The 112,687-nt window shown below is 71.6% G+C and carries 109 protein-coding genes (2 of these 109 cut by a window edge); 54 read left to right on the forward strand and 55 right to left on the reverse strand.

Annotation, left to right across the window (positions count from 1 at the left end; translation table 11 throughout):
* A protein-coding gene (locus tag L3i22_RS39170; protein WP_221322507.1) for a LysR family transcriptional regulator crosses the window boundary here: on the reverse strand, nt 1-88 show its 5' portion. 827 nt of this gene lie to the left of the window's left edge; the window shows 88 of its 915 coding nt (coding positions 1-88); its start codon is at nt 86-88; its stop codon lies off the left edge, out of view.
* A 70-nt stretch (nt 89-158) separates the two neighbouring features.
* On the opposite strand from L3i22_RS39170, the gene L3i22_RS39175 reads away from it, so the two are divergent.
* The 4 genes from L3i22_RS39175 to L3i22_RS39190 all read left to right on the forward strand — a co-directional run bounded on the left by L3i22_RS39175 (nt 159) and on the right by L3i22_RS39190 (nt 4,721).
* On the forward strand, nt 159-998 hold the full coding sequence (locus tag L3i22_RS39175; RefSeq protein WP_221322508.1) for an SDR family NAD(P)-dependent oxidoreductase: 840 nt from the start codon (nt 159-161) through the stop codon (nt 996-998).
* A 541-nt stretch (nt 999-1,539) separates the two neighbouring features.
* Complete coding sequence (locus L3i22_RS39180; RefSeq protein WP_255657511.1) at nt 1,540-3,012, forward strand: NAD(P)/FAD-dependent oxidoreductase; 1,473 nt, start codon at nt 1,540-1,542, stop codon at nt 3,010-3,012.
* Between the two features lie 233 nt (nt 3,013-3,245).
* Entirely contained in the window at nt 3,246-3,986 is a 741-nt protein-coding gene (locus tag L3i22_RS39185; RefSeq protein WP_221322509.1) for a hypothetical protein, read from the forward strand.
* Between the two features lie 87 nt (nt 3,987-4,073).
* A complete protein-coding gene (locus L3i22_RS39190) occupies nt 4,074-4,721 on the forward strand; it encodes a thymidine kinase (protein WP_221322510.1) in 648 nt (215 codons plus the stop codon).
* Between the two features lie 225 nt (nt 4,722-4,946).
* Here the strand turns inward: L3i22_RS39190 and L3i22_RS39195 are convergent, their stop codons facing one another.
* The gene (locus L3i22_RS39195; protein WP_221322511.1) at nt 4,947-6,182 is read right to left on the reverse strand and encodes a lamin tail domain-containing protein; all 1,236 of its coding nucleotides are present in this window, start codon (nt 6,180-6,182) and stop codon (nt 4,947-4,949) included.
* 148 nt (nt 6,183-6,330) lie between these two features.
* Here L3i22_RS39195 and L3i22_RS39200 point away from each other — a divergent pair, with 148 nt between their 5' ends.
* Entirely contained in the window at nt 6,331-7,347 is a 1,017-nt protein-coding gene (locus L3i22_RS39200; RefSeq protein WP_221322512.1) for an aldo/keto reductase, read from the forward strand.
* Between the two features lie 9 nt (nt 7,348-7,356).
* Here L3i22_RS39200 and L3i22_RS39205 read toward each other — a convergent pair whose 3' ends face one another.
* Nucleotides 7,357-8,994, reverse strand: a complete 1,638-nt coding sequence (locus L3i22_RS39205) for a GGDEF domain-containing protein (protein WP_221322513.1) — start codon at nt 8,992-8,994, stop codon at nt 7,357-7,359.
* Nucleotides 8,995-9,125: 131 nt separating this feature from the next.
* Between L3i22_RS39205 and L3i22_RS39210 the strand changes: the two genes are divergently transcribed.
* Together L3i22_RS39210 and L3i22_RS39215 are read left to right on the forward strand one after the other, a co-directional pair.
* Nucleotides 9,126-10,904 carry an ABC transporter ATP-binding protein gene (locus tag L3i22_RS39210; protein WP_221322514.1) on the forward strand — a complete coding sequence of 593 codons (1,779 nt, stop codon included), beginning with the start codon at nt 9,126-9,128 and terminating at the stop codon, nt 10,902-10,904.
* The gene (locus L3i22_RS39215) at nt 10,901-12,853 is read left to right on the forward strand and encodes an ABC transporter ATP-binding protein (RefSeq protein ID WP_221322515.1); all 1,953 of its coding nucleotides are present in this window, start codon (nt 10,901-10,903) and stop codon (nt 12,851-12,853) included. The genes L3i22_RS39210 and L3i22_RS39215 overlap by 4 nt, the downstream gene beginning before the upstream one ends.
* 62 nt (nt 12,854-12,915) lie before the next feature.
* On the opposite strand, the gene L3i22_RS39220 is transcribed toward L3i22_RS39215, so the two are convergent.
* The 13 genes from L3i22_RS39220 to L3i22_RS39280 form a co-directional block, all read right to left on the reverse strand.
* Complete coding sequence (locus L3i22_RS39220) at nt 12,916-13,818, reverse strand: serine hydrolase (RefSeq protein ID WP_221322516.1); 903 nt, start codon at nt 13,816-13,818, stop codon at nt 12,916-12,918.
* A 197-nt stretch (nt 13,819-14,015) separates the two neighbouring features.
* On the reverse strand, nt 14,016-15,083 hold the full coding sequence (locus L3i22_RS39225; protein ID WP_221322517.1) for a DUF6348 family protein: 1,068 nt from the start codon (nt 15,081-15,083) through the stop codon (nt 14,016-14,018).
* Between the two features lie 249 nt (nt 15,084-15,332).
* Nucleotides 15,333-16,208 (reverse strand): CoA ester lyase, encoded by an 876-nt coding sequence (locus tag L3i22_RS39230; RefSeq protein ID WP_221322518.1) that lies wholly within the window; start codon nt 16,206-16,208, stop codon nt 15,333-15,335.
* Nucleotides 16,205-17,368 carry an acyl-CoA dehydrogenase family protein gene (locus L3i22_RS39235; protein WP_255657512.1) on the reverse strand — a complete coding sequence of 388 codons (1,164 nt, stop codon included), beginning with the start codon at nt 17,366-17,368 and terminating at the stop codon, nt 16,205-16,207. Before L3i22_RS39235 ends, L3i22_RS39230 begins: the two co-directional genes overlap by 4 nt.
* Nucleotides 17,368-17,844, reverse strand: coding sequence for a Zn-ribbon domain-containing OB-fold protein (locus L3i22_RS39240; RefSeq protein ID WP_221322520.1), 477 nt, complete (start codon nt 17,842-17,844; stop codon nt 17,368-17,370). The genes L3i22_RS39235 and L3i22_RS39240 overlap by 1 nt, the downstream gene beginning before the upstream one ends.
* On the reverse strand, nt 17,841-18,953 hold the full coding sequence (locus tag L3i22_RS39245; protein ID WP_221322521.1) for a thiolase: 1,113 nt from the start codon (nt 18,951-18,953) through the stop codon (nt 17,841-17,843). Before L3i22_RS39245 ends, L3i22_RS39240 begins: the two co-directional genes overlap by 4 nt.
* Entirely contained in the window at nt 18,950-19,327 is a 378-nt protein-coding gene (locus L3i22_RS39250; RefSeq protein WP_221322522.1) for a MaoC family dehydratase, read from the reverse strand. The genes L3i22_RS39245 and L3i22_RS39250 overlap by 4 nt, the downstream gene beginning before the upstream one ends.
* On the reverse strand, nt 19,314-19,772 hold the full coding sequence (locus L3i22_RS39255; RefSeq protein ID WP_221322523.1) for a MaoC family dehydratase N-terminal domain-containing protein: 459 nt from the start codon (nt 19,770-19,772) through the stop codon (nt 19,314-19,316). The genes L3i22_RS39250 and L3i22_RS39255 overlap by 14 nt, the downstream gene beginning before the upstream one ends.
* Nucleotides 19,769-20,770: a RidA family protein gene (locus L3i22_RS39260; RefSeq protein WP_221322524.1), complete on the reverse strand. Its 1,002-nt coding sequence runs from the start codon at nt 20,768-20,770 to the stop codon at nt 19,769-19,771. The genes L3i22_RS39255 and L3i22_RS39260 overlap by 4 nt, the downstream gene beginning before the upstream one ends.
* Nucleotides 20,767-22,122 (reverse strand): MmgE/PrpD family protein, encoded by a 1,356-nt coding sequence (locus L3i22_RS39265; RefSeq protein WP_221322525.1) that lies wholly within the window; start codon nt 22,120-22,122, stop codon nt 20,767-20,769. Before L3i22_RS39265 ends, L3i22_RS39260 begins: the two co-directional genes overlap by 4 nt.
* A complete protein-coding gene (locus L3i22_RS39270) occupies nt 22,119-23,588 on the reverse strand; it encodes a CaiB/BaiF CoA-transferase family protein (RefSeq protein WP_255657513.1) in 1,470 nt (489 codons plus the stop codon). The genes L3i22_RS39265 and L3i22_RS39270 overlap by 4 nt, the downstream gene beginning before the upstream one ends.
* Nucleotides 23,585-24,553, reverse strand: coding sequence for an LLM class flavin-dependent oxidoreductase (locus tag L3i22_RS39275; protein ID WP_255657514.1), 969 nt, complete (start codon nt 24,551-24,553; stop codon nt 23,585-23,587). Before L3i22_RS39275 ends, L3i22_RS39270 begins: the two co-directional genes overlap by 4 nt.
* A gap of 235 nt (nt 24,554-24,788) precedes the next feature.
* Nucleotides 24,789-25,253 carry a MaoC family dehydratase gene (locus L3i22_RS39280; protein WP_221322526.1) on the reverse strand — a complete coding sequence of 155 codons (465 nt, stop codon included), beginning with the start codon at nt 25,251-25,253 and terminating at the stop codon, nt 24,789-24,791.
* A gap of 52 nt (nt 25,254-25,305) precedes the next feature.
* On the opposite strand from L3i22_RS39280, the gene L3i22_RS39285 reads away from it, so the two are divergent.
* Entirely contained in the window at nt 25,306-26,001 is a 696-nt protein-coding gene (locus L3i22_RS39285) for a hypothetical protein (RefSeq protein ID WP_221322527.1), read from the forward strand.
* A 51-nt stretch (nt 26,002-26,052) separates the two neighbouring features.
* On the opposite strand, the gene L3i22_RS39290 is transcribed toward L3i22_RS39285, so the two are convergent.
* Nucleotides 26,053-26,922: an IclR family transcriptional regulator gene (locus L3i22_RS39290; RefSeq protein ID WP_221322528.1), complete on the reverse strand. Its 870-nt coding sequence runs from the start codon at nt 26,920-26,922 to the stop codon at nt 26,053-26,055.
* Nucleotides 26,923-27,128: 206 nt separating this feature from the next.
* Between L3i22_RS39290 and L3i22_RS39295 the strand changes: the two genes are divergently transcribed.
* The 7 genes from L3i22_RS39295 to L3i22_RS39325 all read left to right on the forward strand — a co-directional run bounded on the left by L3i22_RS39295 (nt 27,129) and on the right by L3i22_RS39325 (nt 34,719).
* A complete protein-coding gene (locus L3i22_RS39295; RefSeq protein ID WP_255658749.1) occupies nt 27,129-28,043 on the forward strand; it encodes a flavin reductase in 915 nt (304 codons plus the stop codon).
* Nucleotides 28,044-28,048: 5 nt separating this feature from the next.
* Nucleotides 28,049-29,323, forward strand: a complete 1,275-nt coding sequence (locus L3i22_RS39300) for an acyl-CoA dehydrogenase family protein (protein WP_221322530.1) — start codon at nt 28,049-28,051, stop codon at nt 29,321-29,323.
* Nucleotides 29,320-30,813 (forward strand): aldehyde dehydrogenase, encoded by a 1,494-nt coding sequence (locus L3i22_RS39305; RefSeq protein ID WP_221322531.1) that lies wholly within the window; start codon nt 29,320-29,322, stop codon nt 30,811-30,813. Before L3i22_RS39300 ends, L3i22_RS39305 begins: the two co-directional genes overlap by 4 nt.
* Nucleotides 30,810-31,682 (forward strand): oxaloacetate decarboxylase, encoded by an 873-nt coding sequence (locus L3i22_RS39310; protein ID WP_221322532.1) that lies wholly within the window; start codon nt 30,810-30,812, stop codon nt 31,680-31,682. Before L3i22_RS39305 ends, L3i22_RS39310 begins: the two co-directional genes overlap by 4 nt.
* Nucleotides 31,679-32,833, forward strand: coding sequence for an NAD(P)/FAD-dependent oxidoreductase (locus L3i22_RS39315; RefSeq protein WP_221322533.1), 1,155 nt, complete (start codon nt 31,679-31,681; stop codon nt 32,831-32,833). Before L3i22_RS39310 ends, L3i22_RS39315 begins: the two co-directional genes overlap by 4 nt.
* Nucleotides 32,830-34,248, forward strand: coding sequence for an aldehyde dehydrogenase family protein (locus tag L3i22_RS39320; protein ID WP_221322534.1), 1,419 nt, complete (start codon nt 32,830-32,832; stop codon nt 34,246-34,248). The genes L3i22_RS39315 and L3i22_RS39320 overlap by 4 nt, the downstream gene beginning before the upstream one ends.
* A 78-nt stretch (nt 34,249-34,326) precedes the next feature.
* Entirely contained in the window at nt 34,327-34,719 is a 393-nt protein-coding gene (locus tag L3i22_RS39325; RefSeq protein WP_221322535.1) for a hypothetical protein, read from the forward strand.
* A 49-nt stretch (nt 34,720-34,768) separates the two neighbouring features.
* On the opposite strand, the gene L3i22_RS39330 is transcribed toward L3i22_RS39325, so the two are convergent.
* Nucleotides 34,769-35,050: a Dabb family protein gene (locus tag L3i22_RS39330; RefSeq protein WP_221322536.1), complete on the reverse strand. Its 282-nt coding sequence runs from the start codon at nt 35,048-35,050 to the stop codon at nt 34,769-34,771.
* A gap of 113 nt (nt 35,051-35,163) precedes the next feature.
* Here L3i22_RS39330 and L3i22_RS39335 point away from each other — a divergent pair, with 113 nt between their 5' ends.
* The 9 genes from L3i22_RS39335 to L3i22_RS39375 are packed head-to-tail and all read left to right on the forward strand — an operon-like array spanning nt 35,164 to nt 43,571.
* Nucleotides 35,164-36,747, forward strand: a complete 1,584-nt coding sequence (locus L3i22_RS39335) for a nitrilase-related carbon-nitrogen hydrolase (protein ID WP_221322537.1) — start codon at nt 35,164-35,166, stop codon at nt 36,745-36,747.
* A gap of 9 nt (nt 36,748-36,756) precedes the next feature.
* The gene (locus L3i22_RS39340) at nt 36,757-37,569 is read left to right on the forward strand and encodes an oxidoreductase (RefSeq protein WP_221322538.1); all 813 of its coding nucleotides are present in this window, start codon (nt 36,757-36,759) and stop codon (nt 37,567-37,569) included.
* Nucleotides 37,566-38,516: a dienelactone hydrolase family protein gene (locus L3i22_RS39345; protein ID WP_221322539.1), complete on the forward strand. Its 951-nt coding sequence runs from the start codon at nt 37,566-37,568 to the stop codon at nt 38,514-38,516. Before L3i22_RS39340 ends, L3i22_RS39345 begins: the two co-directional genes overlap by 4 nt.
* Before the next feature lie 5 nt (nt 38,517-38,521).
* Complete coding sequence (locus tag L3i22_RS39350; protein WP_221322540.1) at nt 38,522-39,724, forward strand: aromatic ring-hydroxylating dioxygenase subunit alpha; 1,203 nt, start codon at nt 38,522-38,524, stop codon at nt 39,722-39,724.
* Nucleotides 39,721-40,410: a hypothetical protein gene (locus L3i22_RS39355; protein WP_221322541.1), complete on the forward strand. Its 690-nt coding sequence runs from the start codon at nt 39,721-39,723 to the stop codon at nt 40,408-40,410. The genes L3i22_RS39350 and L3i22_RS39355 overlap by 4 nt, the downstream gene beginning before the upstream one ends.
* Nucleotides 40,410-41,330, forward strand: coding sequence for a hypothetical protein (locus L3i22_RS39360; protein ID WP_221322542.1), 921 nt, complete (start codon nt 40,410-40,412; stop codon nt 41,328-41,330). Before L3i22_RS39355 ends, L3i22_RS39360 begins: the two co-directional genes overlap by 1 nt.
* A complete protein-coding gene (locus L3i22_RS39365; protein ID WP_221322543.1) occupies nt 41,327-42,100 on the forward strand; it encodes an SDR family NAD(P)-dependent oxidoreductase in 774 nt (257 codons plus the stop codon). Before L3i22_RS39360 ends, L3i22_RS39365 begins: the two co-directional genes overlap by 4 nt.
* Before the next feature lie 2 nt (nt 42,101-42,102).
* Complete coding sequence (locus L3i22_RS39370) at nt 42,103-42,831, forward strand: hypothetical protein (protein ID WP_221322544.1); 729 nt, start codon at nt 42,103-42,105, stop codon at nt 42,829-42,831.
* A complete protein-coding gene (locus tag L3i22_RS39375; RefSeq protein ID WP_221322545.1) occupies nt 42,828-43,571 on the forward strand; it encodes an arylmalonate decarboxylase in 744 nt (247 codons plus the stop codon). The genes L3i22_RS39370 and L3i22_RS39375 overlap by 4 nt, the downstream gene beginning before the upstream one ends.
* A 42-nt stretch (nt 43,572-43,613) precedes the next feature.
* On the opposite strand, the gene L3i22_RS39380 is transcribed toward L3i22_RS39375, so the two are convergent.
* Nucleotides 43,614-44,171, reverse strand: coding sequence for a macro domain-containing protein (locus L3i22_RS39380; RefSeq protein ID WP_221322546.1), 558 nt, complete (start codon nt 44,169-44,171; stop codon nt 43,614-43,616).
* Nucleotides 44,172-44,303: 132 nt separating this feature from the next.
* Here L3i22_RS39380 and L3i22_RS39385 point away from each other — a divergent pair, with 132 nt between their 5' ends.
* Nucleotides 44,304-45,761 carry a DUF4190 domain-containing protein gene (locus L3i22_RS39385; RefSeq protein WP_221322547.1) on the forward strand — a complete coding sequence of 486 codons (1,458 nt, stop codon included), beginning with the start codon at nt 44,304-44,306 and terminating at the stop codon, nt 45,759-45,761.
* 71 nt (nt 45,762-45,832) lie between these two features.
* Here L3i22_RS39385 and L3i22_RS39390 read toward each other — a convergent pair whose 3' ends face one another.
* The 10 genes from L3i22_RS39390 to L3i22_RS39435 all read right to left on the reverse strand — a co-directional run bounded on the left by L3i22_RS39390 (nt 45,833) and on the right by L3i22_RS39435 (nt 58,520).
* A complete protein-coding gene (locus L3i22_RS39390) occupies nt 45,833-46,468 on the reverse strand; it encodes a neocarzinostatin apoprotein domain-containing protein (RefSeq protein ID WP_221322548.1) in 636 nt (211 codons plus the stop codon).
* The gene (locus L3i22_RS39395) at nt 46,468-49,176 is read right to left on the reverse strand and encodes an ATP-binding cassette domain-containing protein (protein ID WP_221322549.1); all 2,709 of its coding nucleotides are present in this window, start codon (nt 49,174-49,176) and stop codon (nt 46,468-46,470) included. The genes L3i22_RS39390 and L3i22_RS39395 overlap by 1 nt, the downstream gene beginning before the upstream one ends.
* Nucleotides 49,173-49,898 carry an ABC transporter ATP-binding protein gene (locus L3i22_RS39400; RefSeq protein ID WP_221322550.1) on the reverse strand — a complete coding sequence of 242 codons (726 nt, stop codon included), beginning with the start codon at nt 49,896-49,898 and terminating at the stop codon, nt 49,173-49,175. The genes L3i22_RS39395 and L3i22_RS39400 overlap by 4 nt, the downstream gene beginning before the upstream one ends.
* The gene (locus tag L3i22_RS39405) at nt 49,888-51,231 is read right to left on the reverse strand and encodes a hypothetical protein (protein ID WP_221322551.1); all 1,344 of its coding nucleotides are present in this window, start codon (nt 51,229-51,231) and stop codon (nt 49,888-49,890) included. The genes L3i22_RS39400 and L3i22_RS39405 overlap by 11 nt, the downstream gene beginning before the upstream one ends.
* A complete protein-coding gene (locus tag L3i22_RS39410) occupies nt 51,228-52,193 on the reverse strand; it encodes a hypothetical protein (RefSeq protein ID WP_221322552.1) in 966 nt (321 codons plus the stop codon). Before L3i22_RS39410 ends, L3i22_RS39405 begins: the two co-directional genes overlap by 4 nt.
* A 125-nt stretch (nt 52,194-52,318) precedes the next feature.
* Nucleotides 52,319-53,293, reverse strand: coding sequence for a WxL protein peptidoglycan domain-containing protein (locus L3i22_RS39415; RefSeq protein WP_221322553.1), 975 nt, complete (start codon nt 53,291-53,293; stop codon nt 52,319-52,321).
* Nucleotides 53,294-53,348: 55 nt separating this feature from the next.
* A complete protein-coding gene (locus tag L3i22_RS39420) occupies nt 53,349-54,992 on the reverse strand; it encodes a WxL domain-containing protein (RefSeq protein WP_221322554.1) in 1,644 nt (547 codons plus the stop codon).
* Nucleotides 54,993-55,201: 209 nt separating this feature from the next.
* Nucleotides 55,202-56,572, reverse strand: a complete 1,371-nt coding sequence (locus tag L3i22_RS39425; RefSeq protein WP_221322555.1) for an MmgE/PrpD family protein — start codon at nt 56,570-56,572, stop codon at nt 55,202-55,204.
* Complete coding sequence (locus L3i22_RS39430) at nt 56,569-57,336, reverse strand: cyclase family protein (RefSeq protein ID WP_221322556.1); 768 nt, start codon at nt 57,334-57,336, stop codon at nt 56,569-56,571. The genes L3i22_RS39425 and L3i22_RS39430 overlap by 4 nt, the downstream gene beginning before the upstream one ends.
* Entirely contained in the window at nt 57,333-58,520 is a 1,188-nt protein-coding gene (locus L3i22_RS39435; RefSeq protein WP_221322557.1) for a CaiB/BaiF CoA-transferase family protein, read from the reverse strand. Before L3i22_RS39435 ends, L3i22_RS39430 begins: the two co-directional genes overlap by 4 nt.
* A 78-nt stretch (nt 58,521-58,598) precedes the next feature.
* On the opposite strand from L3i22_RS39435, the gene L3i22_RS39440 reads away from it, so the two are divergent.
* Entirely contained in the window at nt 58,599-60,020 is a 1,422-nt protein-coding gene (locus L3i22_RS39440; RefSeq protein WP_221322558.1) for a dihydroorotase family protein, read from the forward strand.
* Here the strand turns inward: L3i22_RS39440 and L3i22_RS39445 are convergent.
* Nucleotides 59,966-60,349, reverse strand: a complete 384-nt coding sequence (locus L3i22_RS39445) for a hypothetical protein (RefSeq protein ID WP_221322559.1) — start codon at nt 60,347-60,349, stop codon at nt 59,966-59,968. The two genes, L3i22_RS39440 and L3i22_RS39445, sit on opposite strands and share 55 nt — an antisense overlap.
* Before the next feature lie 98 nt (nt 60,350-60,447).
* On the opposite strand from L3i22_RS39445, the gene L3i22_RS39450 reads away from it, so the two are divergent.
* Nucleotides 60,448-61,026, forward strand: a complete 579-nt coding sequence (locus tag L3i22_RS39450) for a hypothetical protein (RefSeq protein WP_221322560.1) — start codon at nt 60,448-60,450, stop codon at nt 61,024-61,026.
* Between the two features lie 5 nt (nt 61,027-61,031).
* Here the strand turns inward: L3i22_RS39450 and L3i22_RS39455 are convergent, their stop codons facing one another.
* Nucleotides 61,032-63,005 (reverse strand): acyl-CoA dehydrogenase, encoded by a 1,974-nt coding sequence (locus L3i22_RS39455; RefSeq protein WP_221322561.1) that lies wholly within the window; start codon nt 63,003-63,005, stop codon nt 61,032-61,034.
* A 100-nt stretch (nt 63,006-63,105) separates the two neighbouring features.
* On the opposite strand from L3i22_RS39455, the gene L3i22_RS39460 reads away from it, so the two are divergent.
* The 3 genes from L3i22_RS39460 to L3i22_RS39470 all read left to right on the forward strand — a co-directional run bounded on the left by L3i22_RS39460 (nt 63,106) and on the right by L3i22_RS39470 (nt 65,691).
* Nucleotides 63,106-64,620 (forward strand): methyl-accepting chemotaxis protein, encoded by a 1,515-nt coding sequence (locus L3i22_RS39460; RefSeq protein ID WP_221322562.1) that lies wholly within the window; start codon nt 63,106-63,108, stop codon nt 64,618-64,620.
* A gap of 202 nt (nt 64,621-64,822) precedes the next feature.
* Nucleotides 64,823-65,116, forward strand: coding sequence for a DUF1905 domain-containing protein (locus tag L3i22_RS39465; RefSeq protein ID WP_221322563.1), 294 nt, complete (start codon nt 64,823-64,825; stop codon nt 65,114-65,116).
* On the forward strand, nt 65,113-65,691 hold the full coding sequence (locus tag L3i22_RS39470; protein ID WP_221322564.1) for a hypothetical protein: 579 nt from the start codon (nt 65,113-65,115) through the stop codon (nt 65,689-65,691). Before L3i22_RS39465 ends, L3i22_RS39470 begins: the two co-directional genes overlap by 4 nt.
* A 49-nt stretch (nt 65,692-65,740) precedes the next feature.
* On the opposite strand, the gene L3i22_RS39475 is transcribed toward L3i22_RS39470, so the two are convergent.
* Together L3i22_RS39475 and L3i22_RS39480 are read right to left on the reverse strand one after the other, a co-directional pair.
* A complete protein-coding gene (locus L3i22_RS39475; protein WP_221322565.1) occupies nt 65,741-66,349 on the reverse strand; it encodes a hypothetical protein in 609 nt (202 codons plus the stop codon).
* Nucleotides 66,346-66,867, reverse strand: a complete 522-nt coding sequence (locus L3i22_RS39480) for an RNA polymerase sigma factor (protein ID WP_221322566.1) — start codon at nt 66,865-66,867, stop codon at nt 66,346-66,348. Before L3i22_RS39480 ends, L3i22_RS39475 begins: the two co-directional genes overlap by 4 nt.
* Nucleotides 66,868-66,988: 121 nt before the next feature.
* Here L3i22_RS39480 and L3i22_RS39485 point away from each other — a divergent pair, with 121 nt between their 5' ends.
* Nucleotides 66,989-67,657 (forward strand): TMEM175 family protein, encoded by a 669-nt coding sequence (locus L3i22_RS39485; protein WP_221322567.1) that lies wholly within the window; start codon nt 66,989-66,991, stop codon nt 67,655-67,657.
* Here the strand turns inward: L3i22_RS39485 and L3i22_RS39490 are convergent, their stop codons facing one another.
* The 3 genes from L3i22_RS39490 to L3i22_RS39500 all read right to left on the reverse strand — a co-directional run bounded on the left by L3i22_RS39490 (nt 67,658) and on the right by L3i22_RS39500 (nt 71,168).
* A complete protein-coding gene (locus L3i22_RS39490; RefSeq protein ID WP_221322568.1) occupies nt 67,658-68,491 on the reverse strand; it encodes a DUF4437 domain-containing protein in 834 nt (277 codons plus the stop codon).
* Complete coding sequence (locus L3i22_RS39495) at nt 68,488-69,975, reverse strand: class I adenylate-forming enzyme family protein (protein WP_221322569.1); 1,488 nt, start codon at nt 69,973-69,975, stop codon at nt 68,488-68,490. The genes L3i22_RS39490 and L3i22_RS39495 overlap by 4 nt, the downstream gene beginning before the upstream one ends.
* Before the next feature lie 173 nt (nt 69,976-70,148).
* Nucleotides 70,149-71,168 carry a hydroxymethylglutaryl-CoA lyase gene (locus L3i22_RS39500; RefSeq protein WP_221322570.1) on the reverse strand — a complete coding sequence of 340 codons (1,020 nt, stop codon included), beginning with the start codon at nt 71,166-71,168 and terminating at the stop codon, nt 70,149-70,151.
* Between the two features lie 56 nt (nt 71,169-71,224).
* Between L3i22_RS39500 and L3i22_RS39505 the strand changes: the two genes are divergently transcribed.
* Nucleotides 71,225-72,418 carry a CaiB/BaiF CoA-transferase family protein gene (locus tag L3i22_RS39505; protein WP_221322571.1) on the forward strand — a complete coding sequence of 398 codons (1,194 nt, stop codon included), beginning with the start codon at nt 71,225-71,227 and terminating at the stop codon, nt 72,416-72,418.
* Nucleotides 72,418-73,086 (forward strand): isochorismatase family protein, encoded by a 669-nt coding sequence (locus L3i22_RS39510; protein ID WP_221322572.1) that lies wholly within the window; start codon nt 72,418-72,420, stop codon nt 73,084-73,086. The genes L3i22_RS39505 and L3i22_RS39510 overlap by 1 nt, the downstream gene beginning before the upstream one ends.
* 106 nt (nt 73,087-73,192) lie before the next feature.
* Here L3i22_RS39510 and L3i22_RS39515 read toward each other — a convergent pair whose 3' ends face one another.
* From L3i22_RS39515 to L3i22_RS39540, 6 genes are all read right to left on the reverse strand, one after another.
* Nucleotides 73,193-74,143: an alpha/beta hydrolase gene (locus tag L3i22_RS39515; RefSeq protein ID WP_221322573.1), complete on the reverse strand. Its 951-nt coding sequence runs from the start codon at nt 74,141-74,143 to the stop codon at nt 73,193-73,195.
* 84 nt (nt 74,144-74,227) lie between these two features.
* Nucleotides 74,228-74,872 (reverse strand): response regulator transcription factor, encoded by a 645-nt coding sequence (locus tag L3i22_RS39520; protein WP_221322574.1) that lies wholly within the window; start codon nt 74,870-74,872, stop codon nt 74,228-74,230.
* Nucleotides 74,873-74,894: 22 nt separating this feature from the next.
* Entirely contained in the window at nt 74,895-76,229 is a 1,335-nt protein-coding gene (locus tag L3i22_RS39525; protein WP_255657515.1) for a sensor domain-containing protein, read from the reverse strand.
* Nucleotides 76,230-76,242: 13 nt separating this feature from the next.
* On the reverse strand, nt 76,243-76,998 hold the full coding sequence (locus L3i22_RS39530) for an ABC transporter permease subunit (protein ID WP_221322575.1): 756 nt from the start codon (nt 76,996-76,998) through the stop codon (nt 76,243-76,245).
* Nucleotides 76,995-77,717 carry an ATP-binding cassette domain-containing protein gene (locus L3i22_RS39535; protein ID WP_221322576.1) on the reverse strand — a complete coding sequence of 241 codons (723 nt, stop codon included), beginning with the start codon at nt 77,715-77,717 and terminating at the stop codon, nt 76,995-76,997. Before L3i22_RS39535 ends, L3i22_RS39530 begins: the two co-directional genes overlap by 4 nt.
* A 149-nt stretch (nt 77,718-77,866) precedes the next feature.
* The gene (locus L3i22_RS39540) at nt 77,867-78,142 is read right to left on the reverse strand and encodes a hypothetical protein (RefSeq protein WP_221330378.1); all 276 of its coding nucleotides are present in this window, start codon (nt 78,140-78,142) and stop codon (nt 77,867-77,869) included.
* Between the two features lie 281 nt (nt 78,143-78,423).
* Here L3i22_RS39540 and L3i22_RS39545 point away from each other — a divergent pair, with 281 nt between their 5' ends.
* From L3i22_RS39545 to L3i22_RS39565, 5 genes are all read left to right on the forward strand, one after another.
* On the forward strand, nt 78,424-80,112 hold the full coding sequence (locus tag L3i22_RS39545) for a glycosyltransferase family 2 protein (protein ID WP_221322577.1): 1,689 nt from the start codon (nt 78,424-78,426) through the stop codon (nt 80,110-80,112).
* Nucleotides 80,109-82,058: a galactose oxidase early set domain-containing protein gene (locus L3i22_RS39550; protein ID WP_221322578.1), complete on the forward strand. Its 1,950-nt coding sequence runs from the start codon at nt 80,109-80,111 to the stop codon at nt 82,056-82,058. Before L3i22_RS39545 ends, L3i22_RS39550 begins: the two co-directional genes overlap by 4 nt.
* Nucleotides 82,059-82,242: 184 nt before the next feature.
* Complete coding sequence (locus L3i22_RS39555) at nt 82,243-82,440, forward strand: hypothetical protein (RefSeq protein WP_221322579.1); 198 nt, start codon at nt 82,243-82,245, stop codon at nt 82,438-82,440.
* 388 nt (nt 82,441-82,828) lie between these two features.
* Nucleotides 82,829-83,182, forward strand: a complete 354-nt coding sequence (locus L3i22_RS39560; RefSeq protein WP_221322580.1) for a hypothetical protein — start codon at nt 82,829-82,831, stop codon at nt 83,180-83,182.
* A 72-nt stretch (nt 83,183-83,254) separates the two neighbouring features.
* Entirely contained in the window at nt 83,255-84,085 is an 831-nt protein-coding gene (locus L3i22_RS39565) for a HEAT repeat domain-containing protein (protein WP_221322581.1), read from the forward strand.
* 9 nt (nt 84,086-84,094) lie between these two features.
* Here the strand turns inward: L3i22_RS39565 and L3i22_RS39570 are convergent, their stop codons facing one another.
* Complete coding sequence (locus L3i22_RS39570; protein WP_221322582.1) at nt 84,095-85,528, reverse strand: GGDEF domain-containing protein; 1,434 nt, start codon at nt 85,526-85,528, stop codon at nt 84,095-84,097.
* Between the two features lie 51 nt (nt 85,529-85,579).
* Complete coding sequence (locus L3i22_RS39575; RefSeq protein WP_221322583.1) at nt 85,580-86,782, reverse strand: YncE family protein; 1,203 nt, start codon at nt 86,780-86,782, stop codon at nt 85,580-85,582.
* A 51-nt stretch (nt 86,783-86,833) separates the two neighbouring features.
* Here L3i22_RS39575 and L3i22_RS39580 point away from each other — a divergent pair, with 51 nt between their 5' ends.
* The 6 genes from L3i22_RS39580 to L3i22_RS39605 all read left to right on the forward strand — a co-directional run bounded on the left by L3i22_RS39580 (nt 86,834) and on the right by L3i22_RS39605 (nt 91,372).
* Nucleotides 86,834-87,397, forward strand: coding sequence for an RNA polymerase sigma factor (locus tag L3i22_RS39580; RefSeq protein WP_221322584.1), 564 nt, complete (start codon nt 86,834-86,836; stop codon nt 87,395-87,397).
* The gene (locus L3i22_RS39585; protein WP_221322585.1) at nt 87,390-88,112 is read left to right on the forward strand and encodes a hypothetical protein; all 723 of its coding nucleotides are present in this window, start codon (nt 87,390-87,392) and stop codon (nt 88,110-88,112) included. Before L3i22_RS39580 ends, L3i22_RS39585 begins: the two co-directional genes overlap by 8 nt.
* A 17-nt stretch (nt 88,113-88,129) precedes the next feature.
* On the forward strand, nt 88,130-89,125 hold the full coding sequence (locus L3i22_RS39590; protein WP_221322586.1) for a glycoside hydrolase family 6 protein: 996 nt from the start codon (nt 88,130-88,132) through the stop codon (nt 89,123-89,125).
* Nucleotides 89,126-89,220: 95 nt separating this feature from the next.
* On the forward strand, nt 89,221-89,676 hold the full coding sequence (locus L3i22_RS39595; RefSeq protein ID WP_221322587.1) for a hypothetical protein: 456 nt from the start codon (nt 89,221-89,223) through the stop codon (nt 89,674-89,676).
* A 79-nt stretch (nt 89,677-89,755) separates the two neighbouring features.
* On the forward strand, nt 89,756-90,307 hold the full coding sequence (locus L3i22_RS39600) for an AAA family ATPase (RefSeq protein ID WP_221322588.1): 552 nt from the start codon (nt 89,756-89,758) through the stop codon (nt 90,305-90,307).
* 48 nt (nt 90,308-90,355) lie between these two features.
* Nucleotides 90,356-91,372 carry a hypothetical protein gene (locus tag L3i22_RS39605; protein ID WP_221322589.1) on the forward strand — a complete coding sequence of 339 codons (1,017 nt, stop codon included), beginning with the start codon at nt 90,356-90,358 and terminating at the stop codon, nt 91,370-91,372.
* Here L3i22_RS39605 and L3i22_RS39610 read toward each other — a convergent pair.
* Nucleotides 91,346-91,951: a class I SAM-dependent methyltransferase gene (locus L3i22_RS39610; RefSeq protein ID WP_221322590.1), complete on the reverse strand. Its 606-nt coding sequence runs from the start codon at nt 91,949-91,951 to the stop codon at nt 91,346-91,348. The two genes, L3i22_RS39605 and L3i22_RS39610, sit on opposite strands and share 27 nt — an antisense overlap.
* A gap of 20 nt (nt 91,952-91,971) precedes the next feature.
* On the reverse strand, nt 91,972-93,036 hold the full coding sequence (locus tag L3i22_RS39615) for a hypothetical protein (protein WP_221322591.1): 1,065 nt from the start codon (nt 93,034-93,036) through the stop codon (nt 91,972-91,974).
* A 213-nt stretch (nt 93,037-93,249) separates the two neighbouring features.
* Between L3i22_RS39615 and L3i22_RS39620 the strand changes: the two genes are divergently transcribed.
* Nucleotides 93,250-94,137 (forward strand): AbfB domain-containing protein, encoded by an 888-nt coding sequence (locus L3i22_RS39620; protein ID WP_221322592.1) that lies wholly within the window; start codon nt 93,250-93,252, stop codon nt 94,135-94,137.
* Nucleotides 94,138-94,251: 114 nt separating this feature from the next.
* On the opposite strand, the gene L3i22_RS39625 is transcribed toward L3i22_RS39620, so the two are convergent.
* The 4 genes from L3i22_RS39625 to L3i22_RS39640 are packed head-to-tail and all read right to left on the reverse strand — an operon-like array spanning nt 94,252 to nt 99,380.
* Entirely contained in the window at nt 94,252-96,228 is a 1,977-nt protein-coding gene (locus L3i22_RS39625) for a beta-galactosidase (RefSeq protein WP_221322593.1), read from the reverse strand.
* On the reverse strand, nt 96,225-97,568 hold the full coding sequence (locus L3i22_RS39630) for a sugar ABC transporter substrate-binding protein (RefSeq protein ID WP_221322594.1): 1,344 nt from the start codon (nt 97,566-97,568) through the stop codon (nt 96,225-96,227). Before L3i22_RS39630 ends, L3i22_RS39625 begins: the two co-directional genes overlap by 4 nt.
* Before the next feature lie 37 nt (nt 97,569-97,605).
* Nucleotides 97,606-98,514 carry a carbohydrate ABC transporter permease gene (locus L3i22_RS39635; protein WP_221322595.1) on the reverse strand — a complete coding sequence of 303 codons (909 nt, stop codon included), beginning with the start codon at nt 98,512-98,514 and terminating at the stop codon, nt 97,606-97,608.
* The gene (locus tag L3i22_RS39640; protein ID WP_255657516.1) at nt 98,514-99,380 is read right to left on the reverse strand and encodes a carbohydrate ABC transporter permease; all 867 of its coding nucleotides are present in this window, start codon (nt 99,378-99,380) and stop codon (nt 98,514-98,516) included. The genes L3i22_RS39635 and L3i22_RS39640 overlap by 1 nt, the downstream gene beginning before the upstream one ends.
* Nucleotides 99,381-99,582: 202 nt before the next feature.
* On the opposite strand from L3i22_RS39640, the gene L3i22_RS39645 reads away from it, so the two are divergent.
* Nucleotides 99,583-100,596 (forward strand): LacI family DNA-binding transcriptional regulator, encoded by a 1,014-nt coding sequence (locus tag L3i22_RS39645; protein ID WP_255657517.1) that lies wholly within the window; start codon nt 99,583-99,585, stop codon nt 100,594-100,596.
* A 402-nt stretch (nt 100,597-100,998) separates the two neighbouring features.
* Complete coding sequence (locus tag L3i22_RS39650; RefSeq protein WP_221322597.1) at nt 100,999-101,391, forward strand: spore germination protein GerW family protein; 393 nt, start codon at nt 100,999-101,001, stop codon at nt 101,389-101,391.
* A 495-nt stretch (nt 101,392-101,886) separates the two neighbouring features.
* Here the strand turns inward: L3i22_RS39650 and L3i22_RS39655 are convergent, their stop codons facing one another.
* From L3i22_RS39655 to L3i22_RS39665, 3 genes are read right to left on the reverse strand one after another with little or no spacing between them, the layout of a single operon-like run.
* Entirely contained in the window at nt 101,887-102,561 is a 675-nt protein-coding gene (locus L3i22_RS39655) for a hypothetical protein (protein WP_221322598.1), read from the reverse strand.
* Nucleotides 102,558-103,379 carry an ATP-binding cassette domain-containing protein gene (locus tag L3i22_RS39660; RefSeq protein ID WP_221322599.1) on the reverse strand — a complete coding sequence of 274 codons (822 nt, stop codon included), beginning with the start codon at nt 103,377-103,379 and terminating at the stop codon, nt 102,558-102,560. Before L3i22_RS39660 ends, L3i22_RS39655 begins: the two co-directional genes overlap by 4 nt.
* Nucleotides 103,379-103,735, reverse strand: coding sequence for a PadR family transcriptional regulator (locus L3i22_RS39665; protein ID WP_221322600.1), 357 nt, complete (start codon nt 103,733-103,735; stop codon nt 103,379-103,381). The genes L3i22_RS39660 and L3i22_RS39665 overlap by 1 nt, the downstream gene beginning before the upstream one ends.
* A gap of 107 nt (nt 103,736-103,842) precedes the next feature.
* Here L3i22_RS39665 and L3i22_RS39670 point away from each other — a divergent pair, with 107 nt between their 5' ends.
* From L3i22_RS39670 to L3i22_RS39685, 4 genes are all read left to right on the forward strand, one after another.
* Complete coding sequence (locus L3i22_RS39670; protein WP_221322601.1) at nt 103,843-104,358, forward strand: SigE family RNA polymerase sigma factor; 516 nt, start codon at nt 103,843-103,845, stop codon at nt 104,356-104,358.
* The gene (locus L3i22_RS39675; RefSeq protein WP_221322602.1) at nt 104,355-105,143 is read left to right on the forward strand and encodes a hypothetical protein; all 789 of its coding nucleotides are present in this window, start codon (nt 104,355-104,357) and stop codon (nt 105,141-105,143) included. Before L3i22_RS39670 ends, L3i22_RS39675 begins: the two co-directional genes overlap by 4 nt.
* Nucleotides 105,140-106,189, forward strand: coding sequence for an amidoligase family protein (locus L3i22_RS39680; RefSeq protein WP_221322603.1), 1,050 nt, complete (start codon nt 105,140-105,142; stop codon nt 106,187-106,189). The genes L3i22_RS39675 and L3i22_RS39680 overlap by 4 nt, the downstream gene beginning before the upstream one ends.
* Nucleotides 106,190-106,264: 75 nt before the next feature.
* Nucleotides 106,265-106,963, forward strand: a complete 699-nt coding sequence (locus tag L3i22_RS39685) for a hypothetical protein (RefSeq protein ID WP_221322604.1) — start codon at nt 106,265-106,267, stop codon at nt 106,961-106,963.
* 1,479 nt (nt 106,964-108,442) lie between these two features.
* On the opposite strand, the gene L3i22_RS39690 is transcribed toward L3i22_RS39685, so the two are convergent.
* On the reverse strand, nt 108,443-109,426 hold the full coding sequence (locus L3i22_RS39690) for an arabinan endo-1,5-alpha-L-arabinosidase (RefSeq protein WP_221322605.1): 984 nt from the start codon (nt 109,424-109,426) through the stop codon (nt 108,443-108,445).
* Between the two features lie 118 nt (nt 109,427-109,544).
* Entirely contained in the window at nt 109,545-110,300 is a 756-nt protein-coding gene (locus L3i22_RS39695; protein WP_255657518.1) for an NAD(P)-dependent oxidoreductase, read from the reverse strand.
* 158 nt (nt 110,301-110,458) lie between these two features.
* Between L3i22_RS39695 and L3i22_RS39700 the strand changes: the two genes are divergently transcribed.
* The 3 genes in view from L3i22_RS39700 to L3i22_RS39710 are tightly spaced (each overlapping or abutting the next) and all read left to right on the forward strand, a layout consistent with a single transcriptional unit that may run on beyond the window.
* Nucleotides 110,459-111,184 carry a PIG-L deacetylase family protein gene (locus tag L3i22_RS39700; RefSeq protein ID WP_221322606.1) on the forward strand — a complete coding sequence of 242 codons (726 nt, stop codon included), beginning with the start codon at nt 110,459-110,461 and terminating at the stop codon, nt 111,182-111,184.
* On the forward strand, nt 111,181-111,858 hold the full coding sequence (locus L3i22_RS39705) for a 4-carboxy-4-hydroxy-2-oxoadipate aldolase/oxaloacetate decarboxylase (RefSeq protein WP_221322607.1): 678 nt from the start codon (nt 111,181-111,183) through the stop codon (nt 111,856-111,858). Before L3i22_RS39700 ends, L3i22_RS39705 begins: the two co-directional genes overlap by 4 nt.
* Nucleotides 111,855-112,687, forward strand: partial view of a 4-oxalomesaconate tautomerase gene (locus L3i22_RS39710; protein WP_221322608.1) — the 5' portion only. 244 nt of this gene lie beyond the right edge of the window; the window shows 833 of its 1,077 coding nt (coding positions 1-833); its start codon is at nt 111,855-111,857; its stop codon lies off the right edge, out of view. The genes L3i22_RS39705 and L3i22_RS39710 overlap by 4 nt, the downstream gene beginning before the upstream one ends.

The following is a 112,687-nucleotide window of genomic DNA, read 5'->3' on the forward strand; positions in this document are numbered from 1 at the left end:
GGGCGGCGGCCGCAGCGGTGAACGTGCCCCGCTCCGCCACCTCCCGGAACACCCGCAAAGCTACCAACGAAGCGTCCGTGATCGCCATGACTTCTACTCATACCAGGTATGAGTAAATCTCGTTGGTCGCATGCCCGAGGCATGCCTAGCTTTGTCGCATGACTTCACGCATCGCCCTGGTCACCGGGGCTACTCAGGGGCTCGGCACGGCGCTGGTGGCCGGCCTGGCGCAACGGATGGATCCGGCCGACACCGTCTATCTGACAGGCCGCGACGCGGCCCGGGTGGGCACGGCAGTCAGTTCTCTCCCGGTTACTTCAGCTGAGGTACGAGGTGAGGTGCTCGACGTCTCCGATCCCGACTCGGTCACCCGTCTCGCCGCCGAGCTGAACGATCGCCACGGCGGCATCGACATCCTCTTCAACAACGCGGTGATGCGCGTCGGCCCGGACGACGACCCCCGAGCGATCGTCGAGGAGTACACGCAGGTCAACAACTTCGGCACCACCCGGGTGATGCGCGCCTTCGCCCCGCTGCTCCGCGAGGGCGGCCGGCTGCTCGTGGTGGCCAGTTCGCTCGGCTCGCTGAAGTTCCTGGCCCCGGTGCTGCACGACCGCTTCGACGGCCTGTCCTCGCTCGACGCGGTGGACGCGGCGACGGCCGCCTGGCGCGACCAGGTCCGGGACGGCAGTGCCCGAGCCGGCGCCTGGCCCGGCTTCGTCAACATCCCGTCCAAGATCGCCCAGGTCGCCGCCGTCCGCGCCCTGGCCGCCGAGCGCCGCCCACGGGACACCGAGCGCGGCATTCTCCTGGCATCGGTCTGCCCCGGCATGATGAACACGCCGACCTCGGCCCTGTGGTGGGACGTCAGCGACGCCCCCACCCCGGAGCAGGCCGCCGACCCGCTGCTGCCCTTGGCGCTCGATCCGATCAAGCCGGAGCACTACGGCGAGCTGATCCGCGACGGTGCCGTCCTCCCCTGGCGCCCGGCCACCTGACAGCGACGCGACCGCAGACCAACAGGCAACACGGCGCAGCGCGGGTGCGGGGCCGGATGCAAGCCGGACGCGGGCGCGGGGCTGGGCGCGGGGCCGGATGCGGGCGTGGGGCCAAGCACGGGCGCGGGGCTGGGCGCGGGGCTGGGCGCGGGCGCGAGGCTGGGCGCGGGCGCGGGGCTGGGCGCGGGGCTGGGCTGGGTGCGGCCGGGAAAAGCGCTGCGCTGCGCGGCACGGGCACGGCGCGGGCGTGGAGGCGGCGGTGGGCCGACTGGCTCTGGGCACTTATGGCGCTGGAGACCGCCACGGGAGCATCGATGCTGCGTTGTACTCGCGGGACCGGGCGACTGCGCAACCACTCCCCGGTCGCTCAGCGGCCACACAGTGTCACGCGCGCACAGTACTTGCCGGAGGCCGTGGTGAGAATCCGCACGTGAGTGGTCATTTTCACGGCATACGGGTATGCGGAAGTGCGCTGTACTAAGCGGACGGACTGCGACGGGAGCAGGCAATGACTCAGGCAAGTCACCGCCAACGTGTGGTCGTGGTGGGGGCCGGTTTCGGCGGACTCTTCGCGATCAAGGCGCTGCGCAAGGCTCCGGTGGACATCACCCTCATCAACGGTACGGCGTATCACCTCTTCCAGCCGCTGCTCTACCAGGTGGCGACCGGGATCCTGTCCGAGGGTGAGATCGCCCCGCCGATCCGCGAGGTGCTGAAGAACCAGGACAACGTCGACGTCCGCCTCGGCTGGGTGTCGGACATCGACATCGAGAAGAAGGTCGTCTCGGTGTCCGGTCCGGGCATCGACTACACCGTTGAGTACGACACGCTGATCGTGGCGGCCGGCGCCTCCCAGTCGTACTTCGGCAACGACCAGTTCGCCGACCACGCGCCCGGTATGAAGAGCATTGACGACGCGCTCGAACTGCGCGCCCGGATCTTCGGCGCGTTCGAGGTGGCGGACCTGCACACCGACCCGGAGACGATCCAGCGCTGGCTGACCTTCGTGGTGGTCGGCGCCGGTCCGACCGGCACCGAACTCGCCGGTCAGATCGCCGAGTTGGCCCACCGGACGCTGCCGGGGCAGTACAAGCACATCGACCCGCGCAAGGCACGGATCATCCTGGTCGACGCGATCGGGGCGGTGCTCAACACGTTCGGCGACCACCTCTCGGCCGGTGCGCAGCGCCAGCTGGAGAAGCTCGGTGTCGAGGTCAAGCTGAACACCAAGGTGGTCGGCGTCGACTCGACCGGTATCGAGGTCGAGGACGCGAACGGCCGGCACACCATCCCGTCGATCACCAAGGTGTGGGCGGCCGGGGTCGCCGCGCCGCCGCTGGCTCGCAAGCTGGCCGAGGCCGCCGGGGCGAAGACCGACCGGGCCGGCCGGGTCCTGGTGGAGAAGGACACCACGCTGCCCGGGCACCCGGAGATCTTCGTGCTCGGCGACATGATGAACCTGGCCGGCGCGGACGGTAAGCCGCTGCCCGGGGTCGCGCAGGTCGCCATCCAGAGTGGCCGGCACGCCGCCGACCAGATCAAGCGGCGGCTCGGTGGCAAGGACACCGGGCAGGCGTTCAAGTACTTCGACAAGGGCAGCCTGGCGACGATCTCCCGGTTCTCCGCGGTGGCCAGCGTGGGCAAGATTCACCTGTCCGGCTTCCCGGCCTGGGTCGTGTGGGTCGCGGTGCACCTGTTCTACCTGGTCGGGTTCAAGAACCGGGTGACGGCGGTGCTCCACTGGGCGGTCAGCTTCATCGGCCGTGGGCGTTCGGAGCGGGTGGCCACGCAGCAGCAAGCGTTCGCCCGGCGCGCGATCCGGGCGTATGGCGACCCGTTCGAACGCGAGCGCGCCGACGCCGTCACGGCCCACAAGCAGGAGCTCGCCAACCACGCGGCCGCCTCGGAGACGAAGCAGCCGACCGTCCAGGCAGAGCCCACGCGGACGCAGGAGACGGAGCGGCCGACGGCCGACACCGAGCCGGAACGGGAACCCTTGAGCGTCCGCGAGTAGTCCGGCGATACGCGCGAGTCTCGCCCGGGAGGGCAAGCCCACCGCTCCCGGCGGGACGGCGACCGGGCCGGGAACGACCGGACCGGGCCGGGCCGGAGCCGGCCGGGGCCGGAGCCGGCCGAGGCGGCGCGGTGCCGGCCAGGCCGAGGCGGGGCCGGCCAGGCCGAGGCGGGGCCGGCCAGGCCGAGGCGGGGCGGGGCATGGGAGCGTGCCCAATCGGGCACATAGGAGGCATGCGCCGATCACTCCTCTGCTCGCTACTGGCGACGACCCTGCTGCTCACGGCGGCCTGCGACGGCCGCGGCGTCTTTGCCGGGCATGGGGACGACGGGCATCGCGACAACGGGCACAGCGGCAGCGGTGATCGGGTGGTGACCGGTGGCAGCGTCGGCGACCACGATCGGGCCACGTTCGCGATCGTCTCCGGGGCGGACGTGGTCCGGGTTCGGGCGGCTGATCTCGGGGGTGACCTCTATCGCGTCAGCACTGCGGACGACGCCAAGGTTCGGCCGTCGGTGCGGGTCGACGGGGACACCGTTTATGCCGCGCTCGCCGACACCGGGGACCCGGGTCCGGCCGTCGTCACCGCCGAGCTGAGCAGTGCCGTGCACTGGCAGCTGCGGTTCGACGGCGGGGCCAAGGAGGAGTCCGCCGACCTGGCCGGCGGCAAGGCCACCGGCGTGAGCTTCGTCGCCGGCACCAGCCTGGCCGAGGTCACCCTCCCCGCGGCACAGGGCTCCGTCCCGGTCACGCTCGGTGGCGGCGCGAGCCAGGTCACCGTGCATCTCACCGGGAACGCGCCGGTTCGGGTACGTGTGGGCGGCGGCGCCGGTTCGGTGACCGTCGACGGCACCCGGCATACCGGAATAGCTGGTGGAACGGATTTCGCGCCCGCCGGATGGAGCGCCGCGACCGACCGTTACGACATCGATCTCACGTCAGGTGTCTCGAACCTGACCGTCGACCGGCGGTAACCTCGCGTTCGTTCATTAGGTAGCGTGTACCGGCCCCGACCTGACGAGACGGGCCGCACCGCCACCGCAGAGAAGAGGCCCCGATTGATGCCGGTCACCGCCGCGACCGTTATGGCCCCACGGCAGCCGGCGCTGGCCCCGGTCTTCGGGACCCTGACCCTGTTCACCGGGCGAATGGGCTCCGGCAAGAGCACCCTGGCCCTGCAGAACGCGTTCAACCGACGCCAGGCCGGCCGCCCCGGAGTGCTGTTGACCAGCCAGGACCGGGCCGGCGAGGGAATACTGTCGTCGCGCCTCGGGGTGACCGCCGACGCGATCGAGGTGGACCAGGGCATGGACCTGGCCGTGCTGGTCGCCGATCGGGTCCCGGCCGGCGGTTTCGTGATCTCCGATGAGGCCCAGTTCCTGACGCCGGGCCAGGTGGAGCAGCTGGCCTGGGCCGCCGACGAGCTCGCGGTCGACATCGACTGCTACGCGATCACCACGGATTTCCTGTCCCGGCTGTTCCCGGGCGCGCAGCGCCTGGTCGAGCTGGCCGACGTGATCGTGCCGCTGCAGGTCGAGGTGACCTGCTGGTGCGGACGCCCCGGCCGGCAGAACGCCCGGATCGTCGACGGCCAGGTCGCCCGGGCCGGCGAGCAGGTCGCGGTCGGCGACACCACCGAGACGTCCGCGGTCTCCTACCGAGTCCTGTGCCGCCGCCACTGGCGCAACGGTGAACCCGGCCCAGCCTGACCGCCAGGCAAACCGGGGCAAACAGCGCGGCCTGACCACCCAGGCAAGCCGGCGCGAGCGACGAAACCGCCCCAGCCTGGCCACTCGGGCAAGCCAGGACGAACAGCGAACCCGGCCCAGCCTGACCGTTCGGGCAAGTCGAGGCGACGTGTTGACTTGACGATGTTGACTGGATCAACGTTGATGGTTGATTCGGTCGGCCAGGTGTTGATTCAACGTTGACTGTCAACACTGCCCGGTCCCCCACCACCGGCACACCACGGTCCACATGTCCGCGGTCTGCAGCCGCACCTCCCCGCCCGCGTCGTTCAGCACGTTGCGCCCACCGGCCAGCTGAACGTCGAGCGACTCCCCCGCCGCCAGGATCGTGGTCTCCTCGAACCGGTGCTGATACCGCCCGCCGAGCACGACATGTCCCTGCAGGTCGATCGGCCCGTCGCTGATGTTCACCACGGAGATCCGCTCGATCCCGCCGTACTTCACCTTCAAATCGACCTTGCCGGTGAGCGGACTACCGCAGCCCACCAGGCACGGGTAGACGAACGCCCGCCGCAGGTCACCCTGCGGATCGAAGAGGTACGCCCCTTCACCGACCCCCGGGTGCACCGGGTCCACGTTCGTGAAGACCTGCGCCGGCATCCCCCAGTACTTGTCGGTCGCGGTGTCCCGCCCCTTGCCGACGTGCACGTAGATGCGTCCGCCGGCGGGCACCACGGTTCCCCGCTTGAACGTGTACCGCCGCAGCCCCGAGTCCCGGACCCACCAACCGCTCAGGTCCACCGGCTCCGTCCCGGTGTTCCCGATCCGGATCCATTCGCCGTTCAGGTTGAGCCCGTCGTCCCCGTCCGCGTCGCTGTTCGCCCACACGGTGAGCTGCGCGTCGGCCGCCGGCCCGGCCCCGCAGTAGTCGCTGTCCCACATGTAGTTCTGCTCGGACGCCGCGTGCGCCGACGCCAGCTCGTAGGTGCGGTCCCAGGCGTCCTCCCCCGGGAACGGCAGCGTCAGCGCATACCCGTGCCGCACCAGGTCCGCGCCGACGTCCACCCACCGCCCGTTGATCTTCACGGCGATCGAGCGCAGCGGCCGGCCCCGGCTGCTGCTGCGGGCGTGCCGGGCGGTCAGCCGCACCACGCCCTTACCGGCTTTGATCAGCTGTTCGACGCGCGCGGTCGCTTCCAGGGCGTGGCATTCGCCGGTCCGCTTGGCCGGGTTCGCCGAGTATTTGTGCTGCTCCATGGCCTGCACCCCGATCAGCCGGATCGGGCGGGCGGTCTTCGACCCGTTGACCTTGATCATCAGGGTGTCACCGTCGGCGACCCAGTCGACCTTGCCGGTCCACACCCCGCAGCGGGGGCTTCCGGCGCCCGGCCGGCAGGCCACGCTGCCGGCGAGGGCCGGTGCGGGCGTGCCGCCCAGAGCGAGGGCGACGGACGCGGCGAGGGTGACGAGACGGCGCAGCATGCTTCCAAGATCGGGCCGGGACGGTTGCGGTTCGAGTCATCCGGCGATGCGGACCGGTTGCGCTGATCCCGGAGCAGAGGCAGATTGCGACGTACGGCGGAAGAACACGCACGATGGACCGAAGAGACACGCTGAAGGAGTCGCAGAGATGGTCGAGTACCGCCCCTTCGGGCGCACCGGTGTGCAGGTCAGCAACCTGACGCTGGGCGCGATGAACTTCGGCAGCAGCGGCAACCCGGACCACGGGGACGGGGTCCGGATCATTCACCGCGCGCTGGACGAGGGCATCAACGTCATCGACACGGCAGACGTCTACTCCCAGGGGGAGAGCGAGGAGATCGTCGGCGAGGCCCTGGAGGGGCGGCGGGACGACGTGTTCCTGGCCACCAAGGTGCACGGCCAGATCGGCACGCGGCTGAACCAGGGCGGCAACTCACGCCGCTGGATCATCACCGAGGTGGAGAACAGCCTGCGCCGGCTGCGCACCGACTGGATCGATCTCTACCAGGTGCACCGGCCGGATCCCTCGACCGATTTCGACGAGACCCTGGGCGCGCTCAGCGACCTGGTCCGGGCCGGCAAGATCAGATACATCGGGACTTCGACGTACGAGCCGTCGGCGATCGTCGAGGGCCAATGGCTCGCCGAGCGTCGGCACCGCGAGCGGGTGGTCGCCGAGCAGCCGCCGTACTCCCTGCTGGTCCGGGGCATCGAGAGGGAGGTGCTGCCGGTCGCCCAGCGGCACGGCCTGGCGGTGATCCCGTGGAGCCCGCTGGCCGGCGGCTACCTGTCCGGGCAGCGTCTGGAGAGCTGGAAGTCGCTGCGGGCGGAGCGGATCCCGGGCCGGTACGACACGTCCGCGCCGGCCAACACGCCGAAGGTCGAGGCGGTCCGGAAGCTGCAGGCGCTGGCCGACGAGGCCGGGCTGTCGCTGATCCACCTGGCGCTGGCGTTCGTCCTGAACCATCCGGCGATCACCTCGGCGATCATCGGCCCGCGCACCCTGGAGCACCTGGAGTCGCAGCTCGGCGCCGTGAAGGTGACGCTGACCGAGGACGTGCTGGACCGGATCGACGAGATCGTCCCGCCGGGCACGAACCTGAACCCGGCCGACGCCGGCTACCTGCCGCCGTCGCTCACGGACAAGACGCTGCGACGCCGCTGAGCGTGCCCGTCACTCCGGCGCGAGAAGGCCGGCGATGACCCGGTTCCGGCCGGCGCGCTTGGCCGCGTAGAGGCGGGCGTCGGCCCGGGCCAGCAGCTCCGCCTGCCCGTCCCCCGGCATCACCGAGTCGGCCCCGATGCTCACGGTGACGGGCAGGTCGCCGGTCACCGCGCGCCACGGATGCCCGGCCACGGTCGCCCGGACCCGCTCCAGGAAACCGACCGTCCGCACCTCGTCCAGCCCGCTGACGACGAGCAGGAACTCCTCACCCCCGAGCCGCGCCGCGAAGCCCCCGGGGTGAGGCGCGAAGCCCCCGGGGTGAGCCGCCAAGCCCCCGGGGTGAGGCGCCGAGCCCCCGGGGTGGGCTGCTGAAACCGCGGGGGCGGCCGTCGAGGCGGAGGTGAGCAGGCGGGCGACTTCCACCAGGACCCGGTCGCCGGCTTCGTGCGTACACAAGTCATTGATTTGTTTGAAATGATCGAGATCGAGAACCGCGGCCCACAACGGGACTCCGGTCCGGTTGGCCTGTTCGATCAGGCCCGGGAGCTGTTCGTCGACGTAGCGGCGGTTGCGCAGCCCGGTCAGCGGGTCGCGCCGGGCCTGCTCGCGGAACTGCTCGGCCTCCTGCCGCGCCTCGTTGACCTCGAAGAGCGCCTGCCGGTTGCGGGCCTGCGCCTCCCGGGCCGCGGAGAGCACCTCCTTCTCGGCCGCGTGGAAGCGCTTGTACTCGGCGAACGCCGGCTCGAACGCGCCGGCCGCGGCGTGCAGCTCGGCCTGCTCCTGCATGACCCGGACCAGGATCTCGCCGTGCCCGTGCGCCTCGCACTGCTCGCGGCAGGCGTCCAGGGTCAGCTGGGCGTTGCCGAGGTCGTCGCGCAGCCGGCGGGTGATCGCGAGCGTGAGCAGGAACTCCGGGAGCGCGTCGGCCTCCAGCGGCGCGTCCGGGTATCCGTTGATCGCGGCCAGGACGGTCTCCTCGGCGTCCTGGTAGTGACCCAGCGCGATCTGCACGCTGGCCACCGTGTCGAGATCGTTCGGGTCGAGCCGGTGCCCGTGCGCGGCGGCGGTGGCACGCATCCGCCGGACCACGGTCCAGGCGCGTTCCGGCTCGCCGGCGAGGTACTCCGCGTACGCGTGGTTGTTCAGCACCATCATCTGGTCGCGCAGGTCGGCGCTGTGCCGGGCCAGTTCCTCGGCCTGCCGGTAGCGTTCCCGGGCGGCCTCGATCGAGCCGGTCTCGGTGAGCGCGTCGGCGTACTTGACCACGTACGGCAGTCGGCGCCGGGGCAGGACGCTCTCCTCCAGGGCCTCGACCGCGGCGACCGCGTGCACCAGCAGCGCGGCGACGTCGCCCAGGTTGCGGTAGGTGCGGCCGAGCAGCAGGTGACTGCGCGCGATCAGGTAGCGGTCACCGTGCGTGTGCGCCCACTCGTTGATCAGCCACATCGCCTCGGCGGCGGTCTTCAGCTCGCCGGACCGCTCGGCGACGTCGGCCCGGATCAGGCGGGCGCGCATCCGGTCGGCCTCGTCGGCGGCGTCCCGCTCGATCTCCGCGGCGCGGGCCGCCCGGCCGGCCGGGTCCCGTCCGACCCAGTCCTCCAGGTCGTCGAGCTCGGCGGCCAACGTCGGATGCACGGCGGCACTCACGCCGATCATCGTGGCGTGACCACGGCACGGTCGGCAAGCGAACCGTGACAACTCGTTCACTCCTATCACGAAGGTTTCGCTCCGGGAAGATCGTTAGCTAGGCTAAGCACCTAAGTCGTTAGGAGCGCCGCTTGCCACCCCTTCCACGCCGCGCACCGCGGGCCGGCATCCATCCCGACCCCTCCAAGAGCTGGCTCCGCCGCGCCTGGCCGCTGCTCAAGGCACACCGCACCCTGCTGATCACCTCGCTCGGGCTCTCGTTCATCGGGCTGATCGTGCAGGTGCAGATCCCCAACCTGGTCCGGGTCGGCATCGACCGGGCGCTCGTCGCGCACACCGCCGGCCTGGCCAGATACGTGTGGCTGATCGCCGGCCTGGCCCTCACCCAGGGCGTGATCAACTACCTGGCCCGGCTCTATCTACTGCGTACGGCATACGAGCTGGAGTACGACCTACGCAGCATCGTGTTCAGCCACTTCATGCGGATGTCGTACGGCTTCTACGACCGGGTCCAGTCCGGCGAGCTGATGTCCCGCGCCACCTCGGACATCCGCGCCGTCCAGATGTACCTCACGTTCGGCCCGTCGATCCTGGTCCAGTGCATGATCGCGGTGATCGCGTTCGTGCTGATGGTCTCGATCAACCCGCTGCTCGCGGTGGTCGCGATGCTGACCATGCCGGCGATCGCGGTCCTCGGCGTCCGGATGCGCAAGGCGATCTTCCCGGTCTCCTGGCTGATCCAGTCCCGGCTGGCCGGCATCGCCACCGTCGTCGACGAGAACATCCAGGGGGTACGGATCGTCAAGGCGTTCGCGGCCGAGCAGCGGCAGGTCGACACGCTCGCCGGTGCCGCCGACCGGGTCCGCTGGGCGTACACCACGGACGCCCGGCTGCGCAGCCGGTGGATCCCGGTGATGGACAACCTGCCCCGGCTCGGGCTGGCGCTGGTGCTTCTGGTCGGCGGGCTGATGGTGCTGCACGGGCACGCGACGGTGGGGACGGTGGTGGCGTTCAACTCGTACGTCCTGATGCTGCAGCCGCCGTTCCGGATGCTCGGCATGATCATCATGATGGGCCAGCGAGCGGCCGCCTCCTCGCAGCGTATTTACGACATTCTAGATACAAAAGCTGAAATAACGGACAGGGAAGACACGGTGACGCCAGCGCCACGCGGCGACCTCGAGTTCCGAAATGTCCTTTTCGACTACCCGGACGGCACCCCCGGGCTCAAGGGCTTGGACCTGCACATCCGCCCAGGTGAAACGGTGGCGCTGGTCGGCGCGACGGGAAGCGGCAAGTCCACGATCGGCCGGCTGGCCGCCCGCTTCTACGACGTGACCGGCGGCGAGGTGACGCTCGACGGGGTCGACGTCCGCGACTACCCCCTGGAAACCCTGCGCGACCGGGTCGGCATCGTCCCCGACGAGCCGTTCCTGTTCTCGGTCTCGCTGCACGACAACATCGCCTTCGGCCGCCCGGCGGCCACCCGGGACCAGGTCGTCGCCGCGGCGGTCGCGGCCGGCGCCGACGGGTTCATCCGGGAACTGCCCGAGGGGTACGACACGGTGGTCGGCGAGCGCGGCTACACGCTCTCCGGCGGTCAGCGGCAGCGGGTCGCGATCGCCCGGGCGCTGCTGGTCAACCCGCCGGTGCTGATCCTGGACGACGCGACCAGTGCGGTCGACGTCCGGGTCGAGCACGAGATCCACGAGTCGCTGCGCACGCTGATGGTCGGCCGCACCACGATCATGGTGGCGCACCGGCTCGCCACGATCGGCCTGGCCGACCGCGTGATCCTGATCGAGGACGGCCGGGTGGCCGCCGACGGCACGCACGCCGGGCTGCTGGCCACCGAACCCCGATACGCCCAGGTCCTGGCCGCGGCCAGCGCGGCGGAGGTAAAAGCATGAGCATGTTCGGAGGCGGCTTCGGCGGGCCTGGGGGCGGGCCGGGCTCGGGGCCGATCGGTGGCATGGGCGGCGTCGGCGCCGGCCGCCGCGACCGTCAGCAGGGCGGCAGCCCGTTCGCCGGCATCCCACCGGAGCTCGCCGCCGGCGTGGCCCGCCTGGAGTCCACCGAGCCGGCGCATCCTGCCCCGGACGAGCCGTTCCACCAGCAACCGGACAACCGCGAACTCACCCTCTGGGCGCTGCTGGTCAACCGGCCGGCGGTCCTGGCCACCGCCGCCGTCGCGGTGCTCGCCGAGGCATTGTTGCTGCAGGCCGGCCCGCTGCTGGTGCAGATCGGCATCGACCACGGGATCGTCGCGCGGGACGTGCCGGTGCTGGTGATGGCCGCGGTCGCGTTCCTCGCCGCGGTCGTGCTGACCGCGGTCGCGTCCGGCGTGCGGATCCGGCAGAGCGGGCGGCTCGCCGCGTACGTCACCCGGGACCTGCGGGTTCGCGTCTTCAGTCACCTGCAGCGGCTCAGCCTGGACTTCTACACCCGGGAGAAGGCCGGGGTCACGATGACCCGGATGACCTCCGACGTCGAGGCGATCCAGCAGCTGCTCCAGGAGGGCTTCGCCCAGTTCCTGATCCAGGGGCTGACCATGGTCGTGGTCACCGCGGTGCTCGTGCACTACAACGTGGAGCTGGCCGCGATCACGCTGCTGCTGGTGATCCCGCCGCTCGCGGCGCTGTCGATCTGGTTCCGCAAGGCCGCCGACCACGGCTACAACCGGCAGCGCGACGCGATCGCGGGGCTCTTCTCGCACCTGTCCGAGAGCCTCTACGGCGTCCGCGTGATCACCGCCCACAACCAGCAGCAACGCAGTGTCGTCGAGCATCGCGAGGTGGTCGGCGCGTACCGGGACGCCAACGACCACACCGGCCGGATCAACGCCGTCTACGGCCCCGGCAGCTCGGTGATCGGCCTGCTCGGGCTGGCCGCGCTGCTGCTCATCGGCGGGCGGATGGTGCTGCGCGGCGAGCTGACCATCGGCGAGCTGACCGCGTTCGTGCTCTACCTCAACGCGTTCTTCCAGCCGGTCCAGCAACTCGTGCAGCTCTACACGAACTATCAGCAGGCCCGGGCGGCTCTCGGCAAGCTGCGCGGATTGCTGGGGACGGCTCCCGGCGTACCGGAAGCAATTGATGCTCTTGATCTTCCGCCGGCGAACGGCGGCATCGAACTGCGGAACGTCTCCTTCGGGTACGACCCGGACCGGCCGGTGCTGCGCGACGTCACGCTGCGCATCTCCCCCGGCGAGACGATCGCGTGCGTCGGGCCGACCGGCGCCGGCAAGTCGACGCTGGCCAAGCTGGTCGCCCGGCTCTACGACCCGGACCGCGGCGCGGTGCTGATCGACGGCCACGACCTGCGCGACGTCACGCTCGACTCGCTGCACCGGCAGGTCGGCGTGGTGCCGCAGGAGCCGTTCCTGTTCGCCGGGACGCTGCGCGAGAACATCGCCTTCGCCCGCCCGGACGCGTCCGACGACGAGGTGAACGCCGCGGTCGACGCCGTCGGGCTCCGCGATCTCGTCGACCGCTCCCCCGACGGCCTCGACACCGTCCTGCACGAACGCGGCCAGTCCGTCTCCTCCGGCGAACGCCAGCTCGTCGCCCTGGCCCGGGTGTTCGTCGCCGCGCCGCGCGTGGTCGTGCTCGACGAAGCCACGTCGAGCCTCGATCTGCGCTCGGAGCTGCGGGTGGAGGCGGCCGTCCAGCGCCTGCTGGAGGGCCGGACCGCGATCCTGGTCGCGCATCGCCTGTCCACCGCCCGGCGCGCCGACCGGGTGATCGTCGTCGACAACGGCGGCATCCTCGAATCCGGCACGCACGACGAGCTCATCGCGGCCTCCGGCCGCTACGCGACGATGTTCGCCACCTGGGAATCGCACGCGGCGCCGGCTTAAACCAATTATTCGGTACGGCGTGAGCCGCGTCCCGTGCGCACGTCACGGGACGCGGCCGCGCCTCACAGGCGCTGCAGGATCAGCTCGTCGATCGCCTTGAGCAGGGCGGTGTCGTCGGGGCTGTGCGCGGTGACGGTCACCGTGACCCGGCGCCGCGGATCCACGATCGAGTACTGCCCGTACCGGCCGTCCATCCGGAACGTCCCGTCGCCGCCGAGCCAGACGCCGAGGCCGTAGCCGTGCCCGAACGCCGAGCCGTGGCCGGCCGCCGTCGCGGTGTCCACCGACTCGGCCGGCATCCGGCGCACGAACTCCGCCGGAACCAGCTGCCGGCCCTGCCACTCGCCCTCCCGCAGCAGCAGCTGAGCGAACCGGGACAGCTCCTCGGTGCGCAGGAACAGGTCACTCTCCGCGAACGGGAAGCCGAGCGGGCACGTGTGCCAGGCCGGATTGTGCAGGTCCAGCGGCCGGAAGAGGCGGGGCTCCAGGTAGGCGCGGACATCGGCGCCGGTGGTCCGGGCGAGAAGACGACCGATCGCGTACGGCCCGGACCCGGTGTACGCGAAGCGGGTCCCGGGCTCGGCGTCCAGCGGCGTCGCGACGAACTCGTGGAGCAGGTCGGCGGCGTCGATCCGCTCGTCCGCGAACCACTTGTGGGTGGAGCCGCTGGTCATCGTGATCAGGTGCCGCGGGGTGACCCGCTCGAAGCCGTCCGCGGCGATCCCGCGCAGCTCCGGGAAGTGGTCGAGGAACGGGGCGTCCAGGTCGAACCGGCCCTCGGCGACGGCCAGGCCGGCCGCCACCGCGGTGAACGTCTTGGACACCGAGTAGAGGTTGACCCGGTCGTCGGAGCGGAACCGGTGGGTCAGCGGGTCGGCGTCCGCCCGGTATACGTGGATCCCGTAACTGCCGAGGCCCTGTTCCTGGTCAGCACGCACGAAATCGGCGAGTAGATCGTCAGCCATGTCCGGAAGCTACCCGTTCGGGGCGCTCACCGCCGTACCGTAATCGGGTCCTGATCTGGTTTTTGATCTAGTTTTTGATCGGGTTTTATTCGACCGGGGCGCTAGTCGACCGGGGCGCTAGTCGACCGGGGCGCTAGTCGACCGGGGCGCTAGTCGACCGGGGCGCTAGTCGACCGGGGCGCTGATCGACCGGGGCGCTAGTCGACCGGGACCAGGAAGGCGAAGACTCGGACGCCGACCGGGCCGGTGGGCAGCGGTGCCGGGGCGGCTGCGGAAACTTTCATCCCGGTCTCCCAGGGCTCGCCGTCCAGGAAGACCTCGTTCGTCAGCATCTGCCCGTCCTGGTGGGCGGTGAAGAACCGCAGCGCGTGCACCGCCCGGCTCAGCGGCACATCCTTGAGCTGCGCCAGCAGCCGGTCGAAGAGCGGCTCCGCGGACGGCACCGGCTCGGTCGCGAACAGATCCACCTGCGCGCCCAGCAGCAGCTCGAACTCGCCGGCCGGGTGGCTGTACCGCTCGACGTGCACGTTCTCACCGGCGGCGGAGCGGTCCAGCAGGGCGGCGATCATCGGGTACGCCACCGCCCGCTCGAACATCGCGAGGGTCTGGAAGATCGCCTCCTTCCAGGTCGGCGCCACGCCCACGCAGCTCTCCACCATCCACGGCCGGGCCAGCGCCGGATGGTTCACCGCGAAGTTCACCTGCGCCACCACCAGCTCCGGAGTCGGCCGCGGATGCGCCGCGAGGGTCGCCTGGAACTCGGCGTCACCCAGCCGCAGATCGTCACCGATGGTCACGCCGTAGGCCGCCATCCAGTGCGCGAACACCGACGCCGGCGACGGCACGCCCCCGCTGCCGGTCCCGACCGGCGGCAACGGCTCGTCCAGCGCGACCGGCCCGAGCCGGAGCTTCGCCAGCTCGGCCCCGCTCTGCAGGGCCTGGCTGACCGCGGCGACCTCACTGCTGTACCCGGCGATCCGGGCGATCTCGGCCTCGTCGGCGATCAGCGCCCGCTCCGCGGCGGCGCGATACACCGGATCCCGGTCCAGCCGCCGGCGGGTCTCCCCGTCCAGGAACGTCTCGTCGACCTCCACACCGCCGAGCACCCGGCGGCCGAAAGCGAGCGGCAGGAAGTAGGTCAGACGACTCGCCAGCCACGGCTCCAGACCACCGTTGACCAGCTTCTCCTTGACCTCGGCCCCGGACGGCGCCGCCGCGCCCTCACAAAAAGCCGTGACACCCACCACAACCGCCTCGTCGAACATCGCGTGAGCGTACCGTCCCGCCGATCTCCCGCAACTGTTCCCGGCCAGTGCCCCAAACGTCCCGTACACCGGACCTGTCCCGAACGATGCCGGACAGGCTGATCGCCCGTTGTCGCCGCCTCGGCGGCCATACCGAATCATCGCCGGGCCGAAGCCGAATCGGCATAGGCGGCAGTGCGGCGCGCATTCCGGATCACCGCCACGTCGAGGCCGAATCGGCATAGGCGGCAGTGCGGCGCGCATTCCGGATCACCGCCAGGTCCAGGCCGAATCGGCATAGGCGGCGGTGCGGCGGGCGTTCCGGATCACCGCGAGGTCGACCATGCGGCCGCGGGCGTCGAGGCAGACGCCGCCGCCGGCCGCCTCGAAGCGGGCGATCAGGTCTCGGGCGGCGGCGATCTCCGAGTCGGCGGGGGTGAAGACCTCGTGGACGATCGGGATCTGGGCCGGATGGATGCACGCGCGACCCCGGAACCCCAGTCGCTTCAGCGCCTCGGTGGACCGCCGCAGCGCGTCCAGATCGCGGAAGTCCGTGGTGACCGCGGCGGCCGGCGGCTCGATCCCGGCGGCGGCCGAGGCCAGCACCACGGCGGACCGCGCGAAGAGCAGTTCCCGCTCGTCCTCACCGGGGCTCACGCCCAGCTCAGCCGCGAGATCGGCTTCGCCGATCTGCATCCGGTTCACCCGGGGCGCGGCGGCGATCCCGGCTGCGGCAAGGATGGCCTGCGGGGTTTCCAGCAACGGTACGACCCCCACCCCGCCCGCCGGATCCAGCTCGTCCAACAGCCGGCCCAGCGCCGTGACCTGCTCGAGCGAAGCCTTCGCCACCACCAGCCCACGCACCACCGCGCCGGCGGGGAGACGCCCGGACCCGGCGCCATCGGGCTCGCGGGCCAGCAGGGCCTGGGTGTCGTCGAGGCCGGCCGGGCCCGCGTTCACCCGGACCCACACCGGGGCGCCGGGTGGCAGGGTGCGCAACCACTCGGCGACGGCCGCGCGGGCCGCGGCTTTCTCGGTCGGCGGGACCGCGTCCTCCAGGTCCACGATCAGCGCGTCCGCGCCCCGGCCCAGCGCCGAGGCCAGCATCGACGGGCGGTTCCCCGGCACGTAGAGAAATGACCTCATCCGATCGACGCCTTGCCGGCCAGGAGGGCGCGGGCGATGACCACGCGCTGGATGTCGTTGGTGCCCTCGCCGATCATCATCAGCGGGGCGTCCCGGTAGAGGCGTTCGACGACGAACTCCTTCGAGTAGCCGTACCCGCCGTGGATCTGCATCGCGTTCAGGGCGCAACTGACCGCCGCCTCCGAGGCGAACGCCTTGGCCATACCGGCCTCCATGTCCACCCGGTGGCCGCCGTCGGAGCGGGCCGCGGCCCAGTAGACCAGCAGCCGCGCGGCCTGGACCTGGGACGCCATCTCGGCGAGCTTGAGCTGGACGGCCTGGAACTCCCCGATCGGCTGGCCGAACGCGTGCCGCGACCGGGCATACCGCAACGCCTCGTCGTAGGCCGCCTGGGCGATCCCGAGCGCGCGGGCCGCGACGTTGATCCGGCCCGTCTCCAGGCCGGACAGGACCTGCTGCATGCCGCGCCCCTCGACGCCGCCGAGCAGCTGAGCCGCCGGGACGCGGACGTCCTCCAGGAGCACCTCGCACGACTCGGTGCCCTTGTAGCCGAGTTTCGGCAGGTCCCGCTCCACGGTGAAGCCGGGCGTGCCGGCCTCGACCAGGAGCACCGACATGCCCCGGTGCGCGGGGTCCGCGGACGGATCGGTCTTGCACAGCACCGGGAGCGGATCGGCGTGCCGGGCGTTGGTGATCCAGGTCTTGCGCCCGTTGAGCACGTAGTGGTCGCCGTCGCGGACCGCGGTCGTGCCGATGCCCTGCAGGTCCGTCCCGGCGTCCGGCTCGGTCAGGGCGATGCCGGTGCGGCGCTTACCGGTGGCCAGGTCCGGCAGGTACCGCGACTTCTGCTCGTCGGTGCCGTGCCGGGCGAGCAGCCAGCAGGACAGCGAGTGGCTGCCGAGGATGCCGGCGATGCCCATCCAGCCCTTGGCGATCTCCTCGAAGACCAGCGCGAAGCTGATCATGTCGGCGCCCAGTCCGCCGTACTCCTCGGGCACCGTGAGACCGAAAAGGCCCATCTCCCGCATGGTCTCGACGATCTCGGTCGGATAGCGGCCGGCGGCCTCCCACTCGGTGGCGACCGGGCGGATCTCCCGATCCACGAAGTCGCGCAGCACGTCGCGGAACATCCGCTGCTCGTCGCTGAGCTCGAAGTCCATCATTCGCTCCTGCGGGTTCGCGGGACATGGTGGCCGGGAATCCAGACCGGCAGCGGGTCCCGGGGGACGAACCGCACCGGCTGGTCGCAGCGGGGCTCGGGGTTGTCGGCCAGGTGGCCGAGCACGACCGGGCCCTCGACGAGCCGGACCCGGGCGACGATGTACGGCGTCTCCGCCCGGTGCACGACCGTGAAGCTGTCCACGTGGCCGTTCCCGGAGGTGACCGTGTCCGCCAGGAGCTCGGCGTCGCCGCAGGTCAGGCAGATCGGCCGCGCCGGGTGCTGCAGGCGCCGGCAGCGCCGGCACTGCTGAACGACGTGCATTCCCGGTCCACCCGGCTGAACGTCGCCCGTCACCGGTCCACCCGGTGGAACGTCGTGCGCCACCGGTCCACCCCACTGGACGTCGCGCGTCACCGGTCCACCCCGCTGGACGTCGCCCGCCGCCGATCCACCCCGCTGGACGTCGTGCGTCATCGGTCCACCCCCAGGATCACGGTCGCGTGGCTGGAGAGGATGCCGCCGGTGCCGTGGACCAGGGCGGTGGCCGCGGATGGGACCTGGCGCTCGCCGCACTCGCCGCGCAGCTGCCGCACCGCCTCGACCAGCAGCAGCACCCCGAGCTGGCCGGGGTGGCAGTACGCCAGCCCGCCCCCGCCCGTGTTGTGCGCGACGGTCGCGCCCAGCCCCTCGCCCGGCGCCGCGAACCCGAGCTGCTCCAGCCCGAGCGGCACCGAGATCGTGAATGAGTCGTAGAGCTGCACCACGTCGATGTCGGCCGGCGCGAGCCCCGCCCGTGCGAACGCGCGCTGTCCGGAATCGATCGCACCGGTCCGCAGCAGGTCGGGGGCGCCGAACATCGACGAGTGGGTCAACGCCTCGCCGTATCCCAGCACGGCCACGGGCGGGCGTGGCAGGTCCCGCGCCCGGTCGAGCGAGGTCATCACGATGGCCCCGCCGCCGTCGGTGACCAGGCAACAGTCCAGCGCGCCGAGCGGCGACGAGATCATCTCGGCGGTGCGGACGTCGTCGACGGTGAGCGGGCCCTTGCCGTACGTCCAAGCCTGGGGATTGCGCAGTGCCCGCGCCCGCGCCGCAACCGCGACCCCGGCAAGGTCTTCCCTGGTCAGGCCGTGCACGTGCAGGTACCGCTGGGCGACCATGGCGTAGTACGAGATCGGGTACAGCGGGTGGAACGGCTCCTCGCCCAGGGCCTCGGGCGTGCCCTCGGCATAGGTCGCGGTCAGGCTGCGGCTGCGGGCGGAGCGCTGATTGCTCGCGTACGAGATGACGACCGTCCCGCACTGACCGGCGGCGATCGCCTGCGCCGCGCGGGCCACGTACATCTCGAAGACCGCGCCGCCCTCGAACGTCGAGTCGCACCAGGTCGGCTGGATCCCCAGGTATTCGGCCAGCTGGGTGGCGGAGAACCGGGAGATGCCGTTGGTCGCGATCCCGTCCACGTCCGCGAGCGTCAGCCCGGCGTCGGCCAGCGCCCTGGACACCGCCTGCGTCTGCAGCTCCAGAACCGTCTTCCGGGTCTTGCCGAGATCACACTCCGCCGCCCCGGCGATCGCCACCCTCATGACGGCTCCGGTGGCTTTAGCGTCGCCGAGGCCGGCGCGACCGCGACCCGACCGTCCTCGACCACCTCGACACGCAGGTCGACATGGAGGAGACCGCCCGTCTCGGCGGCGACCGAGCCGACGCAGCGGATCGTCTCCCCGGCGAAGACCAGGCTCTTGAACCGGAACGTCAACTCGGAGATCACCGCGCCCGGGAACCACTCGGCCAGCGCCATCGCCAGGTAGGCCCCGAACACCTGGCCGTCGACGACCGGCTTGGTCAGCCCGCGCCCGGCCAGATAGTCCGCGTCGTAGTGCAGCCGGTGCCAGTCCCAGGTCGCCCCGGCGTAGGCGACCATGTCCGGCAGCTCGATCGTCCGCTCACGCTGATACATAGATCAGGGTCTCCTCGTTCACGGCGAGCAACCGTCGCTCCTGGTCGGTGTACTCGGCGATCGAGGTGACCACGAGCATCCGCTTCCCACCCCCGGTGACCCGCTCGGTGATGTCGTCGAGCCGCCACCTCGCGGTGATCACCGTGGTCGGCTCGACCGGCCGCACGAACCGGTACGAGTTGCCCCCGCGCACCAGCCGCGTGCCCGGCACGGAGAGGCGCCAGCCGTGCCCGGCGTAGCCGTCCGCGTCCCGGGGCAGTCCCGTGTACTGATTGGTCTCGCAGATCATCGTCGGCGGCGCGACGTCCCCGGCGAGGTGCGCCGGATCGGTGTCGCCGGTGGCCAGGGCGAAGTAGCGGATCGACGCGCGGCCCAGCGGCTCCGGCGCGGTGTAGGTGACCTCCTCGCCGATCCGGGCGGCGAGCTCCGGCGTCAGCAGGCTCATCGGAGCACCGCCGTCGGCACGGTCTCGATCAGGAACTCCGGCCGCAGCAGCGCGGAGCAGACCACGGCGTCGACCACCGCGTTCGGGAAGTGCTGTTTCCGCAGCACCACGGTCGCCGGATAGTCCGCGACGGCGGCGGGCGTCACGAACTCCACCAGGTGGGTGACGTGCTCGCCGGTCGCCCCGGCCTCGGCCAGGACGGTCTCGACGCTGCGGTAGACATATGCCGCCTGCGCCGCGAGGTCGCCGGCGTGCAGGGCCTGCTGGCTGACCGGGTCGAGGGCGCCGAAGCCGGCCAGGAAGATCCGGCCCCCGCCCCGGACCGCGGGCTTGTAGGTGAGCGTGTCGTACCTCGCCCACCCCGGGTTGAGCACCTGCAACCCGCCGTCGAAGGCCAGCGCGTCCAGGGACACCAGGGCGCCCGGCGCGACCGGGACGTCGACCAGGATGCCGGCGGCGCCGGGATGGACCGGCCCGGTGCCCAGCACCTCTTTCCGCGGCCGGCCGCACTGCGGATACTCCGCCCGGGTCGCGGTCGTGGTGTAGTCCACGGTCCGGACCAGCGATCCGGTGCCCAGCCCGGCGACGGCGAGCAGCGCGGCGATCCGGTCCAGGCACCATCGATACTGCTCCCGGAAATCGCCCTCGGCGGTGTGCACGCTCGGCAGGTGGACCACCCCGCCGGCGACCCGGAGCACGTCGTCCCCGTCGGTCAGCATCTCGCCACCGCCCGCGTGCGCGGTGACGCCGAGCGCGTAGGAAGCGGTGGAGATCAGTGCGTCCGGCCCGAGGACGGCCTCGACCGGGACACGCGAGACCGGCACCGGGTGACCCCCGAGCGCCGCCACGCGGGCGCGGTCCAGAGCAGCCGGATCGCCGAGCGCGGCGGCCGTCGCGTATTCGGTCACGTGCACCACGTCGACAGTGGTCAGACCGGCGGCGGCGAGCGCGGACGCGAGCTGCGCGTAACCGGGCACGGCCGGCAGGTGGACGGTCATTGCAGGCACCCTTCGATCGCATCGAGCAGGTCGGCCGCGCTCGCCCCGGAGTCGATCGCGGCGAGCACCTCGCCCGCCCCCGAACCGAGGTTGGCGATGGCCTTGGCACGAATATCCCGCTCCGGCGCGGCGTCCACACCGGCCGAAAGAAGGGGGTACCCGGCCGGAAGAACGGAGCGGAGAGCTCGGGGAATCGGGAAGATGGACTGGCGCCCGGAGGCAACGACGATGCCGGGAGCAGACGCGGCCGGCCCGTCACCCGCACCGGTCCGCACCACGATCCGGCCGGCCAGGGCGAGCACGTCCGGCCGGTCCAGCCGCTCGAACGTGTCCAAACCGACCTGGCCGTCCACGATCGCCGACGCCACACACCAGTACACGCTGAACTTCGCCTCGTAAGAGCTGCGCGGCCGCCGTTTGTCGGCGCCCGCGATGATCGGAATGGAGTCCGGATGCAACGTCACCGTCACCCTCTCCGGCAGGCTTCCGTTCCCCGCGAAAGCCCTGGCCGCCTCGATGGACGTGTGGGCGAGCTGGCACGCCGGAAACAGCTTCACCGCGATCCGGGTCGTCTCCCACCGCTCACCGAGCTCGCCCAGCAGCACCGGCAGGTCCGGTTCGCGGCCGGCCAGCGCGCGGAACAATCCGAACGGTCCGTCGAGGGCGCCGGCCGGCCCGGTGGCACCGGCCGCGGCGAGCCGGGCGGCGAGAATGCCGTTCGCCACCGCCGTTCCCGGGTGCAGCTGCTTGGTGCTCGCCGGGCCGTGCAGGAATTCGAGCAGCCCGCTCGCGCCACTCGCCGCGATCCCGATCGCGTGCGCCATCTCCGTGCTCGACAGCCCGAGCAGGCGGCCGGCGGTGACGGCCGCGGCCACCGGCCCGCACATCGAGGTGGCATGCAGCCCGCGCGCGTGAAACCCGTGCGGCGCCGCCGCCCCGAGCCGGCAGACCACCTCAAGACCCGCGACCAGCGCGGCGATCAGCTCACTGCCGCGACTTCCGGTCTGCTCCGCGAGGGCCAGAGCCGGGGGTACGACCACCGCGCTCGCGTGGACCAGCCCGCCCGGATGGGTGTCGTCGTAATCGAGGGCGTGCACCGCGACCGCGTTACCGAACCCGGCGGCGACCGCGCCCACCCGTTCCCCGGTGAACAGGCGCGCCTCGGGCGGCCCGCCGAGTCCCGCCGCCACCGTGAGCGCCGGGCCCACGGCCTCCCGCCGGATCCCGGCGACCGCACACCCCACCGCGTCGGCGAGATGCCGCCGAGCCGCTGCGACGACCGGCTCCGGCAGCGCCGCGAATTCCAGCCCCACCGCCCACCGGGCCAGCACCAGCGCCGCCGGCTCAGTCACTCCGCCACCTCGCCACCCGGTTCCGGCGGCACCGCCGCGCCGGCTCCACGAAGTCCGCCGGCCTGCTGCGCGCCCTCGACACCCGGCCCCGGGGTGCTGGGCCGGTCAGGGCCGCGGGGGTGAAGGCGGTTCGGGATCGCCTCGCCACCCGGCTCCGGGACCGGCTCGCCAGCCGGCTCTGGCGTGGCCTCGCCAGCCGGTTCCGGGGGCGGCTCGCCAGCCGGCTCCGGCGTGGCCTCGCCAGCCGGTTCCGGGGGCGGCTCGGCACTCCGGTCCGGGGCGCCGAAGGCGCCTGACTTGCGAAGCACGGCCAGTTGTTCGGCCGAGTAGCCGAGCAGGTCGGCGACGTAGTCCAGGTCCTCGCCCCGGCGTGGGGCCCGGCGGTAGGCCGGCGCCTGGTCGCCTACCCGGACCGGTGAGGCGACCTGGCGGAGCGTCCCGTAGTGCGGGTGTTCCGTCTCCACGACCAGGCCGCGGGCGATGGTGTGCGGGTCCCGCAACGCCGCGGCCACGTCGTTGACCGGGCCGCACGGCACGCCCGCCGGTTCGAGGCGGGCCAGCCAGTCCGCGACGGCACGGGTTTTGAAGATCGATTCGAGTAGGGAAAGGAGGTCACCGGCATGGGTACGACGGTCGGCGAACGTGGCGAAGCGGGGGTCCAGCAGGGCCGGGTCGTCGAGCACCGCGACCAGACGCTGCCAGAACTTCTCCTTGGCGCAGCCGACCACGATCCACCCGTCGGCGGCCGGGAAGAGCTGGAACGGCACCAGCGACGGGTGCGCGGAATGTCTCGTCCGGGCCGGCTCGAAACCGGCGTTGAGATGCCAGGCCGCGGGGTAGGTGAGCATCCCGATCGCGGTGTCGAACAGGCTCAGGTCGCAGTCCATGCCGTAACCGTCGCGCCGGGCCGCGTGCACCCCGGCGAGCAGCGAGATCGCCGCGACGAAGCCTCCGGAGTAGTCCACGATCGACAGTCCGGACTTGGTGGGCGGGCCGCCGGGCTCGCCGGTCAGGTCCATCCAGCCGGCCAGGCCCTGCAGGATGTAGTCGTACCCGGGTTGGCGGGCGCGCGGCCCGGTCATCCCGAAACCGGTCAGCGAGCAGCAGACGATGCTCGGGTTGACCTGCTTGAGCTGCTGATACGTGATCCCCATCTTGGCCGGGACGTCGCCGCGCAGATTGGACCAGACGGCGTCGGAGTGGCGTACCAGATCCTCGAAGACCTCGCGGCCGGCGGCGCTGGCGAGATCCAGCGACAGCGAGCGTTTGCCGCGGTTGAAGGTCTCGAAGAAGAGCGAGTCCTCGCCGTGCTGGTAGGGCGGCACGTAACGGCCGACGTCGCCGCCGGTGGCCGGTTCCTCGATCTTGATGACGTCGGCGCCGAGGTCGGCCAGGTGCACCGAGCCGAACGGGCCGGCGCCGTACTGCTCGACGGCGATGATCCGGATGTCCTCCAACGGCCTCATGTGACGTCTCCCAGCAGTTCGAGCAGGCTTTTCTGGGCGGCCCGGGTCTCCTCGGCCGGCAGACCGTAGGAGGGCGGGGAGAGTTTGAGCGCATCCGCTTTGCCGGAGAAATCAGACAACCGGGCCGCGCACCGGGCCGGCGTGCCGGCGATCGTGTAGTGGTCGATCATCTCGTCCGGGACCAGGTCGCCGAGATCGTCGGCGGCCCGGCCGGCTCGCAGGGCCGCGACCGCGGCGTCGGCCACGGCGCCGAACCCGGCGCGGGCGAAGCCGCCGGCGTAAGACTTGACCGAGGCGTAGAAGCCGACGACGTTCGCCGCCCGGCGGCGGGCGACGGCCGGATCCGGATCGACCGAGCAGCAGGCCGCGGCGACCACGTCGAAGCCGGGGCGGCGCAGGGGCGGGATCTCGCCGGGCGGGCACAGTTCGTGCGCGATCCAGCCGTCCGCGACCTCGCCGGCCAGGGCGATCATCGCCGGGCCGACGCCGGCCAGGTAGATCGGGAGGTACGGGCGAGTCGGTGGGTACGGGCGGCGCCAGCCGCGCACCCGGATTGATCGGACGCCTTTGTGGAGGATCGGGTCACCGCCGGCCAGGACGGCGCGGACGATCGCCACGGTGTCGCGCAGCCGCGGGACCGGGCGTTCGAACGGGACGCCGTGCCAGTCCTCGTTGAGCCGCGCCACGCCGGTGCCGAGACCGAGGCGGAACCGTCCGCTGGAGAGCTCGTCCAGGTCGGCGGCGGCGAGCGCGGTCAGCATCGGACTGCGCGCGAAGGCCAGCGCGATCCCGGTCGCCACTCCGGCCGTGGACGTCGCGGTGGCCAGCGCCGCCGCCGTCACGAACGCGCTGCGGTGCAGTTCCGGCGCCCAGACCACGCCCGCGCCGGCGTCCTCGGCGTCCTTCGCGGCAACGAGCAGCTCGGCCATCGTCTCGCCCCACGGCTGCACATCGAGGCGAATCACGCGACCACCGACGGCCGCACGCCGGGACTGAGCGCAGCAAGCCGCTGCCGCGCGCCAGGACCGAGCGGGGCGAACTGGTGGCGCACGCCGCGGCCAGGCGGAGTGGCGCGGCGGCGAGCGACTGGGCTGGGCGGAGTGGCGCGGCGGCGAGCGACTGAGTTGGGCGGAGTCGGGCGGCGGCGAGCGACGGGGCCGAGCCGGGCGAACCAGTGGTGGTGGCGGGGGTTGGGGGTGGTCATGGGGTGGCCGGGCCGTGGCCGCGTTTGTACACCAGCATTGCGCGGGTCCAGGTGATCACGTCGACGCTGTCCTGGTTAAAGCCGGTCGTGAACACCTTGACGATGCCGGCGTACGGGCGGGACTTCGACTCCCGCAGCTCCAGCACGGTCGACCGGGCATAGATGGTGTCGCCGACGAAGACCGGGCTGGGCATCCGGATCTGTTCCCAGCCCAGGTTGGCGAAGGCGTGCTGGCTGACGTCGGGCACCGACAACCCGGTCACGATGGCGACCGTGAGAGTCGAGTTGACCAGGAGTTTCTTGTACGGCGTCCCGGCCGCGTAGTCCGCGTTGAAGTGTGACTGATTGGTGTTCAGCGTCAGCAGCGTGAACCACGTGTTGTCGGCCTCGGAGATGGTGCGGCCGAGCGGGTGGCGGTACGTGTCACCGACGGTGAAGTCTTCGTAATAACGGCCGAGCATGCCGCGAAGCTAGCACTTGTTTCGCACAGCGGAAAGATGTTTCCATCTAGCGATGCTGGCTGCGTTCCTCTTCCTGCACATCGTGCTCATGGTCTTCTGGCTCGGCGGCGACCTCGGCGTCTTCTACTCCAGCCGGTATGTGATCAACCCGTCCCTCACGCCCGCGGCGCGCCTGACCGCCCTGAAGATCATGTCCGGTTTGGATCTGGGCCCGAAGATCTGCCTGATCCTCTTCCTGCCCAGCGGCCTGACGCTGATCTCGCTCGACGAGCACGGCGGCTCGCTCCTCGGCATCAAGCTGTTGCCGTGGTGGCTGCTCGTGCCGGTCTGGATCGGCGCGCTCGTCTGGCTGCGCCTGATGCATCTCGATCATCACGAGCCCGGAAGACACCCGCTGGTCCGGCGGATCGACTGGACGATCCGGATCACGGTGATCGCCGGGATGACGGCGACCGGCGTGTACACCCTGGTCGCCGCGCACCCGTTCGGCGTCGACACCAACCCGAAGTGGCTGGGCGGGAAAGTGCTGCTCTACTCGCTCGCCATCGCGGCGGGCCTGGGCATCCGGCGGACGCTGCGCCCGTTCGGCCCGGCCTTCGGCGCGATCATGGCCGGGAACTCCGACGACACGACCGAGGCAGCGGTCCAGAGCAGCGTGAACGGCTGCCTCCCGTACGTATGGCTGATTTGGATCTCGGTTTTGATCGCCGGTCTTCTCGGCGTCGCCAAGCCGTTCGCCAACCTCTGAGCAAGCGGGAAAACCCCGACGAGCAAAACCGAAATAAGCAAAACCGCAGGCCTACGGTACGTAACCAAGCTGCGCGCTGATCCGACCGGCGCACCCGAGCAGGTCGGCGATGACTGTCGCGTCCGCGTCCGGTTTGAAGCGCAGCGCCGGCCCGGCCACGCTGATCACGGCGACCACCCGGCCGTCATGGTCGAACACCGGGGCGGCGATCGACGCGGCGCCGGCCTGCCGCTCCCCGTTCGAGGTGGAGTAGCCGCGTTTCCGTACCGAAGCAAGGTCTTTGCGCAGTTTGACCGGATCAGTAATGGTCTTGTCGGTCACGGCCGCGAGCGGGTGCCGGGTCAGGTAGGTCTCCAGCTCGAACTCGGGCAGGAACGCCAGGAACGCCTTGGACGAGGCGCCGGCGTTCAGCGCGAACGGGATGCCGAGGCTGACCTCGAGGCGCAGCTCCTGGTCGGGGACGACCTGGTCGACGTAGAGCCGGGTGTCGCCGCGGCGCAGCGAGAGGGTCGCGGTCTCGCTGGTGCGCTCGGAGAGGAACTTGAGCTCCGGCGCGGCCATCGCGCGCACGTCGGTGCGGGCCAGGTAGGCGCGACCGAGCGCGACGGCGGCGTGGCCGAGCGCGTACCGCCGGGTGGACGGGTCGACGGTGATCAGCTCGCGGCTGCGCAGCGCGGTGAGGATGCGGTGCACGGCGGCCTTGGTCAGGCCGAGCGCGGTGGCGATCTCGGTCACCCCGAGGTCGGGCTGCTCGGCGCGGCCGAAGTAGAGCAGCACGTCCATGGCCCGCTCGACCGCGGCGATCGACCGGGACTGCCCCTCGTCCTCGGAGGCCGGCGAGGTGGCCGGCGAGGCGGCCGGCGCGGTGCCCGGCGCGGCGGCGGGTGCGGACGGGGACGTCGAAGCGGTTCGGCCTGGCATCGCGAAACTCCCCCGGAACAGGAACGGAACAAACCTTGCCGAAGCCTAGCCTGCCATTTCGCACCGCGAAACGCTGTACCGATCCGGCGTTGACAGACCCCCGGCCACCTCGTTACCTTCGCGGTAACGCTGTTTCCCAAGGCGAAACGGCCAGACCTGAAAGCGGAGTGCGACAGGTGCCGGTCGACAGCACGACGTTCCGATCCGTGCTCGGTCAGTGGCCGAGCGGCGTGTGCGTGGTGACCACGATCGGTCCCCACGGGGTGCACGGCATGACCGCCAGTTCATTCTCCTCGGTCAGCCTCGATCCGCCGATGGTCTCCGTCTGCCTCGGCAATCACCTGCCCAGTCACGCCCTGCTCGGCGCGGCCGGCAAGTTCGCGATCAGCTTCCTCGGCAAGGACCAGGCGCACATCGGGCGCCGCTTCGCCGGCCAGGAGCGCGACATCACCGACCGGTTCGCCGGGCTGGACTGGGTCACCACGCCGAACGGCTGCCCGGTGCTCGCCGACGCGGTCGCGTGGCTGGACTGCCGGATCGCGCACGCGTACCCGGGCGGCGACCACACCATCTTCGTCGGCGAGGTGACCGAGGCCGCCACGCCGCGGTTGATCTCCCCGTTGCTGTTCCACTCGCGCAGCTGGGTCCAGCTCGCCGACCCGCTGCCGGCGACCATCCACGTGTCCGAGGCTCCGGCGGGCGCGCACCTCGTGCCGGACGCGTTCGACCCGGCCCGGGAGGACGAGGTGCTCGACACCATCGGCCGGCTCGCGGCGCTGGGCGCGGAGGAGATCGTCTGCGCCGAGTCGGCGACCACGCCGGCCTCGCCGTTGCAGGTGCGCCGGGTGCTGCAGGACGCGGTGGTCCGGGCCCGGCCGGCCACTCTCCGGGTGCGTCTCGCCGACCACCGGCTCGCCCTGGTGAACGCCCTGGTGGCGATGAAGAGCGGGGTCGCGCACTTCGACCTGACCAGCACCGGGCTGCCCCTCGACGACCTGCTGCACCTGGCCCACCAGCTGGACGTGGGCCACCGCCGCGACGACCTCACGCAACCCCGAACCGACCTCGCGCAGCCGAAAGCCGCGCAGCCGAGAACCGATCTCGCCCAGCTCAGGGAGTGACACCGATGGCCGACCGACTCACCGGCGAGCGACTCGTCGACGACATGACCGTCGAGGAGAAGGCCCGCGCCGCCCTCGTCGAGCAGGTGCTGCCGGCCCTGCGCGCCAAGGCCGAGCAGGCCGACCGCGACGGCGCGTTCCCCCGCGAGCACCTCGGCACGCTGCGGGAGGCCGGCCTGCTCGGGCTGATCGTCCCGGAGGAGTACGGCGGCCTCGGCGGCACCCTGCGTGACCTGGCCGCCGCCACGTACGCGATGGGCACCGCCTGCCCGTCCACCGCGCTGGCCTTCTTCTTCCACAACACCTCCGCCTCCCGTGGCCTGCTGCCGCTGGAGGCGATCGAGTCCGGCCTCTTCGCCGACGACGAGGTCCCGGTCGTGACGGCGTTCGCCGAGAAGGTGCTGCGGCTGATGTCCGGCGGCACGTGGCTGGCGAACTTCGCCAGCGAGTCGGTGAAGTCGAGCAGCGCCAACATCGCGATCGCCACCACCGCCGTCGAGGTCGAAGGGGGCTGGGAGCTGACCGGCGAGAAGTCGTTCGGCTGCGCCACCGGCATCGCCGACTACTACCTGGTCACGGCCCGGCTGGACGGCACCGAAACGGCCGACGGGCTGGCCATGTTCCTGGTCCCGCGGGACGCGGACGGCGTCACCGAGCGCCCGTTCTGGGACGGCATCGGCATGCGCGGCAGCGCCAACCACGGCATCAAGCTGGACCGGGTCTTCATCCCGCACGCGGAGGCGCTGACCGTGCCGGGCGCGTTCGTGAAGATGCTGCAGTGCAGCCGGGGCAGCTTCGTCGGCAACCAGCTGGCGATCACCGCCGTCTACGTCGGCGCCGCGCAGGGCGTCTACGACGACACGCTGGACCGGCTCACCCGCAAGACGTTCGCGGACACCGGCCGGTCCATCGCGGAATCGCCGATGCACCAGGTGATCATCGGGAACATGACCGAGAACCTGGAGACGGCGTACCTGTGGCTGCGCCGCCAGCTGCTGATCGAGACGTGCGAGCCGCCGATCGCGACGAAGTCCGAGGTGTACGCCCAGTGGCGGATCGCCAAGGGCTCGATCTGCCAGGCCGCGTTCGACGTGGCGGTGAACGCGCTCAAGGCGTCCGGCACGTCGAGCGCGACGATGAACGGCGTCGTCGGCCGGGCGCTGCGGGACCTGTCGATGGGCCTGGTGATGACGTTCCCGCCGGAGCGCGGACGCCTGGAGGCCGCCTCGGTGATCACCTCGAACAAGGCGAACGAGCTGTTCGCGAGCGTCCCGAAGTGAACGACCTGGTCAACGGCGTGTGGTCGGCGTGCGGCACACCGGTCGGCGTCGAGCTGGAGGATCCCGCGACCGGGCGTGTCCTCGGGCCGGCGCTGGGCTCCTCGGTCGAGAACGTTTCGGCGGCGATCGCGGCGGCCGACGATCTCGGCTCTTGGGACCTCCCTGCCGCCGACCGAGCGGACATTTTGGACAGCATAGCCGCCGAAGTCCAGGCCGCCGCCGGGGAAATCGTGCTGCTGGAGGCCAGGTCGACCGGCGTCCCGATCCGGCAGACCACCCCGCTCGGCATGATCCTCTCCGGCGCGTTCGCCCTGGCCGCCGCCCAGCTCCGCACCGGCGTGCTGACCAGCACGACCACCCGCGAGGACGGCAACCAGGTCCTGGTCGAACGGCTCCCCTGGGGCCCCGTCGCCTGCCTGGTCCCGTGGAACGCGCCCGCGCCGATGGCGGCCCACAAGGTCGCCAACGCGCTCGCGGCCGGTTGCCCCACGATCCTCAAGCCGTCCGAGTACGCGTCGTCCGGCACCGAACGCCTGGCCGTCGCGATCGACACCGCGCTGCGCGCCGCCGGCGCCCCGCCCGCCCTGTTCCAGCTGCTGCACGGCGGCGCGGCGACCGGCGCGCACCTGGTCGGCGACGCCCGGATCCGGGCGGTCTCGTTCACCGGCGGCCTGGCCGGCGGTCGCGCGGTCGCGTCGGCCTGCGCCTACGACATCAAGCCGGTGCAGCTGGAGCTCGGCGGCAACAACCCGCTGATCGTGCTCCCGGACGCGGACGAGGCGGTCGCCGTCCGGGCCGCCGCCGACCTGCTCACCACGCTGAACGGCCAGTGGTGCCGGGCGTTGGGCCGGTTGATCGTGCCGGCCGGCCGCGAGCAGGCGATCGTCGACGGCGTCCTGGACCGGATCGCCGGGCTGCGCGCCGGGGACCCCGCGGACCCGGCCACCGATTACGGCCCGCTGATCCATTCCGGCCACCGGGCCGCGGTGGAGAAGGCCCGCGACGGGCTCGGCGGCACGGTTCACACCGCGAAGCTGGCCGTCCACACCGCGACGCTGGCCGGGCACACCGCGACGCTGGCCGGGCACACCGCGGAGCTGGCCGGCGCCGGGAACTTCCTGGCCCCCGCGCTGGTCACCGGCGCCGACCCGGCGCGGACCACCGAGGAGATCTTCGGGCCGGTCGCCGCGGTGCACGGCTACCGCACGGTCGGCGAGGCGATCGCGCTGGCCAACGGCACCCGCTACGGCCTGGAGGGCTACGTGATCGGCGCCGACGAGGCGGCCGCGGTGCGGGTCGCCCGGCGGGTCCGGGCCGGCGAGGTCAAGGTCAACGGCTCCTCGATCATGAGCCTGCACCTGTTCACCCCGCGCCCGGCCTGGGGCATCTCCGGCTACTCGACGGAGGGGACCGCGGAAACGTTGCTGTTCTTCACCAACCCGCGCGTGGTCGGTGTCGAAAACGGATTCGCGTTGCACAATCGCTCATGACCGCTTCCGCGCTGCGCGCGCTCCTCACCTCCGGCCGGGTCACCCACGTGCCCGGCGTCTACGACCCGGTGACCGCCGCGCTCGCGGTCGCGGCCGGCCATCGGGCCGTGCACCTCTCCGGCGCGGCCGTCTCGGCGACCATGCTGGGCCGCCCCGACCTCGGTTTCGTGCACGCCACGCAGATCGCCGACCGGGCGGCCACGCTGGTCCCGGCGCTGCAGGGGGTGCCGCTGCTGGCCGACGCGGACACCGGGTACGGCAACCCGGTGCACGCGGTGTGGACCGGGCTCGCCTACAGCCGCGCCGGGATCTCCGGGCTGCACCTGGAGGACCAGGTGAGCCCGAAGCGCTGCGGGCACCTGGCCGGCAAAGAGGTGATCGAGGTCGGACTGGCGGCCGCCAAGATCCAGGCGCTGGCCGATCAGGTGCCGGAGCTCGCGGTGATCGCCCGGACCGACGCGTACGCCGTCAACGGCCTGGCCGACACGATCGAGCGGTGCGTGGCCTACGCCGAGGCGGGCGCGGACGCGGTCTTCCCGGAGGGCGTCCGGACGATCACCGAACTCGCCGAGATCCAGCGCGCGCTCCCCGGCGTACCCCTGGTGGTCAATCGCAGCGAAGCTGCCGGCGCGCCGCCCGCCTGGACCGACGCGGACCTCGCGGAGGTCGGTGTCCGCTTGGTCCTGCACCCGGTCGCCGCTCTGCTCGCCGCCATGCGCGCGGCGTCGGTGACCTATCGCGCCATCGCCGAGACCGGCAGCGCCGACGACGTCGAACGGATGCCGTGGGCGGCCTTCACCGCGCTGGTCGGCCAGGACGAGGCCCTCGACCTGGACGCCCGCTATGTCCCACGGAGGTTGGAGACGTGAGTCGTGTCGTCGTCGCCGGCGCCGGGCCGGTCGGTCTGACCGCCGCCCTGGCGCTGGCCCGGAAGGGCGTCCCGGTCACCGTGCTGGAGTCCGGCGGGGACCTGGCCGCCGAGTCCCGCGCGTCGACGTTCCACCCGCCGACCCTGGAGATGCTCGACGACCTGGGCATCGGCGCCGAGCTGCACGACCGCGGCCTGCTCGCGCCGACCTTCGCCTACCGCGACCGCGCCGCGGGGCTGATCGCCCGGCTGGACCTGGCGGTGCTGGCCGGCGACACCCGGTTCCCCTACCGGCTGCAGTGCGAGCAGTCCAAGCTCACCCCGATCCTGCGCGCTCACCTGCTGCGGCACGACGGCTGCGAGATCCGGTACGACTGGCATCTCGCTGCGGTCACCCAGACCGGCGACACGGTGACCGCGCGGTCCGCGGACGGCCGGACCGCCGAGGGCTCCTGGCTGATCGGCGCGGACGGCGCGCACTCCGCCACCCGCCGCGCGACCGGCACCGGGTTCGACGGCATCACCTATCCCGAGCGTTTCCTGGTCGCCTCGGCCGACGAGGACCTCACCGCCTGGCTGCCCGATCTGGCCGCGGTCAACTACGTCTTCGACCCGGTCGAATGGTGTGTCCTGCTCCGCACCCCGGACCACTGGCGAGTCCTGCTCCCCACGCCGGCCGAGACCCCGGACGAGGTGGAGTACGCCCGCCTGGACGAGCGCCTGCGCGGCGTCTTCGACCCGGGCCGCCCGTGGCGGATCGCGCACGCCTCGATGTACCGGGTCCACCAGCGGGTGGCCGCCGCCTTCCGGGTCGGCCGGGTGCTGCTGGCCGGGGACGCCGCGCACGTCAACAACCCGCTCGGCGGCCTGGGCATGAACTCCGGCATCCACGACGCCGTCGCCTACGCGGACGCGCTGGCCACCGGCGATCCGGCGGTGGTCGACGCCGCCGCGGCCCACCGCCGCCGGATCGCGCTCGAATACGTGCAGAGCGTCTCGCACCAGAACTACGAGCGCCTGCGCGCCACCGACCCGGCGGCCCGCGCCACCTACCTGGACTCGCTGCGGGCCACCGCGGCCGACCCGGTCAAGGCCCGCGCGTCCCTGCTGCGCAGCTCGATGATCGCCTCGCTGCGCCCGGTGACCGCATGACCGACCTGATCGAGCGGGAGAATCCGGCCCGGTTCGCCGAGATCGTCGGCGCGGTCGCGGTGACGTCACCGGCCGAAGTGGACGCGATCGTCCGCCGGGCCGACGCGGAACAGCGCCGCTGGGCGGCCACCCCGCTGCCGGACCGGCTCGCCGCGCTGACCGGCGCCGCGACCGCGCTCGAGAACGCCGTCGAGGAGCTGGCCACGCTGCTGGCCAGGGAATCCGGCAAGGTCCTCGCGGACTGCCGCGGCGAGCTGGGCTTCGCGGTTCGCTTCCTGCGCTGGGTGGTCTCAAGAGCGATTTCGGCGTACGCCGACAGCACCGTCGACGACGATCTGGGCCGTCTCGTCCTGCTCCGCAAGCCGTACGGCGTCATCGCCGCGATCACGCCCTGGAACGCCCCGGTGATCCTGGCGATGCTGAAGATCGCCCCGGCCCTGGCCGCCGGCAACGCCGTGGTGCTCAAACCGTCCCCGCTGGCCCCGCTCACCATCTCCCGGGTGGCCGCGCTGTTCGAGGCCCCGCTGACCGTGGTGCACGGCGACGGCGCGACCGGCGCCGCCCTGGTCGGTCACGACCTGATCCGCAAGGTCGCGTTCACCGGCGGCGCGACCGGTGGCCGGGCGGTGGCCGCGCTGGCCGGCGACCGGCTCACCCCGTCGGTGCTGGAGCTGGGCGGCAACGATCCCGCGGTCTTCCTGGCCGACGCCAGTTTTACCGACGCGGCGATGGATCGCCTGGTGATGGCCACGTTCGCGACGAGTGGTCAGGTCTGCATGGCGGCCAAGCGCCTGTACGTCCCGGAGTCCCGTCTCGACGACTTCGTCGCGGCGTACCGGGCCGCCGCCGACCGGGTCCTGGTCACCAGCGACCCGCTGGCCCCCGGCGCGACGATGGGCCCGGTCATCTCGGCGGACGCCCAGCGGTCCGCCGCCGCGTTCCGGGACGACGGCGCCCTGGTCGATCTCGGTCGTTTCGACGCCGACCCGGCGACCGGCTACTTCGTGCGCCCGGGCCTGGTGGTGGCCCCGGATCCGGATTCCCGGCTGGTCCGCACCGAGCAGTTCGCCCCGGTCGTCCCGGTCCTCGGCTACCGCGACGAGGAGTCGGTCCTGGCCGCGGCGAACGCGGGTGACCTGGGGCTGGGCGCCTCGGTGTGGAGCGCCGACGAGGAGCGGGCGTTCGCGTTCGCCCGGCGGTTCGAGGCCGGGTTCGCGTTCGTCAACACCCACAACCGGACCGGGATGTCGCTGCGGGCGCCGTTCGGCGGGGTGAAGCGTTCCGGCTGGGGTCGCGAGTACGCCGAGGAGGGCCTGCTCGAATACGTCCAGACCTGCGTGATCCACGCGCCGGCGGCGTTCCGGCCGGGCGCGGAGATCCCCGCCGCCGGTCCCTCGGCGTACCCGGCCGGCTGAATCCAGCGTTTCCGGCCGCCCGGCGGGGCCACGTGGTCAGCTGAGGACCTATCACCTTGTCAAGGGGAAAGGTCCGACATGCCGAACATCGGCCGCATCACCATGATCGGAGCCGGCCTGCTGGCGGGCGCCGTTCTCGCCGGCACCCCGGTCCAGGCCGCGCCGCCGCACCGGGCGGGCGTCGTCGAGAAGCGCGAGTCGTTCTGGAACTTCAACTCCTGCATGCGCGCGATCCGCGAGCACGTCCGCAACGGCGACTTCGCCCACGCCACCTGCGAGGAGTTCCAGGACGACAGCGGCCGCACCCGCTTCCTGCTGGTCCCCCAGGCCGCCCCGCCCGCCGACACTCAAGGCGGCAATCAAGGCGGCGGCAACCAGGGCGGCGGCAATCAGGGCGGTCCGTGGGACGGCAGCCAGGGCGGCGGCGACCAGGACTGGGGCGGGCAGGAACCGCCGGGACGACGCGGGTAGCACCACGAACGGAGCCCGGGACCACGAACGGTCCCGGGCCGAACGCCGTTCAGGCGGTGTAATCCACGACCGCGCGGGAAACCAGTAGCGGGCGCACCCAGGCACCGAATTCGTGGTGCGCCGGATGTGCCTGATAGGACCGCAGGTCGTCGGCGTCCCGGTGGGTGGTGCGCAGGAACAGATGCCAGGAGACTTCGGTGGCGAGCTCGTCCACCGCCACCTCGATCGAGCGGATCGCGGGAACGACACCGGCGAGTTCTTCCAACCGCAACCTGGCCTTGGCAGCATCGCCCGCGTCGGCGAACTTCATCAGCACCACATGGACCAGCACGAGGCCTCCCGACGACAACTCAAGAACGTGACGAAACCGCAGACGAAACCTCTGTTGCGAATGTGGCACCCAAGTGTAGTTTTGGGAAACGCCGTTTCGCTAGGGGGAACCGGATGCCCGGTGTCGCACGTGTCGCCGCCGCCCAGATCGAAGCCGGTCAGGACGTCGCCGCCAACCTCGCCGCCTGCCTGCGCGTCATCGACGCCGCCGCGGCCCAACAGGCCCAGCTGATCGTCCTGCCCGAGTTCTGCAACCACCTGTCCTGGTACCCGTCCCGCGCGCGGGCCCGCGAGCTGGCCACCCGCCCCGGCGACCCGTTCCTCACCGCGATCGCCGACCGCGCGAGGCGACACCAGATCTGGATCAAGATCAACGTCACTTTCGCGTACGCGGGTGGCCGCACCGGCGGCACGAACCTGCTCCTCGACCCGTACGGCGAGATCGTCGCCCGGTGCGACAAGCAGACCCTGATGGGCGCCGAGAACGACTTCCTCGACCCGGCGGTCACCGAGGGCCCGATCGTGGACACCCCGCTCGGCCGCCTCGGGATGTACGCGTGCATGGAGGGCGTGATCAGCGAGGTCACCCGCGGTCTCGCGCTGCGCGGCGCCCAGGTCCTGCTGAACAGCCTGAACAGTTTCGCCCTGGACGAGGCCGACCTGCACATCCCGGTCCGCGCCGCGGAGAACAAGGTGTGGGTGGTCGCCGCGAACAAGGTCGGCCCGCTGCTCCCCCGCGACGAGCTGCCGGCGATCGCCGAGCGGCTGGGCGTCCCGCCGGAGTGGCTGCACGGCGCCGGCGAGTCGCAGATCGTCGCCCCGGACGGCACGGTCGTCGCGAAGGCCCCGCGCACCGGCGAGCACGTGATCGTCGCCGACATCGAGCCGGCCCGGGCCGACGACAAGCGCCGCCCGGACGGCACGGACCTGCTGGCCACCCGCCGCCCCGAGCTGTACACGCCGATCGCCGACCCGCCGGTCGGGCGCCGCCGGCCGCCGGGCGCCGCCGAGCTGGCGGTCGCGGTGGTCCGCGGTCCCGGCCTGGTCCGCGCCGCGGCGGACCAGGGCGCACGGCTGATCGTCCTGCCGGAACGCACCGGCGATCCCACGACGATCGCGGAGGCCCTGAACGGGACCGAGAGTCGGGTCGTCACCACGGTCGTGGACAACGACGTACACCAGGGGATCTTGATCTCGGCGGACGGCATCGTGGCGCGGCAGCCACAGCTCCACGCGGGCGGCCGCGCCGGGAAGGTGATCGTGCCGATCGACCTGGCGTGGGGCCGGCTGGCGATCGTGGTCGGCGACGACGCGCTCTATCCGGAGACGTTCCGGCTGGCCGCGCTCGCCGACGTGGACGTGGTCGCGGTCCCCTGCCGGGCGCAGGAGCCGTGGGAGCTGGCGCTCGGGCTGCCCGAGCGGGCCGCCGAGAACCGGCTGAACGTGGTGGTCAGCACCCCGCTCGACCAGCCGGCCGCGATCCTCGCGATGAGCCCGGACTTCACGCTCTGGACCGCGTGGCAGGGCCCGTTCACCGGCCGGATCTCCACCCCGGTCCGCACCGACGTCCCGGCCGGCGTGCCGCTCGGCACGGCGACCGTCGCTCCCGCCCAGGCCGCGAACCGGATGGTGTCGCGGCAGACCGATCTCGTCGACGGCCGCCCCTGGCGGCTGGCCGGCGCGCTCATCGACAGATAAGGGAATCCGATGGCGGAGACACTTCAGCACGTCGAGGACATGGTCGACAGCTCCCCGGTGGTCGACGTGCACGACACGTTCAGCTTCTACCGGCAACTGCTCGCCGACCTGAAGGCGAAGATCGACGCCCGGTTCACCACCACCCGCGATCCGTCCTCGCTGGAGCTGCAGACCTACGGCGGCTACCCGGACGGGCCGGGCGGCTCGCTGGAGGCCTACTCCGGGCCGGAGGTCGACTGGATGGTGCACTCCTGGCTCGGCAACCCCGGCGCCAGCTTCGCGAACCTGCATCTGACCTGCTGGCTGGGCCCGCAGGTGAAGGTGCCGCACCTGGGGATCGCGCTGCTGGTCTGGCCGGGCGGCTGGTTCTACCTGGACTCGGTGCCGCGGACGAACATGGTCGAGGACGGGGCGTACTTCGACAAGTACTACGCCGAGCTCGACGAGGAGTGGCTGGAGCTGCGCGGCGACCCGCAGTTCGAGTACTTCGTGAGCCGGGCCGGGTTCATCCGGGCCAGCCTGTCGCCGACGGCCTACTGCTACTCGTTCGAGCGCAGCGAGCGCAACCTGGCGATCGTCTCGGCCCGGGCGCACGCGCACGTGGACCGGTGGCTGCGCTGGGTCGACGAGGCCGAGCCGGTCCCGGCGGACGAGCGGGCCGCGCTCGCCGAGACCGACCTGCGGATCCGCCGGAACATCGCCGAGCGGGACCCGGCGAACGTGATGGGCGTCCGGTTCTTCGGCGAGGAGACGACGAACAAGCTGGTCCGGGCGTTGTGGGGCGGGGACCGGGAGCTGCCGCGGCCCGGGGTGACCGGATGATCCGCTCGATCTGGTGGGCCGCGACGATCCCGGGCGCCGACAAGCCGTTCGACACCGCGCACCTGCGGATCTACTACCCCGCCGTGGCGACCGGTTCGGATCAGGAGCGGCTCACCGGGGTGTTCCCGGCCGACCCGGCGCAGGCGCCCTATCCGGTGGCGCTGATCGTCTCCGGCGTCAACGTCGGCCAGGAGGCCTACCGCTGGCTGGCGACCGAACTGGCCGGTCGCGGGTTCATCGCGGTGACCTACGACTGGGTCGGTGAGCTGTTCGGCGGACTGAAAGGGATCACTCCGGGGGTCATCCTCGACGCCGCCAGGCCCGACTCCTACGGCACCCAGCCAACCACGCCTTCGGTTCCCGCGGTTCTGGAAGCCCTCGCCGAATCGCCGCTGGCCGAGGTGATGGATCTCGATAAAGTCGGACTTGTCGGTCACTCCGCCGGCGGGACGGTCGTGTTGCAGAGCGCGCGTTTCTTCCCCAGCGTGAAGGCGGTGGCGGCCTACGGGACGCACACCATGGTCGCGACGATGCTCGGCTGGCCGGCCGGGACGGTCGTGCCGGCCCAGGTCGCCTCGCCGGTCCTGCTGATGGCCGGCTCGCAGGACGGCGTGATCAACGGATCCGCCGACCGTTACGGCGAAGAAGCAACCTCAAGACAAGACCCGATCTCCCGTACGTTCGACGAGGCGCTGCCCGACCGCAACGGCGCGAACCTGCAGGTCACCTTCGCCGGGGCGAACCACTTCGGGATCGTGCACCCGGTCGACGAGACCGCGGCGCGCGCGTTCCTCGACCTGCCGGCCACCACCGATCCGGCCGTGACCCGGGCGGCGCTGGCCGACGTGCTCGCCGCGTTCCTCGACGTGCACCTGCGCTCGCTGCCGGGCGACGCGCTGGACAAGGCACTCCAGTCATCCGACATCGCCGCGATCCGGCGGAGGTAACAGCCATGCTCAAGAACTTCTGGTACGCGGTGGAGTTCTCCGACCGGGTCACCACGAAACCGGCGCGGATCACCGTGCTCGGGCAGTACCTGGCCATCTACCGCACCCCCAAGCAGGGCCGCGTGGTCGTGCTCAGCGACCTCTGCGTGCACCGGGGCGCCGCGCTCTCCGGCGGCCACCTCAAGGACGACAAGATCGTCTGCCCGTATCACGGCTGGGAGTACGAGCCGGACGGTCAGTGCACGCGCATCCCGGCGAACCTGCCGGGGCGGGCGATTCCGCGCAAGGCTCGGGTGGACTCCTATCCCGTACGGGAAAAATATGGTTTTGTCTGGGTTTTTCTCGGTGATCTGCCCGAGGAGGAGCGGCCGCCGATGCCGGTCTGGCCGGAGTTCGACGACCTGGTCGAGAACGGCGGCAAGTTCCGCGTGGTGACCGGCGAGTTCCTGTGGAACGCCAACTACGAGCGGATCCTGGAGAACGGCTGCGACATCGCGCACGCGCCGTTCGTGCACGCCGGGCGGTTCGGCAACCCGGAGATGCCCGAGGTGCCGGAGTACGAGGTGGAGAGCCCGGACGAGTGGTCCGCGTTCGCCACCGTCGACCTGCACCCGCCGAAGCCGTCCGGGATCTGGGGCAGGTTCGGCCGGCTGGTCGGCAACGACCTGAAGAAGCGGCCGCCGGTCACCACGTCGGCCGGCTGGATGCTGCCCAACATGATCAAGCTGCACGTGCGGCTACCGATCGGCGACATGGTCATCTACGACACCAACATCCCGATCGACGAGACGCACACGCTGGTCAAATGGGTCGCGCTGCGGACGTTCTTCACCGGCAGGTGGGCCGACAAGGACGCGATCAACCGGACCATGCGGATCTTCTACGAGGACGCCGCGGTGGTCGACAAGGTGCGGCCCGAGCTGCTGCCGTTCGATCTCGGGGCGGAGCTGCACATCAAGAGCGACATGATCGCGGTGCACTACCGGCGGCGGCGTCAGGAGCTGGCCGAGAAGGGGTGGCTGCTCAATGAGGAGGACTTCATCACCGGGGACGTCCCGAAGCGGACGGCGACCGTGATCCCCTCGCCGGCGCGGCGGGAGAACCCGGAGCTGAGCCGGGCCTGGGTGCACAAGGCCCGCGGCGAGCACCCCAGTGTGGCCGCCGCCCAGATGATCGACCCGCCCGCGTCTTCGGAGGACGAGAAGTGAGCCTGCCCGCCGAGCTGTCCGACACGACTCTTTCCAAGATCCTCGACCGCTTCCCGGTCGTGCTCGACTCGGACCGCGAGCTGACCTCGCCGATGAGTCCCGCGCCGGTCGGGCGGATCCGGGTCTGGCGCGGCGACGGGCCGGTCGTCAAGGTGGTCAACGTGTCGCTGGTCGTGCCGCCGATCGGGCTGGACAGCCACATGATCTTCGCGTTCACCGCGCCGTCGTCGGGCGTCCCGCACTTCACCGTCGACTCGGTGGCCAACGGGGAGAGCTACGCGTTCCACCTGGATCTGATCCCGCGGATCGACCTGGCCACCTCGCTGTCCTATCTGGACCAGGTCTACGAGCCGCTCACGCCGCTCTACCAGGAGGTACGCGGTCGCGAAGGCCTTACCCCAGCACACCTGACGCCGCGCCAATATGCTCTTATGTCGCCTTGGATGCTGGTGAATCGGGCAACGGCTGAGGCCTTTGTCGGCATCGGCGAAGCCGTGGACGCCTACGTCACGCACTGGGCCGGGCTGGTCGAGGCCGGGATCAAGGCGGACGGCACCGCCGAGCGCGACGCCGAACACCGCGCGCTGCTGTTCAGCCCGGAGATCGACCCGGTCTGGAAGCAGACCGTGCGGCTGCTCGGCGAGGAGCAGAGCGAATCGGTCCGCGCCGAGCTGGTGGCCAACTGATGACCGCGCCGAGCGTCTGGCAGCAGCGGATCGCCGGGGAGTGGCACGGCCGGCCGTCGCTGTTCGACCACGCCGGCACGTGGTGCGGCTACGAGGAGATCCACCGGTCGTCGGAGTTCGCGGACGGGGTCACGACGTACAAAATGGATGGTGGTTTGATCGGGGGTGGGCCGCTGGCCGGGCAGTTCCGGCTCGGCGCGCCGTTCTCGTTCGGCGTGCTCGACTCGGACGCCAACCGGGTCTACACCGGGCCGGACTTCTTCGGCACCGGGCAGCCCTACGGCGGGTTCGTCGACTCGCACTACTACGGGCCGGGCTGGCAGGTCGACCTGAACACCTGGAACCAGGTGCTGCCGGACGGCGAGACCCAGGTCTACTCGTCCGTGCTCTACCAGGGCTGGGCGGTCGTGGGCTGCTTCAACGGGCTCTACACCCGGGTGCCCGGGCGGGTCGACCCGCTGATCGACGCGGAGACGCGCAACGGGCCGGTGCCGTACATCCTGCCGACCAAGCGGGCCGGGCGCTTCACCGGTGCCCTCGAACACTGGGGCGCCGATCAGAAGCTCCGCGGTTCGGTCACGGTCGCTCTCGCCTTGGAACCCATCAACCTCTTGCGTACGAAACGGGTCGTCACCTGGCATGGCCCGAGCCTCGACCGCGCGTTCACCGTGGAGACCCGCCGCGACGGGAACCGGCTCTTCTTCGAGGGGCCGGACGCCTACGGCAACGCGATCGGATTCGGACGCGCCTCGTTCTCGTCCCTGCATCTGAACGACGTCTGGAAGGTCAAGGGGCGGGAGTTCACGCTCGACGCCTCGCCCGGAATGTCCGCCGGGGGCCGGCTGTCGGTCGTCTACGAGCTGTTCGAAGGCGGGAACCTGGACTCGGTGCTGCACGGCGTGCTGGAGTGGGAATCGTGACCGGGCCGGTCGTGGTGGTCACCGGGGGGACGCGCGGAATCGGTCAAGGGCTGGTCCGGGCGTTCGCTGCTCAGGGCGCTTCGGTAGCCTTCTGCGGTCGCTCGGACGCGTCCGTGCAGGGGGCCGGCGCGCCCGGCGACGTGCTCGGTGTGGTGGCCGACGTGACCAGTCGTCACGACGTACGCAAGCTCTGGGATGCCACGGCGGACCGGTTCGGGCGGGTCGACATCTGGGTCAACAACGCCGGCCTCTCCACCTCCCGGCGGAAACTCTGGGAACTCGACGCGGACGAGATCGACGCCGTCGTCGACGTGAACCTGCGCGGCACGCTGCACGCCAGCGCGGTGGTCCTGGACGCGATGCTGGCGCAGGGGCACGGCGCGCTGTGGAACATGGAGGGCCTCGGGTCGAACGGGCAGATCGTGGCCGGGCTGACGCCGTACGGGGCGACCAAGCGCGGGCTGACCTACGCGACCATGGCGATGGCGAAGGAGCTTTCCGGCACGCCGGTGACGGTGGGACTGCTCTCCCCCGGGATGGTGGTGACCGACCTGCTCACCCGGGACTACTCGCCCGAGGAGTTCGAGAAGGCGAAGAAGATCTTCAACATCCTGGCCGACCGGGTCGAGACCGTGACGCCCTGGCTGGCCGCGAAAGTGCTGGCCGGGGTCAAGAACGGGGGCCGGGTCGCCTGGCTCACCAACCGCAAGGCGGCGTACCGGTTCGCGACCGCGGCGTTCACCAGGCGCGACCTGTTCCCGGGGGCGTGACCGTGGCGTACCCGGTGGTTCTCGCGCTCGAAGATTTTGTCCCGACATTTCTCGGTTCAGTGGGATTCGGGCTGCTCGGCCGCCTCGCGCCCACCTCGCCGGCGCGGCGGGCCGGGCTGGCCGGGGCCGTGCTGATCGGGCTCGGCGGCGGCGCCAAGTGCCTGTGGAAGCTGCTGGTCGCGGCCGGCGCGGGCGACTTCCCGGTGCTCGAACAAGCGCTGTTTCCGCTGATGGCGGCCGGGGCCTGCCTGCTCGCCTGGTCGCTGGCCGTGACGATCCGGCGCGGGCGGCGTACCCAGGTGTGGGGTTTTGTCGTGGTTTATCTGGTGGGTGTCGGGGGCTCGATCGCGGCCGGCAGCCTGCACCCGATGTTCGTGGTCGCGACGTTCGGGGTGACCGCCGTCAGCGTGCTCGGGGCGATCGTGGCCGGGCGGTACCGGCAGTGGTGGGCGGTGTCGCTGTTCGTGCTCGGGCTGGTGCTGGTCACCTCGCTGGTGCCGCTGCGGCAGTCGCCGAAGCACGAGACGCTCGCCTATCAGTGGCTGGAGCAGTCCCTCAACACGTCCGCGCAGTTGGCGCTGCTGGTGGCGGCTCTGCTGACCGTGCGCGCCCTGCGCCTTTCCCCCGTCTTTTCCCCCACCGCCTCTTCCCCCGCTGGTCCTTTTTCCAGCGCCACATCCAGCACGCCGGATTCGGCCGTTGCGTCCGGCACGCTTGAGGAGACCGCATGACCGACGCCCTCGGGTGGCGCCGCAAGTTCGGCGTGATCGCCCCGTCGACCAACACCATCGTCGAACCGGACTTCTACCGGATGACCGTGCCCGGGGTGACCGCGCACTTCTCCCGGATCCACATCCGCAACCAGGACCTCTCCGACGACGCCAACTTCGAGAACCTGCTGGTCCAGATCCGGGCCGAGATCGGGTTCGCCTGCGAGCGGGTGCTGACCTGCGAGCCGGACTACATGGTGATGGGCATGTCCGCGGAGACGTTCTGGGGCGGGGTCGAGGGGAACCGCGAGTTCGTCGGCCAGATCAAGGCGATCACCGGGCTGGAGGTGGCGACCGGGGCGGAGGCGTGCGAGCGGGCGCTCAAGCTCTACGGCGCCCGCAAGATCGGCGTGGTCACCCCCTACCAGCCGGTCGGCGACGCGAACGTGGTCCGCTTCTTCGGCGAGATCGGCTTCGAGGTGACCGCGATCGAGGGTCTGAAATGCCCGACCGCGGTCTCCATCGCCCACGTCACCGAGGACGAACTGCGCGCCGCGATCCGCTCCGTCAACGGCCCGGACGTCGACGCGATCGTCCAGTGCGGCACCAACCTGTCCATGATCAGCCTGGCCGACGAGGCCGAACGCTGGCTGGGCAAACCGGTCATCGCCATCAACGCCGCAACCTGGTGGATGGCCCTCCGCGACAACGGAATCACCGAAAAACTCCACGGCGCCGGCAGCCTCCTCCGCAACCACTAACCCCAACCCAGCCCGCCAACCTCCGTCACCCAACAGCAGCGATCATCGGGCTTCCGGCAGGTCGTAGACGACGGTGGGGATGTCGTGGGCGCACAGCGTCGCCAGGATCAGCGGCTCGATCTTGTCCCAGGTGCCGCCGGCGAGCCCGCTGCCGATCCGTGGCATGTGGACGGACGCCTGATGCGCCCGAGCATGCGTGACCAGGGTGGTCAGGCACTCGTGGATCGCCTCATACCGCACCGGCGGGCCGGCGCCGAGCTCGTAGCCGGAGCTGGTGCGCAGCCCCTGCTTCGTCACGATGCCGTGCTGGCCGACCATGTTCGCCACCCAGAGCTCAGCCTCGACCGGCACCAACTGAACCGCCCCCAGCCGGAAAGCCGGAACCGCCCCACCCAGCTCAGGCCGCGGGCTTTGCTGGTCGGCGGCGGACTCGCGGTGCCAGCGGCGGAACTCCCGCTCCGGCTCGGGCCAGCGACGCGAGATCGCCTGGACGATCCCCTTGCCCCAGGCCCCGATGTCGTTGCAGACGTGAGCGATGATCCGGCGCCCCTCGCCGGCCGGAGCGGTGGCGTCGCCCTCGACGTAGCTCAACTTCTGCATGCCACGACCCTAAACACCACCCCCGACAAGAACGCCGCCTTTTTGACCCGCAGCGATACTTTCTAGTGAGCCGTTGCCAAGTCGAGATGTCCCGGAGCAGAGGTTGATCATGACTGTTGTTAACGTCCCAGCGTGAGCGAGCAGCTGCCACCCCCGCCGAGTCACGGAACGCCGCATGGCGACCCGGCTCCGTCGCCCCATACACCCGATTCGTCCGCCTCGGCCGACGCAACGATCGCCCACCCGGCCCCGAGCGACGCAACCGTCGCCCAGCCGACCGCGAGCGACCCAGCTCCGAGCGAGCCGACCTGGAGCGAGCCGGCCCCGGCCGATGCGACGATCGCCGACGTGAACGCGGCCGACACCCCGGCCCACCCCGAGTTCCCCGCCGGGCCGACATCCGCGGACGAGTCCGGGCCCGCCCCCGCGGACGAGACCTACGCCTACCGCGTCCCGGACCCGACCTCCACCTACCCGGCCCCGGAGCCCACCGCCCCCTACGCGGCCCCGGCCTTCCCCCCACCCCCGGACGCCGCCCCGAGCCCGCCCGTCCAGGCCTACCAGCCGCCGGCCTCCCCGGCTCCGGCCCCGACCTTCCCGGCCCCCGGCCAGGCTTTCCCGGCCCCCGGCTTCCCGCCCCCGGGCCAGGCGTATCCGGGCTACCCGCCCCCCGGCGGCGGCCAGGCCTACCCCGGCCAGGCCTACCCCGGCCAGGCATATCCCGGGCAGGCATATCCCGGGCAGGCATATCCCGGGCAGGCGTACCCCGGGCAGGCATACCCCGCCCCCGGCTACCCGCCGACGGCCTACCCCGCCCCGGGCCAGCCCACCTATCCCCCGGCCGCCGCCTACCCGGCCCCGGGCTATCCCCCGGCCGCCGCCTACCCGGCCCCCGGCTACCCGCCGACCGGCTACCCGGGCCAGTTCCCGCCCGCCGGCTACTACCAGCAGGCCCCGGGATTCCCCGCGCCCCCGAACCCGTACCAGAGCCAGGAGACCAACCGCCTGGCGATCATCTCCCTGGTCACCGGCTTGATCGGCCTGATCCCGTTCGGCCTGATCTTCGGCATCCTGGCGATCCGGCAGATCAACCGCACCGGCGAGCGCGGCCGCGGCCAGGCCGTCGGCGGCCTCATCGCGGCCGGCGTCTGGATGTACATCGTCTACTCGATCATCATCGGCGTGCGGGGCGCCAACGCCTACGAGGACGCGATCAACAACAGGTACGCGAGTCCGACCAGCAACTCGCGGGGGATGGCCGGCCTCTACCCGGGTATCTGCATCGACAAGATGTTCGGCAGTAACGCCGAGGCGCTGACCATCGTGCCGTGCACCTCGCCGCACGAGGCCGAGGTCTACTCGGTGTTCACCCTGCCCGAGGCGGACGGTTTCGAGGGCGCCACGGCGACCCGGGACCGGGTCCGGGAGAGCTGCGAGGGCGACTTCCAGCGTTACCGGGTCGGCAAGGACGCGACCATGCGGGTCGAGTTCCTCTATCCGGCCACCGAGACGGACTGGTACGACGACCGCAGTGTGGTCTGTGTCGCGGTCGATCCGAGCGGCCCACGCACCGGTTCACTGCAGGACTGAGGCACCGCCGGATCGGGGTCGTGGGGGCTGCCCCGCGCAAAGCCGCCCCCACGACCCTGAACCGGCCCCGGTCAGAGCAGCATCCGCCGCCGCCGGGCGGGCAGCATCGCGAGCAGTCCGAGCCCGGGCAGCAGCAGCGCCGTCCCGATCAGCCCCATGGTCGCCCACTCCAGGCCGGGCCCGGTCTTGGGCAGCGAGTCGGTGTCGGTCGCGGCGGCCGCCGACGAGGACGAGGCCGAGGTCGGCGACGTGGTCGCCGTCCCGCTGGTGAACGTGATCGGCACCTCCACCTTGTTGGCCGCGACCACGTCGGCCGGGTTGCTCGACGGCAGCAGCTGGGCCGCGATCACGCAGCCGCTGGTCCCGCACTTGTGCCCGCCGAACGTGGTGGCCAGTTTCAGCGTCACGGTCTTCGTCTTGCCGCCGGCGTCGGAGGAGACGAACTCGGCGCCGCCGGACAGGTTGCAGTCGGTCGACGTGCCCGGGTTCTTGATGCACTGGCCGAGCGCGATGTTCTCCAGGTTCTTGGTGAACCCGGTGCCGTAGACGGTGATCGTGTCACCGCTCTTCAGCCCGCTGGTCTTGGAGACGTGCAGCGTGGGCTTGGCGGCGGCCGGCGAGACATCCAGGACGACCACGGCGGCGGCGCACACGAACCCGGCCGCGAGCGCCGCGGCGTACCGTAGCAAGGTTTTTGATCGAACCATCAGAAGCCTCCAGATCGAGAGACGGCAGCCTCGTCGGTGCCGAGGTAGGACAGGACGACGGCGGGGTGCGCGCGGACCTCGTCGGGGGTGCCGGCCGCGATCACCCGGCCGGCGTCCATCGCGATCAGCCGGTCCGCGACGCGGGACAGCAGCGGCAGGTCGTGTTCGATGACCAGCACGGTGGTGCCGAGCTCGGCGCGGACGCGGAGCATCAGTTCGCCGAGGGCGACGCCGTCGGACTGGGTGAGCCCGGACGACGGCTCGTCGAGCAGCAGCAGTCGCGGGCGCAGCGTGAGCAGGCAGCAGAGTTCGACGATCCGGCGGGTTCCGGTGGAGAGCTCGCCCACCGGCCGCTCGGCGATCCCGTCCAGACCCATCGCCGCCAGCGCGGCTTGGGCCCGTTCGGCCTTTCCGGCCTCCGGCCGGGCATCGCCGAGGAGATCTTCGATCAGATGCGCCGGGTTGCGGCCCTCCGCGGCGATCATGACATTTTCCCGTACGGACATGGCCGGGAACAGCCGAGCGTCCTGAAAGGAGCGCACCAGCCCGGCCCGCGCCCGCCGTTCCGGGGTCCAGCCGGTCACCGCCCGCCCCCGGTACCGCACGGTCCCGCCGTCCGCCCGGGTGAAGCCGGCGAGGATCTCGAAGAGCGTGGTCTTCCCGGCCCCGTTCGGCCCGATGATCCCGACGATCTCCCCTTCGGCCACCGCGAACGTCGCGTCCCGCACGGCCCGCACCCCGCCGAACGCCCGCCGGATCCCGGCCACCTCCAGCAGCAGCCCGGCCCCGCCCGGCTCCAGCCGCCCCACCGGCAACTCCCGCACCTGCCACCGCCCACCCCCACCGGCTGGTCCCGAGGGCTGGGTCCCGGGGTCCGGAACAGCCCTGCGGACCAGCCGGGACCGCAGGCTGTGCGGGAGGCCGCTGAGGCCGTCGGGTAGGAAGATCACGATGAGCAGCCACCCGAGGGTGAGCAGCGCCTGGCCGGGGATGCCCATCGGGATCAGGGCCGGCAGCCCGACGATCACCAGCGCGCCGAGGAGCGCGCCGCCCGGGCGGGACAGCCCGCCGACCACGGCCAGGGCGACCACGTCGATGCTGGCGGAGGCCGGGAACGTGTTGATGCTCAGCTGCGACTGTCCGAAGCCGATCACCACGCCGCCGAGGCCGGCCAGGGCGCCGGCCACGCCGTACACCTGCAATTTGCGCATCGGCGCCGGGACCGTGAGGGCCCGGCTCGCCTCTTCGTTGTCGCGGATCGCGATGAGCAGGCGGCCGAAGCCGCCGCGGCGCAGCCGCGCGGTGACCCACCAGCCGAGCGCGAGCAGCATCAGGGCGAACAGGTAGTAGTCGGTGGCGACGCTGACGACGTAGTCGTGCCAGACCGGGTACGGCGTGGTCAGACCATCCCCGAGCAGCCAGTCCCGGCGCAGCAGCCAGCCGCTGGTGGCGAGCGCGAAGGCGAGCGTGGTGACGCCGAGCGCCACGCCGCGCAGCCGGAGCGCCGGGATCCCGACGAGGATCGACGCGACCGCGCCGGCCGCGCAGCCGGCGAGCGTGCCGAGGAACATGTTGCCGCTGACCCCGGCGACGTGGACGGCGACCGCCGCGCCGATGCCGGCGAAGCCGAACTGGCCCAGCGAGAGCTCGCCGGCGATCCCGGTGACCAGCACCACGGACATGCCGACCAGCGCGTATCCGCAGATCGTGGTGAGGATCGAGGCGGTCGCGTTGCTCACCACGTAGGCGAGGCCGATCCCGAGCCCGGCCAGCAGGACCAGGACGATCCTCGGCGGGCCTGCGGTGCTCAGCCGCGGCCAGGTCGACTGCTCGGAACGGCGCCCGGCCTGCCCCTGCCGGAGCAGCGAGATCAGGATCGCGACGCCGAGCACCACGTCGACGAACCCGGCCGTCTCCCGGGAGAGCAGCACCTGTTCCAGGACGCCGACCGCGACGGACGCGGTGAACGCGATCGGCAGCGAGGTCATCCGGGCGATCACCGCGCCGGCCAGACCGCGCAGCAGCAGCTCCGGCCCGAGCGACTCGATCGACTGCACGCCCTGGGTCGGGGTGAGCAGGATCGACGAGAACGCCGCGACCGCCCCGGCGACGGCCCAGGCCAGGCTGGTCATCCGCGGCGCCGGGACGCCGTTGACGGTCGCCGCGTCGGGGTGGTCGGCGGCGGCCCGGATCGCGATGCCGTACCGGGTGCGCCGGAGGAAGAAGGCCAGGGCCGCCAGCAGTACCGGCGTGAGCAGCAGCATCGCGGTCAGCGACGACCCCACCGTGGTGGTGCCGATGGTGAACGCCGGCAGCCCCGGCGGCTTCGGGTAGGTGCTGCCGGAGAAGCTGTCCCGGTCCACGAGCAGCGCCAGGACCAGGATGAACTGGGCCAGGCCGAGCGTGGCGATCATGCCGATCACCCGGGGCCGGCCGCTGAGCCGCCGGACCACGGCGACCTCGGTGCCGGCGGCCAGCGCGCCGGCGATCCCGATGGCGATCGGGAACGCGATCCAGAAGTTCAGCCCGTCGGTGAGCCGGGCGAGGACGGCCGCGCCGAAGACGCCGATCGCGCCGTGCGCGAAGTTGACGAAGCGGCTGGATCGGTAGACCAGGACCAGGCCGATCGCGAGCAGGCCGTAGGTCAGCCCGGTGAACAGCCCGACGGCGAGCCGGTCGAACCCGAAGTCGAAACCCCAGAGCGTCATGCGTGCCCTCCGAGCACCAGGCGGCGGGCCAGGTCCGGGGCGGCGCGCAGCTCGTCCGGCGTGTGCTCGGCGATGATCGTGCCGTGCTCCATGAAGAGCAGCCGGTCGGCGACCGCCATCGCGACGTTCACCGACTGCTCGATCAGCAGCGTGGCGACGCCGGCCGCGGCCAGCCGCCGGACCAGTTCGAGCAGCCCGCCGACCACGACCGGGGCGAGCCCCAGCGAGAACTCGTCGATCAGCAGCACGACCGGCCGCTGGATCAGGGTCTTCGCGAGCACCAGCATCTGCCGTTCGCCGCCGGAGAGGGTGGACGCCGGCTGGTCGGCGCGGGCGGCCAGCCGGGGGAAGACCGCGAGCGCGCCGTCCACCACGGTCTCCACCCGGTCGTCGTCGCGGCCGTTCGGGTACGCGTGCACGCGCAGGTTGTCCCGGACCGAAAGTGATCCGAACGCCTGCTGCCCGATGACCGTGGACATGCCGAGCCGGACCCGCTTCGCCCCGGGGACCGCGGTGATGTCGGTGCCGCGCAGCCGGACCGTGCCGGTGTCCGGCCTGGTCAGCCCGGCGAGCATGCGGACCAGGGTGGACTTGCCGACGCCGTTCGGGCCGCAGAGGGCGACGGTCTCGCCGCGGCGGACGGTCAGGTCGATCCCGAACAGCACCTGGATCGCGCCGTATCCACCGGTCAGGCCGGTCACCTCGAGGATGTCATTCGCCAAGGCGGGTCACCGGGCCCTGGTAGGTGAAGCAGGCGCACGTGGTGTCGTACCGAAGCACGCGGTAACCGGTGCCGGCCGCATGGCCGGACGTCTCCAGCCCACCGAAACCCACCGCGGTCTTGAATTTCGCCTGCTGGGCCGCCAGGCCCCAGGCGGCGGCGTTGAGATCTTTCCCGGTCGCGACACCGGCAGCGGCACCGGCACCGCCGCCGGCCTGGAGCAGCAGCGCCGCGTCGCAGTAGCCGAACGCGACCCGCGCGTTCTGCCGCTCGGCGAACGTGATCCCGGCGTCCGCGTAGATCTTCTGGCAGTTCTTCTCCGCGTCGGTGTCCGGAAACGACAACTGGCTGTCCGGCACGTCGTAGCCCGGGGCGAAGCCGATCCCGACCATGTCCTCGAGCGCCGCGGCCGGGATCAGGGCCGGGTTGGCGACCATGAACGCGGGACTGTCGAACGTGGAGACGCCGTAGCGGGCGGTGAAGCTCTGCGCGATCGCGGCGGTCATGAAGAACGGCGCGATCCGGGCCCCGCCGAGGAAGAACACCCGGTCGATCTTCCTACCGCGGAAGTTCACCGCGGCCTGGCTGAGCCCGGTGTTCAGACTGCTCAGCGACGTGGTGTCGATCCACGAGACGGTGACCGCGACGCCGTCCTGCTGCAGTGCCGGCACCACGACGCTGTCGTAGACGGCGTGGTTCGCGGGCGTGTCCGCGGCGACCAGTCCGGCCTTGTCGCGTCCCTCGAAGAACTTTTCCTTCCGCAGCACCCCGAGGAACGAGGTGGCGAACGCGTCGTACTCCGGGAACGAGGCGGTCCAGAGGAACGGCGCGAGCCGGGTGAACGTCGCCCGGTCGTCGGCGATCAGGGTGGCGTCCAGCATCAGCGTCTGCCGCTGGGCGTAGCACGGGCGGGCGTTCGGTTGCAGCTGCCCGGTCAGGACCACCGCGAACGCCCGGTCGTCCTGGGTGATCTGGCTGCACAGGGTGGTCTCGGCGGCCGGCGAGTCGTTGCTCGCCTCGTACTCCCGGTAGACCGCGTGCAGCGTGCGCCCGCCGATCCCGCCGTGCGCGTTCACCCAGCTCTCCAGGGCTTTCACCTGGTCGGCGGGCTTGCCGACGTCGGGCTGTTTGAAGCCGGTCATCGACGCGGTCTTGCCCAGGTCGGTGCCGATGAAGACCACCTTGACGCTGTCCGCGGTGACGCCCGGCCCGTCCCCGCCGGTCGCGAGCGGCGCGTTCTGTCCCGGCATCAGCGCGCCGCAGCTGGTGTAGGCCAGGGTGATCGCGAGCGCCACCGCGCCGATCCGGAACGTCAGCGGCCAGTCCGGTCTCATCCGTTGCCCTCTTCTTCCATTACCGAGATGCCCCTGGGGAATCGCCGCGCCAGCACGTGACCGAGCGCGTCGACGTCCAGCACCGAGTCGCCACGCTGTTGCTGGCCCTGCCCGGAACCGATCAGGTGGCGCAGGCCGTCGAGACTGAGTTGCGCGCCGGCCCGGCCGTGCAGCCAGCGGGCGCCCGGCGCGTCGTCGAAGACCAGGTAGGCGCCCAGCCCACCGAGGCGCACCACCGCCGGCAGCATCGCGTCGGCCGGGTCGACGTGCCGCAACTCCCGCCGCCGCAGCAGGCGTCGGAGCACCCCCCAGGCGATCAGCAGCACGCCGACGACATTTATCAAGATCAGGCCCCAGGGGTACGCGTTGTAGCGCAGCCGCACCCCGGCAAGTCCACTGACGTCGGCCGTGACGACGTACCGTCCGAAAGCGAACAGCGGAATGTCGACCGGGACATCGAACGTCCGGCTCTGCCCGGGCGCCAGATCGGTGACCTTCTCCTGGTAGAAGACGTTGTCGCTGCCGCCCCCGCCGAGCCGCGCCTGCACGGTCGCGTCGACCAGCGTGGACGCGGTCGGGTTCCGCACCGTGAAGGTCAGCGTCAGATGTTCCGGCGCGCCGAACCAGGCCGCCGCGGTCCGCCCGCTCAGGTGGTAGTCCTGCAGCTCCAGCTGGTGCACCACGGTCGCGGCGGCCGGCAGCGCGCCGGTGCCGTGCCCGGTGACGGTCAGCGGCAGGTCGACCGGGTCCTCGTTCCCGCCCTGCACCCCGGCGATGTGCACCACGCACGGGCAGGCCTTGGGCGGGTCGCCGACCTGCAGGTTCACCACGAACGTGCCGTCGGCGCGGACCGGGGTGGCGACCGCGGCGCGCATGTCGCAGGCGGCCGAGCCGGTCAGCCCGCCCTCGCCGCACGTGACGAACTGCAGCAGCTTCCCGGCTGCCCAGCCCTCGCCGGTCACGCGTACGACGTCGCCGGGCTTGGCGCTCGTCGCTGAGAGTCGCGCAACCGGGCCGCTTGCCTCGGCTCTGGCAGGGACAAGAATCAACGCCAAGATCAAGAGGGTTATTTTCGGATATGTCCGACTCATCCGGCAGCCACCAGCCCCCGCGGCCTGGCGACCCGGCTGCGGAGACGGCGGCGCAGCCGCCACCAGATCAAGAGAATCAGACCCGCCAGTACGGCCAGAGCAGTCCACGACACCACCACGGTCCGCGCCGCCCGAGCGGCGTAGACGTCGCCCTCGGCGCGCACGGCCACCCGCGTGGTGACCAGGTCGATCGGCCAGATCCCGCTGGTCCGCGCGGTGAACGTGCCGCCCGCCCCGGGCACCATGTCGCTCGACGGTCCGGAGCCGGCCGCCGTGATCCGGTGCCCGAACAGCCCGGTCACCGTGACCGTGGCGCTCGGCACCAGGTGCACGTTGCCGATGTTGCTGACCCGGTACGTCATCACCCCGCCGGTCCCGACCGGCAGCAGCGGCGCGTCGACGTCCACATCGAGGTCCGGCACGCTGAGCCCGGGCAGGATCGTGCCGGCCACCCGCAGGTAGATCCGGGCGGCGACGGCCCGCTGCACCCGGACCGCGGCTCCGGCCGCCTCGGTGGTCGCGCTCGGCTCGGCCTCCATCGCGACGATCCCGCCGACGTGGTCCCCGGGGGTGGCGTTGGCCGGCACGGTGATCGTGAACGGGATGTCGGCGCTGGTCCGCGCGGGCACCTCGACCGAGGTGACCGGCGAGACGATCCAGGTGCCGAGGCCGGTCTGCGGCTCGTCGCGGGACCGGAAGGCGAACCCGCCGTTGTGCGGGGTGTTGTACGCGTCCGCGCCGTAGACCAGGAACGACCTGGGCCTGGTGGTGAGGTTGCTGACCCGGACCGACTCCTTGACCGTCTGACCGGCCGGGGCGTCCAGGAAGAACATCAGCCGTGGCGTGGGTCCCGGATTCCTGGCCGGGGTCGGCGTGACCGACCACTCGCCGTTCCCGGCGGCCGCGGCGGGCGTGGCCGGGACCAGCACGGCGATGATCGAGAGGGCGAGCACGCTCGCGCGGATTCGCATGGCCGTCCTTCCCAAGTGGAAGGTGGGGGCGGTGGCGGCCGCCCCCACCCGGCGCTCAGCCCAGGGTGAGGGTGAGCGTTGCCGCGTACGTACCGGCGAAGACGTTCGCCGGCACCGCGAGGGACAGGTCCCCGGCCGCGTCGAACGACCCGCCGGTCAGGGCGGTCTTGCCGTCCGGACCGGAGCAGATCGTCGCGCCGTCGCCGCCGAGCGAGACCCCGGCGTCACCGGCCACCGCCGTGACCGCGTTGGTCGCCCCGGCGTGGGCACCGCAGGACGGCGTCACGGTGAGCGCGCTCCCCGCGATGGTGCCGCCCGGGACACCGGTGAAGTCGGTGACCTTCGCGGTGAGACTCCACGGCAGGGTGCTGCCGCGGAAGTCGGTCACGTTGATCGCCGGCAGGGCCGCCGTGGCGGTCTGCGCCGAGCCGTTCAGCGTGATCCCGGAGAACGTGATGGTGCTGCCGCCGCTGCCACGGGACATCGACAGCGAGCCGGCGTTCACGGTCTGCGAGAGCTGGAACGTCAGGTTGCAGGTGGTGCCGGTGGCCGCCGTGCAGGCGTCCGCGGACATGCTCCACGCCGACAGGGCGTAGAGGCTGCCGGACAGGGCGCCGAGGTACGCGGTCGCCTTGTCGTTCACCGTGTACGCCGCGGCGAACGACCCGTCCGTCCCGGCCGTGGCGGAGACCGCCGCGTCCGAGGTGGCCGGGGGCGGCGGCGCCCCGGTCAGGGCCTGGTAGCCCCGTACCGTGATGCTGCTGCCCGGGTTGAAGTCGGTGCCCTTGACGGTCGTCGTCGTGCCGGCGCCGCCCGCCGCGGGCGAGAGGGTGATCTTCGGGGTGCCGAGGATCGTGATCGGCACCGACAGCGCGTCGGTGCCGTCCGTGACGACCAGGGTCCGCTTGCCGGCGGTGGCCCCGGTCGGCACGGCCAGGGTTCCGGTGCCGGCGCCGGTGGCGTCGGTGGTCCCGGTGCCGGCCCCCTCCCCCGTGCCGCCGCCGCTGCTGTCCTTCAGCTGCGCCGTCAGCGTGGCGGAGGCGGCCAGGCCGGACACCTTCCAGCTGATCGTGTTGCCGGCCCGGGCCGAGTCGGTCACGGTCTGGCCGGAGATCCCGGTGACCGCGATGCCCGAGTCCACGACCGGCACCGCCTGGACGATCGTGGTGTCGGCCGGGGCCGCCTTGTGGTCCCGGTCCCCCTCCGCCGAGCAGTAGGTGGACGCCGTGGTGTTGGCGAACTTGACCTGCTTGACGGTGAGGGTCAGGTCGCCCGCGGCGCCGGCGGTGAACGAGCCGGTCGCGGTGAACCCGCCGAGCTTGGCGTAGGCCGCGGTGGCCGCCGCCGGATAGGTGGGCTGGTTGAGGGTGACCGTGCCGGTCTGCGACCCGGCGATCCCGACGGTCACGATCACCGGCACCGAGCCCGCGTCGAGCGGGACCGGGCCGTTGGTGGTCCCCGCGGCCGCGGTGAGCGACACGGTCACCTTGGCGCCCGGTGCCGGCTTGGCCGGCGACTGGGTCAGGGTGAACGTGTCGGCCCAGGTGCTCGGCGACGAGCCGGCGCCGGTGTCGCTGAAGTAGATCCGGCAGCCCAGGGAGTTGGCGGTCGGCCCGTACGCGGAGGCCGGCGCCTGGACGACCAGGACGGCCCCCAGTCCGACCGTGGCGATCAGAGCCGTGCGAGCAATGCGTTTCATCGTGGTGCCGCGTCCCCTCTCTCGGGTGGGTGCACCGCCGCTGTCCCCAGTGGCGGCGCCTGGCGCGCGGTACGCATCCGATCGTGTTTCCCATCGGGAAACGGCGTTTTACTTCTGCGTGGGATCTATAAACTCAGTCGCGGGCCGGTGGTGTCAAGCCTCCGGCCAGCCATATTTCGCCAGGCGATACACCGTTTCCCGAAACGGGGTCAGAGCGGAAACAACGCGGAAACCGGGCCACCGTCGCGCAGGGCCCGGACCGCGTCGGCGAGCTGGTCCGGCCGGTCCAGCGCCCGGCCCGCGTTGTCGGTGAACTTCGCCCGCACCTCGGCCTCGCTCAGCGGATGCCCGGGGCCGCCGCGGGAGCTGCCGACGCGATGCTCCAGGACCGCGCCGCGCTTCGTCCGTACTCTCAGGACACCGGCGAACGCCCGGGGGAACGCGGCGGTCGCGGCCGGGTCCGCGCAGACCGTCACCCTGGCGGCCAGTGCCAGGCGCTCCGGGGTCAGCGCGGTGAAGTCGTCCAGGCCCACGCCCAGTCCACCTCCGCCGGTCAGGGCCACGGCCAGGGTGTACGGCCCGGAGAACTTCGCGTGGTACCCGCTGCGCGGCCGCGCCTTCTCCGCGGGCGGCTCCGCGATCGTCCGCAGCACCGGCTCGGCCACGCCCAGCTCGAGCGCCGCGATGTCCCGTGGATCCAGGCCGCCCGCACGCAGCGCCAGCGCACAGTCGATCCCGGCGTGCGTGAAGTGGTTCGACGGATACGGCTTGAACACCGTCCGCAGCAGCTCCCAGTCCGCGCCGAGCCCGTCCAGGGCGCGCGGGTCGAAGCGGCCGGTGTGCGCCGTGAAGAACCCGAACCGTCCCTCGAGGACGGTCGGCGGCCCGGTCAGTCCCTCCGCGGCCAGGGTCGCCGCGACCACGCCGGCGTGCGCGGCCCAGCCGCAGTGCGTGCGTTTCACCGAGCCGCCGGTGCGGTTCGCCTCCAGCACGCCCGCGCCCATCGAGGCGGCGATGCCGATCGCGTCCGCGATTTTTGTCGGACCCAGTTCGTAGAGTCGGGACACCGCGACGGCCGCGCCGATCGTGCCGCAGATGGAGGTGGCGTGCTGACCACGGTCGAAATACAGGTTCGCGCCGGTCTCCGGGTCACAGCCGGCCATCCCGAGCCGGTTGGTGACCTCGATGCCGGCCGCGATCGCGGCGATCAGGTCGCCGGGCGCGCCGGCCTGCGCCGCGGCGAGCGCGGCCGGCACCACCGAGGCGCTCGGGTGCAGCACCGACGGCAGGTGCGTGTCGTCGAAGTCCAGCGAGTGCGCGAGGACCCCGTTGACAAACGCGGCGGAGGGCGCGGGGAGACGTTCGCCGGAACCGATCACGGTCGCTTCGGGGACGCCACCCCAGCGTTTCATCACGGCGAGCGCGGCGGGCGCGGCGTCCTTCCCGATTTCGGCGTACGCCGCCAGGGCGTTCCCGAGCACATCGAGCACGCGCGCCGGGACATCTGCCCGGACCCGTTCCGGCGGATCGACGCTCGCCGCGAACTCCCCGAGCAGGTGCGCCAGCGGCGGCGCCGTCACGGCACCACCGCCAGCGGCCGCACCGGCGAACCGGTCGCACCGATGAGCCGCAGCGGCGCCAGGATCAGCTGGAACTCCTTGACCCCGGCGTCGGCAAGCCCGCTGAGCAGCATCGTCTCGACGATGTTGATCCCGGCCTCGACCAGCAGGATCCGGTGCACGGGCAGGCTCGCGTGGCCGGCCGCCGGCGCGATCCGCTCGTAGGCGATGGTCTCCGCCCCGGTGACCGTCACGCCCTTGGCCACCAGCCAGCGGGCGGCTTCCGGGCCGGGGCCGGGGACTCCTTCCGCCGTACCGAGGAAGGAAATCGGATCGCCGAAGCGCCGGGACCAGCCGGTGCCCACCAGGATCGCGTCTCCGGGGTTGATCTTGAGGTCGCCGGCGGCGGCCGCGAGATCGCCCGCCGTCACCTCGTAGCCCGGCGGCAGGATCTCGACCCCGTGCAGGGCCGCGACATCGAGAAACACACCCCGGCCGACGTACGGCGGGAACTCGTCGATGCCGAGTCGGGCGAACCCGGCGTCGGACTGCACGTCGGCGGCGACCACCCCGCCGTGCAGCAGCCCGTCCTGGGAGACGTGCGCCAGCGCGTCGACGTGCGTGCCCACGTGCGTGCCCAGCACCAGGATGTCGTTGGCGGCCGAGCCACCGCCGGCCCGGATCACGTCGCCGTGCCGCCGGACCAGCGCGTGCTGGTAGATCGGATGGTTCGGGGACTGTGGCATGCCCCGCCGCATGGGCTGGGCGAGATCGAAGACTTTCACAGGACTCCTTCGGAGCGCAGCGCGTCCAACTCGTGCTGGGGGTAACCGAGGCCGGTGAGCACCTCGTCGGTGTCGGCGCCACGCTCGCGGCCGGTCCAGCGGATCCGGCCGGGCGTCGCCGACATGCGGTAGAGCGGGGCGGGCATCCGCACCGGCCCGAGCACCGGGTCGTGCGCGGTGGTCACCGAGTCGCGCGCCTGGAACTGCGGGTCGGCGAAGACGTCCGCGATGTCGTAGACCGGGGCGACGGCGGCCTGCGCGGCCTCGAACGCCGCCGCCACCGCCGCCAGGTCGTGGGCTTTGATGTACGCGCCGACCGCCTCGTCCAGGACGTCGGCGTGCGCGGCCCGCCCGGCGCCGGTGGCGAACCACGGCTCGTCGATCAGCTCGGGCCGCCCGACCAGCCGCATCACCCGCTCGGCGACCGCCTGCGCGCTGGTCGAGACGGCGACCCACCGGCCGTCGGCGGTCCGGTAGGTGTTGCGCGGGGCGTTGTTGACCGAGCGGTTCCCGGTCCGGGTCTGCACGATGCCGAGCTGGTCGTAGACCATCGCCTGCATGCCGAGCACGGTCAGCATCGGCTCGACGATCGCCAGGTCGATCACCTGCCCGGGCTGCCCGTGCACGTCCCGGTGGTAGAGCGCGGTCATGATCGCCTGGGCGCAGGTCAGCGCGCTGATCCCGTCCGCCAGGCCGAACGGCGGCAGCGTCGGCGGGCCGTCCGGCTCCCCGGTGATGGCCGCGAAGCCGCTCATCGCCTCGGCCAGGGTCCCGAAGCCGGGGCGGCTCGCATACGGCCCGAACTGGCCGTAGGTCGTCACCCGGGCGATGACCAGCCTCGGGTTGATCGCGTGCAGCGTCGCCGGGCCGAGCCCCCAGCGCTCCAGCGTGCCCGGCCGGAAGTTCTCGATCAGCACGTCCGCGTCCGCCAGCAGCTTCCGGGCGATCGCCGCGCCCCGGGCATCGCCGAGATTCAGCGTGATCGTGCGCTTGTTGCGGCCGAGCATGGTCCACCAGAGCGGGACGCCGTCCTTGGCCGGGCCGTGGCCGCGGGCCGGGTCGCCCTTGGCCGGATGCTCGATCTTCAGCACGTCGGCGCCGTAGTCCCCGAGGATCGTCGCGGCCAGCGGACCAGCGAAAAGGGTGGACGCGTCGACGACGGTCAGGTCGGTCAGGGCGGTCATGCCACACACTAACCGCTCTGTTCCGATGAAGGAAACCCCGTTACTGTGTGCGAAACGCAGCTCTCCCCGGAGGTTCCGATGAGCCGGTATGACCTGTTGGTACGCGGCGGCACGCTGGTCGTCCCCTACGTCGGCACCATGCGCGCCGACCTGGCGGTGACGGACGGCCGGGTCGCCGCGATCGCCACCTCGATCCCCACGTCCGAGGCCGGCCAGGTGGTCGACGCCACCGGCCGGCTGGTCTTCCCCGGCGCCGTCGACGCCCACTTCCACCTGGGCATCTACCGCCCGCTCGCGGTCGACGCGGCCGAGGAGACCCGCTCCTCACTGGTCGGCGGGGCGACGACCGTGCTCTCGTACTTCCGCACCGGGCAGCACTACCTGAACAAGACCGGGCCGTACGCGACGATCCTGCCCGAGGTGCTGGACGCGGTCGCCGGGCACGCGTGGACCGACTACGGCTTCCACCTGGCGCCGATGGACACCACCCAGGTGCGGGAGATCCCCGCGCTGGTCGAGGCCGGGATCAGCTCGTTCAAGTACTACATGTTCTACAAGGGCTTCAACCTCGCCGCGGACTCCCGGGACGCCAAGGCGTTCACCATGAGCGACGAGTACGACCTCGGCCACCTCTACCAGCTGATGGAGGCGGTGTCCGCGGCCGGCGCCGCCGCCGACCGCCGGATCTCGCTCTCCCTGCACTGCGAGCAGGCCGAGCTCATGCGCCTGTTCATCGACCGGATCCGGGAGGCCGGCGACCCGCAGACCCTGAAGGCCTACTCGGACGCCCGGCCGCCACTCACCGAACGGGTCGCCATCGGCGAGGCCACCACCCTGGCCCGGGCCACCAACTGCTCGGTGAACCTGCTGCACCTGTCCTCCGGCGAAGCCCTGGCCGCGGCCCGCGAGGCCCGCCTGGCGATGCCGTCGGTGGACATGCGCTTCGAGGTGACCCTGCACCACCTGTGCCTGTCCTACGACGACCTGTCCGGCCTGGGCGGCAAGGTCAACCCGCCGATCCGTAGCCGGGCCGACACCGAGGCACTCTGGGCCGGCGTCCTGGACGGCACGGTCAACTGGGTGGCGTCGGACCACGCCTGCTGCCAGGAGTCGTCGAAGGGCGAGGAGCTGTGGCCCGCCCTGCCGGGCTTCGGCGGCACCGCCCTGCTCTACCCGATCCTGCTGAGCGAGGGCATGCACAAACGCGGCCTCACCCCGGCCCGGGTCGCCGAACTGGCCTCGGCGAACCCGGCCCGCGCGTACGGCCTGGACGGCCGCAAGGGCAACCTGCTGGTCGGCTACGACGCCGACCTGACCATCGTCGACCCGGACCTGGAACAGGAGGTCACCACCGACCTGCTGCTGTCCGGCCAGGACCACTGCCCGTTCGAGGGCCGCAAGGTCCGCGGCTGGCCGGTCGCCACCATCGTCCGCGGCCACCTCGCCTACGAGAACGGCAAACCCCTCGGCACCCCCCAGGGCCACTTCCTGGCCCGCTGACCCACCGCCCGGACGGAATCGCCAACCTCCGCCCAGCGGCCGCTCATCGAAGACCGAGGCGCCGGAGGGCGCGATTCAGCCACCAGGTCGACGCCGAGTTCCCGCAGGCGGGGCCGGATTTCGGCGAGCTGGTTCTCGATCTGGCCCTCGGCCATCTCCTCGCCGTCAACGAAGAACCAGTCGTAGCCCGGATCCTCCGAGGCGGAATCGAACGGATAACCGCCCTCGGCGACGCTTCGCTGGGCGGCGTCCGCTTCCGTCCCGGACACCTGCCGCCACATTCCGAGAGCCCGCATCGTCCGCGCCAGTTCGGCCCGTCGCTGGTCCACATGCTCATCATGGAGAAACTTGTCCGCGGTCGAGGCCGATATCCCGAGAAAGCGGCGACGTGAGGCGCGCGTCCCGCTCACCGATATCGTCTCCGCTCATGTCGGTGGATGTAGAGGTCGAGCTGCCGCGCCCGGTCTCGCTCGGCGCGGTCGCGCGGGAGACCGGGCTGGTGCTCGGTGAGCTGCTGGGCGGGACGGTCGTTCCTGGATTCGACGTCCTGGACGGGGACGGCCGCCCGCTCTCCGGTGCGCGTCTGGACCGGACCCTGATCGGGGAGCGGCTGCCGCCCGCGCCGGACGGGAACCGCCCCGCGATCTTCTTCGACCTCGTGATGCCGGCCACCGGGGACGGTGTGCAGCTCATGGTCATCGACCATCGGCCGGACAACGTGTTCGCCATCATCAGCCCCTATCGGACCTGCGTCGGCGTCACCTTCGCGGTCGGGCTCGGGCTGGCGACGGCCCGGCTCACCGGCGGCCCGTACACCGACGAGATCCGGCTGGCCGAGGACGACGAGACCGATCCCGAGGCGGTCATCGCCCGGACCCGGCTGACCGCGGCCGGGGTGGACTTCGCCGAGGAGTGCGAACGCTACCTGCGCCGGGCACCGGCCATGACGGCCTGGCCGACGCTCCGGTCAGCGGCCGGCCTGCCTGCCTGGAAGTCCCGCGTCTGAGGCGATCACGAGGCGGCGTGCCGCGCGTCCTCCTCGGCCATCGCCTCCTGGCGGGCGGGCTCCTCGCGCAGGATCGCCGCGTTCAGCCACTCGTCCGGGATCGCGAACGCCTCCACCAGCGTCGACAGGTGCGGGCGCAGCTCGCCGAGCAGGTCGTTGACGACCCCGGTGACCGCCTTGGAGCGGGCCGGGGTCAGGCGCCCGTGCTCCAGGAACCAGCCCTTGTCGGCCTCGATCACGGTCAGGGCGTACAGGTCGCAGACCCGGTTGAGCAGGGCTTTCGCGCCCGGGTCGGCGGCCCGTTCGATGCCGGCGACGAAGGCTTCCAAGGTGATCCGGTCGATGTGCGCGGTGGCCGTCTTCAGGACGTGGTCCTGGACGTCGTTGAAGATGTCGAACGGGCGGTCCTTCTTGGTCGCGGCGCCGTTGCGCAGGCGGCGGATCGCGCCCTCCAGGACGTGCTTCTCGCGGTCCTCGAACATGGTCAGGTGCCAGCCGCGGTCGGTCACCGCGACCTCCTCGTCGCGGCCCGGGACCGCGCTGACCAGGCGCTGGATCAGGCCGCGGGCGGCGGTGCGCTCCAGGACCATCTCGCGGACCTGCTCGGCGACGAACGTGGCCCGGCCCCAGCCGTCGAGCGAGCCGAACGCGTCCCGGTAGCCGGTGAGCAGGCCCTTCGCGACCAGTTGCAGCAGGACCGTGTTGTCGCCCTCGAACGTGGTGAACACGTCGGTGTCGGCCTTCAGCGCGGGCAGCCGGTTCTCCGACAGGTAGCCGGCGCCGCCGCACGCCTCCCGGCACATCTGGATCGTGTGCGTGGCGTGCCAGGTCTGCATGGCTTTCAGGCCGGCGGCGCGGGACTCCAGCTCACGCTGGCGGTGCTCGTCGACCGGGCCGGGGCCGGACTGCACGTCGGCGAGGGTGCCGACCAACTCCTCCTGGGCGAACACGTACGCGTACGACGTGGCCAGCGCCGGCAACAGTTTGCGCTGGTGGGCGAGGTAGTCGTTGAGCACCACCTCCCGGTCGTCGCCGGGCACACCGAACTGGCGGCGGCTGTCGCCGTACCGAATCGCGATTGTCAATGCTTCTCTGGTCGCGGCGGAAGCCGCGCCGCCCACCGTGACCCGGCCGCGGACCAGCGTCCCCAGCATGGTGAAGAAGCGGCGGGTGTCGTTCTCGATCGGGCTGGTGTAGGTGCCGTCCGCGGCGACCTGGCCGTAGCGGTCGAGCAGCATCTCGCGCGGCACGGTCACGTGGTCGAAGCTGATCCGCCCGTTGTCGACGCCGAGCAGGCCGGCCTTGTGGCCGGCGTCGCCCAGCGTGACGCCCGGCATCGGGTTGCCGTCGGCGTCGCGGATCGGGACCAGCCAGGCGTGCACGCCACGGCTGCGGCCCTCGGTGACCAGCTGGGCGAAGACGACCGCCATCCGGCCGTCCCGCGCCGCGTTGCCGATGTAGTCCTTGCGGGCCGCCTGGTGCGGGGTGTGCAGGTCGAACGTGCCGGTGGCCGGGTCGTACACACAGGTGGTGCGCAGTTTCTGCACGTCGGAGCCGTGACCGGTCTCGGTCATCGCGAAGCAGCCCATGACCTCGGTGGAGATGATGCCGGGCAGAAACTCGGCGTGGTGACGCTCGGTGCCGAGCGCGACGACGGCCCCGCCGAACAGGCCCCACTGCACGCCGGCCTTCACCATCAGGGACAGGTCCGCGTACGCCAGCATCTCGGCCGCCACCACGGAGCCGCCCGGGTCGTCCGACCCGCCGTAGGCCTTCGGGAACGCCGACGCGACGCCGATGTCGGACGGGATCTGCCGGATCAGCGCGGAGATCCGCTCCCGGGCCTGCTCGCCGGTCTCGCCGTGCACCACGGCGAAGCCGGCCTTGCCGAGTTCGTCACGGACCGCTTGCCGGATGTGCGCCCACCGCCCGTCGAGGACGTCCTGCAGGTGGGCCGGGTCGATGGAGTCGCCGATCATGATTTCCAGCTAAGCACGCGCTCAGCTTCTCCGCTGCGTGGCCGATTGGTGGATCATGCGGAATTGGTCGGTTCGCTGGAAGCTCAGCAGTCTCATCCTGATGAGCGTGCTGCTCGCGGTGGCGCTGGGCGTCACCGCCCTGGTCAACATCACCCGGCTGGCCACCGCCTCGACCGCGCAGGACGAGCTCCGCCAGACCAGTCTGCTGCTGTCCCGGCTGGACACCACCGCCACGATGGTGCGCAGCATCGTGAACGGCAACATCGGCTTCCCCGAGGACACCGCCAACTTCATCGCCCTCAACAAGCCGTTCCTGGCCGAGGGCGACGACCTGATCAGCCAGTTGACCGCCCGCGAGCTCGCCGCGGCCGGCTCGCTGGGCACGTCCTGGCAGGCCTACTCGACGACCGCGTCCGGGGTGCAGACCCAGCTGGGCGACGGGGCGACGAAGGCCGAGCGGTATGCCGCCGGCGAGTCGCTGTTCACCGCGAACAAGGCGTTCTCCGCCGACCTGACGACCGTGATCGACTCGATCGCGAAGCAGGCCACGGCGTCCGACGCGGCACAGAAGAGCCTGGTCAGCCGGGTTCGCTGGACGGTCGGCCTGGTGCTCGCGATCGGCCTGGCGCTGCTGGTCGGCGCGGGTTTCCTGATCGGCCGGTCGATCCTGCGGCCGCTCGCCGTGTCGGTCGCCGCGCTGCGCCGGGTCGCCCAGCGCGACTACACCGCCGACGTGCCGGTGACCAGCCGCGACGAGATCGGCCAGATGTCCGCGGCGGTGAACGAGGCGGTCGGCGACATCCGCCGGGCGATCGGCACGATCGCCGAGAACGCCCACTCGCTCCGCGCGGCCTCCGAGCGCCTCACCCTGATCAGCGGCGACGTCGACGCGTCGTCCGAGCAGGCCGCCGGCCAGGTCAGCACGGTCTCCGACTCCAGCACCCTGGTGACCGAGCGGGTCCGGGAGGCCGCGCAGGGCGCCGAGCAGATGACCGCCGCGATCCGGGAGATCGCCGGGAACACCACGACGGTCGCGCAGATCGCGCAGGGCGCGGTGGAGACCGCGCAGCAGACCACCGCCGCGATGTCGAAGCTGTCGGCGTCCACCGACGAGATCGGCAACGTGATCAAGCTGATCACCAGCATCGCCGAGCAGACGAACCTGCTCGCCCTGAACGCGACGATCGAGGCGGCTCGGGCCGGCGAGTCCGGCAAGGGCTTCGCGGTGGTCGCGAGCGAGGTCAAGGACCTGGCGCAGAGCACGGCCCGGGCCACCGAGGACATCGGCCAGCGGATCGAGGCGATCCAGGGCGACACCAGCCACGCGATCGAGGCGATCGGCCGGATCGCCGACGTGATCAACGAGATCAACCAGTACCAGGCCAGCATCGCCGGCGCTGTCGAGGAGCAGACCGCCACCACGAACGAGCTCAGCCGCCTCTTCGACGACGCCGCCCACGGCGCGGACGCGATCCACCGCTCGATCGACCAGGTCGCCACGACCGCCTCCCAGACCGCCAACGGCGCCACCTCCACCCGCCAGGCCGCCACCGACCTGGCCGGCCTCGCCACCAGCCTCAACGACGTGGTCTCCCGCTTCCGCATCCACGCATGAGCAAACCCCCAAGATCAAAATCCGATTAGGGTACGGCCACAGCCCCGCACCTTCGCTTCGTCCGCTCCACTCCAGACGTCGCGGCTGTTCGACGCCACGGCCCGGGTGGGAGCGATTCCATCGCGGCGTGACCGCCATGCGAGCCCACCGATAGATACGGGTCGATTGTTGTTGAAAAACGCCGGGGCCTATCCTCGGCAGCGTGGATCTCGAGTTCCGTGGTGAGCTGTGGTTCTGGAAGGGGCCGGCGCCCTGGCACTTCGTGACCGTGCCGGCGGAGCAGTGCGACGAGCTGGAGGCGGCGTCGTCGCTGGTCAGCTACGGGTGGGGAATGATCCCGGTAGCGGCGCGGATCGGGGGCACCGACTGGACGACGTCGCTGTGGCCCAAGGACGGGCGCTACATCGTGCCGGTCAAGGCGCGGGTGCGGGCCGCGGAACGGATCGACGTCGGTGACACCGTGTCGATACGGCTGTCGCTGGACGGCGTCGGATGAGCGTGCGCGGCGCCGACCTGCTGAGCGTCGACGACTACGGGACGCCGCGCTGGCGGGTGCCGGCCGGCGGCGTGGTCTTCGAGGTGGACGCGGGCGAGGTCGTCGCGCTGGACGCCGCGGTGCGGTCGGCGACGAACGTCCCGGTGGTGGTGGCCGAGGATCAGGAGACGGTGCGGTTGCCGCTCGGGGAGCTGGCTTCCTTCGTACGGGAACGGCTGATTCTTTTCGGTCTTGATCTTGATTTGTCGGAGTGGATGCCGGACCCGGCCGAGGTCGCGTCGCGGGTCGATCTCGAGCACTGGCCGCTGGACCCGCCGGTGGCCGACGCCGACGTGACCGATCTCGTGCTGCTCGCGGCGATGTGCGCGATCGGTCCGGAGGCGACCGCGGTGGACGCCACGGGCCGGTGGCGCGGCCTGGGCGGATTCGGCGAGGAGCAGCCGGAGCACGAGCTCGGGCCGCTGCCGGAGGGGGCGATCGCGGTGACCGCCGCGGTGCACGACGAGCGCGTGGAGCGCCTGGCGTTCGCCCTGCTCGGGCCGGGCCGGGCGCTCCTCGCGATCACGCTCGCCTAGTGCCTTTCCGCGCGCGGATCGGCAGGCGCGCGGATCGGCAGGTGAGACCCTAGAACGCGGCGTCGAACAGGCCCTGCAGGCCGGGCGCGTCCGCCTCGCCGCTGTAGCCGCAGGTGATGATCTGCCCCTGCGACGCCGCGACCAGGTACTTCTTGCCGGCCTCGAAGGAACCGCTGCCCATCAGCCCCTCGGACGCGCCGGGCGCCTGCGGGACGTGGACCAGATCGACCGCCGCGCCCTTGTAGACGTTCGTGACCTGCAGCGTCACCGTGTCACCGGCGACGTCGCGGACGGTCGCGGCGAACGCCAGGTCGGCGCGCGACGCCAGCACCTCCGCCGTCGGCTCCACGCACTTGGCCGCGATTCCCGCGCCGGTCAGAGTGATGGCCGTGGGCGCGGCCGTGCTGACCTGATCATCACCGGACGGCGGGCGGAGCTGAAGCCAGGCGAGGCCGGCGCCGACGACCAGGACGAGGGCCGCGGCGGCGAGCAGGGCGGTCCGGCGCCACCGGGACGGCGGCGTGACGGTGGGGGCGTCGGCGAACGGGGTGGCCATGGTCTGCTCCAGGAGGTGGTCGACGCGGGCGGGAGGCAGCGGTGGCAGCGACGCCGCCGGGTCGGCACGGCGCAGGGTGGTACGCAGATCGTCGTCGGTCACGGCCGGCTCCCTTCTGTCGACTCCTCATGTCCGGCAGCCTCGATCAGCTTTCGCAGCTTCTGTTTGGCCCGGTGCAGCCGGATCGTCGCGGCGTTCGTGGAGATGCCCAGGACCAGGGCGATCTGGGGCGGCGTGAGGTCCTCCCAGGCCCACAGGCGCAGCAACTCGGCGTCCTCGGCACGCATCTCGGCGAGCACGGCGGTCAGATCGGTCTCGGTCACGGCCGGTTCGGCCACCGCCTCCGGCGGCGGATCGAGAACGGCGATCCGGGCGGCCAGCCGGGCTTGGCGGCGCCGCCCACGGTCCGCGTTGGCCAGGCAATTACGAGCTACGCCGTACGCCCAGGGCAGGTGCTCGCCGGGCATCTCGTCCAGTCGCCGCCAGCAGATCAGCAGCGTCTCGGAGAGCACGTCGTCGGCGGTCGCCGGGTCGGTGCGCCGCGCCAGGTAGCGGCGGACGGCGTCGATCACCGCCGGGGCGATCGCCTCGAACCGCTTCCGGCGGTCGTCCACGTTCACGGGGTCCACCCTGCTCCATGTCCGGCACGGGGCCGGGGCTTTCACCCCGTACCGAATAATTTTGTGGCGAAGCGGAGAAGCGGGGCGGCGTCGCGTCGGCCGGTCGTGACATGGTCGGCGGATGGAGCGGACCCTTTATCACCGGCTGGCCGGCGGCAGCGTCGATCGACTCGCGGCGATCAGCGACGGCATCTTCGCGGTGACCATGACGCTGCTGGTGCTGGACCTGCGCGTCCCGGTGATGGACGAGATGCGCCGGCAGCGGCCGCTGTGGAGCGATGGGGCGATGGAGCCGGAGCGGGCGCTGTTCAGTCTGCTGGCGCACGTCGGCCCGAGCGCGCTGGCGTTCGCCCTCAGTTTCCTGACGCTCGGGATGTTCTGGCTCGGGCAGCAGACCCAGCTGAACTTCTGCGCGCGCGGCGACCGGCAATTGAGCTGGCTGCACCTGACGTTCCTGCTGGGCGTGTCGTTCATGCCGTTCTCGACCGCGCTGCTGGCCGAGTTCATGACGGTCCGCCTGGCGCTGCTGGTCTACTGGCTGAACCTGCTGGTGCTGGGCCTGCTGCTGCTCGCCTGCCTGCGGTACGCGGACCGGGCCGGCCTGCTGCGCGAGGACCGGGAACCGGGCTTCCGGGCGAGCCTGCGCCGCCGGATCGTGGTGGCACAGGCTCTCTACCTGGTCGGGGTGCTGCTGGCGGTGTGGAACACGTACGCCGGAGTGGGGTTGATCGTGCTCTTGCAGCTCAACTCGGCGTTCGCGCCGAAGATCCGCCCCTTCGACCGGTTCTGATCACATGCCGTCGCCGGACCAGTCGCCCCGGCTGCGGGAGCGGACCGGCATCGTGGAGATCACCGGGGCGTGCTCGTGCGGGTAGTTCTCCGCGTGGCCGCCCCACTTGACCCATTCCTCGGTGGTGTACCAGTTGATCAGCTCGCCGTCCGAGCGGATGATCCAGTCGATGTCGGTCTCGGCGACGAAATGCCCGTGTTTCACGCCCGCCGGCCGGAAGCAGTAGGTGCCCTCGTCGATGTCGCCGAAGTTGTACGCCATCCGCCCGCCGAGCGTGTAGAACTCCTCGTAGCAGGGGTGATGCGCGAGCCGGTGGTCGGTCCAGCCCTGCTTCGCCCGGATCAGCCGGGTGTAGAAGCCGGTCTTCGGGTCCCGGTGCAGCAGCTTGATGTAGAGCGGGGTGAGCGGCCCGACCGACGGCGCCTCCACCCAGTCCATGGTGTTCGCGTCGACGACGGTGGCGGTCAGCTCCGTTCCGCCGTCGAGCGGGTCGAAGCCGGCGTCGCCGTACTCCCGCCAGTGCAGGACGCGCGACCCCTCCCGGATCTTGATCCAGTCCATCGCCTCGCCCTGCGGCACCTGGACGTAGCCGCCCGGCCCGAGCTCCCGGCCGCCGTACAGCATCGAGCCCTCGACCACGTAGAACTCGGTGTCGGCGTGCGGGGTCCCGGGGCCGCGGCCCCAGTCCGCGGTCGCGTGCAGCGACAGCGACGACGACCCGTCCTCCTCGTCGGTGGACAGCCGTCGTTCCAGGATCTTGCCCTCGCCGAACGGCAGTTCCCCGGCGTGGAAGATGTAGTCGTCCTCGTGGATCAGTTCCACGTGTGCCCTCACGGCGTACTCCTCAGCTCGCGTTTCAGGATCTTTCCGGCGGCGTTGCGGGGCAGCGCCGGCACGGCTCGGTACTGCTTGGGGACTTTGAAACCGGCCAGCCGTTCGCGCAGAAACGCCTCGAGTACGTCGGGCTCCAGGGGGCCCTGACCGACCAGATATGCGACCACCCGTTCACCCCAGCGGTCGTCGGGCTCGCCGACCACCGCACACTCGGTGACCGACGGATGGGTGAGCAGGACCTCCTCGACGTCACGCGGGTACACGTTCACCCCGCCCGTGATGATCACGTCCTTGACCCGGTCCACGATGGAGAGGAAGCCCTCCTCGTCCCGGATCACGATGTCGCCGGACGTCAGGAAGCCGTCCGCGGTGGTGCAGGCCGCGGTCGCCGCCGGGTTCCGGTGATAGCCGTTCATCAGGTACGGCGATCGGCTGAACAGCTCGCCCGGAACGCCCGTCCCGACCGGCTCCCCGTCCGGGCCGACCACCCGCACCTGCGTCGCGAACCACGGATGCCCGACCGAGCCGGCCTTGCGCCGCGCGTCCGGCGGGCGCAGATTCGTGACCACGCCGGCCTCGGTGGAGCCGTAGAGCTCGTGCACGCCCACGCCGGGGAACGCCTCGAACACCCACTCCTTGAGCACCTTCGGCAGCGCCGCGGCATTGAAGTAGAGCGTGTCCAGGGTCGTTGATCGGGGTGGTTCGGGCATCGCGGCGCGAATCAACTGGGCGTGCGTCGGGACCAGGAAGACCGACTGCGCGCCGTCCCGATCGATCATGTCGAGCAGCCGGTGCGGATCGAACGAGCGCAGCATGCTGACCGTGCCGCCGCAGTAGACCGACGCGTAGGCGAACGCGAACCCGGCCCCGTGATACATCGGCGCGACCGCGATCGTGCGGCGCCCCGGCCCCAGCCCCCACTCCAGCGCGGTGGCATAGAACGTCAGGCAGCGGGACCGGTGCGAGATCAGCACGCCCTTCGGATCCCCGGTGGTCCCGGCGGTGTAGGCGATGCAGAACGGGTCCCGCTCGTCCACCGCGATCCACGGATCCACGCTGCTCGCCGCGCCGAGCCAGGCCTCATAGGAAGACCCGATCAAAACCCGATTGAGGGGTACGTCGTCAACCGCCCCGGCCAGCGCCTCGTCCACCAGCACCGCCCGTGCCCCGGAATGCTCCAGGATGAACGCCACCTCGGGCGCGGTCAGCCGCGGATTGACCGGCACCAGCACCAGCCCGGCCTTGGCGATCCCGGCCGCGATCTCCGGATACTCCAGCCGGTTGCCGCAGAGCAGGGCGACCCGGTCGCCGTACCGAAGACCCTGCTGGAGCAGCCCACAGGCGACCCGGTTGGAACGTTCGTCGAGCGCCGCGTAGGTGAGCGTGCGGTCGCCGTCGCGCACGGCGATCACGTCCGGGGTCGCCCGGCCGAACTCCCGAATCCCGCCGGCGATCGTCAGATCCGCCCCACCAGCCCGCAACATGCCAGAATGGAAACACCGTTTCCATTCGGCGCGCAAGAGCCCCGAACGTTTTCCACACCAGCGACTTGTCCACAGCCCCCCAACCCGATCATGAATCCCCAGGCCACAATTACGGCAGTGGAGGTGGCCCCCCTTGGTGAGGGCGGGTCATGTTCAGTTGGGGGGCCAATCCGTCAAATGGCCTTAGGCGGGAAATTTCCGGCTCGACCGATTTGGGCCGGCACCTCGATGCCCAACTCCGAGCCGATCCACGATCCGGCCTCCGCTGCCACCGGCACCGAGACCCCGGTCCGCAAACCCGACCGGTTCAGCAGATACGCCAGGTCCTCCGTCGCGATGTTCCCGGTGGCGGCCGGCGCGAACGGGCACCCCCCGATCCCGCCGACGCTGCTGTCGAGCGCGGTGAATCCCGCCGCCACAGCCGCCATCGCGTTCGCATACCCGGTGTTGCGCGTGTTGTGAAAATGCGCCCGAAGAGGCAGGCCCCCGCGCACTTCCGGGGCGCCCACCGCAGACGAACCGCCGCCCGCCGTAGACGAACCGCCGCCCGGCGCGAACGAACCAGCGCCCGCCGCAGACGAAATCGCCCCGCCGGCGTGCGCCTTGAACGGCGTCGTCTCGCGGACCGCGGCGGCCAGCTCGGTGACCTGCGGCGGGACGCCCACCCCGATGGTGTCGGCGAGGCACAGTTCGTCGATCGGGCCGGCCTCGTCGACGATCGCCCGCACCCGGGCCACCGGCACCTCCCCGCTGAACGGACACCCGAACGCCGCCGCCACCGTCAATGTCACGAAAAATCCGGCATCTCGGGCTCGCGACGCAACCTCGCGAAACGCCGCGAGCGACGCCATCGTCGCCACCCCTTGATTCCTACGGGAGAATTCATCGCTGGCCACCACCACATAGTTGATCTCGTCCGGCCGAGCGTCCCCGAGCGCCAGCGCCCGCTCCAGTCCCCGCCCGTTCAACACCAGAGCGACATACCGAACCCCCTCCACCCGCGGCACTCCCCGCAACACCTCGGCGGCGTCCGCCATCTGCGGCACGAGATCGGGACGGGCGAACGCCGCCACCTCGATCCGGCGCAGCCCGGCCGCGATCACCCGCCGTACCAAATCGATCTTGACTGCCGCAGGCAGGATCTTCTTCTCGTTCTGCAGCCCGTCCCGGGGACCGACCTCGACGATCTCCACCCGACACCCCCTGTTCCGTCTAGCGAAACATCGTTTCACACGGATAGGGTGCTGTCATGACCGCGCCACTCGCCGACATTCGAGTCCTGGAAACCGGAACCCTGCTCGCCGGCCCGTTCTGCGGCCAGCTCCTCGGGGATTTCGGCGCCGAGGTGATCAAGCTGGAGGATCCGGGCCGCGGCGACCCGATGCGCCAGTGGGGGCGGGAGAAGCCGCACGGCCAGTCGCTGTGGTGGCCGGTCGTCGCGCGGAACAAGAAATCGGTCACCTGCAACCTGCGCGAGCCGGAGGGGCAGGCCCTGGTCCGCCGCCTGGTCGAGCACGCGGACGTGCTGCTGGAGAACTTCCGGCCCGGCACGCTGGAGCGCTGGGGGTTGTCGTACGACGAGCTCGCGAGGATCAATCCGCGGCTGATCCTGGTCCGGGTGACCGGTTACGGTCAGACCGGGCCGTATGCGCCGCGCGCCGGCTTCGGCTCGATCGGCGAGGCGATGGGCGGCCTGCGGCACGTCACCGGCGAGGCGGACCGGCCGCCGTCGCGCAGCGGCATCTCGATCGGCGACTCGCTCGCCGCGACCTATGCCGCGTTCGGCACGCTGGCCGCCCTGCACGCCCGGGAGCGCACCGGCCGCGGGCAGGTCGTCGACTCGGCGATCTACGAGGCGGTCCTGGCCATGATGGAGTCGCTGATCCCGGAGTGGGACGTGGCGGGCTACCGCCGCGAGCGCACCGGCCCGATCCTGCCGAACGTCGCGCCGAGCAACGTGTACCCGACCGCCGACGGCTCGGACGTGCTGATCGCGGCGAACCAGGACACCGTGTTCCGCCGCCTGACCGACGTGATGGGCCGGCCCGAGCTGGCCACCGATCCGCGGTATGCGACGCACGGCTCGCGCGGGCAGCACCAGGCCGAGCTGGACCGGCTGATCAGCGACTGGACGGCGACCGTCCCGTCCGGGAAGCTGCTCGCCCTGCTGCACGAGTCGGGCGTGCCGGCCGGCGGCATCTACACCGCCGAGGACATCCTGGCCGACCCGCACGTGCGGGCCCGCGAGGCCGTGATCACCGTCGACCACCCCGAGCTCGGGCCGCTGAAGATGCAGAACGTCGCCCCGCGGCTCTCCGGGACCCCGGGCGCGGTGAAGTGGCCGGGGCCGGCGCTCGGCGCCAGCAACGACGAGGTCTACCAGGGCATTCTCGGTCTGACCGGCGATGAGATGGCCGGCCTGCGCGAGCGCGGCATCATCTGATGACCGGGCTCGGCGAGGACTACGCGACCGCCGGGTTCGCCCGCCGGCTCGGCTGGGGAGACCGGCCGGCGGTGCTGCTCGTGGACCCGGCGGTCGCGTACACCCGGCCCGGTTCGCCGCTCTACCTGGGCACCGGGGAGATCGCGGCGCAGGCGATGGCCGCGCTGGCCGCGTCGGCGCGGGCGGCCGGTGTCCCGGTGGTCTGGACCCGGGTCCACTTCGCGGACGCGTCGTGCGCCGAGGCGCCGCTGTTCGCCGCGAAGGTGCCCGCGCTGAAGGCGTTCGCCGAGGGCAGCGCGCTGGCCGGTTTCGCGCCGCCGCTCTCCCCCGCGCCCGGCGAGACGGTCGTGGTCAAGCACTACGCGAGCGCGTTCGCCGGCACGTCGCTGGCCGCCTGGCTGACCTCGCACCGGATCGACACGCTGGTCATCGGCGGTTTCTCGACCAGCGGGTGCGTGCGGGCGTCGGCGCTCGACGCGCTGCAGCACGGCTTCCGGCCGATGGTCGTGCGCGAGGCATGCGCCGATCGCGCGCCCGGCCCGCACGAGGCCAACCTGTTCGACCTGGACGCCAAGTATGCCGACGTCATCGCCCTCGACGAGGCGCTCACCGAGATCCCGCGCCGAGGACCAGATCAAGATCAAGACCATTCCGCCGTACGGCGATAGCCCGCGCTTCTCCGAGCCGGGCGCGGTGCTGCGGCCGTACGTCGCCATGGTCTTGATGGAAGCCGGCGCCCACGGCGAACCGTGCCGTGAGCGCCGGGTCTTCAGCCTAGGGAAGCGTGACGATCGTGCCGGCGGTGAGCAGCGACTGGTAGTAGGTGCCGCCGGGGTAGTTCGTCGCGGTGGTGGTCCCGGCGACCGTGTCGTTCGCCCAGGCCACCGCGAGGGTCTGCAGCGCGGTGACGTTGGCGGCCTTCGACGCCCCGGCGGTCAGCGTGCAGAGGAAGTTCGTGCTGGAACCCTCGGCGTCGCAGTGGCTGCCGGTGGTCAGCCGGACCCCGAGGAACGGCCGGTTCAGCGTCGTGGTCAGCTCGACCGTGCCGCTGGCGTTGCTGTTGGCGGTGTAGGGCGGCGACGAGATCGTGTAGATCGGCAGCGTCGTGCCGCCGATCGCGGCCAGCCCGGTCGCCATGTTGGTGCCGGACGGGGACTTCACCGGGTCGAGCAGCTGCAGGAACCTGAGGTTGGCGAAGGCCGCCGGATAGGTCGTCCTGAGGATCCCGGCGACGTAGGTGACCGCCTCACCGCCGGCCGAGTGCCCGGCCAGGACGAGCGGGGCGGGCAGCGTGCTGCCGGTTCGCCCGGCCGTCGCCGCCGCGGACGCGTAGCTCACCGCGAGCGGGCCGGCCGGGTTGCCGAACCAGGCGGCGACGTTCTTCAGGAAGGCCGGGTTGCTGCCGGTGTTGTTGACCGTGCAGCCGGAGCCGTTGGTCGACGGCAGGGTCGGCACGAACACCAGGAAGCCCGCGGCCTGGTACTTGCCGGCCAGCGCGGCCATGTTGCCCTTCGAGCGGGAGAAGCCGTGCTGCAGGTAGACCAGCGCCTTCGGGCTGGTCGCCGCCGGGAAGTACCAGTCGGCGGCCTGGTGGTTCGTGCTGCTGCCGCAGGCGACGTCGACGGTGTTGCTGACCACGGTGGCCGCCGCGGACGCTGGTGCTGGGACGCCCAGCAGGGCCGCCGCGGTCACGACGATCGCGGCGAGAAGACGGGACAGGGACACGGGACCTCCAAGGTCAGCCGTAACACTCTCCGAAACAGTGTTTCCATTAGCGTGTATCGATGCCCGAGTGTCAAGGCCCACCCCTCAGCCGCCGACGTGCCGCAGCACCGCCAGGACCCGCCGGTTGTCGTTGTCCGAGGCCGGCAGGCCGAGCTTGGCGAAGATGCTCGCCACGTGCTTCTCCACCACGCCGGGCGTGATGACCAGGGCCGCCGCGATCCCGGCGTTGGACCGGCCCTCGGCCATCAGCGCCAGCACCTCGCGTTCGCGGGGCGTCAGCGCCGCCACCCCGGCCGGGCCCGGCCCGGCCCGCATCAGGTGGCCGACCACCTCCGGGTCCAGCGCGGTACCGCCGGAGGCCACCCGGGTCAGCGCGTCCACGAAGTCGGCGACGTCGGCGACCCGGTCCTTGAGCAGGTAGCCGACGCCGGACGGCCGGTCCGCGAGCAGGCGCGTCGCGTAGCGGGTCTCCACGTACTGCGAGAAGACCAGCACGCCGACGCCGGGATGGTCGCGCCGGATGTCGAGCGCGGCGCGCAGGCCCTCGTCGGTGTGCGTCGGCGGCATCCGGATGTCGACGATCGCCACGTCCGGCACGAAGGCCGCGATCGCCGACCGCAGCGCGTCCGCGTCGCCGACCGCCGCGCACACCTCGAAGCCGCGGTCGGTGAGCAGCCGGACCAGCCCCTCGCGCATCATCGCGGCGTCCTCCGCGATCACCACCCGCATGTCGTCCTCCCCGCTGCCCGCATCACACGTGGGTGGGCAGGTCGATCGCGACCCGGGTCGGGCCGCCGGCCGGGCTGTGCACGCGCATCCGGCCGTCCACCACGGCGATCCGGCGGGCCAGGCCGGACAGGCCGGGACCGGCCGGGTCGGCGCCGCCGCAGCCGTCGTCCTCGACGGTCAGCGTCAGGTGCTCGCCGGAGCCGGTGACGCCGAGCGTGATCCGGCGCGCCCGGCTGTGCTTGGCCGCGTTCGCCAGCAGCTCGGCGGCGCAGAAGTAGGCGATCGTCTCGATCGCGGGCGCCGGGCGGCCGGGCAGCGCGACGCCGACCGCGACCGGGACGGCGCTGCTCGACGCGAGCGTCGCCAGCGCGTCGCCGAGGCCGTTGTCGAGCACCGGTGGGTGGATCCCGCGGACCAGATCGCGCAGGTCGGCGAGGGCCTCCTTGGCCCCGCGGTGGGCGAGCGCGACCAGCTCGCGGGCCTGCGCGAGGTCGGGTGGCGGGCCGTCGGCGCCGAGCTTCTCGGTGGCCATGCCGAGGTTCATCGCGAGCGTGGCCAGCCGGATCTGCGCGCCGTCGTGCAGGTCGCGCTCCAGCCGGCGCATCATCGCGGCCGCGTCGTCGATCGCCCGGGCCCGGCTGACCCGCAGCTCACGGACCCGCTCGGCGAGCCGGGGCGGGGCCAGCAGCCGGCGCATCGCGGCCACGTCCAGGGCGGCGCCGGCCCGCATCACCCAGGGCGCGGCCAGCAGCATGGCGAGGCCGGCCGCGGCGATCAGGAACGACCCGGCGAACGTCCGGGCGCTGATCATCCCGAACGGCGTCAGGGCCCGGACCGGCCCGAGGGTGGTGCCGGGCGGGTGGTTGCGGAACAGCGGCCACCACACCGGGTAGCTGAGGTTGACCACGCCGAACAGGTAGCAGAACGCGCCGTACCCCTCGGGGATCGCCAGGGGCACCTTGAGCAGGGCGTACCCGACGGCGCGCCAGCCCGGCCCGTCGGCGACCCACCGCGCGGCCCGGGGCGGCGGGCCGTCGACGCGCACGCCGAGCTGCCGGTCGGCGAGGGCGCGCTGCCCGGCGCCGAGCGCGCGCCCGAGCCGGGGCGCCAGCACGACCAGCAGCGCGACGGTGAGCGGGAACAGGACCAGGAAGACCGGCGCGACCACCGGCGCGGGCTCGTCGGCCATCGCGCCGGCCGCCTTGAGGATCAGGACGGCCGCGGCCGGCAGCGCCGCCGGGACGGCCAGGACGGCGACGGCGACGACCACGCCGGCGACGCAGAACACCACGTGGCGCAGGGCCAGGCTGGTGAACGGGGCGCGCAGCGCGGTCATCGGCTCATTCTCTCCGGTCATGCCGCTACCGGTCTCACGCGTCCCGGCTGCGGAGCAGGACGCCGCCGAGCAGCAGCGCGACCGCCGCGTACCCGCACATCAGCAGGGCGCTGACCCAGCCGGCGAACAGCCCGGGGATCGGCGCGGTCACCGCGATCGAGTTGAGCAGCATCAGCAGCGGGACGAACCGGCCGACCTCGATGCCGCTCGCGCCGAACAGGCCCACCACGATCATCGGGACGAAGGTCAGCCCGAACAGCGTGCCGATCGCCGCCCCCGAGTGCCGCAGGACCGTGCCGACACCGACCCCGATCAGCGCGGTGGCGCCCAGGTAGACCCCGGTCAGCAGGACCGGGCGCAGGATCGCCGGGTCGCCGAGCGAGGCGGCCGGAATGGCGGTCCCGCGGATCGCGAGCTGCCCGCCCAGGTAGCCGGCGAAGCTCGCGAGCAGCCCGGTGGCCAGCGCCGCACCGCCGCCCACCACGGCCTTCGCGGTCAGCACGGTCCGGCGCCGGGGGACGGCGGCGAACGTGGAGCGGATCATCCCGGTGCTGTACTCCCCGGTCACCGCGAGGACGCCGAGCGCGCCGAGCAGCAGCTGGGCCAGGATCGCGCCGCCGAGGCTGTTGTTCAGGATCTGGGCGGCGGTGGCGACCGGCGTGTGTGACCGGTACCCGACACCCACGCCGGCGCCGGTGGCGGCCATCGCGACCACCGACGTGATCGCCAGCCACCACGTCGACCGGACGCTGCGCAGCTTGATCCACTCCATCCGCATCGTGGCGCTCATGCCGCTGCTCCCCGGTAGTCGGTGGCCTCGTCGGTGAGCCGGAAGAACGCGTCCTCCAGGCTCTCGGCGCCGGCGGCGAGCTCGGCGACGGTCGTCTCGGCCAGCAGCCGGCCGCGCCCGATCACCACCAGCCGGTCGGCGGTCAGCGCCATCTCGGCGATCAGGTGGCTGGACACGAAGACCGTCCGGCCCTCGGCGGCGAGCCCGCGCAGCAGGTCCCGGATCCAGCGGATGCCCTCCGGGTCCAGCCCGTTGACCGGCTCGTCGAGCAGCAGCACGCCCGGGTCGCCGAGCAGGGCCACCGCGACGCCGAGCCGCTGGCGCATGCCGAGCGAGTAGGTGCCGGCCCGGCGCCCGGCCGCCTCGGTCAGGCCGACGACCCGCAGCACCTGCTCGACCCGGGCGGCGGGCAGGTCGTTGCCGGCGGCCAGCGCGGCGAGGTGGGCGCGGGCGCTCCGGCCGGGGTGGAACGCGCCCGCGTCGAGCAGCGCGCCGACCCTGGTCAGCGGCTGTTTCAGGGCGGTGTACCGGACGCCGTCGAGCAGCGCCTCGCCGCTGTCCGGGGCGTCCAGGCCGAGGATCATCCGCATCGTGGTGGACTTGCCGGAGCCGTTCGGACCGAGGAAGCCGGTCACCACGCCCGGCTGGACCCGGAAGCTCAGCCGGTCGACGGCGACCCGGCGCCCGTAGCGTTTGGTCAGTTCACGTAGTTCGATCACACGAACGACGCTAGGCAAATCCGGCGGTGGTCAGAAGCCGGACAGCCCCCGCTTCGCGGTGGGGGTTTTCCCCGGGGTGTCCCGCCCGGGAACGACGGAGCCCGGCGCCACCGGGCGCCGGGCTCACCTTCCGGATTCGTCGCGCTGCGTCACTCCTCGCCCGCGCCGAGGTGCCACGGAACGACCAGCGGATGGCGTTCCTCGTCGCGCGCGGCGATGCCCTCCATCGATCGCAGGTATTGCCGGCGCGTGATGTCGCCGTCCATCAGCTGGGTACAGAGCACGCCCTCCAGGCTCGCCGGAGCGAAGAAGGCCTCCGGCACGAGCAGCGGTTCTTCCGCTTTGCGTGCCTCGGCGCGGACCCCCCGCACTGCGAGCACGCAGGCGGCGACCAGGACCAGGATGAGCAGGAAGAGGATCAGCATCGCCACCGCCTTGTCGAATCTTGAGCGGGCCGAATTCGTCCGCCTTGTCAAAGCAAACGGATCACAGGGCGTATCGGTTCACGGTTTCCGGACGATCTCTGTCAAGCCCGGATCCGGGCGTTCCCCCGAACGGCTCCCCGATCGGGTACGGGGGATGTCCACGACTGGTGATCACTGGCTACTGTCCAGATGTGCCCGGAAAATCCGGTTCACCGCTTAAAACACACTAAATGCGTGCTGTGCGCAACCGGGCCGTCTGTCCACATTGCTCAGGGAGCACGATGCCCTACGACTACGACAGCTTCAGCCGTCTCGCCGGATCCGCGGATCCGGCCCCCGAGGGTGACTACCGGGTCCGGCTCAAGCGCCTGGCCCACCATCGCCCGGTACGCAGCCTCCTGATCGCGGGTTTCGCGTTCACCTGTGAGGCCACGTTCTTCGGCTGGCTGCTCACCTCCGCCGACCTGTCCGGCGGGCTCGCCGCGCCGACCACGATCATGATCGCGGCGATCACCCTGATCGAACTGTTCCGCCTGGTCAACGTGGTGACCCTGTGCCTGGCCACGCTGCGGGCCCGGGACCCGGTGCCGGTGCCGCCGGAGCGCGGGCTGCGGGTCGCCTTCCTCACCACGATCGTGCCCGGCAAGGAGCCGATCGAGATGGTCGAGGGCACCCTGCGGGCCGCCCTGCGGATCTACGGCTCGCCGGACGTCTGGTTGCTCGACGAGGGTGACGACGACCAGGTCAAGGACATGTGCAAGCGGGTCGGGGCGCATCATTTCAGCCGGAAAGGCGTACCCAGGTGGAACGCCGAAGGCGGCGCCTTCAAGGCCCGGACCAAGCACGGCAACTACAACGCCTGGATGGACCGGCACGGCGACGAGTACGACGTGTTCGTCTCGGTCGACCCGGACCACGTCCCGCTGCCGTCGTTCTGCGAGCGCCTGCTCGGCTACTTCCGCGACCCGGACGTGGCGTTCGTGGTCGGCCCGCAGATCTACGGCAACTACGACAACCTGGTCACCCGGTGGGCGGAGTCGCAGCAGTACCTGTTCCACTCGCTGCTGCAGCGGGCCGGCAACAAACTGGGCTCGCCGATGCTGGTGGGGACGAACAACGCCGTACGCATCAAGGCTCTTCGCTCTGTCGGGGGTCTGCAGGATTCGATCACCGAGGACATGGCGACCAGCCTGGCGATCCACGCGGCCCGCAACCCGGCGACCGGCCGGCGCTGGAGCTCGGTCTACACGCCGGACGTGCTCGCGGTCGGCGAGGGGCCGTCCTCCTGGACCGACCTGTTCAGCCAGCAGCACCGCTGGTCACGCGGCACCGACGAGGTCTGCGTGGCCGGGTTCTGGAAGCGCGTCCCGAAGCTCGGCGTGCGCCGGTCGCTGCACTACGGGCTGCTGATGGCGTACTACCCGCTGACCGCGATCGCGTGGCTGCTCGGCACCGCCACCGCGGTCGGGCACATCGTGCTCGGCGTGCGCGGCGTGCAGGTGCCGCAGCAGGTCTGGTCGATGCTCTACGTCGACGCGGCACTGTTCCAGGTCGGGCTCTACCTGTGGAACCGGCGGCACAACGTCAGCCCGCACGAGGAGGCCGGCTCCTCCGGGTTCGCCGGGATGCTGCTCTCCACGCTGTGCGCGCCGGTCTACGTGGCCTCGTTCCGGCAGACGCTGCTGCGGCAGCGGGCCGGTTTCGTGGTCACCCCGAAGGGCGACTCGGCCAGCCCGGACCGGATCGCCACCTTCCGGGCGCACCTGAACTGGGCCGCGTTCTTCGCGGTGCTGCTGGTCACGGCGGTGGTCACCGGTCGCACCCAGGGGCTGATGTGGCTCTGGCCGACGGTCAACCTGGCGATCTGCCTGGCCCCGCCCGTGCTCTGGGCGTTCGGCCGGCGACCTGCGCCGGCCCCCGCGCGAATTCCCCACCAACGAACAAAAGAGCCGATTAGGACGTACGCATGATCCCCCGACCCCAGCCCACCATGGCCCGCCGCCTCCTCCGCGGCCTGGCCGTGCTCCCCGCCGTCGCGGCGATCCTCGCCGCCAACCGCCCGATCGTGGTCTTCGCCGCGGACCGCTACCACGAGTTCCGGATCGACCGGCCCGCCTACAAGGAGACCTACGGCCACTGGTCGATGCTGGCGGTCCCGGACCAGTTCAAGATCAACGCGATCCACGCGGCCCTGCTCAGCACCGGCAAGGTGCTGATCGTGGCCGGCTCCGGGAACAACCGGCAGAACTTCGAGGCCGGCACCTTCAAGACCATCCTGTGGGACCCGGCCACCGACAAGTACTCGCTGGTCCCGACGCCGACCGACATGTTCTGCGGCGGCCACACGTTCCTCGCCGACGGCAACCTGCTGGTCGCGGGAGGCACCAAGTCCTACGAGGTACTTCCGGAGAACATCAAGTTCGCGGCCGGCGTCATGAAGATCAAGAACGAGTCGCCGGACGGCGGGCCCCGGCTGATCAAGAAGGGCACGGTCTTCCTGGCCCCGGACGGCAGGCGGTACGCGACCCGCACCGACGTGACCGTGCCGGTCGCGATGAAGATGCGGCACAACGGGCAGACCATGGTGCACGCCGGCGAGGTCGAGGTGTGGGCCGACGCGCTGATCGCCGGGGACTCGCAGGTGATCGAGCAGCCGGCGCAGTACCGGATCGAGGGACTGACCGGGCCGGCCGCGCGCAACCTCTACGGCGTCGCCGACAAGATCAGCCGGGACAAGCAGGAGTACGGCGGGGACAACACCTCGTACGAGTTCGACCCCAAGACCGAGCAGTACGTCCGGACCGGCAACCTCACCGACCACCGCTGGTACCCGACGCTGGCCCCGCTCCCCGGCGGCAACGTCATCGCCGTGTCCGGTCTCGATCAGTTCGGCCGGATGCTGCCCGGCCGTAACGAGGTCTACTACGCCAAGGACAAGCGCTGGGTCGCCGCACCGAAGCTGACCCGGGTCTTCCCCACCTACCCGGCCCTGTTCGTCGCCCGCGACGAGCGGCTGTTCTTCTCCGGCTCGAACGCCGGGTACGGCTCGGCGAGCGAGGGCCGCACCCCCGGGCTGTGGAACATGCGCACCAACGACTTCCAGCCGGTGCCCGGCCTGCGCGACGCGACGATGACCGAGACCAGCGCGTCGGTGCTGCTCCCGCCGGCCCAGAAGCAGCGGGTGATGATCCTCGGCGGCGGCGCGGTCGGCGACTCCCCGGTCTCCACCGCCCGGACCGCGATCGCCGACCTGGCCGCGAAGCACCCGGTCTGGGAGCCCGGGCCGGACCTGCCGCATCCGACGCGCTACCTGAACACCGTGGTCCTGCCCGACGACACGGTCTTCACCAGCGGCGGGTCGGCCGGCTACCGCGGCGGGCCGTACCACGGGCAGACCCGCAGCGACCTGCTCACCGCGCAGATCTACGACGTGGGCGCGAACGTCTTCCGGACCGCGGCCGCGCCGACGGTCGGCCGCGACTACCACTCGGAGGCGCTACTCCTGCCGGACGGCCGGGTGATCACCATGGGCAGCGACCCGATCTACGACCGCGACGGCAAGAACCCGGGCGTGTTCGAGCAACGCATCGAGATCTACAGCCCGCCGTACCTGTTCAAGGGCGCCCGCCCGGCGATCGTCGACGGCCCGGCCGAGGTGGCCCGCGGCGCGGTCGTCCAGTACGCCACCCCGGACGCCGCCCGGATCGAGACCGCCCGCCTGATCCGCCCGGCCGCGGTCACCCATGCGACCGATGTCGATCAGCGCTCGGTGGCGCTGCCGCTGCGCCGCACCGCGGGCGGCGTCATGGTCCAGATCCCGAAGGAGAAGGGCCTGATCCCGCCGGGCTGGTACATGCTCTTCGTCACCGACACCAAGGGCGTCCCCTCCCCCGCCCGGTGGGTCCACGTCTCTTAGATCAAAATCCGCCGACGGTACGGCCCGGGCCCACGCCCGGGCCGTGGCCGCCCGCCACGCGCGGCCGTTTTCCCCCAGCCGCTCCCGGTTCGGGCCGGGCTGCAGGCTACCGTCTGATTATCCGGGCGGCCGCGCTTCCGACCCGCGGCGACCCGTCCGGTCCTGAGCAGCACGAGGAGACACCATGACCGACGCCACCGGCGACGTTCCCACCGCCGACGCCGAAGGGGAAGCCGAGGAGCAGCCCTTCGAGAACCGTGCGACCCGGCGGGCCAAGGGCAAGTCGACCGCCAAGCACACCGGGGACACCGGGACCCACGTCCACGGCCGCTCCGGCACGACCCCGAGCCCCCGCCAGTACGGCAACCGCCGCAGCGGCTGACCGGCAAGCAGTCCAGGCCGCGGCCGCACCCACCCGGGTGCGGCCGCCGCCCGGCGTTCCACTCTCCCGCTCCAGAAACGCCAGGGTCACCGCGGCGAACAGCCACCCCGCCGCCGAGCGCGACGCCGACCGCGGCCGGCGCCGGCAGTCCCGCCGTACCCCGCGGGCCGACCAGGACGACCCGCTGCCGGTACCGACCGGGCGGGTGCCGGGCCCGCATCGTCGCGCGCTAAATTTTTCTCGCGCGGCCGACACGACGATGGAATCGCGGTCGGCGCCGAACTCCCGGCCCGCGAACCGGACCGCACGCCGCCCCGGGCCTCCGGTACAGGCCTACTACCACGGCGGCTACGCTGTGTCACTACGATCTGAAGGAAAGTAGTTGCAGATGATTGATGTGCAGGAGTTCGCCCGTCGGCTCAGCACGCTCGGCCCCGCCGTCACCACCGAGGACATCGAGGACCTGGCCGATGCCGCCGGGGTGCGCATCGACCCGGCCCGGGGCATCGACGCCGACCAGGCCCAGCGGATGCTGGATCACCACTCCTCGTCGGCGGGCGTCAGCGGGGTCGAGCTGGTCGCCACCCAGTGGCCGCCGTCGGCGGACGTGCGCTCGGTGGCTCCCCCGGTGGTGTTCTCCAGCCCGGGCGCCGTGGACAACCCGACCGGCCCGCCGGCCCGGCCGCGCCGGTCCGGCCCCGCGCACCACGGCCGCCCGGACTCGCGGCGCTCCGGCCGGTGACGGCACCGCGCGCCATGATCCGGTAGCGGCCGGGTCCGGGGGCATCGGGCGGCGCCGGGTATGGTTCGGCCGGTGAATCCCGCTGACCTGCAAGGCCTTCGATCGGGAACGCTCGAGACCCGCGAGGCACACGTGCACCGCCTGCTCGATCGGGCCAGGGCGCACGAGGACGAGTCGGCGATCGCGGCGCTGCACGTACTCGTCCGCGACTATCCGGACTTCCACCGGTCGCTGTATTCGCGGGCGATGAACCAGGCGGAGGTCTTCGCCGACGCCGGCCTGGCCGAGCCGCTGCTCGCCGCGCTCGGCGACACCCGGTACAACTGCCAGGCCTGGGCCGTGATGGGCTGCGCGGCGATGGACATCCGGGCCGCCGTGCCGCAACTGGTCACGCTGCTCGACCACCCGCAGTGGATCGTCCGGGGCGAGACGGTGACAGCGCTCGGGCAGCTCGGTGACGCCTCGGTGGTGCCCGCGCTGCGGCCGCTGCTCGGCGACCAGGCCGACTGGCTGCGCCAGCGGACCGCCGACACCCTGGCCAAGATCGGCGGGGACGCGGCGCTGGAGGCGCTCTGGCACGAGTTCGAGCACCGGCGGTTCCCCCGGATCGGCTATCTGGCCAGCACGCTCGCGCTGTTCACGCCGGAGGTGGTGCCCCGGCTGCTGGCCGCGACCGACAGCCCGGACCCGGACCAGCGGTACTGGGCCGCCGTCGCGCTCGGCTCGACCGGCGACGATCGGGCCGTCCCGGCGCTGGAGCGGCTGATGGCCGAGGACCGCGGCGTGACCGTCTTCGACGGGGAGGTGCGCACCGCGGCGAAGAAGGCCCTGCGCACGCTCCGCCGCATCCAGGCCGCCATCGCCGGCCGGGAAAAGACCGAGACCGAGACCCCGACTTCCTGACGTACGGCGTCAGGCGGCCAGGACCAGGCTCAGGGTGCCGACCCGCTTGGACTTCTTCGCCTCGTACATGGCCAGGTCGGCCCGGCGGATCAGGGCGTCGACGGTGTCGCCGGGGTGGGCCTCGGCGGCGCCGACGCTGATCCCGATCCGGACCTGTTCGCCGGCCGTCCGGAACGGCTCGGCGGTCATCGCGGCGATCCGGCCGGTGACCGCCTCGACCGCGTCCGGGCCCCGGCAGATCAGCACGAACTCGTCCCCGCCGAAGCGGCTGACCAGGTCGTTCTCCCGCACGCAGCCGCGCAGCCGGGCGGCGACCGCGATCAGCAGCTCGTCGCCGGCGGCGTGCCCGAGGCGGTCGTTGACCGGCTTGAACCCGTCCAGGTCGCAGAAGAGCACGGCGATCCCGGCGTCGCCCGGCCCGCCGGCGGCGCCGAGCAGGTCGCCGAGGTGGGTCAGGCAGGCGGCCCGGTTGGGCAACTCGGTGAGGCCGTCCCGGGTCGCGAGGTGGTGCAGCGCCTGCTCGGCCGCGCGGCGCTGGTCGGCGAGGCGGGCGATCCGGACCATCACCAGCGGGACCACCGCGGCCGACGAGAGGGCGATCAGCGTGCCGTCGACCGGCAGCCCGAGCATCGCCCGGCCGCCGCCGACCAGCGGGGTCAGCGCGAGCATCACGCCCAGGAACGTCATCCGGCCGCGGCTCAGGTCGTCCTGCGGCGCCTGACCGGGACTGATCACCGCCCGGACCGAGGGGTGCACGGCCGCGCAGCCGAGCGCGGCGTACGCCGCGAGGTAGACCATGTTCGTCCAGTCGGCGCGCGCCCCGGCGGAGTCCACGGCCAGCACCGACGCCACGTCCCCGACCAGGGTCAGCGCCACCCCGCCGGTGAACAACCGCACCGACCACGACCGGCCGCCGGCCATCGAGACCCGCAGCATCGCGCCGAGCGTCCCGCTGATCATCATCACGCCGGCGAACATCGACGCCTGCCGCCCGAGCGTCTGGTGCTGCGCGGTCATCGCCGGCCACAGCAGCGCGTCCCAGAGCACCCCGCCGGCCGCGACCGCGGTGATCACCGAGTCGATGATCCCGCCGACGTCGCCACGGCCCCGCAGCCGCACCAGCGCGACCGCCGCGACCAGCAGGAACAGTCCGCCCGCGGAGTAGAAGACCTCGGCCAGGCTGCCGTCCCCGCTGGCCCGGCCACCGACCGTCGCCAGCCAGATCCAGATGACGTTGCCGATGTTGTAGAACGTCATCGCGACGAGCATCAGCCACCACGGCGCGCGGGCGCCGGCCGGGGCGCGGCGCAGCGCGTGGACGACGGCCGGCAGCACCGCGCCGAGCGTCACCGCGAGGAACGGCCACTGCCGCAGCTCGAACGGCCACGCCAGATACGTCGCCACCAGGGCGGTGGTGACCACGGCGTAGCAACGGAGCAGCACGTGCGCCCTGATCGGCCGCGACCGGCCGAACCTAAGACGTATCCGGTTCGCCTACCCGGGCGTCAGGACTTTTCGCAGCCCGGTCAACCCCTCGACGGCGACCTTGCCGAGCGCGGCGCCGGTCGCGGCGTCGAACCAGTGCACCCCGCCGGGCACCCCGGCGTACAGCCGGGCGCCGTCCGCGCTGAGCCCGAGCCCGCGCAGCGGCCCCGGCACCGGCCGGCTCGCCTCGACCCCGTCGTGATCCCGGCTCAGCACCAGGATCCGGTCCCCGGCGCCGGCGAAGACCCGGCGCCCGGCCGCCAGCACCAGCGACGCCGCCCCGCCCGGCACCGGCGCCGCCCCGACCCGGTCCACGGCGAGCGACTCCAGATCCGCGTACGCCAGCCGCCCGCTCCCGCTGTCCACCACCGCGGCCCCCGAACCGTCCACCGCGATCGCGTGCCCGTCCGCCGGCCCCTCGCCGAACGGGTGCGGCAGGTCCAGGCAGTACGCCCACCCCTCGGCCAGGTTCAGCACGTGCACGAACGCGTGCGCGTTGCCGGGCCGCCCGGAGAGCAGGTCCCGGGTGTGCCGGTGCCCGGGCTGGTGGGTGTAGAGCGTGAGCAGCAACCGTCCGTTCCCGGTCAGCACCGCCTGCCGCCCCTCGCCGCGCATCTCCTCCTCGGCCCCGGTCGGCACCGGCACCTTGTCCCGGGTGTTCAGCGGCTGCAACCGCCCGGTCGCGAGCTCCAGCCGCCGGACCCGATAGTGGTCGGGCTGCCCGGCCGGCAGCCACTGCAGGACGAACAGGCCGGCGGCGTCGGTGCTGAACGCGTCCGGCTCGACCACCCCGGGCAGGTCGTACTCGCGGGCGGCGCCGTCGACCACGACCAGCAGCGGGGTGCGGGCGCGACCGGACGGGACCACCGCGGCCGGGGTCCGGGTCAGGGCGCAGGCGCGGCCGTCCGGCGAGACCGCCCGGGGCAGCCAGCCGGCGGCCAGGCGGGTGGTCCCGGTCGTCCCGCCGGTCCCGGTCACGACGTGCGACAACTGCTGCTCCCGTACGACGGCGAGCCGCCCCCCGTCACTGCTGAGCACCGCCGCCGGCCCGTACTCCTGCGCGCCCCGCGGCGTCAGCCGCACCAGCCCCCGGCCGGTGTCGGCGAGGAGCGGATCCGGCGTGGTCGTCGCGAGCGCCGGGGTGTCCCGGCATCCGGCCAGGGCGAGCCCGGTCGCCCCGGCGAGGGCGAGGAAGTTCCGGCGAGTCGTCATGTCACGGTGACACCACTCGATGGGGAACCGGTTCCCGATCAGTGGTGTCCTATGGATGTGGTGGCAGACGAGGCGGCCGTGGTGGCCCGGGCGCGTGCGGGGGATCTGGACGCCTACGAGATCCTGGTCGGGCACTGCACCGCGCCCGCGCACCGGGCCGCCGTGCTGCTCGGGGCGGGCGCGGACGCGGACGACGTGGTCCAGGAGGCGTTCGTGAAGGCGTACCGGCAGCTCGGCCGCTATCGCGGGGACGCCGGGTTCAAGGCCTGGCTGCTCGCCATCGTCGCGAACGAGACCCGCAACCTGGTGCGGTCCCGGCGGCGGCGCGACGGCGTGCTGCAGCGGGCCGGGGTGCGGGCCGGCCCCGAGCCGTACGAGCCGGATCCGGCCGAGACCGCGGTGGCCGGGGAGCGGCGGCGGTTCCTGCTCGACCAGTTGCGGGCGCTCGACGCGCGCGACCGGGACGTGCTGGTCTGCCGCTACCTGCTGGACCTGTCCGAGGCGGAGACCGCGATGACGCTCGGGCTGCCCCGCGGCACGGTGAAGTCGCGGACCGCACGGGCGCTCGGCAAACTGCGCGACCGGATCCCGGCGGAGGGGGTGCCCGGTGCCTGATCAGGAGTTCGACGACCTCGTCGCGGAGCTGCGCGAGCTGGGGCGGGCCATCGCCGTACCGGAAGCAATTGATCAGCGGGCCGCGGTCCGGAGTCGCCTCGCGCGCCCGGCACCGCGCCGGCATCGCGGCCGTTTTTATCTTTCCGCGATCGTCGCGGCCCTGGTCCTCGCCGTGGCGGTGATCTCGCCGGCCCGGGCCGCCGTGCTCGGCGCCATCCGCCGGATCGCCGGGATCGAGCTGCGGCAGGAGACGCCGCGCGGACCGCTGCCGGCCACGCCGAGTCCGATTCCGTCCATCCGGAGCGCGGACCTCGACCAGGCCCGGCGGGTCGCGCTCTTCCCGGTGACGGCGCCGGCGGCGCTGGGGTCGCCCGACCGGGTGCTTCTGGCAGATTCGGACAAAAACGGCGCGCCGCGTGTGGTCTCGCTCGTCTACCGGGGCGGTACGGTGCGTTTTGACCAGTTCGACGGGACGCTGGAGCCGGCGTTCCTGAAGACCGCTCCGAACGCGGAGTGGGTGACTCTCGGCGACAGCGCGATCTGGCTGGCCGCGCCGCACCCGGTCACGTACGTCGGCCGCGACGGCGTGACCAGGACCGAGACCGCCCGCCTCGCCGGGCCGACGCTGATCTGGGCTTCCGGGGGCGTCACCTACCGGCTGGAGGGACTGCCGACGCTCACCGAAGCCCTCGACGTCGCCCGGTCGGTGCGCTGACCAGCGCTGAAGGGGATATGAGAGTTCGTTTCGTGGTCCTGGCCGTCGTCGCCAGCCTGGCCCTGGTGGCCTGCTCCGACGACCCCGCCCCCCGGCCCGCCCCGACGACGGCCAGCCCGTCCGCGTCCGTCGAGCAGTTCTACGTGCAGCCGTCCGGGCCGGCGGTCGCCCAGGTCCAGCAGTGGACCGCGGAGGGCCGGACCGCCGACGCCACCGCGGTGCAGCGGATCGCCGACGCGCCGACCGCGGTCTGGTTCGCCGACGCCGATCCGGGTTTCGCCGACAAGGCCCGGGACCTGGTCACCGCCGCGCAGGCGGCCGGCCGGACCCCGGTGCTGGTGGCCTACTACGTTCCGCAACGGGACTGCGGCGGGCACTCCGGCGGCGGCGCGCCCGACGCGCAGGCCTACCGCCAGTGGATCGCCCAGCTCGCGGCCGCGGTGAACGGCTCCCCGGCGCTCGTCGTGCTGGAGCCGGACGCGGTCACGCACGTACTGCAGAATTGTCTTTCGGAATCGGCCGCCACGGAGCGTTATCAGCTCCTCGGGGAGGCCATCCGGGCCTTCAAGGCGGATCCTTGGGTGCGCGTCTACCTCGACGGCGGCAATCCGGGCTGGATCAAGGACATCGATCGCGTCGTCGACTCGCTGCGGAAGGCCGGGGTCGCCGACGCGGACGGTTTCAGCCTCAACGTCGCCAACTTCGAAACCACCAAAGCCAACCTCGATTACGGTACGGCCATCTCGGATCACCTGGGTGGCAAGCACTTCGTGATCGACACGAGCCGCAACGGCAACGGCCCCGCCGAGACCGAGGGGTCCGGGGACGGCCACTGGTGCAACCCGCCCGGCCGCGCCCTCGGTCCGGCGCCGACCACCCAGACCGGCCAGCCCCGGGTCGACGCCTACCTGTGGGTGAAACGCCCCGGCGAGTCCGACGGCGCGTGCGGCGGCGGCGCCCCGGAGGCCGGCCGGTGGTGGCCGGAGTACGCCCTCGATCTGGCCACCGGCTGACCCGTCCGGACGGTGGCACGAATCGGTGATCTCCGATCCCGCAAGGTCCCCTAGATTTTTGGTCACCACACCGCACCGACACGGGGAGACCGAAAATGTCCGCACGCAACCTTGCCCTTCTGATCGCCGCCGCCGGCCTCGCGCTGGGCGCCGCCGCCTGCGACTCCACCGGGGACACCGCCGGCGCGGCGCCGGCCCCGGGCGCCACCTCGGCCCGGCCCACGGCCGGCGCGACGCCTGCCGCGACCGCGACGACAACCGCCACCACGCGCGCCGCCTGCCCGGTCACCTCGGACGACCTGCAGCCCGCGGTCCGGAAGAAAGCCGGCGACAACACCGCGGAGATCGCGTTCGAGAAGATCGTCTGCTACCGGGACTACGCGGCGGCCACGACGCCGGAGAACAAGATCTCCGACGAGGAGTACTACGTCTTCAAGTACACCGCCGGCGACTGGTCGGTCCTCTCCAGCGGCACCGGCGACATCTGCCCCGGCGTCCCGGCCGACGTCACCAAGCACTTCCGCGCCGCCCACTACGGCGCCTGCGACTGACCGAATCGGCAGACAGGGCTCGCCGGCGGTCCGGGGAAATCGGTTGGCCGGGCGGCGCGTCTCCGGCAATCTTCCATCCATGACCGCTGATGAGCTGACCGGCTGCGTGATCGTCTCCGGCATGCCGGGTGCCGGGAAGTCCACGGTGACCGGCCTGGCCGCCCGGCTGCTGCCCCGGGCCGCCCAGGTCAAAGGTGACGCCGTGAACGAGATGATCCGCAGCGGCCGGGTCGGCTTCCTGGGTGAGCCCGCGGACGAGGCCCTGCGCCAGGGCGACCTGTGCAACCGCAACATGGGCGCGCTCGCGGCCAACTTCGTCGACTTCGGCTTCACCGCGCTGATGGACACCGTGGTGGCCGACCGGGCCGAACTGGACCAGCTGTGCGGCCTGCTGGCCCCACGGCCGGTCCGGCTGGTCGTCCTGGCCCCGGGCGCGGCGGTCTGCCGGCACCGCAACGCCACCCGCGACCCGGACGAGCGGTTCGAGTTCGACGGCTACGACCAGCTCGACGCCGACATGCGCGCCCAGCTCGGCCACCTCTGCTGGTGGTTCGACACGTCCACGCTGACCCCGCGGGAGACCGCCGCCCGACTGGTCCGCGAAACCACCCGACTAGCCCCGCTGCTGTGACCGTCGCCCCAGCTCAGGGCGCGGCGCGACGGAGGATTACGGTGTGGCGTGCCTGATGCCCGCCTCGTCGCGACCGTGACCGCTCCCCTGGGTGCCGCCGGCGCGCCCGAGATCATCCACCGGACCCTGCTCGTGCAGCGCGGCGACGCCGAGCTGGTCGTCCGGGATCTCGACGGGATCCGGCCGGAGCGGCGCTTCCCCGCGCCCTGGCCCCGCGACTACGGCTCGGTGACCGTCTCCCCGGGCGGCGATCTCGCGGTGTTCGGTGGGGTGCACGCGATCCGGGCCGTGGACGTCACCGGCGCGGTCCGCTGGGAGCTGCGGCACGGCTGCTGGTCGGCGGCCGTCTGCGAGGTGGCCCACGAGGCCTTCGACGAATACGCCGGCGAGCACTACCACGCCACGGCCGACAGCGGGTCGGCGGCGTTCTCCGCGGACGGCCGGGTGGTCTGGGCGCACGTCCGCGCGAACCAGGGTGACGGCGAGGAGTGGCTGGTCCTGGACGCCGGGGACGGGACGGTGCTGGCGCGGGCCGACACGATGACCGTCGGCTCGATGTCCTGGCACGTCGCGCATCCGGATCCGGCGTTCATGGGGCTGAGCATCGGCACCGGCGACGAGGACGCGCCGACGCTGTGGGGCCGCTGGGCCGGCGGGACCCTGACCGTGACACGCCTCCCGGGGGAGGTGCTGCTCGACGTCAGCCCGTCCGGCGAGCACTTCCTGACCGTGGACGTCGAGCAGTCGTCGCTGGGCCTGTACCGGGCCGTGGACGGCGCCGAGCTGCGGCGGGCGGACGCCGAGGACGACGACGAGGAGATCTGGGAGTACGCCGGCGCGGTCCCCTGGGACACCGTCGCGCTGGCCGGCGTCGAGGTCGAGGTCGACGAGCCGGAGCACTGGCTGATCGACCTGGGCACGATGACCGCGCGCGGGCCGGTGGCCTACCCGTTCCCGGTGTGGGGCCCGCCCCGGCCGGTGGGCCCGGGCACCTGGTGCACGGTCGCGCGCGACGACACCGCCGTGCACCTCTGGGCGCTAGCCGGCCTTCCGGAAGACGTCTAGGACGAACCACTCGTCCTCGTGGTGGATCAGCCGCTCCAGGCCGGGGCGGGCGGCGATCTCGGCGTGCACGTTGAAGCCGTCGTAGTTGCCCGGGTTCTCCCGGTCGCGGAAGTGGACCGAGAGCAGGTCGCCGCCCGGTTCCAGGCGGGCCAGCACGCCGTCCAGCATCGTCCGCAGGTCGGCGGCGGACAGGTAGTACAGCAGGTCGCCGATGACGACCAGGTCGAACGTGCCGTCCGGGAGTTCGGCGGGCAGGAGCGCCCGCTCCACCCGTACCGAAGGAATGTCGGTGACCAGGGAGCGGGCCTGGACCACCGCCTCGTCGACGCAGTCGACGGCCAGAATCTCGTCGCAGCGCGCCGCGAGCATCACGGTGAGCCTGCCCACCGCGCAGCCCGGCTCGTAGCCGCGGCGGTAGCGCGGCCGGGGCAGACTGGCCATGGCGACCGCGTATTTGCGCTGGTCGCTCCACTTGCTGGCATTGTCCCAGGGGTCGTCCTTGGCCTCGTAGAGGCCGATGAAATGGTCGAGGGAGAAGGACGCCTCCGGCGGAACGGCGTCACCCTGGGTACGTGTCACCCGGCGATTCTCCCAAGCGGTCACCGGGACTGGACGGTCAGGGCGCCGACCCCCTCCTCCGAGTCGATCTTGAGGAAGGCGTCCTCCCGGAAACGGACCGTCTCCCCCTTGTCGATGCCCTTGTCGGTGTCGCCGTAGAGGGTGACCGAGCCGGCGCCGTGCCGGAAGTACGCGCGCACCGCCTCCTTGCCGTCGGTGACGATCCGCCACGTGCCGATCCCGCCGCGCTCGACGATCGGGATCGCCGCGTCCTGATCAGGAACGGACATGTCCACGGTGGCCGCGCCGCCGTTCAGCTCGATGCCGCCGACCCGCCCGCCGGACAGGTCGAGGCCGGCCTCGCTGACCCCGCCGCGCAACCGCAGCGACCACCGCACCTTGTCGCTGAGCAGCACGTCGAGACGGGCCGTGCCGTTCTTCTTGCCGTTCGGGGCGACCGAGACCTTGACCGTGCCGTTGACCACGGCGGCCTTCGCGGTGATCGTGCTGTCGTCGGCGACCCCGATCTTGAAGAAGCCGTCGTCCACGTCGCCGATCTTGACGCGCAGCTGGGTGACGCCGTTGACCAGCTCGAAGGTGGCGGTGTTCGGGATCGCGGGTGAGGTGGCGGGCGCGACCGGCGGGGCGGCGGCGGTGGTGGGCGCGACCGAGGCGGCGGCCGGTGGGGAGGCGCCGATCGAGACCGGCGGGGTGGCCGGCGGCGAGACGGCCGCGGTCGGCGCCGGCAGCGGCGGCGCCGGCAGGCCGGTGTCCTTCCCCAGGTCGTTGCGCGCGTAGCCGACGGCGGCGAAGACACCGCCGCCGACCAGGACGGCGACGGCGGCGAGGAGCAGCGCGGGCTTCAGATCCTTTGTGGTACGGCCGTCCGGATCCCCGATCCACCGCGTGCCGTCGGACGTCTCGGACTCCCCCGCCGGCGGCCCGGTGTGCAGGGCCGGTCCGGTCCGGGTGGCGTCCACTCCGGGCAGCTCGTAGTGGTCGGCCGGCGGCCCGAGCCGGTGCGGGGCGTCGGGCCAGTAGTCGGAGATCCGGGGCCACCCGCTCGGAGCCCCGGACGGCTCGGTCTTCGGAACAGGACTCTCCACGTACGTCTCCTCGCTGCGGCCACGCGGCTCCCCATGCCCACGCCGGGTGGTCCGCTGAGGTATACGCATCGGCTCCTGGTTCGGTTCGGCGACCGGAAGAAAAGATTTGTACGCGGTTTCCGGTGAAACCCTTGATATCCGGCACGCGCCCGACAAAGATCCTTATCGCTTCATTAAGTTCGTTTGCGTCAGGTTCTGCAGGAAGCGAATTACATGCCGGAAGAAGACTCCCCAGAGGGGTTGCGGGTCGGCGGCTGGTTGCCGCCGTATTCCCCCGAAGCGATGTTCCGCAAAGCTCCGATCCGGCCCACCACGCCCGCCGCTTTCCCGCCCGCGCCGATCCCCGGCTTTCCGGGCTGGAACCGCAGGTCCAGGCCGTTCCGGCGGCGGGCCGCGTTGGTCGCCGTCGCGGTGGCCACGCTGGGCGTGGCCGGGGTGACCGCCGGGTCCCTCGGCAGCGCTCAGAAGAAAGGCGATCCGGAGTTTCTCGCCGGTGGTGTCCCGCCAGCGCCACCGGTCGCCCAGACCGTCGTCATCGCCCCGATCCCCAGTTCAAGCCCGTCCACATTCGGGAGCGCTCCCACGACAACGCCATTGCGATATCGGCCGACGTCAAAGCCCGCCCCGTCGAAGAACCGGACCACCACCCCCGCCCCCTCCCCCACCGCCGTCACGTTGCGTGTCGGCACGACGGTTGCCCTGACCCTCGCCGACCAGCCCGGTTACCGGGTCCGGCACCGTAATTTCCTGGGTCGGACCGACGCCATCGGAACGTCCGGCAACCCCGGCGACCGGGCCGACTCGAGCTTCACCGTACGTATCGGTCTGGGGAATTCCGGATGCGTCTCGCTCGAATCTGTTAACTATCCCGGCTATTTCCTTCGGCACCAGAACTTCGAAATAAAGCTGAACCGCCGGGACCGGTCAGATCTGTTCGACCAGGACGCCACTTTCTGTCCGGTCGCGATTCGCTCGGGTGCCGCACTCACGTTGCGAGGCAACAATTATCCGAAACGGTTCGTGACCGAATCGGGCGGGCGGCTGTATCTGCGGGAGACCACCGCGGAACGGGCGCTCGCACTCGTGCCGGGCCCCGCCTGAGCCGAACACGGCATCAGCCGGAGCCGCGCGAACGGCTCCGGCTGAAGTGACAAAGACCGCGCTGGGTGCTGCCTCAAGGCCCCCGAAGCAGCACCCAGCGCCTGTCTCCGCAGCTCAGGCGCGCAGGATCAGCACGCCCCGGGGTTCCAGCACCCCGTCCGGGCCGAGGTCGACCGGCTCGGACGTCCGGTTGATCAGGAACCGGTGGTTCCCGCGCCGGGCCAGCTCCACCCGCCCACGCAGGGCGGACGGCAGCTCACTGGTCACCCCCGCGGCGTCCAGCAGTCCGGGCAGCACCGCGGCGAGCCCGTCCGCGCCGAGACGGGTGGAGACGTACGCCGCGGATCCGGCGCCCACCGCGCGCCGGGTGATCGCCGCACGTTCCGCCTGATCCCCGGTCTTGTACCGGGCCAGGATCTCGACATCAGAATCGGTCACGTCGACCCGGTCGGTCCACAGCGTGCCGGTCGTCCCGTTGTCCAGCTCGACGGTCTCGCCGTCGAGCAGCGGGGCGAACTCCTCGATCCGGATGCCGAGCACGTCCCGCAGCGCACCCGGGTAGCCGCCGAGCCAGATCTGGTCGTTCTGGTCGACGACCCCGGAGAAGTACGTGGTGACCAGGTGGCCACCGCCCGCGACGTACGCTTCGAGCCGCTCCTTCAGCGCGGCCGGCACCATGTGCAGCACCGGCGCGATGACCATTTTAAAATCAAGAGCCCGGCTTGCCGGTACGACGTCGGCCCGGATGCCGTGGTCGAGCAGCGCCGTGTACCAGTCGAGCGCCTCCTGCCGGTACCGCAGCCGGTCGGTCGGGTGCGAGTCGTTCTCGGCCACCCACCACGACTCCCAGTCGAACAGGATCGCCACGTCGGCCGGCACCCGGTCGCTGCCGGCCAGGTCGGCCAGGTCCCGCAACCGCCCGCCGAGCTCGACCACCGAGCGGAACAGCGCGCTGTTCTCCCCGGCGTGCGGCACCATCGCCGAGTGGTACTTCTCGGCGCCGGCCTTCGACTGCCGCCACTGGAAGAAGCAGACCGCGTCGGCGCCGTGCGCCACGTGCGTGAGCGAGTCCCGGTGCAGCTCACCGGGCTTCTTCGCGACGTTGATCGGCTGCCAGTTGACCGCGCTGGTGGAGTGCTCCATCAGGAACCACGGCCGGCCGCCGGCGATGTTGCCGGTCAGGTTCGCCGAGAAGGAGAGCTCGTCGCGGGCCTGCGGGCCGGGCAGCACGTAGTGGTCGTTGGAGACGAAGTCCACCTCGGGCGCCCAGTCGGCGTAGTTCATCGTGTTCATCTGGCCCATCACCATGAAGTTCGTGGTGACCGGCACGTCCGGGCTGAGCTCGTGCAGCAGGTCCCGCTCGGCGCGCAGGTGGTCCTTGAGCGCGTCCGAGGAGAACCGTTTGAAGTCCAGGTTCTGCGTCGGGTTCGGGTGGGTGGCGGCCTGCCGGGGCGGGATGATCTGGTCCCAGTCGGAGTAGCGCTGGGACCAGAAGTCGGTGCCCCACGCCTCGTTCAGCCCGTCCAGCGTGACGTACCGGTCGCGCAGCCAGGTGCGGAACGCGGTCGCCGCGTCGTCCGAGTAGTCGTAGACGTTGTGGCAGCCCAGCTCGTTGTTGACGTGCCACGCGGCGACGGCCGGGTGCTTGCCGTACCGGGTGGCCAGGGCCCGCACCAGGCGCAGGGCGTGCGCCCGGAACACCGGTGAGGTGGGCCGCCAGTGCTGACGGCCGCCCGGCCAGACGGTGTTGCCGAACTTGTCGACCGGCAGGATCTCCGGGTGCCGGGCGGTCAGCCACGGCGGCGGGGACGCGGTCGCGGTGGCCAGGTCGACCGCGATGCCACCGGCGTGCAGGAGATCGATGATCTCGTCCAGCCAGGCGAAGTCGTACACCTCGGGCCGGGGTTGGATCCTGGCCCAGGAGAAGATCGCCAGCGAGACGATGGTGACTCCGGCCTCGCGCATCGCGCGGACGTCCTCGACCCAGACCTCCCGCGGCCACTGCTCGGGGTTGTAGTCGGCGCCGTACTCCAGGCGGGGCGCCCCGGCGCGGCGCAGCCAGCGCCGGGGCGTCGTGTTGTCCGTTGTCATTTAACCGTGAAGCCCTGTTCCTGGCCGTACTTGACGGATGCGTCCTGCCAGCCCTTGAGGCCGTCCTGCAGGGTGCTTCCGCCGGTGTAGGCCTTACCGACGGAGTCGTTGAAGACGCTGTTCGCGTAGACCTGGAACGGCAGGTACGACCAGCCGGTCGCCACCTCGTTCGCGGCCTCGGCGAGGATCTCGTTGGCCTTCTGGCCGCCCAGGTACGGGAACTCCTTGTTCTTGAAGGCGTCCGCCTTGAGCTGCGCCGTGGTGGCCGGGAACGCACCCTGGTCGGTGCGGCTCTGCGCGCCGTCGGTGACCGTGGCGTACTTCATGAAGCCGTACGCGATGGTCTTGTTCTGGCTCGCCTCGGTGACGGCGAGGGAGCTGCCGCCGTTCTCCGAGGTGACCTTCTCGCCGGACGCCCACTGCGGCATCGGCGCGACCCGCCACTTGCCGGACGCGGCCTTGACGCCGGACTCCAGGTTCGGCGGCATCCAGGCGCCGATCACCAGGCTGGCGATGGTGCCGTCGCCGAGGCCCTTGTACCAGGCGTCGCTCCAGCCGGGGATCGGCGCGAGCAGCTTCTTGTCGATCATGCCCTGCCAGAGGCCGGTGAACTTCTGGGTGCCGGCGTCGGCGAAGTTGATCCCGACGTTGGTGCCGTCGACCGTGTACGGACGGCCGCCGGCCTGCCAGATCATGCTGGTGGTGAAGCCGGCGTCGCCGCTGTCACTGGTGATCCAGGACTTCGGGTTCGCGGTGTGCAGCTTCTCGCCCGCGGCGGCGTACTCCTCCCAGGTGGTCGGGACCTGGATGCCGTACTTGTCGAAGACCTCTTTGTTGTAGAACAGCGCCATCGGGCCGGAGTCCATCGGCAGGCCGTAGATCTTCTCGCCGGAGTGCACCGAGCTCCACGGGCCGGGCGTGAACGTGCCGTCCAGCGCCTTCGCGCCGAACGCGTTCAGGTCGGCGACCGACTTGCCCAGGGCGAACTGCGGCAGCGCGAAGTACTCGATCTGCGCCAGGTCGGGCACGCCGGTGCCGGCCTTGATCGCGTTGGCCAGCGCGGTGTACTGGTCGTTGCCGCTGCCGTTCTTGATCAGGTTGACCTTGACCTTGGGGTACTTGACCTGGAAGTCGGCGACCACCTTGGTCAGCGTGGGCTCCCAGGCCCAGACCGTGATGCTGCCCCCGGCCTGCAGGGCCGCTTCGACGTCGGCGTCGGAGACGGTGGTGCTGGCGGCCTTCGTGTCGTCGCTGCTGTCGTCGGACGAGCCGCAACCGGCGGCGAGGAGGGCCAAGGACGAGGCGGCGCCGAGAAGCAGGCGCCGGCGGGAGAGTTCCATGCGCATTCCTTTTTCTAAGGGGATTCTCTGAGGGGATTCACTGCTTGACGCTGCCCACCGCGAGGCCCGACTGCCAGTAACGCTGGAGCAGCAGGAAGGCGGCGATGAGCGGGACGATGGCCAGCAGGGACCCGGTGATGACCAGGTTGAAGACGACGTCGCCGCCGACCGTTTGCGCCTGCTGGTTCCAGGTGTAGATACCCAGCGTGATCGGGTACAGGTTGCGGTCCTTCAGCATGATCAGCGGAAGGAACAGGTTGTTCCAGGTCACCACGATGTTGAAGAGCAGGGCGGTGACCAGGCCGGGCGAGAGCAACGGGACGGCCAGCTTGAAGAAGATCCGGAACTCGCCGGCGCCGTCCACCCGGGCCGACTCGAGGATCTCGTCCGGCACCGCGTCGCGGCTGAACGACCACATCAGGTAGAGGCTGAACGGGACCATCAGCGACGGGATGATCACCGCCCAGACCGTGTCGGTGATGCCGGACTTCGCGAACAGCAGGAACGTCGGCACCGCCAGCGCCGTCGGCGGGACGGCGACCGCGCCGAGGATCACGGCGAAGACGGCCCGGCGACCGGGGAAGGCGAACTTGGCCAGGCCGTACCCGGCCAGCGTGGAGAGCAACGTGGCGCCACCCGCCCCGACGATCACGTAGAACACCGTGTTGCCGAGCCAGCGCAGATAGATGCCGTCCTGGTAGGTGAAGACCTTGCCGATGTTGTCGAAGAGCGCGAAGTCGCCCCCGAACCACAGCCCGAACGTGCCGAGCAGGCTGTCCTGGGTCTTGGTCGCACTGATCACCAGCCAGGCCAGCGGCAGCAACGTGTAGAGCAGCATGACGGTGGTGAGTGCGGTCAGCGACCAGCTCTTGGTCGATTTCCGCGAGGCCGCGGCCGGTTGCGCCTTGCGGCGCGCCTGCGGGCGGATCGTGGGTGCGGAGACCATCACCCCGCCTTTCGTACGGTGCGGGCCTGCACCAGGTAGGCCACGAGCATGGTGAGCAGCCCCATCACGACCGCGACGGTGGCCGAGTAGTTGAACTGCTGGCCGCCGACGGAGAGCTGCCAGGCGTAGTAGTTCGGGGTGAAGTAGGTGAGGATCGCGTTCGGGGCGATGGTCCGCAGCACCACCGGCTCGGTGAAGAGCTGGAAGCTGCCGATGATCGAGAACATCGTGGTGATCAGCAGCGGACCGCGCAGGGCGGGCAGCTTGATCGCCCGGATGATCCGGAACTGGCCGGCGCCGTCGATCGCCGCCGCCTCGTACAGCGAGGGGTCGACGACCCGCAGCGCGGCGAACAGGATGATCATGTTGTAGCCGACGAATTCCCAGGTCGTGATGTTGCCGATCGCCGCCAGCACCAGGTTCGGGGCGAGCGGGTCGGGCAGCGACAGCCCGGACCAGTCGTTGATGTAGCGGATCAGGCCGAACTGGTTGCCGTACATGAAGCCCCACATCAGCGTGGCCACCACGGCCGGCACCGCGTAGGGCAGGAAGATCGAGACGCGGAAGAAGGACGAGCCGTAGAGGCGTCCGCTGTCGATCGCGAGCGCCACGAGCAGCGCGAGGACCAGCATGATCGGCACCTGGACGACCAGGAACAGGCTCACCCGGCCGACCGCGGACCAGAACTGCGGGTCCTCGATCGCCTTGGTGTAGTTGTCCAGGCCGACGAAGCTGGTGCCGCCGATCAGCTTGGTCCGGTACAGGCTCAGGTAGAGCGAATAGGCGATCGGCGCGAGGAAGACCAGCGCGAACACCGCCAGGAACGGGGCAACGAACTGCCAGCCGATCCAGGACCGCCGTGTCACCGTGCCTCCTTGGGTTCTTGTCACTTCGCCCGGGCTTTGATTCGTTCGAAGTTGATGGATGAATTTGTCGATGTTTACGTAAACATGTTCGACCGCGGTCGGAAATGTTTGCGTAAACATGTGTGCCGTATAGTGGCACGCGTCACCAGGTCGGTCAAGGAGTAACAACATCGAAACACAGCGTCTCCGCGGTGGATCCGACGTGCCCGGCGGGCGCCGCAAGCAACGGGTGTCGATGGCCGACGTGGCCAAACTGGCCGGCGTCTCCTCACAGACCGTCTCCCGGGTGGCGAACGGGCAGGCCGGCGTCGTCGAGTCGACCCGCGAACAGGTCCTCGCCGCGATGCGGGAGCTCGGCTACCGGCCGAACAGCGCGGCCCGCTCATTGCGGTACGGGCGCTTCAACACGCTCGGGGTGATCCTCTTCGGGCTCTCGTCGACCGGCAACAGCCGGACCGTCGAGGCCATCGCGACCCACGCCGCGGCCGAGGGCTACGCGACCACGCTGATCCCGGTCGGCGTCCCCACCCAGGACAACGTGCTCGGCGCGTTCACCAGGATGGGCGAACTGGCCGTCGACGGCGTCATCGTGATCATCGAGGTGCACCTGCTGGACGCGGCGACCGTCGCGCTGCCGCCCGGCGCGCACGTGGTGGTCGTCGACTCGGACGCGGGAGAGCGTTACCCGGTGGTCGACACCGACCAGGCCGACGGGGCCCGGCAGGCCGTCCGGCACCTGCTCGGGCTCGGCCACGCCACGGTCTGGCACATCGCCGGGCCGGCCGAGTCGTACTCCGCGGAGCGCCGCGCCCTGGCCTGGCGGACCGTCCTGGAAGAGGCCGGGCGGGAAGTACCGACCGTCGGGCGCGGGGACTGGTCCGCGGAGAGCGGCTACCGGGCCGGGCTCGAGCTGCCGGCGTCCTGCACCGCCGTGTTCGTGGCCAACGACCAGATGGCGCTCGGGGTGCTGCGGGCGCTGAACTCGCTCGGGCGGCGGGTGCCGGAGGACGTGAGCGTGGTCGGCTTCGACGACATTCCCGACGCGTCCTCGTATCAGCCGCCGCTGACCACTGTGCATCAGGACTTCGCCGAGGTGGGGCGGCGGTGCGTGGAGGCGCTGCTGGAGCAGATCGGCTCTGGCGCGGCAGCCCCCGGGACCGACCTGGTCCCGACCCACCTGGTCGTCCGCGGCAGCACCTCGGCACCCCGCCGTTGACCCCGCCCCTGCCCCCTTCCGCCCCAGCCCTGCCCCCTTCCGCCCCAGCCCTGCCCCCTTCCAGCCCAGCCCTGCCCCCTTCCAGCCCGGACCTGACCACTCCCGGCCCAGCCCTGCCCCCTTCCAGCCCGGACCTGACCACTCCCGGCCCAGCCCTGCCCCCTTCCAGCCCGGACCTGACCACTCCCGGCCCAGCCCTGCCCCCTTCCAGCCCGGACCTGACCACTTCCGGCCCGTCGGATGATCCGCGGCGGCCCGGCGGCGCTTCCTCCACCGCGGCTCGTTCGGGCACTCGGAGGCCTGGGTTTCTGGGCTGATGGCGCGGGATGTCGGCTGTCCGACCCACCACCCCGGCCCGGTTTGCCAGGCTGGTCCTTTCACGCCAGGCGAGAGGAGAGCCCGATGGACAGCGCCACCCTGCTCGAGAAGGCCAAGGCCGCGACCGACAACGCCACGGTCGGCCGGGTGTTCGGCGACCCGGTCGAGCGGGACGGCATCGTGCTGCTGCCGGTGGCCAAGGTCTCGGCGGGCGGCGGAGGTGGCAGCGGCAGCGGCTTCACCCCGACCGGCGACGCGGCGGTCACCGACCAGAAGCCGGGGCAGGGCGAGGGGTCGGGCGCCGGCTACGGCCTGCACGCCGAACCGGCCGGCGTCTTCATCCTGCGGGACGGCGAGGTGACCTGGAAACCGGCCCTCGACATCAACAAGATCATCCTGGGCGGCCAGGCGGTCGCGGTCGTGGCACTGCTGGTGGCCCGCTCGATCCTGCGCCGCCACCTGCGTCACCACCACTGACCCGGGCGCCGCCGCCCACTCGCCCGGCCACCGCTCAGCTGCGGGCCGGGGCGCCGCCGTCCACTCGCCCACCCACTCACCCGGCCACCGCTCAGCCGCGGGCCGGGTCGCCGGCCACTCGCCCGGTAGGCGCGAAGCCGCAGGCCGGGCGACCGTTGGCTGCCCACCCGGCAAGCGCGAAGCCGCGGACCGGGCCGCCGCGGGCTGCCCGTCCGGCGAGTGCGCAGCCGCGGGACGGCTTGCTGGTGGTCGCCCAGCTGCTGGTCGTTCGACTACTGGTCGTGCCGCAAGCAACCGCACCAACCACATAACCCACCCACCCGAGGGGGAAGACCCGCTGACCAGTATCGCCGCAAATCGCAAGATCACGTGGCCGGCCTGTGGACAACCCGCTTGTGTGGACAACGGCTCCGGGCAGCGAACTTCGGTGTATAAGGCCACCTCGCCTCAGCGCGCTCACCGCTCCGAACTTCAGCGCCTCCGTGCCTCAGTGCCTCATGGCTCCGGGTAGCGGGCGAGCCGCAGGCGGTGGGCGAAGACCGCCAGGGTGCCGGCCGTGCAGATCACCCAGACCACGGCGAAGTGGGCCAGTCCCCGCCACAGGAAGCCGATGTCCGCGTCGTCCACCGCGTACGTACCGATCTCCCGCACCGACCAGAACGGCATCAGTTTCGCGGCCAGGCCGGCCGGGTCGGCGAGCATCTGGACCGCGCAGACGCTGAGCAGGGCCAGGGCTCCTTCCAACTCGCGGGGCAGCAGGGCGCCGACGAGGCTGCCGAACGGGGCGGCGACCAGGGCGGCCATCAGCATGATCAGGCCGGCCGCGAACGGGTGCGGGACGGTCTGGTCGAGGCTGACCAGCACCCAGTAGCCGAGGGCGAGCAGCGTCCCGGCGCCGCTCATGGCCAGCAGGCGGCCGCCGACCAGGCCGGCGACCGAGGCGCCGGAGAGCCGCAGGCGCGGGTCGACGCCGCGGGACGCGTTCACCACGAACAGGGTGAGCGTGGAGATGGCCCAGCCGATGCCGAGCGACAGCATCCGCAGCGACTGGCCGGTCAGGTCCCGCCGGACCAGGTAGAACCAGAGCGGCAGGGCGATCACCAGCAGGACCGCGGCGCGCCGGCGGCTCACCTCGCGGGCCGAGAGTCCGGCCACCACCAGCGCGGTCATCGGCGCTCCCCCAGGTCCAGCACGTGGTCGACGCTGGTCAGGTCGTGCAGCAGGTGGGTGACGACGACCACGGCGCGGCCGGCGTCCCGCCAGGCGTGTACCTGGCGCCAGAAGTCCAGGTACGTCCCCTGGTCGAAGCCCTGGTACGGCTCGTCGAGCAGGAGCAGGTCCGGAGCGTGGAGCTGGCCGAGGACCAGGTTGAGCTTCTGCCGGGTGCCGCCGGACAGCTGCTGTGCCCGCTGGGCCCGTTCCGGGCGCCAGGCCAGCTTGGCGGCCAGGTGGGCGCCGGTGGAGCGGGCTCGGCGCGGGACCACGCCGGCCGCCGCGCCGAACAGGGTGAAGTGTTCGTCGGCGGTGAGCCAGCCGGCGGTGCCGCCGTCCTGCGGGACGTAGCCGACCCGCCGGGTGCGGTGGACCGTTCCGCTGTCCGGGCGGGTCAGGCCGGCGCAGATGCGCAACAGGGTCGACTTGCCGCAGCCGTTCGCGCCGACGACGGCGGCGACCTCGCCACCCCGTACCGTCAAATCGACGTCTTGGAGGACGGCCCGGCGCCGGAAGCGCTTCCCGACGCCGGCGAGACTGAGCAGGACCGGGCCGGCCGTGGCGAAGCGGGGTGCGGCGGCGACCGGCGCGGCGAGCTCGGCGACCAGGTGGCGGGCGTAGAGGTGGGCCGGGCCGAACAGGCCGGCCGGGTCGGCGGCGTGCTCGGCGGCCTGGGCCGAGGTGTCCTCGGCGAGCCGCCGGGCGCGCGGTTCGGGCACGCCGAGCCGGACCAGCTCGGCCTGGAAACGGGCGGGCCAGCTCTCCTCCGTACGCATCAGGCGTCTCCTGAATGATCGCGGACCGTGACCGGCGCAGCGGCCTCGAGCAGGGAGTGCACGCCCTGGCTGAAGCGGGCCCAGTGCGCGGCCTGCTCGGTGAGCACGGACTGGCCGGCGGGGGTGATCTCGTAGTACTTCCGGCGGGGGCCGAATTCGGACGGCGTCCAGGTCGGCACGGCAAGACCCTGCTCTTCGAGACGGAGCAGCGCAGGATAGAGGGTGCCGCCGGGGACGTCGGCGACCCCGGCCGCGGCCAGGCGCTGGGCCAGGCCGTAGCCGTAGTCGGCACGTTCACGCAGCATGGCCAGCAGGCACAGGTCGAGGACGCCGTGCAGCCACGGCTTGGGCATCATGTAGTCAGGCTAACTGCTTAGCAGTCTGCCTACCTAGTCGGGTCACGGAAAAATAAAGTTGGACGGGGTGGTGCACAGAAGTGGGGGCGGCCGGCGTCGATGAGGATGTGACCTTCGAGCAATTCGCGATGGCCCGCCTGCCCAGCCTGCTGCGGTACGCGGTCGTCCTCACCGGCGACCGTCATCTCGCACAGGATGTCGTGCAGGAGGTGCTGGCCCGAGCCCACGTCAAGTGGCGGCGGATCAGTGGCGCGGACTCTCCGGAGGCGTACGTCCGGCGCATGGTGCTCAACGAGTACCTGTCCTGGCGGCGTTCCTGGGCGGTCCGCAACCTGCATCTGGCCGGAGAGCGACTGGTCGAGATCGACGACGCGCGAGGCGGGGTCCACGACCACGCCGACCGGATCGCCGAATCGGACGAGCTCTGGAACAGGCTGGCCACGCTGGGACGTAAGCAGCGTGCAGTGCTCGTACTCCGCTACTACGAGCAACTGGACGACGAAAGCATCGCGGACCTGCTCAACTGCTCACCGGCGACGGTGCGCAGCCAGGCCTCGAAGGCACTCCGCACGCTCCGCATGGAATCGGAGCGACAGTTACATTTTGCCGAGGAGAAGTCGTGACCGACCACGGTGACCGGCTGCGCGAGGCCTTCGTGAGCCGCGAGTCCCAGACCCCAGACCCGGCCGAGGTTTACGCCCGGGTCGTCGAACTGTCCAGCAAGCACAAGTGGCGCCGCCGCGGCATGACCGTCGCCGGGGGCACCGCGCTCGGCGCCGGCCTGATCGCCGCCGTCGTCAACCTGCCGGCCGTCCTCCCCGGCAGCCCGTCGGGCGGGAGCGCGGCCACGGCCCCGATCGTGGCGGCGGCCCCGGCCTCCGCGACGCCGAGCGCCGACCCGACCGCCGAGTGGGACGCCTACGGCCAGGCCGGCTACGGCTACGACGAGGCCCTCGCCCTGGCCAAGCTGTGGAACATGCCGACCAGTGACATCGGCGCGGTCAAGGGTGAGGCCGGGCGCCGCCTGCTCGCCGGGCAGACCCTGCCGATCAAGCCGGCCCAGGTGGAGGCGGTGCCGGACTCGGTGACCGAGTTCTTCAGCGCCGGCTACGGCTACGACGACGCGGTCAAGCTGGCCAAGTTGTGGCACCTCAAGACGCCGTACGACGCCAAGGTCGCCGGTGGCAAGAAGCTGCTCGCCGGCCAGCACCTCCCGTTCAAGCCGAACCCGGCGACGGCCCAGGAGAACCGCGAAGGCATCCAGGTCGACGCGTTCTTCGCCAAGGGTTACAACTACGACGACGCGGTCAAGCTGGCCAAGCTGTGGAAGCTCAAGACGCCGTACGACGCCAAGGTCGCCGGCGGAAAGCAGCTGCTCGCCGGACAGACCCTGCCGATCAAGCCGTGACATCGAGGTTGCGCCGGCGCACCGGCTTCGAGATCGAGCTGATGGCCCCCGCCGGGGTCAGCCGGCGCACCCTCGCCATGGACCTGGCCGGACGCTGCGGGGGCAGCGTCCGGCCGGTGTGGCACTCCGACAGCGAGCCGTCCCTGGTCCCCGGGCTCGGGCGGTTCCTGCACCTCACCCAAGGCTTCGAGGTACGCCGCCCGGACGGCACGCTGCTGTGCACCCTGGTCGACGACATCACGCTGCTGGCCGGCCTCGACCCGGCCACCCCGCCGCTGCCCGGCTGGTTCCGGGTGCTCACCGACGACTCGCGGCTGGTGCGCCTGCTCGCCCGGCACAGCGATCCCGGCGGCACGATCGACACCGCGCTGGCCCCGGCCGCCGAGCTGTGGGGCACCAAGGTCCAGCAGCACGGCGAGTTCTACCGGCTCAACGACGCCGCCGAGACGACCATCGCGCTCGCCGCGCCGCTCGGCGGGGAACGCGAACGGCCCTGCGAGATCGTCACGCCGCCGCTCACCACCGACCACGCCGCCCGCCTCGAAGAGCTGCTCGAGCCGGCCCGTGCGCTCGGGTTCACCGTGCCCTACGAGGCGGCGGTGCACCTGCACGTGGACGGGGCGCCGTTCCGGGCGCCGCACGCGCTCGCCAATCTGGTGCGGCTCTTCGCCTACTGGCGCGAGCCCCTGCGGGCGGTGCTTCGCACCAACCCGGCCTGCCGCCGGCTCGCTCCCCTGCCCGGGCCGCTGGTGGATGCGGTTCAGAGCATTCCTACGTACGGCGATCTGCGCGCGGCCGCGACGGCGGGGGAACTCACCAAGTTCTTCGACGTGAACCTGACCCAGCTGCTGACCGACACGCCGGTGCGGGACACCGTGGAGATCCGGATCCTGCCCGGGGCGATCACGGCCGGGCCGATCGTGGATCAGGCGGCGCTGGTGGAGCTGCTGCTCGACCGATGCCTGGATCCGGCGCCGATCCCGCGCGGGGATGATGTCGAGGGGCTGCTGGAGCTGGCCGCGGAGGCGCTCGCCGCACGGGACTAGCCTTTTGGGTGACATTGTGACTACTGTCCGTTCGGCCCACTGTGGATGCGCTGAGGGGCGGCTGAGACTGGACGGGTGACGTACCCGCCACAGCAGCCGTCATCGCCTTTCCCACAGCCGCCGCCCTTTCCGCAGCCGGACCCGGCCTTTCTGCCGCCGCAGGATCCGTACGTCAGCTATCCGCTGACTCAGCCGTACACCGATCCGTACGGGCAAGCGGGTTTTGCCTCTGGGTCTCAAGGTTTTCCGGCCCAGCAGCCGGGGCCGGCCGCTCCCCCGCGGCGCCCGCTGTGGCCGTGGCTTGCCGTCGTCACGGCACTGTCGCTCGTGCTGCTGGCCGGGGGTGGGTGGCTGCTCTATGACCGGGTGCTGCGGGAGGACTCCGGGGTGGCCGCGTGCAAGTCGCTGGCCGCGCAGTCGCTGACCGGTCAGTCGCGGGCCGCCCCATCGACGGACGCCCCATCGGCCGATGGCCAATCGACGGACGGCCAGTCGACGGACGGCCAGGAAATGAGCGACTCGGCCGACAGCGCCGACCAGCGGCTGACCCGTGACGAGTACGTGCGGATGCGGAAGGTCTTCGCCGACTCTCGGTACGCTGACCTGCGGGAACATGGGACGAAGCTGATGGATGTCCTGTGGCAGGTGACCCAGCTCGGCGCTGACAACGAGGCGGCGATGGCCTACGTTCAGCCGCTGACCGAACATGTGAGTGGCTTGCAGTCGGCCTGCGCGGACCACGGGGTCATCATCGACCTGAAAATCACCGACTGACCGGGGTGCCGAGTTATCCACAGACTGTCTGCACGATCTTGAGGTTTGGCGTAATAATCGTCGGCATGAGGACGATCTCAGGCGCTGTAGCAGATTCATCCGTCCGGCACGATTCAGGTGACATCCGGTCAGGTCGGAAACTTTCTTTCGACTGGCCGGCTTATCGCGTTCGGCCGCGTGCGGCGTCAGCACCTTTCGCCGGGGCTCCCGGTGCATTACGCCCATCGCAGAATTCGCCGCCTTACGTCGGCAAGATGTGAGTGATACGGTTTCCGGAGAAGGCCTCCCGGCAATTGCTTCCGCTGATTCCGCAGATCGTTCGCGACCGGTCGTGCCGTCCGCTGATCGCGCGTAAACGGCCATGCGGGCGGTAGATCGTGCGCCGCCGGTCGCGCCGTCCGCGGATCGGGTTGCCGCCGCTGCTTGACCTGTGGCCGAGTCCGTTCGTGACGGCGATGGCAGCCGGGTGTCCGCCCTCGCCGTGACGGCCGAAGTCTGCAGTGGCTCAGCCGGTTCGTGAGTCCGCGGTGGCTCAGCCGGTTCGCGCGGAGGGGGCGCGACCTGCGCAAAGTCCGCGGCTGGAGTCGGCACCGGGGCCAAGGCCGTGCCCGGAACCGAGGCGAAGGGCTGGGCGGGAGTCGGGACCGGGGTCGGAGTGGGGGTTGGGACTGAGACCGAGGGCCGAGCAGGAGCCGGGGTTGGGGCTGGCGCTGGGGTGGGAGTTGGGGCTGAGACCGAGGGCCGGGCAGAAGCCGGGGTTGGGGTTGGGGTTGGGGTTGGGGCCTTATCGTCCCGGGTTGAGGCTGCGGCTTTGTCGCGGATTTGGCGCAGGCGCCTGGAATGTCTTTGTTGCAGGCCCCATGCGCGATGCCTTTCATGCTCCCGGCGAAACTCGTCGCGAGCTGCCGAATAGTTCCGAGATGCGGTTCGATCCCGCAATTTACTGAGTTCGCTTCGACTGAACAGTGATAGCTGTGAGGGCTTCGGCATACGACAATTATCCGGCCTACCGGAATCCGAGTGTAAGCGCTCGATCGTGCCGCTCTTGGCAAATACCGAACGTTCCGCACTCCGCGGCCGACCCACCGATTATTGCAAAATGAACAGCCTCGAAAACCCGCAAAGAGCGACCGGCGTCAACTACCGCGACCAACCCGCCACGCCGCCTGGCAAGCCAACCCCAACCACCCACCCACCATGACCGCCCCAACCACCGGACGGCCGGATCACCCCACGACCACCAGCCCATCGAGCCGTGAAGCCCGACGGACCGCACGACCCGCGTGGTCATGCGGCCCGCCAACAAAGGTCGCCAAAAGCGCCCGTCAAGGGAGGCCCGCCAAGGACGGGACACGGCGGAGGGCCGGGCGCGCGGAGAGCCGGGCGCGCGGAAGGGCAGCGCGGAGGCGCCGGCACCGACCGCCGGCAAGGACGGGCACCGTGGAGGGGCCGGCGTGGAGGGGGCGATGGAGGGTGCTCTCAGTAAACCGTGGGCCAGCCTGTCGCGCTCCAGGACAGCAGGTTCAAGCCGAGCTTCGCGTCACCAGCGGCGGTGTAGTAGTGATACACCAGCACGTCCGCGTCGGTGTCGGCGAAGACTGCCGGGTGGCCTGGTCCATAGATGGCGTCGTGGGAGGCCAGGATCTCGGTGCCGCCGCCGGCTGTGGTCAGGGTGCCGGCTCGGTCCTTGTACGGGCCGGTGATCGACGTCGAGCGGGCGACCATCGTCCGGTAGGTGCTGGACGCGCCCTTGCAGCACAGGTCGAACGCCATGAACAGGTAGTAGTAGCCGTTGCGGTAGAAGATGTACGGCGCCTCGACCGACTTGCTGTTCACGAACCGCTCGGCGATGTTGTACAGCGTGCTGTCGGCGCGCTTGCCGGTCGACGGGTTCAGCTTGACCATTTTGAGGCCGGTCCAGAACGAGCCGAAGCTCAGGTACCAGTCGCCGGCCGGGGTGACGGTCAGGTTCGGGTCGATGGCGTTCCAGCCGCTGCTGGTGGTGGACTCGACGACCTTGCCGTAGTCGGTCCAGGTGCCGGCCGCGCCGGTGGTCGAGGTGGCCATGAAGATCGCCGACTTGCTGGAGCCGAAGGTGGAGGCGGCGTAGTACATGACGTACTTGCCGCCGTGGTAGGAGATGTCCGGTGCCCACAGGTTCGCGCTGCCGCCGGTGTACGCGTCCGCCCAGGACGTGCCGTTCGGGAACGCCTTGCCGGCGTCGGTGAACTTCGTCCGGTCGGTGGACGTCTTCAGCGTGATGCCGTCACCGGTGGTCGCCATCAGGTAGCCGCCGCCGGGCTTCTTGACGATCGTCGGGTCGTGCGCCGCGGTCGAGCCGGTGACCGCGCCCGGGTTGGGGTACGTGGCGGCGCTTGCCGTGGTCAGGCCGTAGACGCTGGCCGCGATCGCGACGACGCCGGTGACACCGGCGAGCAGCGTCTTGCGGAGACGGGATTTCATCGGGGGCAACACCTTCCGGGGATGGGGATGTACCCGCAAGGTGTGCCACCACCCCGGAAAGGTTGCCCAGCCGGACAAAGAGCCAGACAAAGGGCCGGGCGAAGGGCCGGGCGAAGAGTCAGGCGGAGAGATCACCCAACAGGTCACGGGCCGCCGGGGCGATTCGAGGGGTGACTCCGAGTTCCGCCAGCAACTCGGTGGCGGCGGCCATCTCCTCCCGGCGGCGGACGGCGTGCTTCGATGAGCCTTCGACCAGCCGGTCCAACGTGGCCGCGTCCGCCTTGATCAGCTCGGCGGCGATGTTGCCGCGCAGCCACTCCTCCAGGCCGGCTGCCCGGGCCGCGGTCAGCGCCTCGACCACCGCGGCCGCCATACCCTTGTAGAAGACGCTGCGCAGGAGCTTGCGGGTGGCCGCGGTGCCCACCGGACCGTCCAGGACAAGCACGTCGGCGCCGAGCCCGGCGAGGATGTCGGCGAGCCGGGACGCGGCCGCGCCCGCCATCGTCATCGGCGTGCACAGGCCCTTGCCCGGGACCGGGGACATCAACGCGACGTCGACCACGTCGACCGCCCCGGCCGCCTCGGTGCTCAGCAGCTGCTTCAACGACGGGGTGGCCGTGTTGAGGTCCGCCCAGATGGCACCGGGTTCGCACGCCGGGAGGGCGGCACGCAGCGCGTCGACGGCGTCGGCGGCACTGTTGACGCTGAGGACGACGCGCGCGCCGCGGCAGGCATCGGCATCGCTCTCCGCGGGATGGACACCCGGCGGCGGGGCCACCTTGGGGTCGAAGCCACGGACGGTGACGCCGGCGGCGACGAGGTCGGCGGCAATCAGGCGGCCGGCCTCGCCGAGCCCCAGTACAGCGATGATCACGACGGTGCCTCCAGGGGTGTGGGACAGCGAGCCTGCAGTCCGGCGACAGGATTGTCAACAATTGAAACGACCCGACTGCCGGCCATAGCCTAAACCGTGTACCGTCAGCCGAAACGCAGATTGTCAACAATCCTATTGGCGAACGCTGGGGAGCCCTCATGACCGATTCCACCCTGGTACTCACCGCCCACGTCGGCGACTTCGTGTGGCGCGCGGCGGGCGCGATCGCCCTGGCCACGTCGCGTGGCGAGCGCGTGGTGATCGGCTGCATGAGCTTCGGCGAGCGCGGCGAGTCGGCGTCGCTGTGGCGCAAGGGGTACAACCTCGACCAGGTCAAGGCGGTCCGCCGGCAGGAGGCCGAGGAGGCCGCCAAGGTGCTCGGCGCGGAGATCCGGTTCTTCGACGCGAACGACTACCCGCTGGTCGAGACGCCGGCGCTGCTGCAGGGCCTGATCGATCTGTACCGCGAGGTCCAGCCGGGCGTGGTGCTGACGCACGCGCCGGCCGATCCGTACAACGGCGACCACGCGTTCGCGCACCAGATCGCGCTCAAGGCCCGGGTGCTGGCGCAGGCGCCGGGCGTCGAGGGGCCGGGCGAGGTGATCGGGGCGCCGCCGGTCTTCTGCTTCGAGCCGCACCAGCCCGAGCAGTGCGGCTTCCTGCCGAACGTGCTGCTCGACGTCACGCCGGTGTGGGAGCGCAAGCGCGAGGCGATGCAGGTGCTGGCCGCGCAGAAGCACCTGCACGCGTACTACACCGAGCTCGGCGCGCGCCGGGGGCTGCAGGCCGCCCGCAACTCCGGGCCGAACCTGGGCCTGCCGAACGAGACCCGCGCCGAGGCCTACATGCGCATCTACCCGCAGGTCACCCAGGAGCTGTCATGAGCCGGCATGTGGTGGTCCGGGAGTTCCCCAGGGTTGACCTCGACATTGCGCGCCAACTAGAAGAGCAGGGCGCGTCGACCGTGCACGAGGCGGACGGGCGGCGCGGCGCGTTCAGAAGCGAACTGCACCCCCTGCAACAGGGGGCAAGGATCGCGGGCCCGGCGGTGACCGTTTCCTGCCATCCGGGCGACAACCTGATGATCCACGCGGCGGTCGAGACGGTCCGGCCCGGTGACGTCGTGGTCATCACGACCACCTCGCCGTCCACCGACGGGATGCTCGGTGACCTGCTCGCGACGTCGCTGCGGGCGCACGGCGCGATCGGCGTGATCATGGACGCCGGGGTGCGGGACGCGGCCGAGCTGCGCGAGATGGGCTTCCCGGTGTGGACGCGCGCGATCAGTCCGCAGGGCACGGTCAAGGCCAGCCCGGGAAGCGTGAACGTGCCGGTGACGGTCTGCGGCCAGGTGGTCAATCCGGGCGACGCGATCGTGGCGGATGACGACGGAATTGTCGTGATCCCGCGTGATCGAGCGGCAGATGTCCTGAAAAAGGCGACCGAACGCACCGCCAACGAGGCGTCCAAGCGGGAGCGACTCGCCGCCGGCGAACTCGGCGTGGACATGTACCGGCTTCGGCCGCTGCTCGAACAGCTCGGCGTGGAGTACCGATGACCGCGCCGGTCCCGGTTCTGATCATGCGCGGTGGCACCTCCAAGGGCGCCTATTTCCGCGCCGAGGACCTGCCGGCCGACCCGGCCGAGCGGGACCGCCTGCTGCTCGCGATCATGGGCTCGCCGGACCCGCGGCAGATCGACGGGATCGGCGGCGGGCACCCGCTGACCAGCAAGGTCGCCGTGATCAGCCGCTCCGCGGACCCGGCCGCCGACGTCGACTACCTGTTCCTGCAGGTCCAGGTCGACAAACCGATCGTCAGCGCGGAACAGCCGTGCGGCAACATCCTGGCCGGCGTGGGCCCGTTCGCGATCGAGCGTGGTCTGGTGCACATTCAAGATCAGAAAACCGCGGTTCGGGTACGGATGGTGAACACCGGCGCCCTCGCGATCGTCACCGTGCCCACCCCGGACGGCCGCGTGCGCTACTCCGGGGACACCGCGCTCAGCGGCGTGCCCGGCACCGCCGCGCGGATCGAGGTGGAGTTCCGGGACACGGCCGGCTCGGTCGCGCCCGGACTGCTGCCCACCGGCCGGGTCCGCGACGACCTGGACGGCGTCCCGGCCACGCTGATCGACAACGGCATGCCGGTGGTCCTGCTGAACGCCGCGGAGCTGGGCGTCACCGGCTACGAGTCGCCGGCCCAGCTGGAGGCGGACCACGCGCTGCGGCGCCGTGTCGAGGAGCTGCGGCTGATCGCCGGGAAGCTGATGGGCCTCGGCGACGTCGCGGCGACCACGGTGCCGAAGATGTGCCTGGTCGCTCCCCCGGCGCACGGCGGGGCGCTGAGCACCCGGATGTTCATCCCGCACCGGGTGCACGCCTCGAT

The sequence above is a fragment of the Actinoplanes sp. L3-i22 genome (genome assembly GCF_019704555.1).
Taxonomy (GTDB): domain Bacteria; phylum Actinomycetota; class Actinomycetes; order Mycobacteriales; family Micromonosporaceae; genus Actinoplanes.

What these genes read in the sequence shown, in the direction of transcription:
- L3i22_RS39245 (WP_221322521.1), bottom strand. Translation starts at nt 18,953, where the DNA reads ATGAGGGTGGCGATCGCCGGGGCGGCGGAGTGTGATCTCGGCAAGACC.
- L3i22_RS39175 (WP_221322508.1), top strand. Translation starts at nt 159, where the DNA reads ATGACTTCACGCATCGCCCTGGTCACCGGGGCTACTCAGGGGCTCGGC.
- L3i22_RS39595 (WP_221322587.1), top strand. Translation starts at nt 89,221, where the DNA reads ATGTCCGCACGCAACCTTGCCCTTCTGATCGCCGCCGCCGGCCTCGCG.
- L3i22_RS39530 (WP_221322575.1), bottom strand. Translation starts at nt 76,998, where the DNA reads ATGAGCGCCACGATGCGGATGGAGTGGATCAAGCTGCGCAGCGTCCGG.
- L3i22_RS39285 (WP_221322527.1), top strand. Translation starts at nt 25,306, where the DNA reads ATGCTGGCTGCGTTCCTCTTCCTGCACATCGTGCTCATGGTCTTCTGG.
- L3i22_RS39545 (WP_221322577.1), top strand. Translation starts at nt 78,424, where the DNA reads ATGCCCTACGACTACGACAGCTTCAGCCGTCTCGCCGGATCCGCGGAT.
- L3i22_RS39435 (WP_221322557.1), bottom strand. Translation starts at nt 58,520, where the DNA reads ATGACCGCCCTGACCGACCTGACCGTCGTCGACGCGTCCACCCTTTTC.
- L3i22_RS39665 (WP_221322600.1), bottom strand. Translation starts at nt 103,735, where the DNA reads ATGATGCCCAAGCCGTGGCTGCACGGCGTCCTCGACCTGTGCCTGCTG.
- L3i22_RS39290 (WP_221322528.1), bottom strand. Translation starts at nt 26,922, where the DNA reads ATGCCAGGCCGAACCGCTTCGACGTCCCCGTCCGCACCCGCCGCCGCG.
- L3i22_RS39360 (WP_221322542.1), top strand. Translation starts at nt 40,410, where the DNA reads ATGACCGCGCCGAGCGTCTGGCAGCAGCGGATCGCCGGGGAGTGGCAC.
- L3i22_RS39440 (WP_221322558.1), top strand. Translation starts at nt 58,599, where the DNA reads ATGAGCCGGTATGACCTGTTGGTACGCGGCGGCACGCTGGTCGTCCCC.
- L3i22_RS39185 (WP_221322509.1), top strand. Translation starts at nt 3,246, where the DNA reads ATGCGCCGATCACTCCTCTGCTCGCTACTGGCGACGACCCTGCTGCTC.
- L3i22_RS39405 (WP_221322551.1), bottom strand. Translation starts at nt 51,231, where the DNA reads ATGAGACCGGACTGGCCGCTGACGTTCCGGATCGGCGCGGTGGCGCTC.
- L3i22_RS39340 (WP_221322538.1), top strand. Translation starts at nt 36,757, where the DNA reads ATGGCGGAGACACTTCAGCACGTCGAGGACATGGTCGACAGCTCCCCG.
- L3i22_RS39460 (WP_221322562.1), top strand. Translation starts at nt 63,106, where the DNA reads ATGAGCGTGCTGCTCGCGGTGGCGCTGGGCGTCACCGCCCTGGTCAAC.
- L3i22_RS39220 (WP_221322516.1), bottom strand. Translation starts at nt 13,818, where the DNA reads ATGGCTGACGATCTACTCGCCGATTTCGTGCGTGCTGACCAGGAACAG.
- L3i22_RS39635 (WP_221322595.1), bottom strand. Translation starts at nt 98,514, where the DNA reads ATGGTCTCCGCACCCACGATCCGCCCGCAGGCGCGCCGCAAGGCGCAA.
- L3i22_RS39300 (WP_221322530.1), top strand. Translation starts at nt 28,049, where the DNA reads ATGGCCGACCGACTCACCGGCGAGCGACTCGTCGACGACATGACCGTC.
- L3i22_RS39190 (WP_221322510.1), top strand. Translation starts at nt 4,074, where the DNA reads ATGCCGGTCACCGCCGCGACCGTTATGGCCCCACGGCAGCCGGCGCTG.
- L3i22_RS39540 (WP_221330378.1), bottom strand. Translation starts at nt 78,142, where the DNA reads ATGCTGATCCTCTTCCTGCTCATCCTGGTCCTGGTCGCCGCCTGCGTG.
- L3i22_RS39560 (WP_221322580.1), top strand. Translation starts at nt 82,829, where the DNA reads ATGATTGATGTGCAGGAGTTCGCCCGTCGGCTCAGCACGCTCGGCCCC.
- L3i22_RS39520 (WP_221322574.1), bottom strand. Translation starts at nt 74,872, where the DNA reads ATGCGGGTGGTGATCGCGGAGGACGCCGCGATGATGCGCGAGGGGCTG.
- L3i22_RS39195 (WP_221322511.1), bottom strand. Translation starts at nt 6,182, where the DNA reads ATGCTGCGCCGTCTCGTCACCCTCGCCGCGTCCGTCGCCCTCGCTCTG.
- L3i22_RS39660 (WP_221322599.1), bottom strand. Translation starts at nt 103,379, where the DNA reads ATGCGTACGGAGGAGAGCTGGCCCGCCCGTTTCCAGGCCGAGCTGGTC.
- L3i22_RS39630 (WP_221322594.1), bottom strand. Translation starts at nt 97,568, where the DNA reads ATGGAACTCTCCCGCCGGCGCCTGCTTCTCGGCGCCGCCTCGTCCTTG.
- L3i22_RS39215 (WP_221322515.1), top strand. Translation starts at nt 10,901, where the DNA reads ATGAGCATGTTCGGAGGCGGCTTCGGCGGGCCTGGGGGCGGGCCGGGC.
- L3i22_RS39705 (WP_221322607.1), top strand. Translation starts at nt 111,181, where the DNA reads ATGAGCCGGCATGTGGTGGTCCGGGAGTTCCCCAGGGTTGACCTCGAC.
- L3i22_RS39580 (WP_221322584.1), top strand. Translation starts at nt 86,834, where the DNA reads ATGGATGTGGTGGCAGACGAGGCGGCCGTGGTGGCCCGGGCGCGTGCG.
- L3i22_RS39270 (WP_255657513.1), bottom strand. Translation starts at nt 23,588, where the DNA reads ATGAGGCCGTTGGAGGACATCCGGATCATCGCCGTCGAGCAGTACGGC.
- L3i22_RS39700 (WP_221322606.1), top strand. Translation starts at nt 110,459, where the DNA reads ATGACCGATTCCACCCTGGTACTCACCGCCCACGTCGGCGACTTCGTG.
- L3i22_RS39395 (WP_221322549.1), bottom strand. Translation starts at nt 49,176, where the DNA reads ATGACGCTCTGGGGTTTCGACTTCGGGTTCGACCGGCTCGCCGTCGGG.
- L3i22_RS39655 (WP_221322598.1), bottom strand. Translation starts at nt 102,561, where the DNA reads ATGACCGCGCTGGTGGTGGCCGGACTCTCGGCCCGCGAGGTGAGCCGC.
- L3i22_RS39620 (WP_221322592.1), top strand. Translation starts at nt 93,250, where the DNA reads ATGCCGGAAGAAGACTCCCCAGAGGGGTTGCGGGTCGGCGGCTGGTTG.
- L3i22_RS39550 (WP_221322578.1), top strand. Translation starts at nt 80,109, where the DNA reads ATGATCCCCCGACCCCAGCCCACCATGGCCCGCCGCCTCCTCCGCGGC.
- L3i22_RS39225 (WP_221322517.1), bottom strand. Translation starts at nt 15,083, where the DNA reads ATGTTCGACGAGGCGGTTGTGGTGGGTGTCACGGCTTTTTGTGAGGGC.
- L3i22_RS39470 (WP_221322564.1), top strand. Translation starts at nt 65,113, where the DNA reads ATGAGCGTGCGCGGCGCCGACCTGCTGAGCGTCGACGACTACGGGACG.
- L3i22_RS39485 (WP_221322567.1), top strand. Translation starts at nt 66,989, where the DNA reads ATGGAGCGGACCCTTTATCACCGGCTGGCCGGCGGCAGCGTCGATCGA.
- L3i22_RS39600 (WP_221322588.1), top strand. Translation starts at nt 89,756, where the DNA reads ATGACCGCTGATGAGCTGACCGGCTGCGTGATCGTCTCCGGCATGCCG.
- L3i22_RS39325 (WP_221322535.1), top strand. Translation starts at nt 34,327, where the DNA reads ATGCCGAACATCGGCCGCATCACCATGATCGGAGCCGGCCTGCTGGCG.
- L3i22_RS39555 (WP_221322579.1), top strand. Translation starts at nt 82,243, where the DNA reads ATGACCGACGCCACCGGCGACGTTCCCACCGCCGACGCCGAAGGGGAA.
- L3i22_RS39510 (WP_221322572.1), top strand. Translation starts at nt 72,418, where the DNA reads ATGACCGGGCTCGGCGAGGACTACGCGACCGCCGGGTTCGCCCGCCGG.
- L3i22_RS39280 (WP_221322526.1), bottom strand. Translation starts at nt 25,253, where the DNA reads ATGCTCGGCCGTTATTACGAAGACTTCACCGTCGGTGACACGTACCGC.
- L3i22_RS39450 (WP_221322560.1), top strand. Translation starts at nt 60,448, where the DNA reads ATGTCGGTGGATGTAGAGGTCGAGCTGCCGCGCCCGGTCTCGCTCGGC.
- L3i22_RS39380 (WP_221322546.1), bottom strand. Translation starts at nt 44,171, where the DNA reads ATGCAGAAGTTGAGCTACGTCGAGGGCGACGCCACCGCTCCGGCCGGC.
- L3i22_RS39625 (WP_221322593.1), bottom strand. Translation starts at nt 96,228, where the DNA reads ATGACAACGGACAACACGACGCCCCGGCGCTGGCTGCGCCGCGCCGGG.
- L3i22_RS39240 (WP_221322520.1), bottom strand. Translation starts at nt 17,844, where the DNA reads ATGACGCACGACGTCCAGCGGGGTGGATCGGCGGCGGGCGACGTCCAG.
- L3i22_RS39525 (WP_255657515.1), bottom strand. Translation starts at nt 76,229, where the DNA reads ATGACCGGAGAGAATGAGCCGATGACCGCGCTGCGCGCCCCGTTCACC.
- L3i22_RS39345 (WP_221322539.1), top strand. Translation starts at nt 37,566, where the DNA reads ATGATCCGCTCGATCTGGTGGGCCGCGACGATCCCGGGCGCCGACAAG.
- L3i22_RS39420 (WP_221322554.1), bottom strand. Translation starts at nt 54,992, where the DNA reads ATGAAACGCATTGCTCGCACGGCTCTGATCGCCACGGTCGGACTGGGG.
- L3i22_RS39310 (WP_221322532.1), top strand. Translation starts at nt 30,810, where the DNA reads ATGACCGCTTCCGCGCTGCGCGCGCTCCTCACCTCCGGCCGGGTCACC.
- L3i22_RS39505 (WP_221322571.1), top strand. Translation starts at nt 71,225, where the DNA reads ATGACCGCGCCACTCGCCGACATTCGAGTCCTGGAAACCGGAACCCTG.
- L3i22_RS39335 (WP_221322537.1), top strand. Translation starts at nt 35,164, where the DNA reads ATGCCCGGTGTCGCACGTGTCGCCGCCGCCCAGATCGAAGCCGGTCAG.
- L3i22_RS39495 (WP_221322569.1), bottom strand. Translation starts at nt 69,975, where the DNA reads ATGTTGCGGGCTGGTGGGGCGGATCTGACGATCGCCGGCGGGATTCGG.
- L3i22_RS39590 (WP_221322586.1), top strand. Translation starts at nt 88,130, where the DNA reads ATGAGAGTTCGTTTCGTGGTCCTGGCCGTCGTCGCCAGCCTGGCCCTG.
- L3i22_RS39250 (WP_221322522.1), bottom strand. Translation starts at nt 19,327, where the DNA reads ATGTATCAGCGTGAGCGGACGATCGAGCTGCCGGACATGGTCGCCTAC.
- L3i22_RS39390 (WP_221322548.1), bottom strand. Translation starts at nt 46,468, where the DNA reads ATGGTTCGATCAAAAACCTTGCTACGGTACGCCGCGGCGCTCGCGGCC.
- L3i22_RS39455 (WP_221322561.1), bottom strand. Translation starts at nt 63,005, where the DNA reads ATGATCGGCGACTCCATCGACCCGGCCCACCTGCAGGACGTCCTCGAC.
- L3i22_RS39690 (WP_221322605.1), bottom strand. Translation starts at nt 109,426, where the DNA reads ATGAAATCCCGTCTCCGCAAGACGCTGCTCGCCGGTGTCACCGGCGTC.
- L3i22_RS39350 (WP_221322540.1), top strand. Translation starts at nt 38,522, where the DNA reads ATGCTCAAGAACTTCTGGTACGCGGTGGAGTTCTCCGACCGGGTCACC.
- L3i22_RS39255 (WP_221322523.1), bottom strand. Translation starts at nt 19,772, where the DNA reads ATGAGCCTGCTGACGCCGGAGCTCGCCGCCCGGATCGGCGAGGAGGTC.
- L3i22_RS39650 (WP_221322597.1), top strand. Translation starts at nt 100,999, where the DNA reads ATGGACAGCGCCACCCTGCTCGAGAAGGCCAAGGCCGCGACCGACAAC.
- L3i22_RS39415 (WP_221322553.1), bottom strand. Translation starts at nt 53,293, where the DNA reads ATGCGAATCCGCGCGAGCGTGCTCGCCCTCTCGATCATCGCCGTGCTG.
- L3i22_RS39200 (WP_221322512.1), top strand. Translation starts at nt 6,331, where the DNA reads ATGGTCGAGTACCGCCCCTTCGGGCGCACCGGTGTGCAGGTCAGCAAC.
- L3i22_RS39230 (WP_221322518.1), bottom strand. Translation starts at nt 16,208, where the DNA reads ATGAGGTCATTTCTCTACGTGCCGGGGAACCGCCCGTCGATGCTGGCC.
- L3i22_RS39320 (WP_221322534.1), top strand. Translation starts at nt 32,830, where the DNA reads ATGACCGACCTGATCGAGCGGGAGAATCCGGCCCGGTTCGCCGAGATC.
- L3i22_RS39375 (WP_221322545.1), top strand. Translation starts at nt 42,828, where the DNA reads ATGACCGACGCCCTCGGGTGGCGCCGCAAGTTCGGCGTGATCGCCCCG.
- L3i22_RS39235 (WP_255657512.1), bottom strand. Translation starts at nt 17,368, where the DNA reads ATGGACTTCGAGCTCAGCGACGAGCAGCGGATGTTCCGCGACGTGCTG.
- L3i22_RS39260 (WP_221322524.1), bottom strand. Translation starts at nt 20,770, where the DNA reads ATGACCGTCCACCTGCCGGCCGTGCCCGGTTACGCGCAGCTCGCGTCC.
- L3i22_RS39575 (WP_221322583.1), bottom strand. Translation starts at nt 86,782, where the DNA reads ATGACGACTCGCCGGAACTTCCTCGCCCTCGCCGGGGCGACCGGGCTC.